Here is a 111,588-nt window from a genome sequence, read left to right on the forward strand (position 1 = left end):
TTCCAGTCGCCGCCTCGAGGAACGCCTTGCAGTCCGCCGCGTCGGACGCGACCGTGTTGACCACCGGACCGGCGATCGGCAAGCCGGCCGGAACGCTGCACTGCCGCTCCACGGCCCCTCCGAAAGACCCGGCTACCAGCCAGACGTCGCCGGGTTGACCCTGCGCACAGTGCTCGCCGGTGGAATCCATCACCGGATTGACGTCCTCCGGCGCCGCCGCCCAGGTCCACCACTTCGCCTGGAACTCAGCCGACGACACATCCACGGCATCCACCGACGGTGAGGCGGGGTTGGTCTTCGCTGAAGGGTCTTCGCCGGCCGCGCACCCCGCCACGATCGACAGAGCGAGTGCGATGACCAGCGCAGCCGTCTTCTTGAGCACAGCGGAGCCTAACCCAAAGCTCTAGGGCTTGACCTTGCGTGCCAGGGAGGCGAGGCGCTGCGTCACGTCGCGGGGGCGTTCTTGCATGAGCATGTGGCCGGCGCCGGGGTACATCCACAGGCGGGCGGAGGGGACCAGTTCGGCCAGGCGGTTGCCGTGGCGGGGTGGGATCAGGCGGTCGCGGGTGCCGTGCATGATCTCGACCGGGAGGCCGTCGAGCGCCGTCAGTGCGTGCGCCAGATCGTGCCGAGTGATCGCCTCGAAGAAGCCGCTGAACGATCGTCCCGGCGTCGCTTCCAGATCCGCCAGCAGGATGTCCACCTCAGCGGGGTCGGCCTTCTTGCCGAACACCAACTGCCGTACTGCGGGCCGCCGCACCCGCACCGATGCCTCCCGCAACCAAGCAGCCCGTACTGCGCCAGCCGCGTCCGGCGTACCGGCTGCCTGCGCCGCGTCGTGGTCGTCCTGGACCGCGCGGCCGACGGCACCGGTACGGCTCGCTCGCCGGGCGGCGCGGCGCTCGATGCGTTCGCCCGCCAGGTTCATCGCTCTCGGCGCGAGCACTGACGCGGCACCGTCGAACCGAGCCGGCAACCCGAACGCCTGGGACGCCAACTGCCCCGACGAGGTACTCACCAACGCGGCCGCCTTGATCCGCGACCCGAACAACTCCGGATGCTGCTCGGCCAGCGCCATCAACGTCATGCCGCCCATCGAATGCCCGGCATAGACGACCGGTCCGTCCCCGACCACCTCGTCGAGCACGACCGCCAGGTCGTCCGCCAACTGCTCGATCCGGGTCGTCCCGGTCGGCGCCGCATCGGACTGCCCGTGCCCGCGATGGTCGTAGGCAACCACTCGCACGGCATCAGCACCCAGCACCCGCGGCAGATCCGAGATCTGGTGATGCCAACTCCGGGTCGAGCAGGTCCAGCCGTGCCCGAGCACCACCGTCACCGGCGCGTCCGGCGAACCAGCCGTCTCCACCCGCAGCCGCACTCCGTCGGCAGTGACCACCCCAGCCCGCTCCGCCTGCATCGTCATATCTTCCCCAGTTTGTCCGTCCACTCGCCCAGCCCACCCTTGCGGCGCTGCTGGTTGGTCCGCAACCTGACCAGCCTGTCGGCCACCGACGGCAGGTGCCGCGCCACCGCGACTCCCAGCCCGGTCGATCGCGTGGAGGCGCGGTTCCGTGGCGGTCGCGCGGCAGCGGCCACGTCGACGATGGTCTTCACCACCTGCTCGGTCTTCTCGGCCGGCAAGAACAGCCCGAGGTCGACCCCACGAGCCAGCGAGGCGTCGTGGATCGGCGTCGGCACGTACCCCGGATAGATCACGCTCACGTCGATCGCGCGGCCGTTCTCGAGCCGGAGCGCGTCTGCATAGGTGTCGATCGCGCGCTTGGACACCAGGTACGACGCGGCCAGCGGCAGCGTGACATACGCGAGTCCCGAGGATACGAAGATGACCCGGCCGCGGGCGGTTCGCAGTACGGGGAGGGCGGCGGCGGTGACGTTCCAGCCGGCGAACAGGTTCACCTCGATCACCTTGCGGGCCACGGCGTCCGGCGCCTCCCCGGCCGGCGCCGGTACGCCGATGCCCGCGTTGTTGATCAGCAGATCGAGCCCCCCGAGCCGCTCGATCGCCTCCGCCACCGCCGCGGGAATCCGCTCCGGTCGGGTCAGGTCGCACTCGATGATGTCGTCGCTCTTCTGCAGATCGAGCCCGACGACCTCCGCGCCGCGAGCCCGCAGTTGCTCGACTGTCGCCGACCCGAAGGCCCCGGCAGCACCGGTGACGAGCGCCCGCTTGCCTCGCAGGTCCCAGTCGCGACCTTTCCGCAGACCAGCCCGGCCCGTCACGCCGTCTCCCGCTCACGCTTGGACGTCTCCAGGTGGGCAGCGCGCAACCGACCGCCCCGAGCGCCGCGGCCGACGAGCCACCCGATCCCGAGAAGCTCCAGCGCCCCGACGACCGCCAGCAGTGCGTAGCCGCCGTTCCACATCCATCGCGGTACGTCGGTCCGCTCCTCGCGGCGCAGTACCTCCTGCTCGCTGATGAAGTTCACCGTCTGCCCGTCGGAGACCTGGATGGCCGGCTTCTGGATCGCCGCGTCCTCGGGCGCGTAGACCCACATCGCGACCATGTCCCGCTGGCCCTGGTGCAGCCGCACCATCGACTTCCACTTGCCGTACATCGGCAGCGGATCGGCCGACCGATAGACGCCGTCGGCAACCTTCTCCATCCGGTGGGTGACGAATCCGCCGCCCTGCCAGGACATCGCCTCGAACCAGCGCGCTCCCTCGCCGGCATCCCCCGGCTGCAGCTTCACCGTCACGTACGCCGTCGGCTCGGACCCGGTCGCCACCCGCTCGAGCGCCACCGTCGCACTCACCCCGGGATCAGCCGAGCGCGGTACGCAGAAGAACAAAGCCGCCAGTACTGCGACCAAGCCGATCGCGCCGAGCTGGTGAGTACGCCGTACGGACGGGGTGGTTCGCACTTCACCCGCCACCTCGGCGTACCGGGTCGCGAGCCAGGCTCCGACCAGTCCGGCGCCGAGACCGGTCACGAGCCCGAAGCCGAGCGCGGCCGGGATCATCGAGGACGGCCAAGGAATCGGCATCCACACCGTGCTCCACCAGTACTCGGCCAGTACTCCGACCGTGCCGATCAGCGCGCCGGACACCAGCCCCAGGCGGAAGCGGTTCTTGTTGCCCAAGGCAAGGGCAACCAGCTCGACGATGACCGCCTCGACGATCAGCAGCGGGAAGTGGCCGAGGATCTCACCGAGCGGCTGGTCCACCGCCCAGGCGATCGTGCCGCGCACCGCCAGGTAGACGACGAGCGCGCCGAAGGTGCTGCCCGGTCCACGCCGCGCCCGCAGCAGGGTGAAGGCCATCGCCGCGCCGAACGCGATCAGGATCGGCTGCAGGATCAGCGGGAACTGCGGGACACCGTAGTTGAACTCGGTGCTGAACAGGTCCCAGGCGATCAGCAGGGCGCCGACACAGATGATCTCCTGGACCAACCGGCGCACATTCGGGCCCATCAACTGCTCCACCTCGGCCAGCGCCAGCAGTCGGCCGAAGATCGAGAACACCGCGCCACCGATCATCAGCAGGTGCGTCGGGCCCCACAGCGTGACGTCCTCGCCGAACAGCCGGTGCCACACGTCGTCCAACGGGAAGCCGACCAGCGCGAAGGTGCCGCAGACGGTGACGAGCGCCGCGCTCGCCGGGATCCGCCAGCCCTTGGTCAGCCGGATGGTGCGGGCCGGCAGCGGCGACCGGGCGAGTGCGATCGGCAGCACGCCGGCCACGATGATGCCGAGGATGCCGAAGAAGATCGGGTAGTGCGCCGGCGTACCGAACGGGCCGGTGTCGCGGCCCTTGTCGATGTGGACGGCGATGTCCCACCAGACCCCGAAGGCCGCCGCCAGCAGCGCGAGGATGTGCAGGTACGGCGTCAACGCGGCCCATCGGGGGACTCCGTCCAGTCTCCCGATGGTGTCCGCGAGGCGCCCTACCAGCGTCGCGCGTCCGGTGCGTTCCCGCCACAGCAGAACGGCGAGTGCGAGGTACATCAGCGAGACCAGGCCGGTGACGATCGCGATCTGGTCGAACGTCGCGGTTCCGGTCGAGGCCGCCAGTGGCACGGTCATTCGGCTCTCCCTTGGTTCGGTCCGGTGGTTCGATCCGGCTGTGCGTCGTACACAGATCATGCGCCATGGCTGATGTTACATAAGATATGTAACGTGGAGTCTGGAAGACTGTCAAGGGTGGGAGGACAGATGCCGGCCGAGCCGGCCACCGAGGAGCTCACCGTCGACCAGCTCGCCGCCAAGGTGGGCATGACGGTGCGCAACGTCCGCGCGTACGCCGGGCGCGGGCTGATCCCGCCACCCCGCCTGGTCGGCCGCACCGGGTACTACGGCGCCGACCACGTCGCGCGGCTCACGCTGGTGCGCGAACTGCTCGACAAGGGCTACACGCTGGCCGCGGTCGAGCGGATGATGAGCGAACTCCCCGACGGCGCCCTCGCGCTGGGTGTGTTCGAGACGCTGGTCAGCCCGTGGACGCCGACCGAGCCCGAGGTGATCACCGAGCAGCAACTGGCTGAGCGCGCGGGCATCCCGCACGACCCGGCCACCATCGCCAAGCTGGTCGAACTGGGGATCGCCGAACGCCAGGACGACGGCCGGCTCCGGATCCCGAACCCCGACCTGCTCCGCACCGGCCTCGAGGTGATCAAGCTCGGCGTCCCCCTCGAGGCGATCTTCGAGATGCTCCCCAAGCTCCTCGACCACGCCGACGCCGTCGCCAACATCTACGTCGAGCTCTTCCGCAACACCGTTTGGCGGCAGTTCGCCGACGCCGGCCTCCCCGCCGAGGGCTGGCCGGAGATCCAGCGCACCCTGGAGAACATCATTCCCCTGGCCGGGCAGGCCCTGGTCGCGGCCTTCCGCGAATCCATGGGCCGGGAGATCGAAGCCGTCGCCTACGAGGAGCTCGGTCTACCCCCGGAGTCGCTGCCTTCCACCGGCTGACCACCGGTGCGCTTTCGACGTCGGCTGAGCAGACAGTTATCGTGTGACGACCCAAAGTCACCAGCTCGAGGACGTCGATGAAGAAGTTAGCTCTGGCGGTTGTCACCACCGCCGCCGTGCTCGGCGCGGCGTTGATCCCGTCGGGGCCGCCGGTGGAGGCCGCCACCTCGGGCTTCGGCTCGGCCCTGTCCGCGATCAAGCAGCTGTCGTGGCAGACCAACGCGAGCGTGAACGCGCTCGCCACCGCGGGCAACACCGTGTACGCCGGTGGTCTGTTCACCCGGATCCGGCAGCCCGGCAAGCCACTCGGTCAGGGCGACGCGGCCCGGACCTACATCGCCGCCTTCGACCGCACCACCGGCGCGCCGACCAGGTTCGCGCCGAAGCTGAACGGTGCCGTCTGGAGCATCGCCACCACCGCCGACGGCAAGTACGTCGTCATCGGCGGCGACTTCACCACGGTCGACGGAGTACCCCGCAAGCACGTCGCGATGTTCAACGTCGCCACCAACAAACTCGTCGCCGGCTGGGATCCGGCGGTCAGCTACCGGGTGGCAGCGCTCGCGATCTCCGGCAACAGCGTCTACCTCGGCGGCGCGTTCGGCCGGGTGGACAACAAGACCCGCAACCGCCTGGCCGCGGTGACCGTGAACACCGGTGTCCTGCTGCCCTGGGACCCGGACGCGGACGACGAGGTACACGCGATCGACGTGTCCGACGACGGCACCCGCGTCTTCGCCGGCGGTGCCTTCTCGACCCTCAAGGACGACGACCACTACGCGCTGGCGATGCTGAACACGACCACCGGCGACGCCTTCGAGATGCCGGCCGCCGCGTACATCCCGGAGCCGGACTTCGACTGCACCAGCCGGGTCAAGGACATCGACACGCTGGGGAACAAGGTATTCGTCGCCAACGCGGGCAGCGGCTCGGGCTGCTACGACGGCGTACTGGCGGCCGACGCGACGACCGGCAAGCTGCTCTGGCAGAACAACTGCCTGGGCGCGACCGAGGCGATCAAGGCCATCGGCAACTGGCTCTACAAAGGCTCGCACGCGCACGACTGCAGCAAGGACGGCGGCTTCCGCGACGGGACGGGTACGCATCACCTCCTGGTGGAGAGCGCCCTCAACGGCAAGATCGGCCCTTGGTTCCCGAACACCAACGGCGGCGGCACCACCAAGGTCGGACCGCTGGCGTTCGCGTCCGGCGGCAACGACCTGTGGGTCGGCGGCGACTTCACTCGCGTGAACAACACGGCCCAGCAGGGCCTCACCCGCTACACCAACGCCCCAGGAGGCTCTCAGCCCGCCGCGCCGGCAGCGCCGAAGGCATCCAGCACCCGCGCCCACAAGGCGACGGTCACCTTCCCCACCGTGATCGACGCGGACAACATCACGTTGACCTACACGCTGTACCGCGGCACGACAAAGGTCGGTACGTGGAAGCGCACGTCGTACGCGTGGGTGAAGCCGACCGTGACGACCTTCGCCGACACCGGCCTGAAGAGCGGGACGACGGTCAGCTATCACGTCGAGGTGACCGACGGCCGCAACCTGAGGAAGGGCGCGGCCACGGCGGTCAAGATCCGGTGACCGGGCCGCCCAGGTTCGACCGGCAGATGCAGGCGAAGGCCTTCACTTGGTTGCGGGGTGCTCTGTCCGGCGATCCTTGTCCGCAGGGGTGAGATCGCCGAGGTCGGCGTCCCAGTCGTCGTCCTCGTCGGGCCGGGTCGCGTCGTTGCGGCGGGCGATCTTGAGGAACGCGATGATCAGCAGGATCGGGCCGAGGAACATCGCCAACTCGGGGATCCCGCCCAGGTGCAAGGCGACCAACTCGGCGATCATGAGGCCGTCACCAGTGCGATCCCGCCGGCGGTGAAGGCGACCATCGCGGCCAGCATCGGGTACTGCGCCCGCCGCATCTGCCGCCGCCGGAAGAGACTTGCCGCGCGATCGTGCGCGGACACCACCCCGAGTACGTGTCCGAGCACGATCGCGCCGATCTGGACGGCGGCGATCAGCCCGGTGCCCAGGAACGCGTAGTCGATCCGCGTGTCACCGGTGCCGAGCAGATCCCAGCCGCGGCCGAACGGGTCCGTTGCCAGCAGCAACCCTTCCTGGCCCTGGAACATCGCGAACGAGAAGTAGTGCGCGACCGCGTACCCGATCGCGATCGGCACCAGCGAGTGCACGAACGCACCCGGCAGGCCGGCGTTGCCAAGCGCACCCGGCCTGACCCTGGCCGTCCCAGTCGCTCGTGCCGCCACCACGAAGAGCACCGACACCACAGCGACCGCTAGCACCAGACCAAGAGTCTGTACTGCGATGTGCCCGGCCGGGCCGAGTTCCCCGGTCAGGTCGGTCCAGGTGGACCACCTGCTGATGCCGTCGAAGGCGGTCGACCCGAGCAGCAGGCAGAGCAGCGCCACGATGCCCGGCTCCTGCGGGATCGAGGCCAGCCCGGCGAGCGGGTTTCGCAGTACGAGTCGGCGGTGGTCGTCCCGGCCGAGCGGGCTCAGCTTGGCGAGCACCTCGGCGTACGCCTCGAAGCTGTCGCCGATCGGGAACCAGCGCGGCCCGTAGATGATGCCGGCGGCAACGTTCGCGACGGCGTACACGGCGACGAAGACCGCGACCACCAGCGGGTCGGAACCTTCGGGGTAGGCGAGTTCCAGCCAGAGGAATCCGGCCAGGCCTGCGACCGCCGGCCAGTAGCCGATCCCTGTCGGCAACTCGCGGTAGGTCTTGCGCGGAACGAAGCCGGCCAGGGTCCGCAACGGATTGGCCAGCCGCCAGATCGGCCCGAAGACCAGCGAGAGCGGAATGATGCCGACCCAGATCCAGACGTAGAGCCAGGTCGGCGCGGGGTTGAGTGCCGGCGAACCGCTCCCGAACCAGGCGGCTCCCAGCAACAACGCGAGCGCCGCCAAACCGAGGGCTTTGAGCAACCACCTGGTCAGTCGAGCGTCGACGATCCGGCCCAGCCCGGCGAGCGGCGTACCGGAGGCGGTCTCGAAGCGTGGCCTGGACCAGAAGGCGGCCAGCGCGAAGAAGGACACGGCGACGGCGGCGGCAGCGGAGTAGACCGCCAGCCACAGCGGGACCGGGAGATCACCTCGCCCACCGATGCCGTGCAGCGGAAGCAGCAGTCCCACCGCGCCCTCCGATCAGCTCACTATATGACCAATCGAATGTAACACGCTCGATGTCACATAGCGACAGGTGCTCAGCGCGTCCGGTACTGCGTCGCGTCGAAATGCCTGGTCAGCCGCCGGAAACGGAAGGTGAAGGACGGCCAGAGAGTGGTGTTGCGGCCTTCGGAGTCGAGGTACCAACTGGTGCAGCCGCCGCGGGTCCAGACGGTGTTGCGCATCGAGGAGCGGACGCCGTCGACGAACTCGCGCTGCACCTCGGGGAGCACCTCGACCTCGCGCAGGCCGGAGGCGTCCATCGTCTTGAGCGCGTCCAGGATGTAGGCGATCTGGGACTCGATCATGAACACCATCGAACTGTGGCCGAGCCCGGTGTTGGGGCCGATCAGCAGGAAGAAGTTCGGGAAGCCGGCGACCGCCGTACCGAGGTGGGCTTCCATGCCGTCGGCCCAGGCCTCGCGCAGGGTCCGGCCGTCGCGGCCGTGCAGCAGGTCCATCACCGGCAGGTCGGTGACCCGGAATCCGGTGCCGTAGATGATCGTGTCGACCTCGTGCTTCACGCCGTCCTCGGTGACGATGCCGGTCGGCGTGACCTCCAGGACCGGTTCGGTCACCACCTCGACGTTCGGCTGCGCGATCGCCGGGTAGTAGTCGTCCGAGATCAGCACCCGCTTGCAGCCGAGGGTGAAGTCCGGGGTCAGCTTGGCCCGCAGTTCAGGGTCGCGGATCTGCTGCTGGAGATGGCGTTCGGCGATCTTCTGGCCCTGCTTCATCATCGCCGGCAGCTTGGCGAAGCCGAGCACGAGCGACTCCCGGCTCCAGTAGATCCCGGCCCGAACGGCCTTCTGCACCAGGGGAAACGCACGGTAGATCCGCTTCTCGGCCGCGGTGATCCTGCGGTCCGGCCGCGGCATCACCCACGGCGGCGTCCGCTGGAACAGGTGAAGTTCCTCGACGTCCGGCTGGATCGCCGGCACGAACTGGATCGCGGACGCGCCGGTGCCGATCACCGCGACCTTGCGACCGCTCAGGTCCAGGTCGTGGTTCCACCGCGCCGAGTGGAACACCTCGCCCTCGAACGACTCGATCCCCGGCAACTTCGGGATCGACGGCTCGGCGAGCGGCCCCATCCCCGACAGCAGGATGTCGGCGGTGAAGTCGCCCTGGCTGGTGTGGATCAACCAGTGGTCGCCCCGCCAGTGCGCGGACTCGACGGCATGCCCGAAGCGGATGTGCGGGCGGACCCGGAACCCATCGGTGACCTTGCGCAGGTAGTCCTCGATCTCGGGCTGCGGGGAGAACGTGCTCGACCAGTCCGGGTTCGGCGCGAAGGAGAAGGAGTACAGATGCGACGGCACGTCACAGCGGCAGCCCGGGTAGGTGTTGTCCCGCCAGGTGCCGCCGACGTCCTCGGCCCGCTCGAGGACGACGAAGTCGTGGTAGCCGGCCTGCTTCAGCCGCACCGCCATCCCGATCCCGGCGAATCCGGTGCCGATCACGATGATCCGGTGGTTCTGCGCAGCCGTCATCGGAGCCTCCGTCGAAGGAACGCTGGAAGAACTTACCCGCAGTAAGTTACTCGGAGTCAGTTAGACTGCGCAAGTGACCTCGACCACGTCCACCCCCGGGCCCAGCTCAGCCGGCGGCGGCGCAGTACCGGTGAAGCGGCGGCGCGACCGGGCCGCCCGCGAGCGGGAGATCCTCGACGCGGCCGAGCGGATCTTCGGCGACCGCGGCTACCAGCGCACGTCGATGGACGACATCGCCGCCGAGGTCGGCGTCTCGAAACCGCTGATCTACCAGTACTACGGCTCGAAGGACGGCCTGTTCCTCGCCTGCCTGTCCCGGCTGCGCGCCCAACTCCTGGATGCCGTGTCCGAGGCCGTCCTGGCCGCGCCCGACGCCGAACAGGCCATGTACGCCGGGTTCGTCAGTTGGTTCACGTTCCTCGACGAGCACCCGCGGGCGTGGTCCGTGATGGTCGACGAGGGCATGCTCGCCGCCGGCCCCGCCGCCCAGGCCGCCGATGAGGTCCGCGGCGACTTCGTCGAACTGATCGCCACGATGGTCCGCCTCAACCTTCCCCCGGACCGCCCGACCGACGAGGAAGAGATCCAGATCGTCGCCCAGTCCATCTCCGGCGCCACCGAACGCCTGGCCATCTGGCGCACCAAGAACAACGGCTCCCCCACCCCGGAAAAGCTCGCCAGCACCCTCCAGACCCTCCTCTGGCAAGGCCTCGACGCCCTCCGCGCCTGATCCACCCGCTGTCGAGTCCGACCCGCCGTGATCTGATCGCTTTGTGCGTACATTCCGGGTGCCGCCGACGGCGATGGTGCTGGGCGGCGTCGTCTCCGTCCAGTTCGGCGGCGCCCTGGCAGCGAAGCTGATCGCGACATTGGGTGCCGCCGGCACCGTCTCACTCCGGCTGGCCCTGGCGGTCCCGATCCTGCTCCTGATCGCCCGCCCCTCCCTACGCGGCCGAACCCGCCGCGACGCACTGGCAGTAGTTGCCTTCGGCATCGTCCTCGGCGTGATGAACCTCTGCTTCTACCTATCCCTGGAACGCCTGCCCCTCGGCGTAGCCGTCACCATCGAATTCATCGGCCCGCTCGGCCTGGCCGCAGCGATGTCCCGCAAACGCCGCGACCTCCTCGCCGTCGCGGCGGCCGGCGTCGGCGTAGTACTGGTCAACGGCCACGAACTGGAAGCAGTCAACTGGCTGGGCATCCTCTTCGCCGCCTCCGCCGGAGCCCTCTGGGCCTGCTACATCCTCCTCAGCGCCGAAACCGGCCGCCGCTTCGCCCAGTTGGACGGCCTGGCCTTGGCCATGGTCATCAGCGCCTTGGTCACAGCCCCAGCAGGCATCATCACCGCCGGCACCGACCTCTTCCACTGGCGCTCAGTACTCCTAGGCCTAGCCATCGCCCTACTCTCCTCAGTCCTCCCCTACTCCCTGGAGACCCTGGCCCTACGCCGCATGAAGCCCGCAGTCTTCGGCATCCTCATGAGCCTGGAACCAGCGGTCGGCGCCACCGCCGGCTACCTGATCCTCAGCCAACGCCTAGCCCCAATCCAACTCCTAGGCATGGCCTGCGTAGTAGCCGCCTCCATCACCATCACCAGAACCCCCCGCACCGAGGCCCCGGACATCTAGCGACGAAAGTTGCTGAGCCAACTCCGGTGCGTAGTGGTTGCGGCGGGCCGTAGGTTGACGACCACGAGTTCTTTCTTCCGAGGCTGACGCGGCCGCCGGCGGGTGCTGGCACGAGGTACGACGAGTCCTCCGTCGTGCTTGTAGCCGCGCACTGGCTTAAGCTATCTCGTGGGGGAAAGGGGTCAGCGATGTCGATCGAGCAGTTCAGCGCCAAGGGGCGGTTGGCGGACACCGGGGAGGGGATCACCGGTGACGAGTTGCAGTTGGCGGCCCGGAACCACGGGATCCCGCTGGAGGCGCTGCGGTACGAGGTGACGCCGCCCGGGTTGCACTACGTGCTGGTGCACTACGACATCCCGGCGGCCAACGCGGCGACCTGGCGGTTGACGGTTGATGGTTGCGTCGAGCAACCGCTGTCGTTCGGGCTGACCGAGTTGCGGGCGATGGGACGCGAGACCGTCCGGGTCACCTTGGAGTGCGCGGGCAACGGTCGCGCCTCGCTGCAACCCCGGCCGATCAGCCAGCCCTGGGTGATGGAGGCGGTCGGCACCGCGGAGTGGACCGGCGTACCGCTGGCGGATCTGCTCCGTGCGGCCGGGATCCGCAAGGACGCCATCGACGTGGTGTTCACCGGCGCGGACCACGGTTTCGAGCGCGGTGTCGAGCAGGACTACCAGCGCGGGCTGTCGGTCTCGGAGGCGCTCGACGCGGGCGCGGTGGTCGCCTGGGAGATGAACGGCGCGCCGCTGCCGCCGCAGCACGGATATCCGCTCCGGCTCGTCATGCCGGGGTGGTACGGGATGGCCAGCGTCAAGTGGTTGCGCTCGATCGAGCTGATCGACCACGAGTTCACCGGCTTCCAGAACGCGGTCGCCTACCGGTTCCGGCAGAAGTCGGACGAGATCGGCGTCGCGGTCACCAGGATCGAGCCCCGCGCCCTGCTGATTCCGCCGGGGTATCCGGACTTCATGAGCCGGCACCGCTTCGTTCCCGCCGGCTCGGTCACGCTGCAGGGTCGCGCCTGGTCCGGCTGGGCACCGATCGACCGGGTCGAGGTCAGCGTGGACGCCGGCGTCAGGTGGCACGACGCGAAACTCGATGCCGCCGGCAACGACCTGTCCTGGCGCGGCTTCAGCTACGACTGGGACGCCCGGCCGGGTGAGCACGTGCTCACCGTCCGCGCCCACGACGAGAGCGGCCGGCTGCAGCCGATCGAGGCCCCGTGGAACCGCGGCGGCTTCGCCAACAACTCGGCCCAGCGGATCACCGTCTTCGTGACCAACCCGGCCTGACCCGACCTGGCCTCGTTTCCGCGTGTCGGGTCGCGGAATCGGTGCCAGGCAGTTCCATCATGGAGTTGGGCAACGCACGATTTCTCTACTCTCGGGGATGCGGGCGATGAACGACTTGGGTACGGAGATCCACCTGCACGCACGGGTTTTCCGCGCAGGCTGCGACTGGTACGCCGACATCGGCGACCACTTCGATCCACAACCGGACAACCCTTTCTGGTACGGCTACTACGACTCCCAGCGAGCCGCGATCGACGCCGCGTGCGAACGAATCGCCGCACTCACTCTGGCTCGTTCCCAGCCTTCCCGCCGACCTCGTAGGGCGTGCTGACGCCCTCGTAGGACAGGTGCGTCATCAACCCCTCCGACGCGTGCGGCAGGTTGTGGCAGTGGTCCATCCAGACGCCGGGATTGTCGGCCAGGAAGGCGATCTCGTAGCTCTCGTCGTTACCTACCTCGAGCGTGTCCACCCACCACGGCGAGCCGGAGGCCGCGACGCCGTTGCGGGACAGGACGACCGCGTGGTGACCGTGGAGGTGCATCGGGTGAGCCTGGCCGCTGGTGTTGCTGATCTTCATCACGACGACGTCGCCCTCGGCCACCATGTACATCGGTACGTCGGGGAACTTGTGGCCGTTGATCGTCCACCAGAGCCCGGGAACGCCGTCGAGAAAGCCCGGCCGGCGGCCGATGCGGTACTCGAAGCGCCGGTCGGCCTTCGCCGGGTCCAGACCGAGCGCCGCGGGAGTGCCATAGCTGAGCAGGTCCACCGTCTCCTCCGGCAGAGCCCCGGCAGCCTCGGATCCGGACGGCCCCAACACCAGAGATGCCGTTCCAGCGTCGAGCTTCAAGGCACCCGAGGCAGGCACCGAAGCCTCGAGATCCACCCGGGCCCCAGCCGCCAACGGAAATGCCGCGGTCACCGGCGTCGGCCCCCGCAATTCCCGTCCGTCGACAGCGAGAACCTTGTACGGCGCACCGACCAGCCCCACCCGCATGATCGTGTTGTCCGTATTGATCACCCGCACCCGCACCCGCTTCCCAGCCGCCACGTCCATCCGCGACGAACCGGTCCGCCCGTTGATCGTCCGCTTCCCGTCATACGAATGGATCGCCGCGACCACATCATCCGCGGCACCATCGATCACGATCGCGCCGAACAACCCACCCCGAACCTCTTCACTCGACACCTGATGCGAGTGATACCAATACGTCCCGACCTGATCCGCCAGGAACCGGTAGACATGCTTCCCACCCACCGGTACTGCGTCCTGCGTGACCCCCGCGACCCCGTCCTCCGCATTCGGTACGTCGATCCCGTGCCAGTGCAAGGTGGCGCCATCGGACACGGACTCGTTCACCAGCGTCACCTCGACCAGGTCACCCTCACGAGCCTGGATCAGCGGACCGGGAGACGTGCCGTTGAGCGTGAACCCGTCCATGGACTCCCCGCTCGCCAAGGTGAACTTCTCCTTCCGCGCGGTCAACGTCACTGCCACGTCAGGCTTGCCGGTCCGGGGTCCGGTCAGTTCGGCGACCGACTTGCCGCCGTGGTGCGCGTGCTCCGACGAGGACGGCCCGCCACCGTAGTCGGCGTACCCCATGTCCATGGACGAGTACGTGCCCGGGACGAGGCTGGTCGCCCAGAGGTAGCCCAGCGGTACGAGTACCGCCAGCGCCACCCCCAGGGCGATCAGCCGTCCCCTCCACTTACGCACTGGTAGCGGGCTGAGCAACCGTGGTGGACGCCCGGCGGGACGCGGCCCCGGCGACACCCGCGATCGCCAGACCGTTGATCCCGTGCAGCACGCCGAGCGCGGGAAGCCCGAACGACACCACGGCCAGCAGGAACTGCACCACCACCAGACCGAGCACGATCCCGGCCAGCATCCGGCCGCGGGGTACGTCGGTCAGGAACGACACGATCAGGAAGATCAGCGCGACCAGGGCGATCGCAGTACCGGCGATGCTGTGGTAGCTCTGCCCGAAGTTCGTGTAGTCCGCGCCGATCGTCGCGCCGTCCTCGGCGTCACTCGCGATGGTGAACCCGGCCAGCGCGATCGACGCGATCTGCAGCACCACCGCGACCGCGATGGCCGACGCCAGGACCCGGTACGTCGCTCTCATGCGCGCTGCTCCTTGTTCTTCTTGTAGATGACCACGCCGGCGACGATCAGCAGCAACGGCAGAACCGGCGGATGTCCGCCGCCCACCACGCACCCGATCGACACCAGCGCCGCGAGTGCCGCAAGCGCCACCAGCAACGGCAACGGAATCCGCCGGAACGGTCCGCGCCCGGACCACTGTCCCTGCCCGCGCGGACCCGGAGATCCGCCCCGAGCCTGGTCCCGCGGAGCGGTCCACGGCGGTCGCACGGACCCCCACGGTCCGGCCCACTGCTCGCCCTGCGCCGTCTCACCGCTTGCAGACGACTCCCCCGGCAGATCGGCGAACAGCGCCGTCAACTCCGCCCGGGTCTTCGCCTCGAGCGCCGCTCCAACACGCTCCTGATGCTCTTCCGCACTCAGCCGCCCAGCCTCGAAGTGAGCGCCGAGCCGCTTGACCGCGTCTTCCCTCTCCTGATCGCCGATCCGGATCTGCCCGCCCGGCCTCTCCTCGTCCATGACACTCCTCGGTGTTCGCAGTTGTCCGCTGCACCGATCGTGTCGTCCGCACCCCCTTCACCGCGTCGCCTCCGCGGCTACACCTGACCTACTCCCCCCGACGCACCCTGCACCCCAGGACGCAGTACGGCGTACTCCCGCTGAGGTACACGCACCCAGGGACCAGCCAGGGTCGAACCCCCAGCCCAAAAACCGGATGAGCCGCGAGCACCGACCGGGATAGAGTCGCACCAGACGCGCTGGCCGCCCCAGCCGCGCCCGCCGGCAGACTCCGGCTATCCACTGAGGCGGCTCCCCCAGTCTGCGCGGAGTCGCGGAAAATGGATGGTGACGCATGCCTGCGATCCAGACGAAGGCAATGACCAAGACCTACCGCTACACCGAGCAGCGCCCGGGTCTCGGCGGTGCCGTCAGAGGACTCTTCCGCCCGGACCGCCGCGAACGCGTGGCGGTCGACACGCTCGACCTGACCGTGCCACGCGGCCAGATCATCGGACTGCTCGGTCCGAACGGCGCCGGCAAGACGACCACGATCAAGATGCTCTGCGGACTGCTCCGGCCGACCAGCGGCGAGGTCGAGGTCTTCGGGCATCGGCCGGCCAAGCGCGGCTACGACTTCCTGTCCAGGATCTCGGTCGTCTTCGGGCAGAGGTCGATGCTCTGGTGGGACGTCTCGACGTACGACTCGCTGCTGATCCACCGCGAGATGTACGCGCTGCCGAAGCCGCGTTTCGACCAGGCGGTGGAAGACCTGTCCGAGCGGCTCCAGGTCCAGGACATCCTGAACATCCCGGTCCGCAAGCTGTCCCTCGGGCAGCGGATGCGGTGCGAACTGATCCTGGCGCTGCTGCACGGACCGGACCTGCTCTTCGCGGACGAGCCGACGGTCGGCCTCGACGTGGTGGCGAAGCTCACCGTCCGGAACTTCCTCGCCGAACTGAACCGCGACCTCGGTACGACGATCGTGCTGACCAGCCACGACATGAACGACGTGGCGGCGTTGTGCGAACGGGTGGCGGTGATCAACCACGGCCGGATCATCTTCGACGGCGACCTGACCGCGCTGCGGGGCCGCGCCGACGCGGGCATCGACGCAGACCTCGACCAGGTGATGTCGAAGCTCTTCACCGAAGCGGCGGACGCGTGAGGCTCGCCCGGGTACTGCGGGTGCTGGTCACCCGCGAGGTCACCATCATGCTGCACTACCGCTGGTGGCTGGCCATCATGCAACTCAGCAACATCATCGCCCCGGCGATCTCCCTGCTCGTCTGGCGCGGCGCGATCCAGCAGGGAGCGAACCCACCGGTCACCGAGTCCTTCCTCACCACCTACCTGGTGCTGGTGAGCATCGTCTCCATGCTGACCTCGAGCTGGACGTCGGGCTTCCTGGCCGACAGCATCCGCCTCGGCGGGTTGAGCTCCTGGCTGGTCCGCCCCTGCTCCACCCATCTCAACGGCATCGCCAACAACATCGGCGAGAAGGTGGTGAAGCTGTTCCTGCTCATCCCGCTGGTGACCGTTCTCGGCGTCATCTTCCGCAGCGAGGTCGCGCTGCCGTCGGCGCCGGGCCGCTGGCTCGCGTTCGCGGTGTCGCTGGCGATGGCCGGCGCGATGACGTACGCCATGGACGTGGTGATCGGGTCGCTGGCGTTCTGGTTCGAGGATGTTTCCGCCGTGAACCGGCTGCGCTACCTGCTCTACCGGATCCTGTCGGGTGCGCTCATTCCGCTGGCGCTCTTCCCGGCCGTGTTCGCCGGATTCCTCAACGCCCAGCCGTTCCGCTTCATGGTGTCGTTCCCGCTCGAGGTCCTGCTGGGCAACCCGTCCGGCGGCAGTTTCGCCCTGCAGGCCGGCTGGTTCACGGTCTTCGTCGGCGCCGCGGTCGTCACTTGGCGCATCGGTCTGCGCAACTACCAGGGGGCGGGCGCATGAGGCGCTACGCCAGGCTCTGGTGGAGTTGCCTACGGCAAGCCATCCGCCGCGATCTGCAGTTCCGCAGCCAGACGCTCATCAACGCGGTCGCCTCCACCACCGAGCTGGTGCTGGGGCTGATCCCAGTGCTCATCCTGACCGGTGCTTCGGCGACCACGGTCGGCTGGAACGGCCCGCTGACGTTGGTCGTCGTCGGCATCTACGGCAGCTGCACGGGCCTGATGGACTGCTTCGTAGCGCCGAACCTCCGCCGGATCGACGGTTACGTACGCAAGGGCGAACTGGACCTCATCCTCATCCGCCCGGTGAACGCCCAGCTGTTCGCAGCTCTGCGATGGATGGCACCGGCCGAGCTCGGCCGAGTCGTCACAGGCCTGGGGCTGGCCATCGGCGGAGCGCACGCGGCTCACCTGTCGCTGGATCCCGGACTGGTACTGAAGGCCGCGGCCTGGGTGGCGATCGGGTTCATCGGCTTCAGCCTGCTCTGGGCGAACCTCGTCTACCTCGCGTTCTGGATCGAGAGCGCCGAACCGATCAACGAGGTCGCGAACCAGCTGCGCGAGGCCGGCAAGTACCCGCTCACGTACTTCCCGAGGTCGATCCAACTCGTTCTCGCGACGGTTGTCCCGGCCGGGCTGATCGCGGCGGTTCCGACCAGTGTGCTGACCGGAACCGCCGCTGCCCTGTCCTTCGGTTTTCTGCTGCTGACAGTGGGCTTCGTGCTCACCGTCCTGCACTGGCAACTGGCCAGCCGCCGCTACAGCAGTGCCGGCTAGGAGTTCGCCGAGAGGATCTGGTTGACGTCGTCGTTGGCCTTGATCAGAGAGCTGAGCTCGGACTCGAAGCCGACGACGGACTCCATCGCCGGTGTCATGACGGCGGAGACGTCGGCGGCGTTCGGGTTGGCGGGGTAGGCGAAGACGTTGCCCGCTTCGACCGGTTCCAGGAACGGGGTGACGTCCCAGCCGGCCTTCGCGAACGAGGCCTTGGCCGCGGGCATGCTCGCGCTGACCGCCGGGAAGACCACGCCGGCCTTGGCGACGATGTCCTGCGCCTCCTGGGAGCCGAGGAACTTGACCCAGGCCCAGGCCGCGTCCTTGCGGGTGGTGCCCGCCCAGATGCTGTCGGCGAGGCCGTTCATCATCGACATCCGCTTGCCGATCGGACCCTCGGGCAACCTGGCCAGTTTGGTCTTCACCTGCTTCAGCTGACCGTACGTGCCGAGCATCCACGAACCATTGGGGGTGATCGCGTACTTGCCCGCGCCGAAGGTGGCGGTGACGTCGACGCCGGACTTGGCCTGCGCGAGCGTGGGCATGTACCCCTTGGTGATCAGCCCGCGCCACCACCAGATCGTCTCGGTGAACTTGGGGTCGCCGTAGAAGAACTTGGTGCCCCACGGTTCGCCCTCGGAGTACTTCCAGCCGTTGCCGGCGGCGTACCAGCTCCAGCTGGTCTGGCCGTCCGCCCCACCTGCGTCACCGAAGCCGAGTCCGTACACCGTGACGTTGTTCTTGTCGAAGCCGGGCTGGTCGCCGCGGCGACCTTTGGCGTCGACGGTCAGCCGGGCCACGATCTGCTCGAAGGAGCCGCCGTCCTTGGGGTTCCAGGTCATCGAGTTCAGCTGGTCGGCAGTGATCCCGGCGGCCTCGGTCAGGGCGCTGTTGTAGAAGTAGACCTCGGTGTCCCAGTCCTTCGGCAGCCCGTACCGCCTGCCGTCGGCACCGACCCAGCGATCGGCCAGACCCTCCTGGTAGATGCCGAGGTCGACGTTGTCCTGGGCAACGAAGTCGTCGATCGCCAGCACCTGCCCCTTGTCGGCGAACAGCGGGTACTTCGACGAGTGCGAGGTGAAGACGTCGGGCGCCGTACCGGAGATGAAGCCGGTGACGAGCTTGTTCCAGTAGTCGCTCCAGCCGTTCTGCTCGATCTTCACCGAGTACTGCGGGAACTTCCGCTGGAAGGCTTTCGCGCACTCGGTGTACATCGGCAACTGGGCGGAGTCCCACAGCCAGTAGGAGACCTCGCCGGCCGGCCGGTTGGCGGCGCCGTTGTTGCAGCCGGCCACCGCCGAGGCGGCGAGCCCGGCCAGTCCGGCCTTCAGGATGGTTCGTCGCGACATGTTCATCGAGGCCACCTCACTTGATCCCGGAGAAGCCGATGGAGTTGGTGATCCGCTTGGCGAAGGCCAGGAAGAGCAGGATCATCGGCAGCGCGGCGACCAGCGTCGCGGCCATCAGGCCGGCCCAGTCCGGACTGCCCTGCGGCGTCTGGGAGCGGAAGATGCCGAGCGCGACGGTGAGCACCCGGACGTTCTCCTGCTGCCCGACCAGCAGCGGCCAGAAGTAGTCGTTCCAGGAGTTGATGTAGGTCAGGATCGCCAGCGTGGTGATCGGCGCGGCGCTCATCGGGATGATCAGGCCGAAGAAGATCCGCCGGTGGCCGGCCCCGTCGATCATCGCCGCCTCCTCCAGTTCCCGGCTGATGCCGAGGAAGAACTGGCGCAGGAAGAAGATCGCGAACGGTGTCATGAACGCGCCCGGCAGGATGATGCCGGCGAAGCTGTTCAGCAGGCCGAGGTTCTTGATCAGGACGAAGTTCGGCAGCGTGGTGAAGATCGGCGGCACCATCAGCGCCGCCAGGAACAGCGCGAACACCTTGTCCCGGCCGGGCCAGCGCAGCCGGGCGAACGCGTACGCCGCCATCGCACTGAAGAAGACCTGGCAGACGGTGGTGATGGTTGCCACCACCAACGAGTTGCGCAGGTACAGCCAGAAGTTGACCGAGGCACCGGAACCGCCCTGCGCCTGGGCCTCCGCGACCGTGGACAGGCCGAGCACCCGCTTGAAGGCGCCGAGTGTGGTCTCCACCGGGAGCAACGCGTTCGGATGCCCCGCGAGCTGGGTGTTGTTCGACAGCGCAGTACGGAGCATCCAGTAGAACGGGAACAGCGTCAGCAGCATCAGGACGATCAGGCAGGCCCAGGCGACGACGCGGCCCGGTGTGATTTGCTTCCTCATGCCAGGTCACTCTCCTTGGCCCGCAGCAACCGCAACTGCAGCAGCGAGACGACCGCGAGGATGGCGAAGAGCACCATCGCCATCGCGGAGGCGTAGCCGAAGTCGAACCGGGTGAACGCCCGCTCGTAGATGTAGTAGTAGATCACCCGGGTGGCGTTGATGGGGCCGCCCATCGTGGTCACCGCGACGGTGTCGAAGATTTGGAACGAGCCGATCATGGTGACCACCAGGACCATCACCAGAACGGGACGCAGCAGCGGCAGGGTGATCCGCCAGAACGTCTTCATCTCGGTCGACCCGTCCACCTCGGCCGCCTCGTAGACGTACTTCGGGATCGTCTGCAGGCCGGCGAAGACCAGCAGCGCCGTGTAGCCCATGTGCCGCCAGACGTTGATCCCGGCCACGGTCGGGATGGCCCAGTGCGAGTCGCCGAAGAAGGCGACCGGGTCGATCCCGACCAAGGTGAGGAACTGGTTCACGATGCCGATCTGGAAGTCGAGCATCCAGTACCAGACCAGCGCGACCACGACGTTCGCCACCAGGTACGGCGCCAGCACGATCGCGCGGATGGTGATGGACTGGGTCAGCCGGTACATCAGCATCGCGATGCCGACGGCCAGTACGGTCTGCAGGCCGATGTTGATCACCACGTACTCGACGGTGACCAGCAGCGCGTTCCAGAAGAAGCTGTCCTGCACCATCCGCTCGTAGTTCGCCAGCCCGTTGAACTCCGGCGGCGAGAGCAGGCTGTACTCGGTGAAGCTGAGGTAGGCACCCCGCAACGTGGGCCAGATGTAGAACACCACGAAGCCCAGCGTCGCGGGGGCCAGGAAGATCATCGCGACCTTCAGGTCCCCGAGACTTCGTCGTTTACTGCGTGCAGCGGGTGCACTCGTCGTCGTGGTCACGGGGACGGTTCCTCCTCGGTGGATGGCTCAGATCGCTTGGACGTCCAGCAAGATCGCGGTCTCAGGCCACTGGGCCGGCACCTGGACGCCGACGGCTGCCAGCGCCGCACCGGTCAAGTCGACGGCGCCGCCGTCGGCCCACCAAGACGCCTTGTGCCGCGGCTCGGGTCCGGGTGTCGCCGTCTTGCGGACCCGGTAGACGCGGTCCTTGGTGAGACCCGGCAGCCGGACCCGGCCCAGGTCGGAGGTGATCGACTGAGCCATCTGTACTGCGGAATACACGGCGCGCGAGCCGTCCTGCGCGACCACGCCGTGCAGCAGGAAGTCGTCCGAGCCGCGATCGGCGCGGACCACCTTGCCGGTGTGCAGCAGCGGCCGCAGTTCCTTGTGCAGCGCGACCCACCCTGCCAACTCCGCGCGCTCCTCCGGCGAGGCCGCGCTGATGTCCCACTCGATGCCGAAGTGGCCGAACAGCGCGGTGGTCGCGCGGAAGGCGAGGCTCTGGGTCCGGCCGGTGGTGTGCGCCTTCGGCGGGCCGACGTGGCAGCCGATCAGTTCCGGCGGCAGCAGCATCTGGGTCCAGCGCTGGATCTTCTGCCGCTCCAGCGCGTCGTTGCTGTCGCTGCCCCAGACCCGGTCGGTCCGCTCCAGGATGCCGAGGTCGACCCGGGCACCGCCGGACGAGCAGGACTCGATCTCCAGGCCGGGGTGGCGGCGCTTGAGCTCGTCCAGCAGCCGGTACACCGCCAGCGTCTGCTCGTGGATGCCGGCCGCCCCGGTCTGCTGGTTGCCCCCGTCAACGAAGTCGCGGTTGTGGTCCCACTTGAGGTAGCTGATGTCGTACTCGTTCAGCAGCGAGTCGAGCCGCTCGAGCAGGTAGTCGTAGGCCGCCGGGATGCCCAGGTTGAGCCCCTGCTGGTGCCGCGCGGTCGGCGGCATCCGGTTGCCAGTGGCAAGGATCCAGTCCGGGTGCTCGCGGGCGAGGTCGGAGTCGGGGTTGACCATCTCCGGCTCGACCCAGAGGCCGAACTGCAGGCCGAGGCCGGTGACGTGGTCCACCAGCGGGTGCAGGCCCTTCGGCCAGATCCCCTCGTCGACGTACCAGTCGCCGAGGCCGGCGTGGTCGTCGCGGCGGCCGCGGAACCAGCCGTCGTCGAGTACGAAGCGTTCGGCGCCCACCTCGGCGGCCGCGTCCGCGAGGGCCTTCAGCTTGTCTAGGTCGAGGTCGAAGTACACGGCCTCCCAGGTGTTCAGTACCACCGGGCGATCCGTCTTCGGGTGCGTCTCGCGGGCGCGCAGGTACTCGTGGAACCGGGTCGACACCTGGTCGAGGCCGATGCCGTACGAGCCGTAGATCCACGGGGTGCTGTAGGACCCTTCCGGCTGGAGACGGCCTTCGCCGGGAAGGAGGAGCTCGCCGCCACCGATCACGGCGTACCCGCTCATGCCGCGTTCGGCGTACGAGCGGTGGTTGCCGCTCCAGGCGGTGTGCACGGCCCAGATCTCACCGGTGCCGAAGTCGAAGCCGCGGGTGCCCGCGATCAGCAGCAGGGTGGCATCGGCGCCGGTGCGGCCACGGCGGTTGTCGCGGATGTGCGCGCCCTGGGTGAACGCGTGCCGCTGCGGGACGCGCTCACCGATGTGCCGGCCGGTCATGTCGAGCAGTTCGGTGGCCTCGGTCGGCACCGGCAGCGCGAGCACCAGCCCGTCGACCGTGTACGCCGAAGTGCCGGTGTTCGTGAGTTCTGCCTTCGCCCGGACCAGGCCGGAGTCGGTCAGCTCGATGGTGAGGTCGAGCTTCAGTCCCGCCTGGGTGTCAGTGGCGGCGACCTGGACCGTGTTCCCGGTCTGCGCCACGCTCTGAAGCTGGAAGGACGCCGAGAAGTCGTGCCCATCGCGGTGACCGTTCAGCCCGGGCAGACCGAACCAGCCCGCGGAGTACTCCGGGATGATCGCCACCGGCTTGTTGTCGTCGAGCCCGTTGCCGGTCTGGACGGCACCGGCTCCCTGCCTGAGTCCAACCAGAGCGGCTTCGTCCAGCGAGCCCAGATCCGCGCCCCAGTGCAGCACGGACGGGAGCGCCGGACCGGAGCAGTCCAACACGAGACTGACCCCCGCCGAGCGGAGCTGCAGCACCTTGATGTTCGACACTGTTGATTCACTCTGCTTTCTGATTGTTTTCAGGACGGAACTATTTACCCAAACACACCGGGTGTCAATAGCTTCACTCAGTTAAGTAAATACCTTAGAGGGCTCACCCCTCACTGGACAGGGGTCGGCCAGGCGGCGGGAACCTTCCCGCAACCCGCGGCAGATTGACCGCTATCCGGTCAGCTCACAGAGAGCAGCAGGGTTATGGAGTCAGCTCGCGCGAAGGCGCGTCGGCACGAGCAGCGCAGCGTCGGCCGTCGGCCGATCCGCCAGTTTCGACTCGGCTTCAGCCTGGTCGAGCACCGCCTGAAGCCCGGTCACATCCCGCTCGAGCTCGTCCTTCGACGGCCCGACCCGGGGCCCGTGCTCAGCCTCGGCCTTCGCCGCCATCAATTCGCCCAGATACGCCGGCGTCTCGGCAACCAGGTCACGAAGCTGCCGCAGATCAGCCTGGACCTCACCGGCGCGCATCAGATAGATCCCGGTGAGCAGCACCCGGAAGGTGTACAGCAACGGCTTCAGCTCATCCGTCTTCCCGAACAACTCCCACTGCGTCTTCGCGAAACCCCGATAGTGATGCGCATGCCACTTCGTCAGGCAGCCAGGCGCCAGGGCGACCAGTACCTCATGCTCCGGACTGCTCGCCACCACCAACGGCGACAGCACCTGCTCGAGCACATATCCGTTCCGGCGGAGCATCAGCCGGACGAACTTGGCGAGGTCATGCGTCACCAGATCGACCTCGGCCTCGTTCTCGACCCAGGTCCGGTCGAGGGTCTCCGGTCCCGTCGTCAGGCCGACCACTTCCTCGGCCGGCAGGACGTGGACGCCGCGGAGGTCTACGTCGGAGTCGCGACTCGGGAACCCGTACAGATGGGCGCCGGAGACTGTTGCGAAGAGCAAGCGGTACGGCTGGGCGCCCATGATCGTGCGGAGCTCGGCATAGTCGAGCTGCCGCATGTCACGCGTCACCCAAACTCCTCTTCCGGACCGACCTGAGCCAGGCGTCGACGGTACCGACGTCCGGCGTCGCGGGCAAAACCGTTTTCCGCAAGGCGTTGTCGAGCTCTTCATGGAGAGTGAGGCGCCAGCGCTCCACCTCGTCCCAAGGCAGCTCACCGCGCTTCACCGCGAGCAGCCGATCGCGGTACGGGCCGACGTCAACAGTGAGCTTGCCCTCGGCCAGCAAAGTGCGAGCCGACAGCAACAGCCGGATCAGGTGCATGACGTGCTTCCACTTCGGCGCCCCGTCCCGCCGATAGTCCGCCTCGATCTTCTTGAACTGGCTCAGCACGTAGCCGGAGTACGTCTGGTAGGCGAGTTGCGAGAGAAACGTCTTCCGCAGGCTCACGAGCTCCTCGCCGAGGGAAGTCTGCCGGACCACCAAAGGCGAGTGGAGTACTTCGAGCAGGTTCGGATTGGCCTTCAGGGCCAGCTCGCAGAAGCGTTCGATCTCCCAGGAGAACCATTCGGGCTCCGGCCCGTCGACGTGCATAGGCGGCTTGCCGAGCGACCAGAACGCCTCGGTCGGCGCGACGTAGACCCCGCGGGTATCGGTGTCGGAGGTGTCCGTGTCGAGCCCGAACGCCCGCGACCCGACCACCGCCGCGTAGATGGTGTGCTCGCGAACCAGCCGATCTCCGTCCGGCTGATCCACCGCGACCGCCTCACTCTGGTACGCCGTACGCAGGCTGAGCTGGTCCCGCTTCGCGGTCGCGTCCCGCCCGTCGACCAGGCGGACGACGTACTGCCCGTCGGCCGTGACGCCGCTGACCCGGCCGGTCGCCCCGCGTTGGGCCGTACCGCCGGCCGCGTCGGGGCGCTCCACCCGAAACACCACCTGAGTCCCCACCGGCAACTGCGGCCCCACGACAGACATGCCGCCCATGCTCCCTCATCGTCAGGTCTCGTCGTATTGACAAATGAAACTGTCAATACGACAGTGGTCCGCATGAAGCTGCTGGAGGAGCCCGAGAAAGTGCGGGCCGCGCTGTCGCCGTTGCGGCGGAAGCTGCTCGATCTGCTGCAGGAGCCCGCTTCGGCGACCCAGTTGGCCGTGACTCTCGAGCTGCCCCGGCAGCGGGTGAACTACCACCTGCGCGAACTGGAGAAGGCCGGACTGGTGGAACTGGTCGAGGAGCGTCAGCGGCGGGGCTGCGTCGAGCGGATCCTGCGGGCGACCTCCGGTTCGTTCGTCGTGGACCCGTCCGTGATGGGCCGCGCGTTCAGCCAACTCGGCGATCAGTACGCGGCCGAGCACCTGGTGGAAGTTGCCGCCGGCACCGTTCGCGACGTGGCCCGGATGCAGAACGAGGCCGATGCCGCCGGCAAGCGACTGCTGACCTTCACGCTCGAGGCCGAGGTCCGGTTCGCCGAGCCCGGCGACGTGCACCGCTTCACCGACGCACTGACCGAGGCCGTCCGGCGGACCGTCGAGGCCTTCGACGCCGACGGCGGCCGCCCCTACCGGGTGATCGCCGGCGGCCACCCGGCACCCCGAAGTACAGAAGGAGAAAGTGATGAGTGACGAGACTCCGGTCATCGTGGTGACCGTCGCCGCGCCGGTCGAGGCGGTCTGGGACGCGATGCGGGACAAGGAGAAGATCAAGCACTGGCACGGCTGGGAGTTCGACGGGCTGGACGCGGAGATCGACCTGATCTACTTCACCGCGTTCACCGAGGACAGCGGCACCCACACGCTGGAGATCCAAGGCGGCGACCGGTTCGTCGTCGAGCCGCACGAGGGTGGCTCGAGGATCACGCTGACCCGCGCGCCGCACGCCGACGACCCGGAGTGGGACGCCTACTACGACGACATCACCGAGGGCTGGATCACGTTCATCCAGCAACTTCGCTTCGCGCTCGAGCGGCACCCGGGCGAGCCGCGGCGCACGCTGTTCTACGCGGGCGCGGGCGATCGCAGTACGGGGCCTGCGGAACTGCTGGGACTCACGGCGGCGGTCGGGTCCGCCTATGAGGCGGATCTGTGCGGGGAGGCCGCGACCGGGCGAGTGTGGTTCCGATCCGACAACCAGGTGGGGGTTTCGGTCGATCAGTGGGGCGACGGGCTGCTCGTACTGAGCCACGTCGGCGCGACCGAGAAGAAGCCGAACGGCGCCGCGATGGCCGTGCTCACCCTGTACGGCGTGGACGACGCCGCCCGCGAGTCGATCGACAAGCGCTGGAGCGACTGGTGGTCCCCGCGCTACCCCTCGACCGAGGAGCCGCCGCCGGCCGAGTGACACCAGTACTGACACGGTGGTGACAGGGCGCAAACGTGTCACTACGCTCGGTCTACCCACAAGTGCTACTGGGGAGTACATTCTCGCTGCACGGTGACCACCACGGGGTCGAAGTGGTCATCGCCCTTCGGCGAGAGAGGCCTTCCGGTGCAGAATCCGCGAAGTCGTCGGTTGTCCGTGTCCCTCCTCCTCCTGATCACCGGCTCGATGCTGGTGGTCACCACCCCCGCCGCCCACGCTGACGGCCCAGGCTCCGGTACGCCGTACGTCGTGACCGTCGGCGACTCCTACATCTCCGGGGAGGCCGGCCGCTGGGCCGGCAGTTCCAACAACTCCGAGGCCCCGGCGGACGCGCTCGGCGCCCACGCGTACCACGACAACGCCGCCGGGACCGCGGAGACGATCCCGCGATGCCATCGCAGCAAGTCCGCGGAGGCCTACGTCGGCGGCGGGATCGGCGGGCTGAACCTGGCCTGCTCCGGCGCCCGTACGACGACCTCGGCGGGGGACAACTTCAAGCCCGGCCTCGACTTCTACGACGACGGCGCGGGCCACCTGGGCCAGGCGAAACTCCTGCAGCAGTTCGCCACCACCCACAACGTGAAACTCGTGGTCGCCTCGATCGGCGGCAACGACTTCAACTTCGCCTCGATCGTGCAGGCCTGCGTGACGAACTTCCTGCTGTCGCCGTCGTGGTACCCCGACTACTGCAAGGATGACTCGTCGGTGGTCGCGAACTTCACCTCCGCCAACGTCACCGCAGTACGGGCTCGCGTGGCGACGTCGTTCCAGAACCTCCGGACCGCGATGCGCAACGCCGGGTACGCCGACAACGCGTGGACCCTGCTCGTGCAGACCTACCTACCCGTCCCCCATCCCTGCCGGCAACGGGTTCCGCTACGGCCAGACGGGCTACACGCGCCAGAGCGTCGGAGGCTGCGGCTTCTGGAACGCCGACGCCGACTGGGCGAACGCCACCGCCCTCACCACCATCAACAACACCGTCCGAGCCGCCATCACCCAGTCCGGCCTGTCGAACACCCGCCTGCTCGAACTCCAGTCCACCTTCAACGGCCGCCGCCTCTGCGAGAAGACCGTCGGCCTCTACGAAGAGGTCGGCCTCACCTCCTGGAGACAATCCACCGCGGTCGACAAGACCGAATGGGTCAACCAGATCCGCACCGTCACCACCGTCGGTTCGAACTACTACCTCCAGGAATCCATCCACCCCAACTACTGGGGCCAACTGGCCGTCCGCTCCTGCGTCCGCCAGTCCTACCACCTCAACCGCGGCGGCACCTGCGCCATCGCCGGCACGGGCATCCTGAACGGCGAACCACGCATGACCCTCAGCTGAGACCAGCCGGGTCTTGTCCTGGGGTAGTTATGATATTGATGTTATAAATTCATAACTACCTTCAGGATCGAAGCTCATGACCACAACCTCAGGCCGGTCGGCGGCCGGCCGTACGACGCAGTCACCGCGCGCGATGGCGAAGGCGGGGGGCCTGCACTCCGTCGGCCTGCTCGTGCTGCTCGCGGGCGCATTCCTGCGGGGCTCGCGTCATCCAGGGCGCGGCCGCCGCCCTGCTCGTGCCGCAGGTCCTTGCCACCGCCCACGCAACGCTGGAGGGCGAACGCAAGGCTCGCGCGCTGGCTCTGTACGGCGCGACCTCGGGCATCGCGGCGGTCGTCGGTCAACTCACCGGCGGCCTGCTGGTGCACGCGAACATCGCCGGGACGTCCTGGCGGCCGATCTTCTTGATCAACATCCCGCTCGGCCTGCTCGTCTGGGTCCTGGCCCGCGAGGTGGTCCCCGCCACGCGCTCCGAGCGTCCGGTCGGTATCGACCTTCCCGGCACCGTCCTGTTCGCGGGCACGCTGACCGCACTGCTCGTGCCGCTGACCGAAGGAGGAAACACCGGCTGGCCCGTCTGGACCTGGGCCTTGCTCGCCCTTGCCGTCGTGCTGGCCCTTGCCACGTACGCGGTCGAGCGGGGTACCGAAAGCCGCGGCGCGGTACCGCTCCTGCCCCCGTCGCTGCTGCGTCTGCCGTCGATGGCCCGCGGGCTCGCCCTGGTTCTGCCGTTCAGCGTCGGATTCGGCGCGTTCATGTTCGTCTTCGCCCTCACTGTTCAGGACGGGCTGAACTACAGCCCGCTTCGCGGCGGCCTCGCCATCCTGCCGATGGCCGTGCTGTTCCTGATCGGCTCGATCGTCAGTCCGCGCCTGATCAACCGCTTCGGTCGCGGCGCACTGGCCGGCGGCGGCATCGTGCAGGTGATCGGGCTCGCCCTGCTCATCGCCGTCATCACTAACGACTGGCCGCACGTCGGCATGCTCGACCTCGCCGGTCCGCTCGCCCTCATCGGCGCCGGACAGTCCCTGCTGTTCGCCGGGCTGTTCCGCGTCGTCCTCACCGACGTACCCGCTCACCACGCGGGCATCGGCAGCGGTGTCCTGATCACCCTCCAGCAGTCAGGACTGGCCCTCGGCGTCGCCACCCTCGGCACTCTGTACGTCGCCCTCGAACCGCGCGGCATCAACCACGCCTTCGTCGCGGCCGTCGGCATCCAACTGGCGATCGTCGCCCTGCTGGTCATCGGCACCCGCGGCCTGCCCTCGTTCACCACCAGCACGACCGGCGACGTCCGATGAGCCTGCTCGACCTGTCCCGGTGGCAGTTCGCATCACCGTGTTGTTCCACATGACGTTCCCGGCGATCACCGTCGGACTGTTCATCCTCCTGTGCGTACTGATCGGCCTGCACTGGAAGACAGGCAAGCCGGTCTATCTCCCGATGTTCCGCTTCTGGCGGCGTACGGCGACGGCCGGGTCAAGCAGGCCACGATGTTTGCTGCCACGGGCTTCGCGATCCGTGACGGGCGCTTCGAGCCGACGAACTGGCGAGACGTCATCCTCAACCCGTCATTCACCTGGCGCTACCCGCACATGCTGGTCGCGGTACTGATCTCTGCCGGCTCCACTCCCCGTGGTCCACGATTTCGCTGGGCTGTGCCCTGACGACCGGTCAAGGTCGGCTGTCGGCTTGTCGCAGGCGGACGAGGCCGGCCGCGACCTTGGTCAGGAGGGGAAGGCTGGCCTCCACCGTCGGGTCATCTTCGGCCGCCGCTGCCACGGCCGAGCCCCACTCCTGCCGGACCAGGGCGTAGTTGCTGATCGCCCGCGGCGTCGGATGGATGCGAACGGATCGGCGATCGTCGACGTCGGCTACCCGATCGATGAGCCCCTTCTCCTCGAGCCCACGCAGCAGTGCACTGAGGTTGCTGCGCTGCAGACCCGTCGCGAAGGCCACCTCACTCGGCAGAGCGCCCGGATGCCGGAACAGGTAGCGCATCACACTGCCCTCAGGCGCCGACAACGACAGCGCCTCGGGGCTCACATAACCTCGGAACTGGATCTCCCGAGCGATATCGAGCACCAGATCGGCGAACTCCGCCCACTGCTCCTCGGTGGCCTGCTCGCTGGACACGCGACGCTTTGGTTGTCTCGACATAGTTATCTCAGCATAACTAGCGCTCCTGGGGTCGCGACATCTGGACCCGAACTGGCGGTGAGTGCACACTCACAGAAGGGGTAGGTGCCTTGGGGGGCGCGGTGGGGAACGAGTCGTTTCTGTCGCTCGGTGAGCAGCGCTGGGCGCTGCCCGCCGATCAAGTCAGCGCGACCATCGGACGGGATCCGACGGCCGACATCCGGCTGAGCTCGGACGAACTCGTCTCCCGCCTGCACGCCCGGCTGACCCGCTCGGGCGGCGCGTGGTCGATCGCCGACTACGGCTCGCGCAACGGCACCCTCGTCAACGGCCGTCCGCTGACGACGAGCGTGCCGCTGCACGACAGCGACCGGATCCAGATCGGCGACGCGGTGCTGACCTTCCACGGACCGGCCACCTCGAACGCTGATGCGGCACCGGCTCGCGGGCCGTCAGCGGGCCGGGTCCGGCTGGTGAAGGTCATGGTCATCGCCGGCGTTGTCGAGGCCCTCGGCCTGGCCGCGAACTCGATCGCGGCCTTCGTCGCCGACCACGCCGGCGGCGTCGTCCGCTGGCTGGTCCCACCTGGCCTCGCACTGCTCACCGCGATGGTGATCGCGGTGATCCAAGCAGTCTCCAAAGAACCCGCGTCCGCACCGGCATCCAACACCCGTACTACGACCGCGGTCGCCCGCCGCCGTGGCACCCCGGCCGCCGCCGCGATCCTCGTAGTACTGCTAGTGGTCGGCCTCGGAGGCTTCGCCGTCGCCGCGGGCGTCCAGTACGCCGCCGGCTACGTCACCGGCAAGGAATCCGGCGAAGACCGCCTCGTCCGCCCCATCACCAAGTCCGGCAGCGGCCTGATCGCCACGGTGGAACACGTCTTCCACACCGCGCACTTCACCCGCGTGGAACTCACCGTGAAGAACACCACCGAAACCTCGCTAAGCCTGCCCCTGTTCGGCTTCTGCACCTTCACCGGCTCCGACGGCACCACCCTGGAGGCCGACACCTTCCGCAGCCAATGGTCCGACACCATCCCACCCGGCACCCTCCAACGAGGCACCATCACCTTCAACGGCCACCTCCCCGCCCACCTGACTACCGCCTCCCTGAACTTCAGCCAAGTCTTCGGCCCCTCCGGCAAGCCCCTCACCATCCCCGGCATAAAACTCAACCCCGGCTAGGCATGGCATAGCCTGGAGTGATGCAGTACGCCGACTGGGGGGAGCGCGCCGCTCGCTGGTCCGGAATTCGCAGCGAGACAGTCGATGTGCACGGCACGAAGGTGCACTACCTGGTCACTGGTTGGACGCGGACGTCGGAAGTGCCGGTTCACCTGCTCGTTCCCAACCCGGCGAACAGCGCCTCGAACTGGCTCGACGTACTCGCGGAACTGCGACCACACGCGCACGCGATCGCGGTAGACCTGCCCGGCACGATCGCCGGCCACACCGCGCTGCCGAACCGGCGCGCGGCGGGCATCGAAACCAGCGCGCGGTTCCTGCGCGATTTCGCTGCCGCGCTCGAGTTGGATCGGGTCACGGTTCACGGCTGGTCGGCGGGCGGGATGATCGCGTTGCTGTTCGCCGACCAGGCACCCGAACGGGTTGACGGGCTCGTGTTGGCGGCGCCGGCTCTTCCTCCTCCGCTGAGCGCCGGCGAGGCGCGCAGGTGGCGAACCCTCGGCAGGGTCGGGTTGGCCATCGCCGCACCGGTCGCCCTTGCGCTGCTCCGCGTGTCCGGGCGGCGCATTCTCGCTGCGCAACTGCGGGTACTGGACGATCCCGCGTCGATTGCGGGCAGCAAATGGAACACGGGCGGTGACCTGACGAGAATGTCGCCGGAAATCGCCGGTCTCCTGCGGGACGAGATGTCGGCGGTCGAGCCGACGCGCTTGGGAAGCGCGGTGACGGTGTACGCCTCGCTGATGTCGCTGATGTTCGTCCGGCGGCGACCCCTGCTCGACGCGATGCGCCGCGTCGCGTCGCCGACTCTCCTTGTCTGGGGCGATGAGGATCGCATCGTTCCCCGCGCGTCGATCGATGACTGGACAGCGCAGCGGCCCGACTGGAACTTGGTGCCCCTCCACGGCGTGGGTCACGCGCCGCCACTCGAAGTCCCCGCCGATTACGCGCGCACAGTCATCGACTGGTGTGGCCCACGGGCTCACGACCGGTAGAGCCATGCGGCGCCTTTGCTCAGCAGCGCCGCGCGGAATGTTGCGGACAGCCACCGGCGTCTCGACGGGCTTCGGACGTGACGAAGCCCCGGCAGTTGCCTGCCGGGGCCTTGTCCAACTTTTCAGGGGTGGAGGTGGCGGGAATCGAACCCGCGTCCTTCAGCGTCGACCCAAGACTTCTCCGGGCGCAGTCTGTTAGTCGCTTTTCTCAGCTCCAGCACTCCCACAGACAAGGTTGCTGACGAGCTCAGTCACTGTAAATGTCCCGCGTCAACCCCGTGACCGGGTTGACGAAGCTAGCTTCCTAGCTGAGGCCAGGAACCGGGTCGGAAGCAACCCCGGGCTGACCGCTTCTTTTAGCTCAGGCCGTCAGGCGGCGAGAGCGAAGCTACTGCGCGATTCAACGTTGGCAGTTATTGGTTTCCAGAGATCGTTTACGAGATAACCCTGGATCCTCGGCCCGCTTCCCTTGGAACGTACGTCCAAAGTCGAAACCGTTCACCCCCTGTTGAGTTGTCAAGCACCCGCGGCCCGGTAGCGCTCTGACTGACCGCGGAACACCCACACTATCAAGTCCAACAAGCCTGCCGCACTCCAGATTCCCGCTACTTGATCATCCGGAGGGTGAACGGATAACGGAAGTCGGAGCCGAGGAGGGCGGCCAGGCCGCCGATGCCGGTCAGGACGAACCAGACCAGGCCGACCAGCGGGAACAGGAACGCGGTGAAGCCCTCGGTGACCCCGCTGACGACGCCGAGCAGGGCGAAGGCGGCGAGCGCGCTGAGCTGGAAGTTCAGGGCCTCCACCGCGTGCTTGCGGACGGCCGGGTTCTGCTTGCCGGCGGTGGCGACCATCAGGGCGGGGCCGACGAAGAACGTGGGATACCCGAGCCAGTGGGACACCATCCCGAGGCCGCGGCCCTGACTGGCGTACCGCTGGACCGGGGCCGGCCGGGTGAAGGCGGCCGGCGCGTACGTCGGTACCGGTCGCGCGACCAAGCCGTCGAACGTGCCGTTCAGCTCGGCCCGGGTGCGGGACTTGAGGGCCAACTCCAGGCGGGTGTCGAACTCGACCCGCTCCAAACGGCCGTCGGCGTACATCTCTTGGAGGATCTCGACAGCGCGGTCCCGTTGGGCCGGCGTCACCAGCAGGTCTGAAGTGGACATGCCTTCAGCCTGCCTCGCGAACCACCGCGACCCCATCGGGTGAGCCCCGGACTGGCCCCTGACCAAACCCCCGCCGGGCCTCAGCCACAGCGGCCCAGGGCAGTACTACTACCGGCGACGGTCGCTCAGTGCTCTTTGAGCCTCGCGGTCCGCCTGGCGCTCGGCCAGGGCGTGCCGCTTGTCGTAGTCCTTCTTGCCGCGCCCGGTGGCGAGCTCGACCTTCGCGTAGCCGTCCTTGAAGTACAGCGACAGCGGGATCAGCGAGACGCCCTGCTGCTCGACCGCCTTGATCAGCTTCTGCATCTCGTCCTTGTGCAGCAGCAGCTTGCGGATCCGCCGGGGCTCGTGGTTGGTCCAGGTGCCGTGCGTGTACTCCGGGATGTGCATGTTCTGCAGCCACAGCTCGTTGCCCCGCACGGACGCGAACGCGTCGACGAGGGAGGCTCGACCCAGCCGCAGGGACTTCACCTCGGTCCCGGTCAGCACGAGTCCGGCCTCCACCACGTCGTCGATGTGGTAGTCGTGTCGCGCCTTACGGTTCTGCGCGATCGGTTTGTGGCCGGTCTGTTTCACCATCCGACCAGTATCTCAGACCACTCACAGCCACTTCATCGGATTAACCACCTGGCCGTCCTGGTAGACCATGAAGTGCAGGTGGCAGCCGGTCGAGTAGCCGGTGGTGCCGACGTAGCCGATCACCTGGCCCTTCGAGACCCGCTGACCGACGCGCACCTTGTACTTCGACAGGTGGTTGTAGACCGTCGTGATCGACGAACCCTTGATCACGCCGTTCGACAGGAACAGCCGGTTGCCGTAGCCACCGTTGTAGTAACGGTCCGAAACCACCCCGCTCGCGGCCGCGCGGATCGGCGTACCGCAGCCGCCGCCGAAGTCGGTGCCGTCGTGCAGCTTCCAGTAGTGCAGCACCGGGTGGAACCGCATCCCGTACGGCGAGGTGATGTAGGTGTTGATCGGGTAGCTCAGCCCCGAGGAGGTGCCCGGGTCGTCCGGGACGTCCCGCGGCGGCCGGTTCTCCTTCTTCGCCTTCGCCCGCTCGGCCGCCTCCCGGGCCGCCTTGCGCTTCGCGGCCGCCAGCTTCTCGGCCCGCGCCCGGGCGATCAGGATCTGCTGCACCCGGTTACGCTCCGCCACCAGCGCGTTGTACTGCGCCAGTTCGGTGTTCTTGTCCTTCTCAGCGGCCTTGTACGCCGTCAGCTGGGCCTGGGCGAGCTTGGCGGCCTCTGCCTTGTCCTGGGCGACCTGCTTCGTCAACGCCGTGACCTGCTGGACAGTACGAGCGGCCTCCGCCCGCTGGGCGGCGACGATCTTCTCCGCTGCCGTCAGCTTGGCCCGCTTGCTGGCCAGTTGCGCCTGCGCGTTGTTCAGCTTGGCGATCGTGTTGCCCTGGATGCCGAACACGTTCTTCTGCACCTGGACTCCGGTGGCCACGTCGGCGGGCGATGCGCCCTTGAGCACGATCGACAGCCCGACCAGGCTGTTCTGCTGCTGGTACGCCGACTGCGCGGCGCGCCCGGCGACCTGCTTCTGCAGCACGATCACCTGCTCGCCCGCGGCGACCTCGTTCAGCGCGTTCTGCAACGCCGACTCGGCCTGCCTCAGCTTGCTCGCGGCAACCACGTCGGCCGCCTTCGCGGCGGCCAGCTTGCCCTGGGCAACGGCGTACCGGGCCTGGACGACCTTGTACCGCGTCTCCGCCTGGTTGTAGGCGGCAACGGACTTGGCCAGCTGGTCGTACGACTCGTGCAGGTCGGCCTTCGACTCGTTGATCTGCGAGTCGAGCTGCTTCTTCTTCGCGGCTGGATCCGGTGGGTCCGCCTGGGCAGACGGGACCACCGCCAGGGCTCCGGCGGACAGGGACAGGACAACGCAGCAAGCGGCGACAACCGACTGCCGGCCGGGCGGTCCGCCCAGGCGTCGCCTGAGTGACCGTCCGCTCGCGGTGGCGGTGGCGCCGATGCTGTCGTCTCGCTTGATGCGCGCCCGCCTGAGCGGGTTCGCACCGGGGAAGTGCGGGACCACAGTCGACCCCTTGCTATGGGTTGAGTTGTCGTGCTCTCTGCACGATAGGTCACCCGGGTCAGACTTTGAGGTATTTCCGCGTTGTCAGGAATGTCGGGATGATCGCCAGCACCAGGCCGACCACGACCATGATCAGGGTGGCCTGGAAGGTCTCGGTCGCTCCGACCCACTGCCAGACCCGGAACGTCTCCTCGGCCTGCTTCTTGACCAGGAAGTACACCCCGAGCCATAGCGTGCCGCAGGCAAGGACCGCCCCGATCAGCGCGGCCAGGATCGCTTCCAGCAGGAACGGCAGCTGGATGTAGAAGTTCGAGGCGCCCACCAGGCGCATGATGCCTATCTCCCGCCTCCGGGCGTAGGCGGCCAGCCGGATCGTGTTGGAGATCTGCATCAGCGCGGCGACCAGCAACAGACCCGCGGCCAGCAGCGCTCCCCATCTCAGCTTGTTCAGCGCGTTGAAGAGTGGATCCAGATACTGTCTGAGGTCCTGCACGGTGTCGACGCCGGGCAGACCCGACACGGCACTGACCAGGTTCTGGTAGCGCTGTGGATCCTTCAGCTTGACCCGGTAGGACTCCTGCATCTGGTCCTCGGTCACGGTGCTGACGATCGGCGAGTCCTTGTAGAGCTTCTTGAACTGCTCGAACGCTTCCTTCTTCGACTCCCCGAAGACCCCCTCGGGCGCGGTGTCGGGGTTCGACTCGATCACCTGCTTGATCCGGTTCTTCTGCTCCGCGGTCACCTCGGCGCCCGAGCAGCCGCGGCCGCCGGAGTCCTTGGTGCAGAGGAAGATCGAGATCTGGATCTTGTCGTACCAGTTCCCCTTCATCAGGTCGACCTGCTCGCGGGCGAGCAGCGCGCTGCCGAACAGCGACAGCGAGACCCAGATGGTGACGACGACAGCGATCGTCATCGAGAGGTTCCGCTTCAGGCCGATGCCCAGGTCGGAGAGGATGTAGTTCAAGCGCATCAGTCAGTCAGTCCCTGTGTCAGACAGCAGTCTCAGTGCTGGTAGCCGTAGACGCCACGCGACTCGTCGCGGACGACGTGGCCGTTCTCCAGCTCGATCACGCGCTTGCGCATCTGGTCGACGATCGACACGTCGTGGGTGGCCATCACCACGGTCGTCCCGGTCCGGTTGATCCGGTCCAGCAGTTTCATGATGCCGACCGAGGTGCCGGGGTCCAGGTTTCCGGTCGGCTCGTCCGCGATCAGGATCATCGGCCGGTTCACGAACGCCCGGGCGATCGCGACCCGCTGCTGCTCACCACCGGACAGCTCGTCCGGCAGCCGGTCCTCCTTGCCGTCCAGACCGACCAGCTCGAGCACCTCGGGCACCGTCTTGCGGATGTGCGAGCGCGGCTTGCCGATCACCTGCAGGGCGAACGCGACGTTCTCCGCGACGGTCTTGTTCGGCAGCAGCCGGAAGTCCTGGAACACGGTGCCGATCTGCCGGCGCATCTGCGGGATCCGCCAGCTGGCGAGCCTGTTCAGGTCCTTGCCGGCCACCATGATGTGACCCTTGGAGGTCCGGTGCTCGCGCAGCACGAGACGAAGGAACGTCGACTTGCCGGACCCGGAGGTGCCGACCAGGAAGACGAACTCGCTTCTCTCGATCTCGACGTTGACGTTCAGCAGGGCAGCCTTGGACTGGCCCTCGTACGTCTTGGACACATTCTCGAAGCGGATCACGTGAGATTCCGGCCGTGGTCGGGAACAGGGAGCAGCGCACAGGTAACCACCAGGGCACCGTACGCCACCGGAGCGGCCGTCGATCAGTGTAGGTGCTCCGCGCCCGCGCGCCGAGCAGGCATCCCGACGCCGCCGTCACCGTCCTATAGCCGTACTAGGTGGCGGCCGTAGTACGAAGGTCAGGCAGGAGCCGGGGCGCCGTTGCCGTTCTCTGGGCGGGCGGTGGCGATGCGCGCCACGCCGGGCTCGGGTTTGCGGCCGGCCCTGCGGGCGGCTTCGACGTGCAACCTGGCCAACTCGACCGCCTGGCGGGAGACCTTGACGGTCTTCTTCTCACCCATCGGCACTGTCTCCCTCGACCACATCGGCGCCTTCTTCCGCAATATCAGCGTACGCGGCCTGACCGACCCGGTCGATCGCCACGGCGGCCGTCAGCGCGGCGACGAGATCGTAGTCCTCCGGCTGTAACAGTTCCGATCTCATCAGTGAGCGCAGCGTCACCACACCGGCGTCCGTACCGGCCTCGTCGCCGTCCAGGATCTGCTCGACCGACCACCGGACCATCCGCATCGTCTCCTCCCGATGCCGCCAGACATCCAGCTCCCGGTCGGACTTGCGGGTCAGGTAGGCGCCCAGGGCGACCCCGCCGAGGGCGAGGAACGGGCTCAGCACGGTGACGATGACGCCGACCACCGAGATCCAGGTCGGGATCACGAACACACCTCAGAACTCACTCGGGTCCTCCCAAATCCGTGGTGATGGCCGGTCGATGATGCTACGAAGGACAGCAGATCACCAGCCACCGACAAAGGAACCAGTGATGGACGAGCCGGACAGCTACGACGTGTTCGTGCAGGGAACCGTGTTCCTCGACATCGTGCTGACCGGCCTGGAGTCCGCCCCGACCACCGGCACCGAGATCTTCGCCGAGGGAATGGGGTCCTGCCCGGGCGGCGTCGCGAACTTCGCCATCGCCGCCAGCCGGCTCGGCCTGCGCAGCGGCCTGGCCGCCGTCTTCGGCGACGACGTGTACGCCGACTTCTGCTGGCGCACCCTCGCCGACCAGGAGAAGGTCGACCTGTCGCACTCCCGGCGGATCGGCCACTGGCACTCCCCCGTCACCGTCTCCATGTCGATCGACCGCGACCGCGCCATGGTCACCCACGCCCACGAGGCGCCCGGCGATCCGAGCAAACTGGTCGGCCCGGGACTGAAGACCCGCTCCGCGATCGTGCCTGTTTCCGAGGAACTGCCGAACTGGACCGCCGAGGCACGGGCGTCCGGAGCCCTGTTGTTCGGAGACATCGGCTGGGACCCGACGGAGCACTGGTCCCCCGCGGTTCTCGACGTACTCGAGGGCTTCCACGCCTTCACCCCGAACGCGGCCGAGGCGATGGCATACACCCGCACGGACACCCCCAAAGCCGCCCTGCACAAACTGGCCGAACGGGTTCCCCTGGCCGTCGTGACGAACGGCTCCGACGGAGTACTGGCGATCGATTCCGAGACGGGCGAGGAGGAGTACATCCCCGCGCTGCCGGTTCGGTCGTACGACCCGACCGGCGCCGGCGACGTCTTCCTGGCGTCGCTGGTGCTCGGCACCCTGCGCGGCTGGCCGCTGGCGCAGCGGCTCGCCTTCGGCAACCTCTGCGCGGGCCTGTCCGTCCAGCATTTCGGCGGTTCGCTGGCGGCGCCCGGCTGGGGCGACATCATCGACTGGGTCCGCGACCACAGCCGGCACCGCCCCGGCGACGTCGACCCCGAGGTACTGCGCCACTACACCTTCATCGGCGACATCCTCCCCGAGGGCCCGGTCCCGATCGTCCGCCGGGCAGGTGCCACCATCGCCCGGCTCTCCGACGCCTGAATACCACATGTATTTATCTTGAAACGCACCATTGAATTTCACCTGAATGGAAGAAATCGCTATTCAGGTCTTTTCACCGGCATTCCTTCCCGGCTAATGTCACCGGCCACGCCTTGATCACGGGAGGAATTCAGATGAGCACACCGAGTAAGTACCGTCGCGCCGCCGTGGCCGCACTCACCCTGCCGCTGCTGACCGGCGGTTTGATCGTCGCCACCACCCAGGCCGCCCACGCGGCCTGCAGCCACCCCGCCTGGCAGAACTACAGTCCGGGCGCCGGCCGGGTCACCTCGACGTCGCCGATCCGGACCGGGCCGTCCTCGGACTGCGGCGTGGTGACGAATGTCGGCACCGCCAAGGATTTGTTCTACCACTGCTGGGTCGAGAACGAGGCCGGCAACAAATGGACCCACGTCCGGATCGCCAACACGAACACCATGGGTTGGATGTACAACGGCAATCTGAACGACGGCGGCAGCGTCCACCCGGACAACCACTGCCGGGCCTGACAGAACCGACGAAGGCGCCTCACCCCGGCCGGGGTGGGGCGCCTTCGCGCGTTCCGGTGGCTTGACATCGCTCCTGCAGGCGCTATATTCAACTCATCGGTTTAGAACCAACTAGTTGAACAGGACCCGATGAGATGCCCACCGACCAGCTCAGCCGCACTTTCGCGGCTCTCGCCGACCCGACGCGGCGCGCCATCCTCGCGCGGCTGTCGGAGGGCGAGGCGACGGTCGGGCAACTCGCGGAACCGTTCGCGATGAGCTTCGCCGCGGTCTCCAAGCATCTGCGGGTGCTCGAGACCGCGGGCCTGGTCAGCCGGGGCCGCGACGCGCAGTACCGGCCGGCCCGGCTGGACGCGCGACCCCTCGCGGCCGCGTCCGAGTGGATCGGCGACTACGCCAGGTTCTGGGCCGGCAGCTTCGACTCGCTCGGCAGCTATCTCGACAAACTTCAGCAGCACGACACCACCACCGCCAAGGAGAACGACGATGCCTGACGTCCTGACCGTTACCCGCACCTTCGACGCACCCCGCGAACTCGTCTACGAGGCGTGGACCAAGCCGGAGCACTTCTCCGTCTGGTTCGGCACGGACGCGGTCGAGGTCCCGCTGGACACGCTGTCCCTGGACGTCCGCGTCGGCGGCGCCTGGAAGGCCACCATGAAGCTGCCCGACGGCAACCAGATCGACTGGGTCGGCGAGTACACCGAGGTCGACCCGCCCGAGCGGCTGTCCTTCACGATGACCGACGAGCCGGGCACCCCGGCGGGCGACCCGATCGTGGTCACCTTCGCCGAGGTCGACGGCGGCACCGAGATGACCCTGACGCAGCCCGCCGGCGACTTCGACCAGGAGCAGATCGACGCCACGATCATGGGCTACAACGGCTTCTTCGACTCGATGGAGAAGCTGCTCGCAGCGCGCAACTGACCACCGTCAGTACTACGAGCAGCACCTCGCGCCACCGTCAGCGGAGCGGGGTGCGGTGATCTGGCTCGGCGATGGCGAGCGCTCTCCAGGCACGGGGATCGAAGGTGGCGCACAGCCTACGGTTGTCGGTCGGGGTGAGCCCCGCGGCGGTTACGTTGGTGGCGAGTTCCGGAAAGAGGCACCCATGACTTTGATCGACCAACTCCGCTCCCGTGTGGCCGGCCCCGTGCTCGGCCCGTCCGACGCCGACTTCGCCGCCGAAGTCGCCGCCTGGAACACCTCGACCCTGCACACGCCAGAGGTCGCGGTCGGACTCACCTCCGAGGCTGATGCCGTCGCGGTGGTCCAGGCAGCCGCAGAGACCGGTACGCCGGTCCGCGTGCTCGCCACCGGCCACGGGTCCGCCGTACCCGTCACCGACGGCATCCTCGCCACCACCTCACGGCTCGGCGGGGTCACCATCGACGCCGAGAACCGGATCGCCCACATCGCGGCGGGTTGTCGCTGGGCCGAGGTGATCGCGGCCGCGGCCGAGCACGGGCTCGCGCCGATCACCGGCGCCTCCGACAACGTCGGGTGTATCGGCTACACGCTCGGCGGCGGATTGGGGCCGCTGGCAAGGACGTACGGCTTCTCGTCCGACTGGGCTCGCGGTTTCCGGCTCGTCACCGCCTCCGGCGAGGTGGTCGTCGCGAACGCCGACGAGAACCCGGACCTGTTCTGGGCACTCCGCGGCGGCAAGGGCGGATTCGGCATCGTCACGTCGATGGACTTCGAACTGGTCGAGCTCAGCACCCTGTACGGCGGGTCGGTGTTCTTCGACGCCGCCGAGATCGGGCCCGCGATGTCCACCTGGGTGGAGTGGACCAAGACGCTTCCGGAGACGGCGACCACCTCGGTCATCATCCTCCGGATGCCGCCGCTGGAGTTCATCCCCGAACTGTTGCGGGGCAAGACCGTACTCAGCGTGCGGTTCGCCTTCATCGGCGACGCGGCCGCCGGGGAACGCCTGTTCCAGCCGATCCGGAAGGTCGGCGCCACCCTGATCGACGCGGTCGCCGAGATGCCGGCTTCGGCGATCGCGACGATCCACAACGACCCCAAGGATCCGGGACCCGGCTGGGATCGCGGTCAACTGCTGAACAACCTCGACGCCGGCTTCGTCGCAGCCTTCCTCGAGACGGCCGACCCGGACCAGCAGGTGCCGTTCGTCGCCATCGAGATCCGGCACCTCGGCGGAGCCACCCGGCGCGACGTACCGGAGGGCAGTGCGGTCGGCGGCCGCGGCGGGGCGTACACGCTGTTCATGGCCGGTGTGCCCGATCCCAGGCAGCCCGAGCAGAACTTCCCCGCGGCTTCCGAGGCCTTGCTCGCACCTCTTGCTCCGTGGATCTCGGCCGAGCACACCATCAACTATGCGGGTGGCCTGCTGGTCCCCGGCTCGTACGAGGCGTCCTGGCCGGCCGAGACGTTCACGCGCCTCGCGGAGATCCGGGCGACGTACGACCCGAACCGGCTGTTCCCGTACGGCCCGGCTAGCTACAGCTAGGGCGCCCAGGGAAAGCCTGCCGGCAGCAGGTCGGACGCGACGACGCTGCCGAGGCCCTGCGCGGTCGGGAGGATCACCCGCAACTGCGGGTGGTAGTCGAGGAAGACCTGCCGATCGCGCCCGCACGGCGCCTGGACGCCGCGACCTTCATTGCCGACTGCAACGATCGTCGTGAGCTCGCGCGCGCCCTCGGCCCTGGCCCGGCCGAGGGCGACCAGCTCGGCACACGGTCCGCCAGTGAAGTGGTACAGGTTGATGCCGGCGAACATCCGCCCGTCGGCCGCTCGTACTGCCGCACCCATCGTGTAGATGCCGTCGGGGCCGTCGGTGTTCTCGTCGACGGTCCGGCGGGCAAGCTCGATCAGCTCGTGGTCCTCCGCCGTCAGCGGCCGCACAGTGATGCTCATCCCGGCACGCTCCCACATCCTTCGCAGCGGTGCCAACGCGTTTCAGAAGGCCGGGATGATGTGCTTGCCGTAGGCCTCGAGGGTCTCTTCCTTGGCGTCGTGCTGCAAGTAGAGGGCGAACTGGTCGACGCCGATCGCCTTCAACTCCTCCAGCTTTGCCAGGTGGTCCTCGACCGGGCCGAGGATGCAGAAGCGGTCGACCACGTCGTCCGGGACGAAGTCGGTGTGGATGTTCCCAGCGCGGCCGTGCTCCGCGTAGTCGTAGCCCTTGCGCCCGGCGATGTAGTCGGTCAGCGCCTTCGGCACGCCACCCGATTCGCCGTACCGGGCGACGATGTCGGCGACGTGGTTGCCGACCATCCCGCCGAACCAGCGGGTCTGGTCGCGCTGGTGCTGCAGATCGTCCCCGACGTACGCGGGGGCCGCCACGCAGAAGGTGATCTTCTCGGGGTCACGACCCGCCTGCTCGGCGGACCGGCGTACGGCGGAGATCATCCAGGCGGCGATGTCGGGGTCGGCGAGCTGGAGGATGTACCCGTCGCCCACCTCGCCGGTGGCCGCGAGCGCCTTCGGCCCGTACGCCGCGACCCAGACCTCGAGCTTGCCGTCCTCGACCCAACTGAACCTGAGCTGCCGGCCGCGGTACTCGACTGTGCGGCCCGCCGCTAGTTCACGGACCACCTCGACGCACTGCTTCAGATCGTCGATCGTGCCCGGCTTGCTGCCGAGCGTGCGCAGCGCGGAGTCGCCGCGGCCGATCCCGCAGACCGTCCGGTTGCCGAACATCTCGTTCAGGGTGGCGAACTGGGACGCGATCACGGTCCAGTCGCGGGTGCCCGGGTTCGTCACCATCGGGCCGACGATCACCCGCTCGGTGGCGGCCAGGATCTGGCTGTAGATGACGAACGGCTCCTGCCAGAGCAGGTGCGAGTCGAACGTCCAGACGTAGCCGAAGCCGGCCTCCTCGGCCTTGCGCGCGAGGTCCACCACCGCGGACGCGGGCGGATCACACTGGAACACCACTCCGAAGTCCACGGCTTCTCCCCTCAGACCAGGTACGACGACAGTCCGCGCTTCAGGTACCTGCCGCGGCCCTTGCGGCCATGGTAGTTGCCGTCGGCCACGATCACCTCGCCGCGCGAGATCACCGTACCCACCCGGCCCTTGATCTCGGTCCCCTCGTAGGCCGAGTAGTCCATGTTCATGTGGTGCGTCTCGACGCCGATCCGGGTGGTCCCGTTCGGGTCGTAGACGACGAGGTCCGCGTCGGAGCCGGGGGCGATGACGCCCTTCCGCGGATAGAGCCCGAACATCCTGGCCGGCGTGGTCGCGATCGTCTCGACCCAGCGCTCCAGCGAGAGCTGCCCATCCACCACGCCTTGGTAGACCAGGTCGACCCGGTGCTCGACGCCGCCGATGCCGTTGGGGATCTTGGAGAAGTCGCCGACGCCGAGGTCCTTCTGGTCCTTGAAGCAGAACGGGCAGTGGTCCGTCGACACGACCGCGAGATCGTTGCTCCGCAGCCCTTTCCACAGGTCCTTGGCGTGCGACTCGTGCTTGCTCCGCAGCGGCGTCGAGCAGACCCACTTGGCCCCCTCGAAACCGGGCGCGCCGAGCTGGTCCTCCAAGGTCAGATAGAGGTACTGCGGGCAGGTCTCGGCGAACACGTTCCTGCCCCGGTCACGTGCCGCGGCAACGGCTTCGAGTGCTCCGCTCGCCGACAGGTGCACGATGTAGAGCGGGGTGTCCTGCGCCACCTCGGCGAGAGCGATCGCCCGGCTGGTCGCCTCGGTCTCCAGCGCCGCCGGCCGGGTGATCCCGTGGTAGATCGGATCCGTCTCACCCCGCGCCAGCGCCTGCTGCACGAGCACGTCGATCGCGATGCCGTTCTCCGCGTGCATCATGATCATCGCGCCGTTCTCCCGCGCGGTCTGCATCGCCCGCAGGATCTGGCCGTCGTCGGAGTAGAAGACGCCCGGATAGGCCATGAACAGCTTGAAGCTGGTGATGCCCTCGTCGGCGACGAGTTGATCCATCGCCTTCAGCGCGTCGTCGTCGACGCCACCCAGGATCATGTGGAACGCGTAGTCGATGTGGCAGTTGCCGTCGGCCTTGGCATGCCAGGCGGCCAGCCCGTCCTGGACGACCTCCCCGGTCTTCTGGACGGCGAAGTCGATGATGGTGGTGGTGCCACCCCAGGCGGCGGCCGCCGTACCGGTGTCGAAGGTGTCGCTGGCCGCAGTACCGCCGAAGGGCAGTTCCATGTGCGTGTGCGCGTCGATCCCACCCGGGATCACGTATTTACCGGTGGCATCGACCACGTCGGCCGCCTGGATCGACGCGCTGTACGCCGGATCGAGCAGCGCGACGATCTTCTCGCCCTCGACCAGGACGTCGGCCGGCTGCGCACCGGTCGGCCCGATGACGGTTCCACCCTTGACCAGCAACGACATCCTCGGCGCTCCTCGTGGTTTACGGCTTGGTCAGGTCCTCGTACGCGTCCGGCCGGCGATCCCGGTAGAACTGCCACCGGTCCCGCACCTGGTCGAGCAACCCGAGATCCAGGTCCCGCACGATCAGCTCGGGGTCGTAGTCATGCCCGACGTCGCCGACGAACTTCCCCTCCGGGTCGACGAAGTACGACGTACCGTAGAAGTCGTTCTCGCCGTAGTCGGACTCGATCCCGACCCGGTTGATCGCCCCGATGAAGTACTCGTTGGCCACCGCCGAGGCCGGCTGCTCCAGCTTCCACAGGTACGACGACAACCCGCGGTGGGTGGCCGACGGGTTGAACACGATCTTCGCGCCGTTGAGCCCGAGCGCCCGCCACCCTTCCGGGAAGTGCCGGTCGTAGCAGATGTAGACGCCGATCCGTCCCACGGCGGTGTCGAACACCGGATACCCGAGGTTCCCCGGCCGGAAGTAGAACTTCTCCCAGAAGCCCTTGACCTGCGGGATGTGGTTCTTCCGGTACTTCCCCAGATACTTGCCATCAGCATCGATCACCGCGGCCGTGTTGTAGAGCACCCCCGGCTGCTCCTGCTCGTACACCGGCAGCACCATCACCATGCCCAGCTCCTTGGCCAGCGCCTGGAACCTCTCCACGGTCGGCCCGGGAACACTCTCGGCGTACTCGTAGAACTTGGGATCCTGCAACTGGCAGAAGTACGGCCCGTAGAACAGCTCCTGGAAGCAGATGACCTTCGCCCCCTGCGCCGCCGCCTGCCGCGCGTACTCCTCGTGCGCCTTGATCATCGACTCCTGGTCCCCAGTCCAGTTCGTCTGCACCAACGCCGCCCTGACAACCTCCGCCATAGCAACCTCCCTAGCCGAGCCCCCATGCTCGCTCCGCTCCCACCTCCCCGTCAACGATTCCCCGGAAACCGATCCGGCGGCATACCAGTCGTCCCACTGGTATGCCGCCGTCCGTCGCGGACCGGAAGATCGACGACTACCCCGGACGGCAGTGACATCAGCATTCCCGCCACGATCGTGGCGGACCGCCAGGGAAGTTGCCAGCGGCATCAATCTTGGCTTCACCGGGCCGGCCCGAGGGGTCGACGAAGACCCGTACGACGTGGACGTCGACGGTCGCCATCTCTGCGGCTAGTGGCTCAGAGAACGAGGAGTGCGGCGATGATGGCGATCAGGAGGACGCCGCCGCCGACGACTGCGAGCATTCGGCCGTTCACCTTCGGCTCTACCGTCGGCTCGGCCTGGGCCTCGTTGACGAAGGCGCGGAACATCTGGGTGCTCGCTCCCGGGTCCTGCTCGTTGTTCGTGACGTTTTGGTCAGCCATGGCGGAGACCCTACCGGTGCCGCGGACCGCCGCCACTCACCACGGGCCCATCTTGACGGTCATCTCACGCTCCACCCGGATCAGGTGTACCATTTGGTACATGCGCTTCGATCACTCCGTCACAGTCCAGGCCGCACCCGAGAAGGTGTGGGAGATCTTCAGCGACGTCGCCAACTGGCCCGAATGGACGCCGACCATCACCGCGGTCGAGCGGCTCGACGAGGGCCGCATCCATGTCGGCGCGCGGACCCGGATCCGGCAGCCCAAGCTCCCGGTCGCGGTCTGGGAGGTGACGGAACTCATCGAAGGCGAGTACTTCGAATGGGTTTCCCGCGCGCCCGGCGTCAAGACGACCGGCGGCCACCGGGTCACCAGGACCCCCGAGGGCACGGTCGCCACCTCGACGATCATCCAGGAGGGACCGCTCGGCTGGGTGCTCGGAAAGATCCTGGCCAAGCTGACCAAGGAGTACATCGCCATCGAAGGCGAGAGCCTGAAGAGGGTGAGCGAGCAGGCGGCGACCGGCGAGGAAGCACCGGGCGACACGGGTGCCGGACCGGCGTGAGCCGCGACTCGCTTCTCACTGACGCGGTCGAGCACTTCGCCAAGAACGGCATCGGCGACGCCAGCCTCCGGTCCATCGCGACGAGCATCGGGACCAGCCACCGGATGCTGATCTACCACTTCGGCTCCCGCGAGGGCCTGCTGGCCGAGGTGGTCCGTACGGTCGAGGCCCAGCAGCGCGACCTGCTCTCCGCGCTCAGCGCGAAGGATCTCCCGCTCGAGGAGCAGGCCGAGCAGTTCTGGCGCCTCGTCACGGAGGCGGCGCTGATCTACGGCCCGCTGTTCTTCGAACTGTCCGCCCACGCGATGCAGAACCTGCCACACACCGAGGCACTCAAAGCAGACCTGATCAATGTCTGGCTGCCACCGCTGACCGAGATCTGCATCCGCGCCGGCCTGCCGCCGGACGAGGCTCCCGCCTACGCGAGACTCGGCCTGGCGGCCTCCCGCGGACTGCTCTTCGACCTCCTACTGACCGGCGACCGCCAAGGCGTCGACGAGGCCTCCGCCCTCCTCAACCGACTGTTCACTCTGGCTCGGTAGGCCGATCGATCCAGCCCGCCACGACCGGCAGCCGCGACTCCCGATGGACCGCGACGAACCCGAACGGCCGATCGAGCGAGACATCCAGCCGCAACGCCCGGTTCATCGGCATCGACGCGCGCATCAGCCCGATGGCCGTCACCGCGGCCGCCTCGAAACCGGTCGCGAAGAACCGGGCGAGAACGGTCTGCTTGGCCTGACCGACCACCAGTTGCTCCGGGCTGATCGCGCTGAAGTGCCCGCTCCCGGAGGGCTGCGAGGTCACCGCCGACAACCCGAACAGCTCCCGGTTCGCCAGCAGGTCGTGCTCGACCTTCACGTTGAACGCAGGCAGCGACAGCTTCACCTCCGGCGCGGCCGAGGTCGTCTGGCCGATCGTGACCCCCGGCGCGACCTCCTGCCCCGGCTCACCCCGCTCGATCAACGCACTGCCCGACTGCCCATCCCCCGGCTTCAGCGAAGCAGCAAGCAACCCACCCAGTACTACGGCCTGCCGCGCCCCGGCTGACCCGATCCCCAGCAACACATCCACATCCGCATCACCCGCGACGGTCACCACCGTCAACCCGTCGTACACGCGAACCCTGTCCAACTCCGCGTCGGTCCGATCGAGCCAATGCCACGAGCCACCCGCCCACGGCCCGTCGTACACCTGCTTGATCTGCTCCTTGAACGGCCGCACCCAGGTGGTCCGCAAAGACAAAGCAGAAGCCAGTACTACGGCCAGGTCCGGCGTCACCTCGAGGGGCATCTCCCGGATCAGGCCATCCGTGTGCTCCGCGGCCCAGGCGTCCAGCTTCGCCTTGTCGCCGGTCAGGTCACCCGTCAGAGTCCCCGTAAGCACGGCCGGGATCACGCTGTCGAACGACTCGCTGAGTTTGAGCTGCTCGTGCACCCAAACCCCGAGTGCGGCGTGCAGGTCAGCAGCGGAGTCGACGGTGTCCATCAACTCGACAGCCTTGGCCGCACCAGCTGAGGCCGATACCCCCGCCGCTGCCGCGAGCTCGGCCCGGCCCGGTTCGTCGGCGGCGGTCGCGAGCAGCGCGAGCAACGGCCACAACCCGAGCCCCGACACGACGGTGTTACCGGGCTGCAGTTCCTTCGCCCAGCGAGAGGTGAGGGTGTTGACGGCTTCCACGACGTCGGCATCCATACCGACCACCCTGCCACGCGACCGGTCAGAGCACCTGCCGGAAGCCGTGCCGCGACCGGTCGGGTCCAAGCCTCGGCCGAAGCATCACGACTATTCGGCGGAATGACGGTGATTTCCATTTCACCGGAGCGCTGAGTGCTCGTCCGGGCGCACTGTGCTGTGTCAGGATGCCGCCCATGAGCACGCCCGCCGACTCCGCCGAGGCCACGGAGGACCGGGATTCCGCCGCCACGACGGCAGATCCCGGACCACCGGTAGGCCCGCCTCCCGCGTCCTCCGAGCAGCCCAAGGAAGAGAAGGAACCGGCCGGATCGTCGATCGCGTTCACCGCGACGCTGATCCTCCTGGTCGGCCTCGCGCTGTTCGGCCGGCCGATCTTCGCCGGTCTCTTCACCGACGACGGGGTCCGGACCTGGGCGACGATGTTCGTCGGGGTCACGGTTCAGGCGCTGCCGTTCCTGGTGCTGGGCGTACTGCTCTCGGCCGCGCTCACCGCGTTCGTGCCCGCGTCCTTCTTCGCGAAGGCGCTCCCCAAGCACCCGGCGCTCGCAGTACCGGTGGCCAGCGCGTCCGGCGTGATCCTGCCGGGGTGTGAGTGCGCGTCCGTGCCGGTCTCGGCCGCGCTGATGAACCGCGGGGTCACGCCTGCCGCGGCGATCGCCTTCCTGCTCTCCGCGCCGGCGATCAATCCCGTCGTACTGGCCTCCACGGCGGTCGCGTTCCCCGGCCAGCCGAAGGTGGTCGTCGCTCGCGCGGTGGCCTCGATCGCGATCTCGATGACCCTCGGCTGGCTGTGGCTGCTGACCGGCAAGGGCAGTTCCTGGCTGAAGATCCCGAAGAACCGGCATGCCGAGGGAACCGCCAAGCTCGAGGTGTTCCGCTCGTCGATGCTGCACGACTTCCTGCACGCGGGCGGCTTCCTGGTCGTCGGTGCCGCGGCCGCCGCCACGCTGAACGTCGTCGTACCGCGTGAGTGGCTGGACCACGTGGCGAGCAACCTGCTGCTCTCGGTCGTGGTGCTCGGCCTGCTCGCAGTACTGCTGGCCATCTGTTCCGAGGCCGACGCGTTCGTCGCGGCGAGCCTGACCCAGTTCTCGCTGACCGCCCGGCTCGCGTTCATGGTGGTCGGCCCGGTCGTCGACGTGAAGTTGATCGCGCTGCAGGCCGGTACCTTCGGGCCGAGGTTCGCGATCAGATTCGCCCCGGCCACCTTCGTGGTGGCGATCCTGTCCAGTCTTCTCGTCGGGTGGTGGCTGCTGTGAGGCGTAACGTCGCGGGTCTGGTCGTCGTGTTCGTCGGGGCCGCGGTCGTGCAACTCGCGATCTCGAACACGTATCTGCGCTATGTGAAGCCCGGGATGCGCTGGATGCTGCTCGCGGCCGGCGTGATTCTGATCGTTCTCGCGGTGGCCGATGTTCTTGCCGACACCCGCAAGAAGCCCGCCGGCGACGAAGCCCATGACCACGGCGACGACGGCCACGGCCACCACGGCCTGCCCCGCGCGGCCTGGCTGCTGCTGATCCCGGTCTTCGCCCTCCTCGTCGTCGACCCCCCGGCGCTCGGCGCGGACGCGGCCCAGCGGCAGTCCCCGGTCGCCGCGAAGCCGGTCGCCCCGAAGGGCCAGTCGTGGCTCGCGGACAGCGCCCAGAGCGACACCCCCGTACCGCTGGCCGTGCGGGACTACGCGGTCTGGGCCGTCTGGGAGAAGGAGAGCATGAAGGGCCGCAACTTCCAGTTGACCGGGTTCGTCACGCCGGGCAAGAACGGCACCTGGTACGTCTCCCGGATCGGCCTGACCTGCTGTGTGGCCGACGGGACCGCTTTCATGGTGGAGGCGCGCGGCCAGACCGCGCCACCGAAGAACCAGTGGGTGACCGTGACCGGTGAGTGGGCCGAGCCGACCAAGCGGGCCGACGGTGACGTCGCCGCGCTGACCGTAACCGGCGTGCAAAATGTCACCCCGCCTGCTAATCAGTACGAGTGACGTCTCGTACTCCGTTGTCCACCGCCGACCTGCTCGAAGGTCTGGCGGCCGGCAAGCGCTACAAGTACGTGTTCTTCTGGGGTGACACTCCAGCGCGCGACGGCGAGGTCGACAAGAGTTGCCTGAGCCAGTGGTTCGTGGCGCCGTCCACGGTGGACGGCGTTCGTTATGCCACCGCCGAGCACTGGATGATGGCTGGCAAGGCGCGGCTGTTCGGCGATGACCAGGCCGCGGCCAAGGTGATCGCGGCCGGGCATCCCAGCGAGGCCAAGGCGATCGGCCGGACTGTCAGTGGTTTCGACACCGACAAGTGGCAGCAGCACCGCTTCGAACTGGTGGTCGAGGGTAACGTCCACAAGTTCGGTCAGAACCAGCCCTTGCTCGACTACCTGCTCGGCACGGGTGACCGCGTCCTGGTCGAGGCAAGCCCGGTAGACCGCATCTGGGGCATCGGCCTGGCGGCCGGCGACGAACGCGCCGAGCACCCGGCCGAGTGGCGCGGCCTCAACCTTCTCGGCTTCGCGCTGATGCAAGCCCGCCTCAAACTCGCTGATACGCACTCTCGGTAAGCACGCGCTCGGGTACTGCCTTGTGCGGAGTTCGCCTGCGGATCACCGTGCAGGCCATGCCGCCCATGATCAGCGCGGCCGCGATCGCCTGCTGCAGGCCGACCGTCTCACCGCGGAGTACCCAGGCCGCTCCCATCCCGACCACCGGGACCAGCAAGGAGAACGGCGCGACGGTGCTCGCGTCGTACTGGCGGAGCAGGAAACCCCAGACTCCGAAGCCGAACAGCGTGGCCACGAAGGCAAGGAAGCCGATCGCCCCTGCTCCGGTCAGGCTGATGTTGCGCAAGGCATCCACATCGTTGCCGACACCTTCGGTCAGCATCGAGAGCCCCAGCAGCGGAAGAACCGCGACCGCGCTCACCCAGACCATGAACCGCAAAGTGTCCTTGGGCTTGGCGTGCCGGGTAACGGTGTTCGAGACTCCCCAGGACATGCCCGCCACGATCACCAGCGCCAGCGCTCCGACCGGCGCCCCGAGACCGCGATCGAGCAGGATCAGCACCATCCCCGCGCAGGCGATCGCGATCCCGGCCACCTGGGTCCGGCGCGGCCGCTCCCGCAGCACCAGTACTGCGAACAGCACCGTGAAGATCACCTGGCTCTGCAGCACCAGCGAAGCCAGTCCGGCCGGAACGCCGTGGTCCATCGCGAGGAAGAGCAGGCCGAACTTCGCCACCCCGAGGGCCAGGCCGACCGCGATCACGTACCGCCAGGCGACCCGCGGCCGGCCGAGCAGGAAGATCGCCGGGACCGCCGCGAAGAAGAACCGCAGCGCGGAGAACAGCAACGGCGGAAAGCCTTCCAGACCGACCTCGATGACGACGAAGTTGACGCCCCAGATGACCACGACGACAAGGGCGAGCAGCACGTGACGAGGGTTCATGAGCTCCAGTCTGGGTTGGTCTACAGTTAAGGACTAGCGAAGATTGCTACCGCTGACACTGTAGGAGTGCTAAATGATGGATCTCGGCCGACTTCGAGCACTGCATGCCGTCGCGATCTACGGCTCCGTCGGCAGCGCGGCGGATGCCCTCGGCTACACCCCCTCCGCGATCTCCCAGCAACTGGCCAAACTGGAGCGCGAGACCCGGACCACGCTGATCGAACGACGCGGCCGCGGCATCGTCCTCACCGACGCGGCGCGGCAGTTGGCAGCCACCGCCTCGCAGGTCCTGCAACTCGTCGAGGACGCCGAACTGACCCTCGAGGAGCAACGCGGCCAGGCGATCGGGTCGCTCCACCTCGCCGCGTTCCCGACCGCCGCGCGCGGGCTGCTGCCCGCAGTACTGCCGAGGCTGATCGACGAGAATCCCGCCCTCGACGTGCGGCTGAGCGAGATCGATCCTTTCGAGGCGGTCTCCGCGGTGGCGCGCGGCGAGTTCCACATCGCGGTCGTGCACGACTGGCACAACACTCCCCTCGCCCTCCCCGACGAACTGTCCCGGGTGAAACTCGGTTCGGACCCGGCCGACGTCCTGCTCCCTGCGACCCACCGCCTGGCGGGCAAGGAGTTCGTCCGCGCCGACGACCTGGTCGGCGAACGCTGGGTCTGCCAGCCGGTCGGGACGATCTGCCACGACTGGCTGGTCCGGACGATGCGCAAGGCCGGTGTGGAACCAGACGTCGTCTACTCGGTCGCGGAGTACCAGACCCAACTCGCGCTGCTCGCCCGTGGCGTCGGGATCGGCCTGCTCCCACGGCTCGGCCGAGGAACCCTGCCGGACGGAGTGGTCGTAGTACCGCTGCAACCGGCGCCGAGCCGCCGCCTGTACGCCGTCTGGCGCACCGCCACCGCCCGCCGCCCCGCCATCGCCGTCACCCTCGCCGCCCTCAAAGCCGGCTGGAAGAACCGCGACACCGCCTGACTCGGGCCGGTCCGACCCGGCGAACCAACGGCGCGGTAGATTGTTCACTCCTCGCGACCGATTGACAGCAAGCTGCATCAGCGCTAAGTTCCGGGAAATCTATTAGGAAACTTTCCTAATGATCAGCAGTCCTCACTCCGTCCCCGCCCCGACGCAGTAGGAGGCAGTCCCGCGATGAAGCTTTCCCGATGGTGTGCGCTGGCAGCCGGCGGCGCGCTGGCCGCGACCGCTCTGGTCATGACCGCCGCCGCCCCCAGTTCCGCCGCCCCCGTCCGCTACGAATCCGAATCGGCCACCATCTCCCAGGGCGTCGCCGAGTCGAACCACGCCGGCTTCACCGGTACCGGGTTCGTCAACTTCGACAACGTCACCGGCAGTTCGGTGGAGTACACGGTGAACGCGCCCAGCGCCGGCCCGTACTCGCTCACCTTCCGCTACGCCAACGGCACCACCACCAACCGCCCGCTCGACGTGACCGTGAACGGCACGCTGGCCGCGGACGACCTGGCCTTCCCCGGCACCGGCGCCTGGACCTCGTACCAGACCGTCACCGCGAACGCGACGCTGGTCGCCGGCACCAACAAGATCAAGACCACCGCGGTCACCGCCAACGGCGGCCCGAACGCGGACTCGCTGACCCTCGACACGGTCACCGCCGCCGGTACTCCGGTCGGCATCAACGGCCAGTTGCGCGTCTGCGGCACCAAGCTCTGCAACCAGTACGGCAAGCCCATCCAGCTCCGCGGGATGAGCACGCACGGCCTGCAGTGGTACGCCAACTGCGTCAAGACCGCGTCGCTGGACGCGCTGGCGACGGACTGGAAGGCCGACATCCTGCGCATCTCGATGTACGTGCAGGAGGGCGGCTACGAGACCGACCCGCGCCGGTTCACCGACATGGTGCACGGCTACATCGAGGAAGCCACCAAGCGCGGCATGTATGCCCTGGTCGACTGGCACCAACTCACCCCGGGTGACCCGAACGCCAACCTGAGCCGGGCCAAGACGTTCTTCACCGAGATCGCCGACCGGCACAAGAACAAGAACAACATCATCTACGACATCGCGAACGAGCCGAACGGCGTCAGCTGGGCCGGCATCAAGTCGTACGCCGAGCAGATGATCCCGGTGATCCGGGCCAAGGACCCCGACGGCGTCGTCTTCGTCGGCACCCACGGCTGGGCCTCGCTGGGGATCTCGGACGGCCGGACCGAGTCCGACATCGTCAGCAACCCGATCAACGCGACGAACTTCATGTACACGTTCCACTTCTACGCCGCGTCGCACCAGAACGAGTACTTCGACGCCCTGTCCCGGGCGGCCGACAAGATCCCGCTGTTCGTCACCGAGTTCGGCACCCAGGAGTACACCGGTGACGGCCCGAACGACTTCACCTACTCGCAGAAGTACCTCGACTTCCTGGCCAGCAAGAAGATCGGCTGGACCAACTGGAACTTCTCCGACGACTCCCGCTCCGGTGCCGTCTTCAAGCCGGGCACCTGCTCCGGGAGCACCTTCACCGGCACGTCCGTGCTGAAGCCCGCCGGCGTCTGGGTCCGTGACCGGATCCGCACCGCCGACGACTTCCCGACGAGCTAACCCCCCGCGGTCCACCCGGGCCGGCGTACCGCCCCAACGCCGGCCCGGGTCTCTTCCACCTCGAAAGGTCCAGCCATGGGACTGACCAAGTTCTTGCTCCCAGCTGTCCTGATCTCCGTCCTGCTACCGACCGATGCCGTGGCCGCGACGATCGACGTCCGCACGGCCGCGCAACTCAAGACGGCACTCGGCAACGCCAAGCCCGGTGACACCATCAAGCTTGCCGACGGCACCTACACCGGCAACTTCAAGACCACCGTCTCCGGTTCCTCCTCAGCACCGATCACTCTCACCGGCAGCGCCAAGGCCGTACTGACCGCCGGCGGCGGCTACGGCCTGCACCTGAACGGCGCGAGCCACTGGCTGGTGAAGGAAATCACCGTCACCGGTGGCCAGAAGGGCATCATGATCGACAGCGCGACCCGCGTGACGATCGACGGTGTCACCGTGCACGGCCTCGACATGGAAGGTGTGCACTTCCGCAAGAGCAGCACCTACGGCACGATCAAGAACTCCACCATCTACGACACCGGCAACGACGGCCGCGGCATGGGCGAGGGAGTGTACGTCGGCAGCGCCGGCGGCACCTCGGACAAGTCGGACCACGTCCAGATCCTCGACAACACGATCGGGCCTGACGTCGGCGGCGAGGCGATCGACCTGAAAGAGGGCACCACCGGCGGCCGCGTCGCCGGCAACACCTTCGACGGTCGCGGGCTGACCGGCGCCAACTACGACGACAGCTGGATCGATGTCAAGGGCAACAATTATCTGATCGAGAACAACACCGGCAAGAACACCACCAACAACGGGTTCGAGACCCACACCCAGCAATCCGGCTGGGGCTGCGGGACCGTCTTCCGCGACAACCACTCGGACCTGACCGGGGCGACCGGCTCCGGGCGGTACGCGTTCAACATCACCAACTACAACGCGTCCAGCTGCAAGGTGACGATCGACCGCAGCAACACCGTCACCGGCGGCCGCGGCCTGGCCAACCCCGGCATTCCGATCGGCTGAGAGATCGGCTCAGGCGGCGCTGGTCCAGTGTGACGGCCGGATCAGCGCCGCAGGCAGGTTGGTGGCGTCGTCGCCGCGGGCCGCGTTCACCTGGGACTGGGTGAGGAACAGCGCGCCGGTGAGATCGGCGCCGCGCAGGTCCGTGTCGCGAAGGTCTGCGCCGATCAGATCCGCTTGCCTCAGATCGGCGTCGCGCAGGTCTGCCGCGATCAGGTAGGCACCGCGCAGGTTCGCACGGTGGAGGTCCGCACCTCGGAGCTTGGCCCCGAGCAGGTCGGCTCCGCGGCGGTCCTTCTTCTTCTTTTGCTTGCCACGGACCAGTTCGCTGGTCTGCAGGAGCAGCTCATTGACCTTCTCGCGCTCGGTCGGCAGATCAACGGTGGCGACGTCTGTCAGCGTGAGCTTCTCGACCTGGTCGCGGCTGCGCCGCAACTCGGCATGGATCGGGCGCGTCTGCTCGAGCTCCAGTGCTTCGGTCAGATACCAGAGCAGTTCGTGCAGTTGCCGCATGATCGGCAGCGCCTCGAACATCTTCTGACCCGGCTGCTCGCGCCAACTGGTGCCGGCGAGCTTCGAGATCTTCTGGCCCGCGCCGAAGCAGTCGTAGACCGTGCAGCCCCGGAAGCCCTCCTGGCGGAGCTTGCTGTGGATGCCGCAGCGGAAGTCTTCCTGAAGGTTCGGACAGGCGTCGCCCGCGTCCTTGTCGATCGCGAAGTCGGCGGACTTCGAGAAGGTCAGGGCGACGCAGCAGAGCCCGAAGCAGCTGCCGCAGTCCGCTCGGAGGTCTTCTCGGATCACGACTACCTGTACGACCGCGTACGCAGTACTAGTTCTGCTCGGCGGCGGTCTGGCCGGTTCGGCGCCAGCGGATGCCCGCCTCGATGAACTCGTCGATCTCGCCGTCGAACACGCCGCTGGTGTTACCGGACTCGAAGAGCGTCCGCAGGTCCTTGACCATCTGGTACGGGTGCAGCACGTAGGAGCGCATCTGGTCGCCCCACGAGCCCTGCACGTCACCGCGCAGCGCGTCGATCTCGGCCCGCTCCTCGGCCTTCTTCAGCGCGAGCAGCTTCGCCTTCAGGATCACCATCGCGCTGGCCTTGTTCTGCAGTTGCGACTTCTCGTTCTGGCAGGAGACCACCGTGCCGGTCGGGATGTGGGTGATCCGGACCGCCGAGTCGGTGGTGTTGACGCTCTGACCACCCGGACCGGACGACCGGTACACGTCGATCCGCAGTTCTTCCTCGGGCACGTCGATCTCGTCGGTCTGCTCCAGCACCGGGACCACCTCGACCGCGGCGAACGAGGTCTGCCGGCGGCCCTGGTTGTCGAACGGCGAGATCCGGACCAGCCGGTGGGTGCCCGTCTCCACGCTCAGCGTGCCGTAGGCGTACGGCGCCTTGATGCCGAAGGTGGTCGACTTGAGCCCGGCCTCCTCGGCGTACGACGTGTCGTAGACCTCGGTGCCGTAGCCGTGCCGCTCGGCCCAGCGCAGGTACATCCGCTGCAGCATCTCGGCGAAGTCCGCGGCGTCGACGCCACCGGCGCCGGAGCGGATCGTCACCAGCGCCTCGCGCTCGTCGTACTCGCCGGACAGCAGGGTGCGGACCTCGAGGGACTGGATCAGCTTGGCGACCGAGCCGATCTCCTTCTCCGCCTCGGCCAGGGTCTCGGCGTCGTTCTCCTCGCGGCCCATCTCGACCAGTACGCCGAGGTCGTCGATCCGGCCGCGCAGCTTGGTGACGCGCTCCAGGTCGGCCTGCAGGCTGGACAGCCGAGACGTCACCTTCTGCGCGTTCGCCTGGTCGTCCCACAGGTCGGGCGCGGCGACCTGCTCGCCGAGGTCGGCGATTTCTCGGCGCATGCCCTCCAGATCGAGAACTTTCTCGATCGAGGTCAGGGTTGCGTCGAGTTGCTTCAGGTCAGCGTCGAAATCAGGTCCAGCCACAACCAAGCAGCGTACCCGCTCAGCGTGCCGCGCCGGAATTCACCGCCTCAGGACGCCGAGATCGGCCGACCACGAACTGTAGTCAACTGAGCGGCTACGGAAGGATCGCGTCGATGTACCCGCCGTCGACGCGTACTGCGCCACCGGTGGTCGCGGACGGCGGTGCTCCTTCACGAACTGCCGCTGCGCCTCGCCCCGGGGCACCCGGCCGATCCTGCCGCACCCGCCAGGCTCAGCGGATCGGTACTACGGCTGCCGCGTCCGTGCCGATGTCGGCGCTGCCTTGCCAGCCGGGTGGTTCGAAGGGGAGGTCGACGGACGAGGTGAGCCGGACGGTGACCGTGGTGCCGGTGACGTCGGCTGACCAGTCGAGCCCGGTGAAACGGTTGCTCGCGTCAACGGAATCGAGGTACTCCGCGGTCAGCCGGCGGGCCTGGTCGGGATCGAGCTGGGCGTTCTCGCCCGCGCCCGGCTGGGCGTAGATCGCGGCCAGCCCGTTGGCCGCGGCCAGCACCGCGCCGTCTGCGGTGGCGTCGAGATCCCGGCGGACCAGGAACACCTTCGAGATGTCCGTGACCACCACGATCATCAGCAGGATCACCGCGGTGAACCCGATGATCAGCACGGTCATCTGCCCCCGCTCGTCCTTCCCCCGGCCTTTCATCCGTCCCCCTTGGCTTCCCGATAGTCGCCGTAGGGCTCGGTATGAGAAGCACTGACCTGTACTGCGGGCCGCTCGCCGCCGAGCGCTTCGGGGATGAACGGGAGCGGCACCTCGGTGCCCAGCTCGACCGTGACGGTAGAACCCGGCTCCAGGCAGGCCGGACTGCAGGTGATCTTGAGCTCGCCCGACCGCAGCTCGACGCCCTGGTCCTTCATCGCCAACCGCGCGGCCTCGAACGCCCGCTCCTGCGCCTCGTCCTCGGAGAGCCCGGCCGGCACGATGATGAATGCCCGCCCGGCCGCCCGGGCCGCCGCCGTGGCGCCGTACGAGGTCCGCTGCACGTCGAACACGGCGAGCATCACGTAGATCAACGGCACCAGCAGCAGCACCGCCAGCCACGAGAACTCGACGACCGCACTCCCCCGCTCGCTCCGCCGCCGGCGCCTGCTCATTCGCCGGTCTCCTTGATGGCGTGCCCTTCGACGGTGAAGTCGATGCCCGGTCCCCACAGGCCGAGCGGCGGCATGTGCGCCCTGACGATGACCACAACGCCCGGTTGCCCGTCGACATCCGTCGCCTGGGCCTCGATCGAGTCGACCAGCCCGTCGCTCGCCACCCCGTCGACGAGTTCGCGCGCCCGCGCCTCCCCGTCACCGGGCTCCCGGTTCAGCACAGCCGCGTAGTGCGCCCCCTCCGACGCGGCCGCGGTCACGGTGTTCCGCACGTACAGGAACAACCCGACCTGCAGCACGCCGAGGAACAGCGGCACCACCAGCACCGACACCAGCACGAAGTCGACCACCGCGGCTCCCCGCTCGCCGCGTCGCGGGCACGTCATTTGCCGGAGACGGAATCCAGGGCCTTTTTCAGCATGGATTCCAGCTGCGGGCCGGCGACGGCCATGATCCCGACGACCAGACCCGCGGTCATCACGGTGATCAGCACCCAGCCGGGAACGTCCCCACGCTCCCTGCGGGCCGGCTGCGGGATCAGCAGCGGCTTCAGTACCAGCCTGGTCAACAGCAACGACAACGACATGGCATCTCCTCAGTTCATCCGGCGATCAGCCGGATCCCGACAACGCCCGGATAGAAGGCGAAGGCGATCGTCACCGGGAGCACGAGAAACACCACCGGGACCATCATGGCAACTTCCCGGCGCGCGCCGGATTCGATCAGTTCACGCCGGCTGGCCTCACGAATGTCCCCGGCCTGAGCCCGCAGTACGTCGGCCAGCGGGGTTCCTCGCTCGATCGCTACCGCGAGCCCGTCAGCGAAGCGCGTCAACGCGACCAGCCCACTGCGATCCGCCAGGGCGTCGAGCGCGCGCACCAACGGATCACCCGCCCGGGTCTCGGCGAGCACCCGCTGCAACTCGTCGGCCAGTTCGCCGCGACAGGACCGAGCCACCCGATCGAGCGCCGCGGCAGGACCTTCGCCGGCGGCCACCGACAAGGCCAGCAGCTCGGCTACGGTCGGCAGCTCAGCCAACAACCGTCGCTCGCGGCGTCTCACCTGGCTGGTCAGGTAGGTATCCCGGGACAGCACTCCCAGCACTCCCAGGACCCCGCAGAGCACGAGCAGACCCACTGGATTGCCGGCGCCGGACGACAGCGCGACCAGGGCGATCAGCAGCCCCACCCCGAACCCGGCCACGCCCCACAGCAACTGCTCGATCCGGAATTCCTCAACGCTGCGGTCGATCCCGGCCCGGGCCAGCCGACGCCGGACCGAGGTCGCACCGCCGAGAATGCGCTCCAGCCGGATAGCTCCGGCCCGCAACGACGGCCCGAACAGCCGAACGATCGCGTAGAACGGTGAGCCGGAACTGACCACGCCGTGGAACACGTCCGTGCCGTCGATGTCTCGCAGGTACGGCCCGATCCGTTCGTGCGCGGACGGCTTGCGCAGGAACGGCAGCCGCCGCACGACCAGCAGCAGACCCGCTCCGAACGCTGCGCCGAGCAGCGCACCCAGCACCAGCGGACTCATCGCAGCACCCGCTCAGGCTCGGGAAGCCGGCCGATCCGCAGCATCACCCGGTAGGCGATGACGCAGACGACCGCCCCGACCGCGATGATCAGCGCGCCGACCGGCGAGTTGTAGCGCTGGATCACGTCGCCCTGGAACGACAGCATCGCCAGCACCAGCCAGGGAGCAGCCACCGCGACCCGCGCACCGTTGACCGACCAGGACTGTCGCGACTCCAACTCCGACCGGGTGCGCGCGTCGTCGCGCAGGAAGCTCGACAACGAGCGCAGCAACCGGCCGAGGTCACCGCCACCCACTTCGCGCGCGATGCGCAGTGCCTCGATCACCCGGTCACCGACCGGATCCGCCAGTCGCTCCTTCAGGCGGTCCAGCGAGTCGGCGAACCGTCCGGTCGAGGCGTAGTCCGCGCCGAACCTGCGGAAAGGCTCGCGCAGCGGCAGTGGCCCGCGCTCGCCCACCTGAGCGAGCGCCTCGGACAGGGACAGCCCCGCCCGCACCGCCGACGAGATGTTGTCGACCACATCGGGCCACAGCTCGCGGAACTCCGCCAGCCGCTTGCGCGCCCGGCTCTTGAGCAGAGCGACCGGAAGCCCGCCGGCCATCACCCCGAAGACCAGGCCGATCGGCAGGGTTGCCGAGACCACGAACATGCCGATGGCGGCGACCACGCCCGTGATCACGCAGACGCTCATGAACCCCGCCGGGGTCACGCCCTCGACTCCCGCCCGCGCGAGCAGATCCCGGCTGCGCGCGGTCAGCAGCCCTTCCTGCCGGGGCTTGTCGTCCGGGGGCGCGATGAACGACCAGATGACCAGCAACACTCCGATGCCGAAGAGCAACCCGAGAACGAGTCCCATCAGTTCACCCCGCGCGGCAACTCGGTCAGCAGCCCGGCCGGCGAGTAGCCCGCCTGCTGGAACCGCTCGGGATGCGGCAACTGCCCCTCGGCCCGGCGCAACTGACCGTCGAAGGTGGTGAACAGCGTCTCCGTCTCGATCGCCTGGTCCTCGATCCGGCCGCTGACGGCGACGATCTCGCGGACCCGCCGCTGCCCGTCGCCGGCGATACCGAGATGCACCACCAGATCGACGCAGCCGGCCACCGTCGGCAGCACGAACCGGGAGCCGATGTTCTCCCCGGCCAGCAACGGCAGCGTGCACATCTTGGTCAGCGCCTCGCGCGCCGAGTTGGCATGGATCGTGCACATGCCGGGAAGTCCACTGTTCAACGCCAGCAGCAGATCCAGGCACTCCTCGCCGCGGACCTCACCGACGATCACCCGGCTCGGGCGCATCCGCAGCGACTCCTTGACCAGGTCACGCAGCCGCACCTCGCCGGTGCCCTCGAGCCCGGCCTGCCGGGTCTGCATCGAGACCCAGTCCGGGATCGGCAGCTTGATCTCGAAGACCTCCTCGCAGCTGATCACCCGCTCGCTGCCCGGGATCGACCCGGCCAGCGCGTTCAGCATCGTGGTCTTGCCCGCCTGGGTGCCGCCGGAGACGAGGATGTTGAGGCCGCAGGCGACGGCCGCGTCCAGCACCGCGGCCGCGTGCGGCGTCAGTGAACCGAGCGCGACCAGGTCGGCGAGCCGGGTCGCCCGGACGGTGAACTTGCGGATGTTGACCGCCGCGTACCGCTGGGTGATGCCGCCGAGCACGATGTGCACCCGGCTGCCGTCGGGCAGCCGGGCGTCGGTGAACGGCTGGGACACGTCGATCCGCCGGCCGGTCGTCTTCAGCATCCGCTCGACCAGGTCGCTGACCTCTTCCTCGGTCAGCACGGTCGTGGTCAGCTCGTGCCGGCCGTCCCGGGCGATGAACACCCGGCTCGGCTCGTTGATCCAGATCTCCTCGACCGCCGGATCGTCGAGATAGCGCTGCAGCGGCCCGAACCCGGCGACCCGGTCGTGCACCTCGCGGCTGACCGCCTCCAGATCGCCGATCGGCGGCACGATCCCGGTCAGGCTGCGCTCGTCGTACTCCTTCACGACGGTCGCCACGATCGCGTTCACCGCGCCGGGGTTGCGGAGCGGATCGATCCCCTCACGGCGGACCAGGTCGCGCACCTGAGCGTCGATCAACTCGACGGCGCTGCTCCAGCCGGACCGGCGCGGGGCAAGTCTGTCGGCTGTCATCGTCTCCCCGTGAGTGTCTCGTCCGGCGACCTGGCGGTCACCCTGAGCGACATCCTTTCAACCCGGGGTCCACCGGCGCCAACCCACTCCCGGCTGCCTGTGGATAACCGTCGCACAGGAGAGGTTCACCGACCGTATCCGTCCGCTCACCCGCAGGGCCACTTCGTTGCACGTTGTTGCAAGCCTCTTGACACCCGTACGACCCTGCTTGCCGGACCGAGGAAGACGAGGAGCCTCTCGGTGAGGAGACTCGGGAAGTCATGGTGTAACGCCGGAGCCCGGGCAGGGCGTCGAACAGGGTGAGACCACGACGGAAAGGCAGCGATGAGACCGACGACGGACGATTTCGAGGAGTTCGCCAGAGCGCGAACACCTCATCTGTACCGGACGGCCTGGTTGCTGGCCGGGGATCGGCACCACGCCGAGGACCTGGTCCAGGAGACGCTGGCGAAGATGTACCGGGCCTGGCGCGGGCTGCAGCGGATCGACAACCCGCCGGCGTACGCGCAGACCGTGCTGGTGCGGACGTTCATCTCGCAACGCCGGCGGCGCAGCTGGACCGAGCAGCCGACGTCGAGGCTGCCGGAACGGGCCGAGCGACCCGGGGACGTCGATCTGCGGGTGGCCTTGCAGAGCGCGCTGGCCGAACTCGCCCCTCTCGATCGTGCGGTGCTGGTGCTGCGGTTCTTCGAAGATCGCAGCGTCGAACAGGTCGCGCTCGATCTCGGCAAGAACGCCGGTGCGATCAGGACCAGGACGTCGCGGGCGCTGGATCGCCTTCGCCTCGTGCTGGGCGATGACGCCGTCCACCTGATCGCTCTCTGACCGAAGGAATCCGGATGAACAACCTGAACGACACCCTGCCCGACCTGATGCGCCGGGCCACCGAGAACCTCGAGCCCGAGTCCACCGACCTGGTCGAACGCGGCATGCGCCGCGGTACCACCCTGCGCCGCCGCCGTACCGCCCTGTTCAGCGTCAGCGGCGCGACCGCGGTACTGGCGACGGCCGGCGTCATCGTCACCGGCACCCAGGTGCTCGGCAACGCCCCGGCACCGGCTTCTGGTCCGCCGTCGAGCACTGTGGCCGCCCCCAAGACAGAGGCCGCCAAGCAGCCGACGCAGAAGGAGACACTCGAGACGCTGGTCACGCTGTTGCCGGCTCACTTGAAGGTCCAGAAGACGGAGGTCTGGGGTGACGCCTGGGGCAACGGCGCAGCCGTCGTCGTCGACGACGGCAAGGGAGCGTCGAAGCTCTCCATGAGCATCAGCTCGAACGACGGAACCTGCCTCCAGCCACAACCCGTCGACTGCAAGCGCCGCGCCGACGGATCTCTCATTTCCGTCCAGACCGACGATCCCACCTTCAGCAAGGACAACAATCCTGGCGGCGTCCTGCGGAACTCGGTCCTGGTCACCAACAGCGCGGGCGGATCGATCAGCTTGATGAGCTTCAACGCCCTGGAGGAGAAGGGGGCCGAGCGCTCCCGCCCGAAGCCGGCGCTCAGCGTCGCCGAGCTCACCGCGATCGCGGACAGCAAGCTCTGGAGGTTCCCGCCGAAGCAGGCGGTGCCGACCGCAGGTCCCGACAAGCCCGCGCCCAAGGATCCTGGTGCCGGGAGGCCCGGCGTACCGGCCCGGCAGACCCTGCAGACGCTCAAGAAGGTGCTGCCGAGCGGCCTCCAGGCCTCTCAGCCGACCACCTGGGGCGGTGGAGCAGAGGGCTTCAACGGCGCCGCCTACCTGGTCAACGACGGCAAGGGATTGTCCCGGGTCGACGCCTTCGTGACCTACGAGGTGCCTGTCACCAAGTGCGAGCCGGAGCGAGCGACCACGACCTGCAAGGTCCGCTCAGACGGTTCGGTGGTCGGCACGACGAAGGAGGCGCCCATGTACGCCGATGCGCGGCAGGCCAAGGACGGGGTGCTCCAGAACCTGGTGCAGATCCACTACCCGGACGGTCGCACGATCACCCTGTCGAGCTACAACGCCCCCGCGGAGAAGGGCATCACGCACACCCGCGTGAAGCCGGCACTCAGCACGGACCAACTGCTGGAGATGGCGGGCAACAAGGGCTGGAAGTTCCCGGGCACCGGTAAGAAGTAGGACCTGCCCTCGTCCGTCGCGGATCTTCTGAGGGGTGGATCAGCGGTGGACGAGGGTGTGCTCGAAGGCGTAGCGCGACGCGCGGAACAAGTGGGATCCGTACTCCACAGCGCGACCGTGGTCGTCATAGGTGATCCGAGTGGTCGCCAGCAGCGGAACGCCCGGCTCTTCCATGAGGAGCCGGGCTTGTTCCGGTGTGGCGGGCTGGGCGGAGATGGTCTGGTGTGCAACCTTCAGGCGCACTCCCTCGGCCCTGAGCAGCTCGTAGAGGCCCCGCTCGGCAAGGGTGTTCGGGTCCGTGTCGAGCATCTCCGGGGGTAGCCAGTTGCGCATGAGGGCCAGTGGTTCGCCGTCTGCTTTGCGGAGGCGCTCCAAGCGCAGTACGCGGTCTCCTTGCTCGCACTGCAGGGCCGCGGCGACGTCCGCGCTTGCCGGCGCGATGCCGAAGCGCAGTACTTCGGTCTCTGGTTTGCGGTGAGCGGCCGAGAGGTCGTCGTACAGGCTGGTGAGCTCCAGCGAGCGCCGCACCTGGCCGGAGTTGCCCACCACCTGGGTGCCGACACCGCGCTTGCGGACGAGCAGGCCCTGATCGACCAGCCGGGCTATCGCCTGGCGGACCGTGGGACGGCTCAGTCCGTAGGCCTCCGCGAGGTCCACCTCGTTGCTGAGCCGGGAACCGACCGGGAGTTCGCCGCCCTGGATCGCCGCCTCGAGCTGTTGCGCGAGCTGTACGTGAAGCGGGGTGCGGCTGGTGCGATCAACGCTGACCTGGACGGTGCTCATGGGCACATCTTGGGGTGTCCAGGGCGCACCGTCGAGTCGGAGTGCGGATTTGATCAGATCTCTTCGTTTGTGAAGGCGTCCCGGAACCGGCGCAACGCGAGGTCGCTGTCGCTGTGAGCAAAGGCTTCCAGGCCCACCGTGCCGGTGTATCCGATCCTGCGCAGCGCCCGCGCGATCGCCGGATAATTGATCTCGCCGGTGCCCGGCTCACACCGCCCCGGGACGTCCGCGACCTGGATCTCGCCGATCTCGGGCAGGGTTTTCTCCAGCAGCGCGATCAGGTTCCCCTCGCCGATCTGGGCGTGGTACAGATCCAGCATCAGCTTCAGGTTCGGATGGCCGACGGCCTTCACCAGGGCATGGGTGTCGGCGGCCCGGGCGAACGGGACGCCCGGATGATCGACCGCGGTGTTGAGGTTCTCGAGCACGAACATCACGTCGTTGCGCTCACCGAGTTTCGCCAGCTCCGTCAGCGTATTCGCTGCTGACAGCCACATCTCCCCACTCACCTCGTACTGCGGTACGCGGGGCAGGCCGCCTTCGCCCAGTTCGGTGCCGTGCAGGTTCAGCCGGGGGCAGTTCAGCGCCTTCGCCACCTCGATCGACTGCTCGGCCGTCTTCAGCAACTCGTCCTGGTCGAACGTGAGCGACCCGCTGATGTATCCCGTCATCGACGAGAAGGTGGCACCGGTGTTCTTGAGCGCCTCGATGTCCTTGCTGGTGTGGTCCCAGATCTCCACGTCGAACCCGGCGGCGTGGATTCGCTCGACGCGTTCGACCAGCGGCAGGTCGGTGAAGACCATCTCGGCGCAGACCGCGAGCCTCATCGCGTGGCGTCCAGCTTGATCGGGCGGCCTTCTTCGTGGGACTGCATCGCGGCGAGCGCGACCGCGAGAGCGCGGCGCGCATCCTCACCGGTGACCGGCGGCGGCGCGTTGCCGCGGACCGCCTCGGCGAAGTCGGCGAGCTCCTGGGTGTACGCGTCGACGAACATCTCCTCGTCGCTCCTGAGCGTCTGCCGCTGGATGCCGTGCTCGTTGTACTGCCGCATCGGCGTGCTCGCGTGCCGGCCGGCGGTGACCATGCCCTTCGAGCCGAACACCTCACCGCGGACGTCGTAGCCGTAGAGCGCGGAGAAGTTCGCTTCCGCGACGGCGATCGCGCCGTTGTCGAAGGTGATCATCACGACCGCGGTGTCGATCAGCCCGGAATCCTTGAACTCCGGGGCGACCAGTGCGTCGGCCTTGGTGTAGACCTCGATCGGCTCGGCGCCGGGGTTGAGCCAGAGCAGCGTGTCGAAGTCGTGGATCAGGGTCTCGCGGAAGATCGTCCAGGGCTTCACGTTCGCGGCGTTGGCCAGACCTGCCGGCCAGCCCGGATCGCGGGTGAGCGAGCGCATCAGCTGCGGAGTACCGATCTCGCCGTCCACCACGGCCCGGTGCGCTGCCGCGAAGTCGGCGGCGAAGCGCCGGTTGAATCCGACCTGGAACACCACCCCTGCCTGCTGGGTGGCGGCGATCGCGCGATCGATCTCGTCGAGCGTGAGCGAGGCCGGCTTCTCGCACCAGACGGCCTTGCCCGCCTCGGCCGCCCGGATGATCAGCTCGCTGTGCGCTGCCGCGACCGAGGTGATCAGGACGGCGTCGATGTCGGGATCCTTCAGCACGTCGTCGATCTCGGCCGCAGGTCTCGCGTCGTACTTCGCGGCGAGTGCCTGCGCGACGTCCTCCCTGGGGTCGACCACCGCCGCCAGTTCGGCACCCGGAACCCGGCGGGCCAGGTTCCCCGCGTGCATGGTGCCGATCCGGCCGGCTCCGACCAACGCGGCCCGAACCACCCGCAAACCATGATCTGTGCGCATCTCCGCCCGCCTCCCGTGAAAAGAAACTAGAACTAGAGCGCTCTAGTCACGGGCTAGCGAACACTGCTTGGATAGCACTCGTCAAGACTCGATCTCGCACGGGAGACAGGGAGCCTGGGATGAGCCGCCCGACCATGGAGGACGTCGCCGCTCGCGCCGGCGTCTCCCGCGCCCTGGTCTCCATCGTGTACCGCGACGCCCCGGGAGCCAGCGACGCCACGCGCGCCCGCGTCCTGGCAGCAGGCGAAGCCCTCGGCTACCGCCCGGACCACCGCGCTCGGTTGCTCGGCCGTACTCGCACCAGGTTGCTCGGCGTCACCTTCGACGTCCAGCACCCCTTCCACGGCGACCTGATCGAGGCCCTGTACTCCGCTGCCGAGTCAACCGAGTACGACCTGGCTCTGAGCGCGGTAGCTCCCTCGCGGGCCGAGACCCGCGCCGTACAGTCGCTCCTGGACTATCGGTGCGAGGCCCTGATCCTGCTGGGCCCTCGGCTGTCTCGTGCAGCGCTGGCCGACCTGGCCACGCACCAACCAGTCATCGCCGTTGCACGCAAGGTGAAGGCGACGGGCGTGGACGTAGTACGGACTGACGACGCTGCAGGTGCTCGGCTGGCCGTGGAGCATCTCCTTGCCCTGGGCCACCGGTCGATCCTGCACGTTGACGGCGGCAAGTCCCCCGGCGCCGCCGAACGCCGTACCGGCTACAAGTCGGCTCTGCGCCGCGCAGGCCTGAGGCCGGTGGTCCTCCCAGGCGGACCCACTGAGGACGACGGCGCCCGCGCCGCCAAGTTCATCCTCGACGACCACCCAGAAGCCACCGCGGTCACCGTCTTCAACGACCGATCAGCCGTCGGCCTGCTGGACGCTATCCGTCAATCCCCGCGCGAGGTCCCCACCGACCTCTCGATCATTGGCTACGACAACACCAGCACTGCAGCCCTGTCCCACATCAACCTCACGACCATCGCCCAGAACACCCCTGCGCTGGCCACTGAAGCCCTCACCACCGCCCTGGCTCGCCTGACGGACACTCCTCATACCCCCACCACCGTCATCCCGCCGACGCTCATCCCCCGAGGCACTACCGCCCCACGGTCGGCTCAGTCATGAGGTGTTCGAGTGGGGAGGTTGTGCGGGGTGATCGGGTGGATGTTGGAAGGCAGCGAGTGCGGGGCGTTCGGGAGCAGGTGGTGTGACTGGAGGAGGGCTTGGCAGGCGCGACGGAGGTCGGTGGGCAGGTCGTGATGGAGGACCAGGGTGAGTGCGCCGGAGCGGAGTAGGGCGTGGTTGTCGGGGTCCAGGTCGTGGGCGATGAAGCAGCGGTAGGGACGGTTCAGAGCGGCGAAGGCGTCGACGATGGCGTGGTTGCCGCCGCCGATGGAATAGACGGCATTGATGGTGGGGTCGGTGCTGAGCGCGGCCAGGGCCAGGCCGTGCATGGTGGTGTCGAGGCCGTCGGTGTTGTTGAGCTCCACCAAGGAACGCTCGGGGGCCAGGCGGCGGAGCGCAGTACGGAAGCCCATTTCTCGTTCTTCCTCGCCGCGGAAGGTGTCGCGGCTCAGTGTCACCAGGACATTGCCCGGGGCATCGCCGAGCCATTGGGAGATGAAGTACGCCGCTGTGGCGCCCGCGGCACGGTTGTCGATGCCGACGTAGGCGGCTCGGCGGCTGGTGGGCAGGTCGGTCGCCAACGTCACCACCGGGATTCCTGCAGCAACCAGGCGGTCGACGGCCTCTACCACCTCCGGTTCGTCGGGGGCCTTGAGGATGACGCCCTGCGAGCCGCGACGCCGTACCAGCTCCAAGGTGTCGACCATCGCCGGAGCCGACGCGGTCTCGTCGAGGGCGAAGCGGGCGCGGATCACGGCGGGGCGCAGGCCGGGCAGCTCACCTTCCAGCGCCGCGCGGACGGCGCCGGAGAAGCGGGCCGGGGCCTGCATGACGAGGTCGATCACGAAGGTGCGGCCGCCGAGGCGGAGCTGGGACCGCTGGCGGTCGAGATCGCGGATCGCCTGCTCGACCTGCCGCTGGGCGCGAACGCTCACGCCGGCCCGGCCGTTCAGCACCCGGTCGACCGTGGTCTCGCTCAGCCCGGCCTGTACCGCGATGTCCCGCACCCGGTACGCACGCCCCACGAGACCTCCTGGCGAAGACGGGTTTTTGACGGATTTCAGGTGTACCGATTCCACCAGTCAAGCACCAGGCTGAATGACAACGAGAGGAGCTACCGATGACTTGGCTGAACCCCGAGGACGCCCACCTGGACGACCTGCTGAAGGTGCTCGACGACCGGACCGACCCGGCCGACTACCCGTTCGCGGACACGATCGAGCAGCAGGTCCCGCTGTACGACGCCGCCCGCCTCCGCAAGGAGGATCCCGCCGAGGTGCAGGCCGAGTTCGCCAAAGCACTCAGCGAGGGACCGGGCATCATCGTGCTGAAGGGTGCCTTCGGCAAGGACGTGGTCGATGCCGGCACCGCCGAGTTCAACCGGATGATCGAGGACCAGCACCGGTCCGGCACGGCCGCGGGAGACCACTTCGCCAAGCCCGGCGCCAACGACCGGGTCTGGAACGCGCTGGAGAAGCTGGCGCTCCGGGCCCCCGAGGTGTTCGCTGCCTACTACGCGAACGACCTGCTCGCGCTGGTCGCGAAGGCGTGGCTCGGACCGGCGTACCAGGTCACCTCCCAGGTGAACGTGGTGAATCCGGGAGGTGAAGGTCAGACCGTCCATCGCGACTACCACCTCGGATTCCAGTCGAACGAGGTCGCGGCTCAATACCCTGCTCATGTGCACAAGCTGTCCAGCGTGCTGACGCTGCAGGGCGCGGTCGCGCACTGTGACATGCCGGTCGAGAGCGGGCCGACGCTCTACCTGCCGCACTCGCACAAGTACGAACTCGGCTACCTGGCCTGGCGCAAGCCCGAGTTCGGCGAGCACTTCGTCGCTCATCACGTGCAGTTACCGCTGGCCAAGGGCGACGCGGTCTTCTTCAATCCGGCGCTGTTCCACGCGGCCGGCAGCAACCACTCGACCGACATCTTGCGGATGGCGAACCTGCTGCAGATCTCCTCGGCGTTCGGCCGCGCGATGGAGAGCGTCGACCGGGTCCGGATGGCGGTCACGCTCTATCCCGTACTGCGTACGCTGCGGCAGGATGACGCCTTCGATCTGGACAACGTCATCGCCGCGAGCGCCGAGGGCTACGCTTTCCCGACCAACCTGGACCGGGACCAGCCGATCGGCGGGCTCGCTCCACCCACCCAGGCCGACCTGGTCCGCCAAGCCCTCGCCGAGGACTGGCCGGACGACCGTCTGCAGCAGGCCCTCGACGAGCACGCCGTACGCCGCCGTACGGAGAACATCTGAGCAAGGGAGAACGCATGGAACCGCTTCGCATCGGCATTCTCGGAGCCGCCCGGATCGCGGGCAGGGCAATCGTCGAACCGGCCCGCCTGACCGGCGCCCGCCTGGTCGCCGTCGCCGCCCGGGATACCGACCGGGCCGCGGCGTTCGCCGCCGAGCACGGGGTGGAGCGGGTCCATGCCGGTTATGACGACGTCATCAACGATCCCGAGGTGGAGGCGATCTACAACCCGCTGGCCAACGGCCTGCACGGTCCGTGGAACCTGAAGGCGATTGCCGCGGGCAAGCATGTGCTGACCGAGAAGCCGTCGGCCAGCAACGCGGCCGAGGCCGCGCAGGTCCGGGACGCCGCGCGCGAGCAGGGTGTCGTGGTGATGGAGGGCTTCCACTACCTGTTCCACCCGGTCACGCGGCGGCTGCACGAGCTGCTGGGCAAGGGCGAGCTGGGAGAGCTGCAGCACGTCGAGACGACGATGGTGATGCCGCCGCCGGACGACGAGGACCCGCGCTGGTCCCTGGCACTTGCCGGCGGCGCAGTGATGGACGTCGGCTGCTATGCCCTGCACGCGCAGCGCATGCTGGCTCCCTGGGGTGGCGGCGCCCCCACGCTGGCCAGCGCCCGTGCCGGCGAGCGCAAGCGTCTGCCTGGCGTGGACGAGTGGCTCAACGCCGACCTGGTCTTCCCGAACGGCGCGACTGGCGCAGTACGGACCAGCATGGCGGCGGAGGAGGTCGACTTCAGCTGCCGGATCATCGGCACCCGGGGCGAGGCGTTCGCGCCCGGCTTCGTCCTGCCGCACACCGACGACCGGGTCGTGGTGACGACGAAGGAAGACAACTGGGTCGAGCAGCTCGGCCGCAGGTCGTCGTACACCTACCAGCTGGAAGCCTTCACCGCCCACCTCCGCGAAGGCACCCCGCTGCCCATCGACGCGGACGACGCCGTCGACACCATGGAGCTCATCGACGCCTGCTACCGCGAGGCCGGCCTCCAGCCCCGCCCGATCTCCACCCTCTAGCTGTACTACGCCGCTACCGCGGCGGTCGCCCGCGCGAAGGCCTGCACGATCGGGTGCGGCCTGGTCGCGTCACCGGCCAGCTCCGGCTGGAACAGCGTGGCCAGGAAGAACGGATGGGTCGGCAACTCGGCGATCCTCGGGTCGCCGTCGTTGTCGAAGGCACTGAACACGAGCCCGTTGTCCCGCAGAACATCCAACCGGGTGGAGTCCAACCCGTAGGAGCAGTGATAGCGCTCCACGGAACGCTCTGTGCCGAGTATCGACGCCGCCAGCGTGCCCGGAGTGATGTGCACCGCGCCCTCGTGCCCAACGAGCGAACAGGCGAGCGGCACGATCAACAGGTCGTCGGCATCGGGCGAAGTCTCCCCGTGCTGGGCGTGGGTCGCACCGCAGACGTTGCGGGCGAACTCGAGGACAGCGTGCTGGAAGCCGGCGCAGGTCCCCAGGAACGGAACCCCGTTCTCCCGCGCCCAGCGGACGGCGGCAATTGCGCCGGCCTCGCTCTCGTACGGGCTGCCGGGCAGCAACCAGATCCCGTCGAAGCCGGCCAGTTCGTCAGCGTGCTCAGTCGGCACCCAATACACGTCCAGGTCCAACTGTTCCCGGTCGCGCAGTCCATCCAGAAGTCCCGGCACTCGCGCATGCGAGCGGACGTGCGGCGAACGATCACCGACGAGAGCGATCCGGGCGGTGTGAGCAGAGGTCATGCGTTCATCGTGGGCCCACGATGAGATCAGCGCCAACGATGATCTCTACACACCCGATAAGCAATACTGATCGGCGTGGATCCCCATCTGCTGCGTACCTTCGTGGCGGTCGCCGAGTCCGGCTCGTTCTCGACGGCCGCGGCGAACCTCGGCTACACCCAATCCGCCGTCTCCCAGCACATCGCCGCCCTCGAGAACGACCTCGGTACTGCGCTGCTACAGCGGCGCCCGGTGGCTCCCACGGCAGCAGGCGAGCGCCTCCTCGAGCACGCGGCCCCGATCCTGCTCCGTCTGGACGCAGCCCGCGCCGACGTACTCCGTGCCACCGGGGAGGCGCCGGGCTCACTCATCCTCGGCGCGACTCCCCTGGCGGCATCACCGGCTCGCGCACTGACCGAACTGCGCAGGAGCACGCCCGGTCTGGACGTCACCCTGGTGGTCGCCGGGCGTGAAGCAGTCGCCAGGGGCGTCGCCGCCGGGGAGCTCCACCTCGGCCTGGTGGACGGCGTTGCCGCGCCCAGCGATCCGCTCAGGTTGTTCGACACCGGCGCGCAGCGGACCACGGCTATCGCTCACGAACCACTGATGGTCGCGTTCCCCCACGACCATCCACTGGCCCGGCGCAAGCGGCTCAGCTTGCATGACCTCGTCGATGCGCGGTGGATCGACGCCCCGGAGATCGCCGCCCCACTGGACGATCTCCGGGCCGCCACCGAGACGGACGGGCTCCGCGCCTCAATCACCTATTCAGGCACGGACACCCGCACCCTGCTCGCACTGGTTGCCGCCGGCCACGGTCTCGCAGTACTGCCGGCGTCTGCCGCGGCCGGCGTCGCAACGGTGGCCGCCGTGGCCGTGGAGTCGCCCCGGCTTGTCCATCGCACGGAACTCCTGCACGGCCACATCGACGGATCGGCCGCAGCGGCACTGGCCGCGGTACTGGGGTCAGTCGTGGGTGGGGAAGCCCAGGTTCAGGCCACCGTGGGACGGGTCCAGCCAGCGTGAGGTGATGACCTTGCCGCGGGTGAAGAAGTGCACGCCCTCGACGCCGTGGGCGTGGCTGTCGCCGAACAGGGAGTTCTTCCAGCCGCCGAAGGAGTAGTAGGCCATCGGGACCGGGATCGGCACGTTGACGCCGACCATGCCGACCTCCACCTCGGTCTGGTAGCGCCGGGCGGCGCCGCCGTCGTTGGTGAAGATCGCGGTGCCGTTGCCATACGGGTTGGAGTTCACCAGGTCCAGCGCCGCGTCGTACGACGGGACCCGGACGACCGAGAGCACCGGGCCGAAGATCTCGTCGGTGTAGATCGACATGTCCGGGGTGACCTTGTCGAACAGCGTCGGGCCGAGCCAGAAACCGTCGTCACCGCCGTCGAACGGACCCTCGCGACCGTCGACGGTCAGCTCCGCGCCGGCCTCGACGCCGGCTTCGACGTACCCCACGACCTTGTCGCGGTGCGGGCCGGTGACGAGCGGGCCCATGTCGCAGCCGCGGGTGCCGTCGCCGGTCTTCAGCGTCGCCATCCGCTCGCGGATCTTGGCGATCAGGTCATCGGCGACGGGCTCGACCGCGACCAGCGCGGAGATCGCCATGCAGCGCTCACCGGCCGAGCCGAAGCCGGCGTTGACCGCCGCGTCCGCGGCCAGGTCGAGGTCCGCGTCAGGCAGCACGACCATGTGGTTCTTCGCGCCGCCGAGGGCCTGCACGCGCTTGCCGTTCCTGGTGCCGGTCTCGTAGACATAGCGCGCGATCGGGGTCGAGCCGACGAAGGAGACGGCCTTGATGTCGGGGTGCTCGAGCAGCCGGTCGACGGCCTCCTTGTCACCGTGCACGACGTTCATCACGCCGTCCGGCAGCCCGGCCTCCTTCCACAGCGAGGCCACCGCGTTCACCGCGGACGGGTCCTTCTCCGACGGCTTGATCACCACGCTGTTGCCGCAGGCGACCGCGATCGGGACGAACCACATCGGCACCATCGCGGGGAAGTTGAACGGCGAGATCACCGCGACCGCGCCGAGCGGCTGGCGGATCGAGTAGACATCCACGTTGGTGGAGACGTTCTCGCTGAAGCCGCCCTTCATCAGGTGCGGGATGCCGCAGGCGAACTCGACCACTTCCAGGCCGCGGGTCACCTCGCCGAGCGCGTCCGACAGCACCTTGCCGTGCTCGGCGGTGATCAGCGCGGCGATGTCCTCCTTGCGCTCGTTCAGCAACTCGCGGAAGGCGAACAGCACCTGCGCGCGCTTGGTGAGCGACGTGCGGCCCCAGGCCTTCGAGGCGTCGTGGGCGACCTTCACCACCTCGTCGACAGTCGCGGCCGAGGCCAGATCCAGCTCGCCGGTCACCTCACCGGTGGCCGGGTTGTAGACCTTGCTGGTGCGTTCGGAGACTCCCGTCCACGGGGTTCCGCCGATCAGGTGGGTGATTCGCTCAGTGCTCACAGCTGCATCCCTTGCTTCATCAGTCTTGCGTCATCAAAAAGGCAGGTGATCTTCTCCCGCATGAACGTGCTCGACTCCCGGGCGCGTTCCTCCCAGGCGAAGACGCAGGCGGTGATGGTGCCGTCGAAACCGGCCGAGGCCAGGCTCGCGAACAGCTCGTCGAAGTCGACCTCACCCTGGCCGATGTCCAGGTGCTGGTGCACCCGGACGGTCGAGCCGGGCGGGTTGACGATGTAGCGCAGCCCGGACGACCCGGTGTGGTCGAACGAGTCGGCGATGTGGAGGTTGGTGAGCAGGTCACCGGCGTACCCGATGATGCCCGGGGCGTCGTTGCCCATGTGGAAGGTGTGCGGCGCGCAGTACAGGAAGCTGACCAGCGGGCTGTTGATGCCGCGGATCAGGTCGATCGCGGCCTTGCCGTCCTCCTCGAAGTCGTCGGGGTGCGGCTCGAGCACGAGTCGCACTCCTTCGGCCTCGAAGACGGGCAGCAACTCCTCCATCGAGCGCCAGAACTGCGACTCGCTCCGGGCCGCCTGCTCGGGCCGGCCGTTGAACTCGGAGTTCATCACGTCCACGCCGAGGTCGGCGGTGATCCGGATCGCGCGTTTCCAGTACCGGACCGCCGCCTGCCGCTCGTCCTCGTCGGGGCCGGACCACTTGTACAGCGGCAGCACCGACGAGACCCCGACCCCGGCCTTGCCGAGTTCCCGCTTGAAGGCGGCGACTCCCGCGTCGTCCACCCTGGCGTGGTTGAAGAACGGCAGGAAGTCGTCCCGCGGGGACAGCTCCAGCCACTCGTAACCGAGCGACGCCACCAGGGCCGGCAGCTCCAGCAGCGGAGTACTGCGGAACATGTAGGGGTCGAGGCTGAGTTTCACCCGAACACCTCGCTACGGCTCACCATCTCGACCTCCACCGGACGGCCTTCCTGCAGAGACTGCACACCGGCGGTGCAGACCGCGGCGGCCGCATAGCCGTCCCAGGCCGTCGGACCGTCGATCTCGCCCTTCGCCGCGGCGTTCACCCAGCGCTGGACCTCGATGTCGTAGGCCAGCCCGAAGCGGACCCGGAAGTCGTCCGGCACCGCACCACCCCAGTGTCCGGCCTGCTTGGTCAGCACGTCGACCCCCAGGCCGATGGTCGCGCTGCCCTTCTCCGCGACGGCCTCGCAGCGGACCTCGTAGCCGACCTGGAAGTTCACGAAGACCTCCACGTCGGCCATCGCGCCACCGGCCATCTCGAACACCGCCAGCTGCGGGTCGAGCACCCCTTCGCCGACCAGGCTGGTCGGCTTCGGGGCGTGCACGGTGATCCGGGCGATCTCATCGTCGAACAGCCAGCGGGCGACGTCGACCTCGTGCACCAGGGAATCGCGCACGATCATCTCGCTGCGGAACGTCTCCGGGACCGTCCTGTTCCGGTGCACGTTGTGCAGCAGCAGCGTCCGCCCGAGCTCCCCGGAGTCCAGCAACCGCTTCAGCCCCGCGTACTCCGGGTCGAAGCGGCGCATGAACCCGACCTGGATCAACGGCCGACCGACCTTGTGCTCGGCCTCGACCACCCGCAACGACGACTCGGTGTCCATCGTCAGGGGCTTCTCGCAGAGCACCGGCTTGCCGTGCTCCAGGCACGCCATCAACTGCTCGGCGTGCGCGAAACCGGGGGAGGCGATGATGACCGCGTCCACCTCGGCGTCGCCGATCAGGGCCTGGGCGTCACCGATCACCCGGACCCCGTCGAGCGCCGCGGCCAGCGCGGTCGCTCGCTCGGTGTCCGGGTCGGAGACAGCGACCAGCCGGGCGCCCGAGATCCGCCGGGCGACCCGCTCGGCATGGTCGGCGCCCATCATCCCGACGCCGATGATGCCGATCCTGAGGTCGTGCTGTGTCATGTGCTCTCCAGTGGGGATTCGATCCGGACCGGGCCCTCGCTGCTGGCCGGGCGCACCACCGTCCCCGCTTCGATACCGCGGAGCTCGTGGCTGAGCGCCTCCAGCTCGGAACCACCGGCCATCTCGTTGGTGAGCTGCTCCAGGGTGATGTCGGCGCGATGCGTGTCGAGCGCGACCCGGCCCAGCTTGAGTACGACGAAGTGGTTCCCGACCAGGTAGGCGTGGTGCGGGTTGTGGGTGATGAAGACGACGCCGAGGCCGGCGTCGCGGGCCTTGACGATGTACTTCAGCACCACGCCGGACTGCTTCACGCCGAGTGCGGCGGTCGGCTCGTCCAGGATCAGCACCTTCGCGCCGAAGTAGATCGCCCGGGCGATCGCGATGCACTGGCGCTGACCGCCCGACAGCATCCCGACCGGCTGCTCCAGGTTGGGGATCGAGATCCCCATCTTGGTCAGCTCCTCGTGCGCGATCTTCTTCATCTTCGCCGCGTCCAGCATGCCGAACGCCTTCGTCAGCTCGTTGCCGAGGAAGAAGTTCCGCCACACCGACATCAGCGGGGCGAGCGCCAGGTCCTGGTAGACGGTGGCGATCCCGCTGTCCAGGGACTCCCGCGGCGAGCTGAAGGTGCGCCGCTCGCCGTTGACCGACAAGACGCCGTCGGTGTGCTCGTGCAACCCGGCGATGATCTTGATCAGCGTCGACTTGCCCGCGCCGTTGTCCCCGAGCACGCAGGTGATCTCGCCCTGCCTGACCGCCAGCGAGACACCCCGCAGCGCGTGCACGTTGCCGTAGCTCTTGCCGACTTCTTCCAGGTGGACGACGGGCGTGGTCGGACTGCTGCTGGCCTCTTCCGCGAACTTCTCGGTGGTGCTCATCTCAGATCCGCCCTCTTCTTGACGACGAGGTTGACGATGGTGGCCAGCAGCAACATCACGCCAAGGAACGCCTTGAACCAGTCGGCGTTCCAGCCGGCGTAGACGACGCCGAGCTGGGTCATCCCGAAGATCAGCGCACCGATCGCCGCGCCCACCACCGAGCCGTATCCACCGGTCAGCAGACACCCGCCGACGACGGCCGCGATGATGTAGATGAACTCCTTGCCGACACCTTCGCCGGACTGCACGCTGTTCTGGGTGAAGAGCAGGTGCATGCCGGAGAACCAGGCGAAGAAGCCGACCATCATGAACAGGCCGATCTTCACCCGCTTCACCGGCACACCGACCGCCCGCGCGGCCGCCGCGTCGCCGCCGACGGCGAAGATCCAGTTGCCGATCCTCGTCTTCAGCAGCACCCAGCTACCCACCACCACGAAGAGAATCCACCAGACCACCAGGATCTTGACGTTGACGGAGCCGATGGTGAAGTCGGAGGCGAAGACCTTCCGGCCCGACTCGAAGCCGTCCATGTCGCTGATCGACGTCGAGGAGACCGTGCCGGACAGCACCCGGGTGACACCCAGGTTGAGTCCCTGCAGGATGAAGAAGGTGCCGAGCGTCACCAGGAAGCTCGGCAACCCGGTCCGCATCAGCAGCCAGCCGTTGAACGCGCCGACGGCCAGCATGACCAGCAGGGAGACCAGGACGCCGACCCAGACGTTGGTGCTGAACTGGTAGGCGAACAGCCCGCCGGTCAGGCCCGCGGTGGTCACCGCGACACCGGCCGACAGGTCGAACTCGCCACCGATCATCAGCAACGCGACCGGTACCGCCATCACGCCGATCAGCGCCGCGTTGTAGACGATCGTGCCGCTGGCAGCCACGTCGCGGAACGTCGGCGCCGTGATCAGGAAGAACACCAGGACGACGATCGCACCGACCAGCGATCCGATCTCCGGCCGGCTCAGCAACCGGGCGCCGAGTGAACGTGTCGAGACGCGGTCGTCGACCGACGACGGCGCCGTCAGGGTGGACGCCATGGCGATCAGCGGGTCCCGTTGGCGGCGAACTTCTCGACCGCGGCGACGTTGTCCTTGTCGATGAACGCCGGGCCGGTCAGAGTGGCCTGGCCACCGCCGATGGTGTTGCCGTTGGTCTTGTACAGCCACAGGCTGTCGACCGCGAGGTAGCCCTGCAGGTACGGCTGCTGGTCGACGGCCCACTGCACGTCACCGGACTTGATCGCGCCGACCAGTTCCTTGTTCGTGTCGAAGGTGCCGACCTTCGCGCTGGACCCGGCTTCCTTGACCGACTTGACCGCCGCCAGCGCGAACGGCGCGCCGAGGGTGACGATGTAGTCGACGCTCTTGTCCTGCTGGAGCTTCGACGTCATCGTGGTCTGGCTACCGGGCATGTCGGTGCCGGTGATGTAGATGTTCTCCACGGCCGGGAACTTGTCCTTGACGCCCTGGCAGCGAGCTTCCAGACCGACGTGGCCCTGCTCCTGGATGACGCAGACGGCCTTCTTCGCGCCGAGCTCGGCGAGCTTGGAACCAGCCGCCTGACCGGCGATCCGCTCGTCCTGACCGAAGTACCCGAGCGCACCCGCCTGCTTCCAGGCCTCGATGCCACCGTTGAGCGCGACGACCGGGATGCCGCCGTCGGCCGCCTTCTTCACGTTCGCCTGCATCGCGTCCGGCTTCGCCAGCGTCACGGCGATACCGTCGACCTTCTGGTCGATCGCCGTCTGCACCAGGTTGGCCTGGTCCGCGCCCTCGGGAGCACCGGAGTACTGCAGCTCGACGTTGTCCTTCGCGGCCGCCGCCTCGGCGCCCTTGCGGACCAGATCCCAGAACGTGTCGCCCTGCTTGGCGTGCGTGATGAACGCGATCTTCATCCGCGGTGTGTCCGCCACGTTGCCGGCCGCGCCGCCGGAGTTCTCCTCCTCCTGCTTGCCGCCGGAGGAACTACAAGCACCCAGCGCCGCGACCAGCACGAGCGCCGCCCCCGTGGCCACCGCCTTCTTCTGCCACCGAACCATGACTACAACCAGCCTTTCAGACGTTCCGCGGTAACGCCGCGGCGTGTGGGTGTGACCATGCAGAATTACTCTGCTGGTCGTCAAACGGATACACCACCCCCGTGGCTCTTGAGGTACGACAGAGTCCGCTCCGCGATCGGGAGTGGGACGTCGGGTGGGCAGGGATACATGTCCTGCTCCACGATGGCGAACAGGTCGGCATCGAGGCCGGCCAGCGCGTCGAGCACCGGCGGCAGGTCGGGCACGCCCAGCGGCGGCTCGCACATCACCCCGCGCCTGACCGCCTCGTCGAAGCCCACTCCCTCGGCTTCGACCGCCGCCAGGACCTTCGGGTCGACCTGCTTCAGGTGCACGTAGCCGATCCGGTCCGGATACTTCTGGATCAGCTCCAGGTTGTCGCCGCCGCAGTAGCTGATGTGCCCCGTGTCGAGGCAGAGGTTGACATAGTCCCCGTCGGTCTCGGCCAGGAACCGCTCGACCGTCTCCTGGCTGTCCACGTGCCCGTCCGCGTGCGGATGGAACTGCGTCTTCAACCCGTACTCCGCCGCGATCCGCCGGCCGAGCTCGGTCACCTGCTTCCCGTGCCGCGCTTGCCCCTCGTGGTCCAGCCGCGGCTCGACGATCTCCCCGTTCGAACCACGCCACATCGACGGGATCACGACCAGGTGCCTGGCCCCCATCGCCGCGGCCAGTTCAGCGGCGGCCGAGACGTCCTGCCAGGTCGAGTCCCACGAGTCCGGGCGGTGCAGGTGCTCGAAGATCGTGCCGGCCGTCACCTCGAGGCCGCGCTTGTCCAGCTCTTCCTTCAGCCGCGCGGGATCCGTCGGGAGGTAGCCGTACGGACCGAGCTCGATCCGGGTGTAACCAGCCCCCGCGACCTCGTCGAGGAATCTCTCCCAAGGAGTCTGCTGCTCGTCGTCCGCGAACCAGACTCCCCACGAGTCCGGCGCGCTGCCAACCTTGACGCTACCCATGGGAGCCTCCTTCGACCGGTGCGAGATACGGCTTCTGTGCCTTCTTGGACTCCGCGTACGACGCCGAGGCGGTCTGCGTCGACTCCAGGTCGGACACCTGGCTGACGGGCACGTCCCACCAGGAATCGGAGTCCGGAGCGCCGATCAGCGGATCCGTTGTCACGTGGATCGCGATCGGGCCGTCCGCCGCCTTCGCCGTACCGATCGCCTTCTCCAGCTCGGCCCGGCTGTTCACGTCGATCACCTCGACGCCGAAGCTGCGCACGTTCGCCGCGAGGTCCACCGGCAGGTAGTCACCGTCGAGCCGCCCGTCGCCGCCACGCCGCCGGTACGCAGTACCGAAGCGTTGTGAGCCGAGGGACTCGGAGAGGGCGCCGATCGAGGCGAACCCGTGGTTCTGCACCAGGACGACGATGATCTTGACGTTCTCCTGGACCGCGGTGACCAGCTCGCTCGACATCATCAGGTACGACCCGTCGCCGACCATGACGAAGACGTCCCGGTCGGGCGCGCCGAGGCGGACGCCCAGGCCGCCGGCGATCTCGTAACCCATGCAGGAGTAGCCATATTCGACGTGGTATCCCTTCGGGTCGCGGGTCCGCCAGAGTTTGTGCAGGTCGCCCGGCATCGAACCGGCCGCGCACACCACCACATCACGCGGCTCCGACAGTTCGTTGACGGCACCGAGCACCTCGCCCTGGGTCAGCAGGCCCTCGGCGAGGTTGTCCACAACCTCCGCAGGCGGGTTGTACGCCTGCTCGACGATGCCGTCCCAAACTCGTGCCAGTTCCGCGGTCTTTTCCTTGTACGTTTCCTGTACAGACCAATCACCGATCGCAGACCGCAAGGAAACAAGGGCTTCCCGGGCATCTGCGATCAGAGGGAGACCAGCATGCTTACCACCGTCGAACCGCGCCACGTTGATGTTCACGAACTTGACGTCCGGGTTCTGGAAGGCCGTCCGCGACGCCGTCGTGAAGTCGGCGAAGCGTGTCCCGATCCCGATCACCAGGTCGGCCTCGCGGGCCAGCGCGTTCGCCGCGGTCGTCCCCGTGGACCCGATCGCGCCGACCGACTGCGGGTGGTCGTAGCGCAGCGATCCCTTGCCTGCCTGGCTTTCCGCGACCGGGACGCCCGTCGCCTCGGCGAACTCGCGCAGCGCGTGCTGCGCCTGCGAGTAGGCCACACCGCCGCCGGCCACGATCAGCGGGCGCTCCGACGATCTGAGGAGCTCTACCGCTTTGTCGACAATGGATGCTTCAGGCAACGGCCGCGCGACGTACCAGGTGCGCTCGGCGAAGAGCTCCTCCGGCCAGTCGAAGGCTTCGGCCTGGACGTCCTGCGGCAGCGCGATCGTGACCGCGCCCGTCTCGACTGGGTCGGTCAGCACCCGCATGGCGTTCAGCAACGCCGACGGCAATTGCTCGGGGCGCCACACGCGGTCGAAGTACTTCGAGACCGGGCGGAACGCGTCGTTCACCGAGACGTCGCCGCCGGTCGTGCTCTCCAACTCCTGCAGCACGGGTGTCGCGACCCGGGTGGCGAAGACGTCGGAAGGGAGGAGAAGAACCGGTAGCCGGTTGACCGTGGCCAGGGCGGCGCCGGTGATCATGTTGGTCGAGCCCGGACCGATGCTCGCCGTGCAGGCGTAGGTCTGCAGGCGGTCGCGGGTCCGGGCGAACGCCGAGGCGCTGTGCACCATCGCCTGCTCGTTGCGGGCGAGGATGTATGGCAACGCCTCCGGGTCCTCGAGCTCGGCCTGCAACAGAGCCTGGCCGAGGCCGGCCACGTTGCCGTGCCCGAAGATGCCGAAGCAGCCGGCGAACAGCTTCTGCCGCTCCGCGTCGCGCTCGGAGTACTGGACGCTCAGGAACCGCACCAGCGCCTGGGCGACCGTGAGGCGCACCGTCATCGCTCTCCTCCAGAATCAGTCGTCTCCCCGAAGGGCAGCCGTGGGTCGATCTGCTGGGTGTTCCACAGTTCCCGGACCCAGCCGTGCTGCGGGTCGTCACTGATCAGCCACTGCCGCTCGGTGCCGGGACCAGCCATCACGTTCAGGTAGTACATGTCATAGCCAGGAGGCGCCATCGCCGGACCATGCCACCCATGAGGTACCAGCACCAGATCCCCACTGCGTACTTCAGCCAGTACTTCGATGGGGCGGTCCTCGGTGCCGTAGACCCGCTGGTAACCGATCGGGTCGTTGCCTTTGACACCTTCAGGGGCATCGTCGGAGAGCTGTAGCTCGAAGTAGTAGATCTCCTCGAGCTCGGACTCCTTGCCAGGCTTGTGCTCGTCGTGCTTGTGCGGCGGGTACGACGACCAGTTCCCGGCCGGGGTGAGGACCTCGCACGCGATGATCGAGTCCGCCTCCAGCACGGCGGGCGTGCCGAAGTTCCGCACCTGCCGGGAGGCGACACCGGCACCGCGCAACTCGGTCTCCACCTGCTCGATGCCGATCCGCCGGAACGGGTAGTCCGACGCCGCCCGCGCGTGGGGGAAGGCGATCCGGGCACCCCCCGCGCTGACCACGGCCATCGTGCTGCCGCGCGGTACGTAGGCGAGGTCGGTCGGGCCGGCGAAGACGTCCGCGCGTCCGCCCAGCGCCACGGTCTCGCCGTCGACGATCACCTCGGCCGATCCGGACAGCGGCAGCACGAGCCACTCCGAGTCACCCGTCTCGATCTCGACGGACTGCCCGGGCCGCAACGTCGCGACGTACAGGCCGGTGTGGTTCCAGTCCTTCTCGCCCGGGCTCACGGCGAGCTCGAAGCCGTCCCTGGCCGTGGAGCCGGCCGGCCTGAACCACTGCGTCATGCGGCACCTCCGTGAACCAGTGCGGCGGCTTGGTCTACCGCGGAGGAGACGTCGCCGTCGGGTGGGAAGAGCAGGGCCCGGCCCACGACCAGGCCGCGGACCGAGGGCAGGCTCAAGGCCTTCCCCCAGGATGCATAGGTTTCCTCCGGGGCGACAGTCGGATCGCCGCCGAGCAGCAAGGTCGGCAGCGTCGTTGCCTCCATCACCCGATCCAGGTCGTCCACCACCGGCAGCTTCAGCCAGGTGTACGCGCTCGTCGCGCCGAGGCCGGAGGCGATGTGGACGGACTTGATCACCGAGTCGGGATCGAGCAGGTTCGTCACCCGGCCGTCGCGGCGGACCGACCAGAACGGCTCGACCATCGCCATCAGTTTGCGCTCGGCGAGTTCCGTCACCGCCTCCGCGCTGCTCTCCAGCGTCGCCACCGTGCCGGGATCGTCGAGGCAGATCCGGGTCAGCATCTTGCCGCCGTCCAGCCGGCGGGCGGCGATGTCCTCCGCCGATCCGTAGGCGGTGAACCGGTCGTCGAGCTCGAACGCCGAACCTTGCAGCCCGCCACGGTTCATCGAGCCGATGACGACCTTGCCTTCGAGCGCGCCGAGCAGCAGCAGGTCTTCGAGCACGTCCGGAGTCGCGAGCACGCCGTCGACGCCCGGCCGCGACAGCGCGGTACAGAGTCGATCGATCAGGCCCGGGCGGCTCGCCATCGCCATCCGGTCGTCGCGGACGCCCAGGGCCCCGCGGGCAGGGTGGTCGGCGGCGACGATCAGCAGCCGGCCGTCGTCACCGACGACCCCCCGCCGACGCCGCTGCTGCCACGCCTCCCCGATCCGCTCGGGATGCCGCACCCGGATCTCGGTCAGATTGACGCCCCGCTCCGCAGCGGACAGCTGAGGAGTGGACAGTTGGGACTCGGCCGCGGTCATGCGGACTCCCCCAGCAGCGCGAGGACCTCGGCCTCGGTCGGCATCGCGGTCGAGCACTCCAGCCGGGAGGCGACGATCGCGCCGGCGGTGTTCGCGAACCGGATCACCTTCTCCAGCGGCCAGCCGGCCAGCAGCCCGTGACACAGGGCGCCGCCGAAGCCGTCGCCAGCGCCCAGACCGTTGACCACCTCGACCGGGAACGGCGGCACCTCCACCCGCTCGTCGCGGGTGCGGGCCAGCGTCCCCTTCGGCCCCTGCTTGACCACGGCCAGATCGAGACCGCGGTCCAGCAACGCCTGCGCGGCCTTGTCCGGATCGGTCTCGCCGACCGCGACCTCACACTCCTCACGGTTGCCGACAGCAACCGTGCAGTGTTCGAGCGCCCGGCTGACCTGCTCGTGCGCCTCGCTCGGATCCGCCCAGAACATCGGCCGGTAGTCGAGGTCGAGCACGGTGATCGGCCTGCGTTCCCGCGCCTGCCAGGCGGTGAAGTGCGCCGTCCGGCTCGGCTCGGCCGACAGACCGGTGACGGTCGACCAGTAGATCTTCGCGTCCTTGATCGCGTCCAGGTCGAGCTCGGACGGGTTGATGACCAGATCCGGCGCCTTCGGGAACCGGTAGAAGTACAGCGGGAAGTTGTCCGGCGGGAAGATCTCGCAGAAGGTGATCGGCGTCGGCAGCCCCTCGACCGGGGTGACGAACCGGTCGTCGACGCCGAGTTCGAGCAGGCTCCGGTGGATGAACGTGCCGAACGGGTCGTTGCCGGTCCGGCTGATCACCGCCGACTTCCGGCCGTGCCTGGCCGCCGCGACGGCGACGTTGGTGGCGCTGCCGCCGAGGAACTTGCCGAAGCTCTCGACGTCCTCCAGCGCGGTACCGGTCTGCAGCGGGTAGAGGTCGACCCCGATCCGCCCGATGGTGAGTACGTCGTCTGCCATCAGACGGCCTCAGCGATCCGGCGCAGGTGCGCGATGCTCGCCCGTACGTCGGACAGTGGTCCCTCGTCCGACGGGCGGCTTTGCAACATCGTGTCCTGCTCGAGGACGTACCAGCCGTCGTATCCGGACTTCTCCAGCGTGGACACGATCGTGGTGAGGTCGATGTCACCGCCGCCGAGCGGGCGGTACATGCCCTCGCGGACCGCGTCGGTGTAGCTGACCTCGCCGGACTGGACCTTGGCCGCCCAGCTCGCGTCGACGTCCTTCAGGTGCGTGTGCTTGATCCGGTCGGTGTGCTTGAGCGCGAGCGCCACCGGATCCACCCCACCGATCAGGAGGTGTCCGGTGTCGAGCGTCAGGCCGATCGTGGAGCCTTCCAGTACCCGGTCGACGTCCTCGGCGTTCTCGATCATCGTGCCGACGTGCGGGTGCAGCGTCGCGACGACCCCCTGCTTGGCAGCGAGGCCGGCCAAGCTGTCGAGGTTGGCGAGCAACGTGGCCCAGCCTGCGGAGTCGAGCACCGGACGGCCGTCGTACCCGTCCTGGCCGGTCGCCGCGGCCAGTACCAGCGTGCTCGCACCGGCGGCGACGAACCCCTCCAGTGCTCGCGCGACCTCAGGGGCAGGATCGTGCGAAGGATCATGCAGTACTACGGGAACGAATCCCCCGACCGCACGCAGTCCCAGATCGGCGAGCGCCTTCGCCTTCTCGGCCGGGTCCTCCGGCAGGAACCCGTCCGGCCCGAACTCGGTCGCGGCGATGCCCACATCACGCATCTGCGCCAGCACCGTCTCCGGGTCGTACTGCCAGCCCCAGCCGGGCACCTCGCAGACACCCCAGGAGATCGGGGCTCCGGCGATCCGGCTAGCAAGGTCACTCATCGGCCGATCTCCTCCAAGGACACAACGCGGTTCTCGTGACGGGACAACTCACAGGCATCGGCGATCCGGAAGGCCTGCAGCGCGTCCCGGACCGTGCAGGGCACCTCGCGGGTGCCGGCGACCACCTCGGTGAAGGCGGTCAGTTCAGCGACGTAGGCCGGCTGGAACCGGTCCATGAAGGTGGCGTGGGGGTCACCGCCGGGGAAGGTGACGCCGGGCTCGACCGAGGTCAGCGCGGTGTGCTCGTCCAGCCCGATCGCCACCGACCCGAGCGAACCGAGCACCTCCATCCGGACGTCGTGGCCGGCAGCGTTGTACCGGGTGCCGCTGACCGAGACGAAGGTGTTGTCGTCGAGGGTGAGCAGCGCGGCGGCCGCGTCGACGTCGCCGTACTCGCCGAAGAAGGACTCGCCCCGGTTCGCGCCGGTGGCGTAGACGCTGACCACCTCGCGGCCGGTGACGAACCGGATGATGTCGAAGTCGTGCACGGTGCAGTCCCGGAAGAAGCCGCCGCTGGTCGGGATGTAACCGGCCGGTGGCGGGAACGCGTCGTTCGTGTTCGCGCGGATGTGGTGGATGAAGCCGAGCGCGCCGCTGCGCACCTGCTCGCGGGCGGCCCGGTACCCGACGTCGAAACGCCGCTGGAAGCCGATGTGCACGGGCACGTCCGAGGCCTCGACCAGCGAGACGACCCGCTGGGTGTCGGCCAGGTCGGGGGCGACCGGCTTCTCGCAGAAGGTGGGGACACCGGCTGCCACCCCGGCGGCGATCAGGTCCGCGTGAGCCGAGGTCGCGGCGGTGATGACGAAGCCGTCCAGGTCGCTGCGCAGCAACTGGTCGACGTCCGCGGCGAACTCGAGGCCGAGGTCCTTGGCGACCAACTCCGCCCGGCTCGCGTCGACGTCGGTGACCACCACTTGCTTGACCGCCGGCAGATTCTTCAGGGTCGCGGCGTGGAACGCCCCGATCCGCCCGACTCCGACCAACCCGATGCGCATCCTGTGCCCTCTCGTCAAGGCGTGTTTGTGCGGGACCCCGCTAGCTTTGCCCGCCCGCGCAAGGGTGTCAATACTTTGTTAGCACATTTTCACGTAGGGACATACAAACGTCCTTCATGTAACCTGTCGCCCATGGCCGCCCTGCCGATCCAGATCGATCGGACGAGCCCGGTGCCGCTCTACCACCAGCTCGCCGAGCAACTGACCGCTGCCATCAGTGACGGCACGCTGCGCCCCGGTGACCCGTTCGAGAACGAACTGGCGATGTCGGACCGGCTCAGCCTGTCCCGCCCGACCGTGCGGCGCGCGATCTCGGAGTTGGTGAACAAGGGTCTGCTGGTCCGCCGCCGCGGCATCGGCACCACCGTCGCCAACCAGATGGTGCACCGCCGCGCCGAACTGACCAGCCTGTACGACGACCTGATCCGCGAAGGCCGGACCCCGCGCACCGACGTGCTCTCGCTGGTCTGCTCCGCCCAGGACGACCGCGCCGCCGAGGCCCTCGGACTCCCCCTCGGCACCCCGCTGGTCTCGATCGTCCGGCTCCGCTACGCCGGCGACGCCCCGCTCGCGATCCTGCGCAACTGGTTGCCCCCGGCAATGGACGACCTGACCGCCGAACAACTCGAGACCGACGGCCTGTACGCCGTACTCCGGGCTCGCGGTGTCCGTCCGACGGTCGCCCGCCAGCGCATCGGCGCCCGCAACGCCACCGCGGAGGAGCGCCGCACCCTGCACATGTCCAAGGCCGAGCCGCTCGTCACCATGACGCGGTCCGCCTACGACGCCGACGGCTCACCCGTCGAGTTCGGCGACCACTGCTACCGCGCCGACCAGTACTCGGTAGATGTCATCGTCAGCGAACGATGACCGCCGTCCGGTGACCGAGGACGAGGAACCGGACGAGCCGAGACGAGCGAAGGTGAAGGTCCGGCTCCGTGGTCTGGAGTGGTTCCCGTTGCCGGAGAAGGCCGAGGCCAGGCATGCGGCCCCGTACGAGTTCAAGGAGGGCGAAGAGGCGTTCTTCGCCGCGGCCTATCTGCTGTCGATCGTCGGCCTGCCGTTGACGATCGCCTTCGCCGGCTGGAACCCGATCGACATGCCCGAACCCGCGTACGGCGTTCCGGTGGCACTGACCGGGGCCTTGCCGTGGTTCATGACCGAGGCCCTGTGCGAGCTGGCCGGCCGGAGGTCCTTCTCGTTCTTCGCGTTGCGGACCCAGCTCTGGGTCCAGTTCGGTGGAGCGACTCCCGCCGCGATCCGGCGGCTCAGGAGCTGGAAGCGAGGACGACCCGACGACGGGCCGCCCTCGCTCTAGCAAACGTCAGGCCTGGTTGCCCATCAGGGTGCGGACCAACCGCAGGCCCACTGACAGATGAGCCAGTTCGGGACCTTCGGTCTCGACGATCTCCTCCATCATGCTGGCGGCCCGCGCCAGGGCTGCCTCGTTCATGTCCTGCCAGGCGATGACCCGGTCCTCGGGTTCCAGGGACGCGTCGGTGGTGGCGAGGACCTGCGCGGTGAGCCGCGCGTGAACGGCGTGCAGATCGTCCCGCAGCGCCGCGCGGGCCATCGTCTGCCAGCGGTCCATCCGGGGCAGGCCGATGATCCGCTCCAGGAACCGGCCGAGCTGCAGCCGCTCGCCGAGCGCGAAGTGGACCTTGGCGACCTCCAGCGCGTCGAGATCGTCGCGATCGGCCGTCTCGATGATGCCGAGCGCCGCGTACGCCGGCGGCAGCACCGCGATCCGGGTGGCGAAGTCGGCCGGGACTCCCTTGGAGACCAGCGCCTCGCGCCGATGCTCGAACAACGCCAGCTCGCGGCCCCGCAGTACGTCGGGAAGCGCGGCGGTGAGCTTGGCGATGCCGGGGGCGAAGAACTCGATCAGGTCGGCGATGTCCACCGGCGGGCGCCGGTTCGACACCAGCCAGCGGGTGGCCCGCTCGACCAGGGTCCGCGTCTCCAGCCGCATGCTCGTCTGCGTCGCTGCGTCGACGACGTTGTCGAGCTCGGCGTTGCTCGCCAGCAGCTCCGGCTGCGCGAAGATCCGCGACGCCGCTAGGTTCGCCCGGACGACGTCCTCCACCGTGCCGCCGGTCTCCAGTGACAGCCGGTGGAACGCCGTGATCCCGGAGGAGTTGATGAACTCGTTCACCACCTGGGTGGTGATGATTTCCCGGCGCAGCTGGTGCGACTTCATCGGCTCGGCGAACCGGTCCTGGATCGCCTTCGGGAAGTACGACACCAGCTTCGCGGCCAGGTACTCGTCATCGGGCAGCGACGTCTTCAGCAGTTCCGCCTCGAGCACGATCTTGGTGTAGGCGATCAGCACCGACAGCTCCGGCGACGTGAGCCCGCGCCCCTCCGCCTTGCGCCGCTTGAACTCGGCGATGCTCGGCAGGAACTCCAGGTCCCGGTCCAGCAAACCCTGCTTCTCCAGCCGCCGGACCCAGTCCTGGTGGACGTGCATCAGCGCCGCCGCCTGCGCGGTCGCGTTCGCCAGGCCGATGTTCTGCCGGTAGTTGCTCTTCAGCACCAACTCGGCCACTTCGCCGGTCATCGACGCGATCACGTCGTTGCGCTGCTTCTCGGTCAGGTCACCGTCGGCGACCACCTTGTCCAGCAGGATCTTGATGTTCACCTCGTGGTCGGAGGTGTCCACGCCGGCCACGTTGTCGATGAAGTCGGTGTTGATCCGGCCGCCGTTCATCGCGTACTCGATCCGGCCCAGCTGGGTGAAGCCGAGGTTGCCGCCCTCGCCGACGGCCCGGGCGCGCAGGTCGTGGCCGTTGATCCGGATCGCGTCGTTGGCCTTGTCGCCGACGTCCGCGTGCGTCTCGGCCGACGACTTCACGTAGGTGCCGATGCCGCCGTTCCAGAACAGGTCGACCTTCGCCTTCACGATCGCCTGCATCAGCTCGGCCGGCGTCAGCGTCGCCGGGTGGCCTTCCAGGCTCAGCGCCTCCCGGACCTCCGCGGAGATCGGGATCGCCTTGTCCGTGCGCGGATACACCCCGCCACCCGCCGAGATCAGGCCGGTGTCGTAGTCCGCCCAGGACGACCGCGGCAGCTCGAACAACCGCCGCCGCTCGGCGTACGACGTCGCGGCGTCCGGCGTGGGATCGAGGAAGATGTGCCGGTGGTCGAACGCCGCCACCAGCCGGATGTGCTCCGACAGCAGCATCCCGTTGCCGAACACGTCACCCGACATGTCGCCGACGCCGACCACGGTGAAGTCCTGGCTCTGGCAGTCGTGGTTCATCTCGCGGAAGTGCCGCTTGACCGACTCCCAGGCGCCGCGCGCGGTGATGCCCATCGCCTTGTGGTCGTAGCCGACCGAACCACCCGAGGCGAACGCGTCACCCAGCCAGAACCCGTACTCCTTCGCCACGCCGTTCGCGATGTCCGAGAACGTCGCCGTGCCCTTGTCGGCGGCAACCACCAGGTACGCGTCGTCGCCGTCGTACCGGACCACCTGGCGCGGCGGAACGATGTCGCCGGCAACGATGTTGTCGGTGATGTCCAGCAGCCCGGAAATGAACGTCTTGTACGACGCGACCCCCTCCGCCAGCCAGGCGTCCCGGTCGGCCACCGGGTCGGGCAGTTGCTTGGCGTAGAAGCCGCCCTTCGCCCCCACCGGCACGATCACCGAGTTCTTCACCATCTGCGCCTTCACCAGGCCCAGTACCTCGGTCCGGAAGTCCTCCCGCCGGTCCGACCAGCGCAGGCCACCGCGCGCGACCGCGCCGAAGCGCAGGTGCACACCCTCGACCCGCGGCGAGTACACGAAGATCTCGTACGCCGGACGCGGCTGCGGCAGCTCCGGAATGGCCTTCGGCTCCAGCTTGAACGAGATGTACGGCCGGGCCTCGCCGTCGGCACCCGGCTGGAAGTAGTTCGTCCGCAGCGTCGCCTTCATCACGGTCAGGTACGACCGCAGGATCCGGTCCTCGTCCAGGCTCTTCACCGTGTCCAGCGCGGCGACGATCTCCTTCTCCAACTGGGCGACCGCGATCTGCCGGTCCGGGTCGTCGGCGGCACCACCGGCCGGGTCGAAGCTCGTCTCGAACAGCTGCACCAGCAGCCGGGCCACGTCGACGTGGTTGAGGAACGTGTTCTCGATGTAGTCCTGGCTGAACGGGGTGCCGCCCTGCCGGATGTAGCGCTGGTAGGCGCGCAGGATGGACACCTGCCGCCAGCTGAGGCTTCCGCGCAGTACCAGCGCGTTGAGCTTGTCGGACTCGGCCTTGCCTTGCCACACGGCGTGGAAGGTCTCGGAGAAGAGCCCGCGCAGTTCCTCGCGCTCCTCGTAGTCGCTGGGCACCCGCAGCCCGAAGTCGTAGACGTACGCCGTACCGGTGGGCCGGCGGATCTCGTACGGCCGCTCGTCGATCACCTCGACGCCCATGTGCGTCAGCAGGGGCAGCACCTGAGACAGCGACAGCGCAGTACCGGTTCGGTAGACCTTGAAGCGGCGCTCGCCCTCCCACTCCTCGTCGATGGGGCTGTAGAGCGACATGGCCAGGCCGTCCTCGACGGGGAGGCTGTCCAGGATCGTCACGTCCTTCACGGCGATCCGGGCGTCGAAGTCCTCCTTGTACGCCTCCGGGAAGGCCCCCGCGTACTGGCTGCTCAGCCGGGTGACGGCACCGTCGCCGCCCTGGGCGTGCAGCGCCGCGATGAAGTCGTCCTGCCAGGCGCGGGTGGCTTCGACCACCTTCTGCTCGACGATCTCCCCGTCGAACTCGCCGACGGTCTGGCCCTGCTTCATCCGGACCACGAAGTGCACCCGGGCCAGTACGGACTCGGTCACGTAGGCGGCGTAGTCCACCGACTCGGCGCCGATCGCGTCCTTGAGGATCTGCTGCATCTTCAGCCGGACCGCGGTCGTGTAGCGGTCCCGGGGCAGGTAGACGAGGCAGGACAGGTAGCGGTTGTACACGTCGCGGCGGATGAACAGCTTGACCGCGCGGCGCTCCTGCAGGTGCAGAACCGACTGGACGATCGGCAGCAGGTCTTCCACCGGCGCCTGCAGCAACTCGTCGCGCGGGTAGGTCTCCAGCACGTCGAGCAAGCCCTTGCCGCTGTGGCTGTTCGGGTCGAACCCGGTCAGCCGGAACAGCTCGAGCGCCTTGCGGCGCAGTACCGGGACCTGCATGACGCTCTCGGTGTAGGCCGTGGAGGACAGCAGGCCGATGAACCTGCGCTCCGAGACCGGCTCACCGTTCTCGTCGAACTGCTTGATGCCGACGTAGTCCAGGTACGACGAGCGGTGCACCGTGGAGCGGGAGTTCGCCTTGGTCAGGATCAGCAGCTTCTTCTCCCGGGCCTTGGCACTCACCTCGGGCGGCAGCAGTCCGGCGTTCTTGTCCAGCTTCGGGTCCGGGCGCAGGATGCCCAGGCCGGTGCCGGGGATGCCACGCAGGATGCCCTGGTCGCCGTCCATGGTGAAGCTGTACTCGCGGTAGCCGAGGAAGGTGAAGTGCTCGTCGGCGAGCCACTCCAGCAGCTCCCGGGCCTCCTCGACCTCCCCCTCGCTCACCGGCAGTTCGGCAGAGTCCAGCTCGGCTGCGATCGTCACAGCCTTCTCGTGCATCTTCGGCCAGTCCTCGACCGCTCCGCGTACGTCACCGAGCACCCGCTGCAGCGACTGCTCCAACTGCCGGTGCTCGGCCGGGTCGGCGATGCGCTCGACCTCGAGATGCATCCAGCTCTCCCGGACCAGGTCGTGCTCGTCCGTAGACACCGCGTCGTCGAGCACCTCCTGCAGGGTGCCGCTCATGTCCCGCCGGACGACGAACTGCGGGTGCACGAGCAACTGCAACTCGAGGTTGTGGTCGGTGATCACCATCGCGGCGCTGTCGACCAGGAACGGCATGTCGTCCACGACGATCTCCACCACCGTCCGGCCGTTCGCCGACCAGCCGTGCTCCTCGACCGTCGGGGTGAAAACCTGCACCTTCGCGGTGCCCTGCGGACGGCTCAGCGCGGACTTGTAGTGGTGCTTGGCCGCCCCCAGACAGTCCGTCGGCTGCCGCTCGGCAACGTCCTCGGCGGCCACGTAGCGGTAGTACCGCTCCAGGAAGGTTTTGAGCTTCCCGGGATCGACCGACTTGTCGTGGCCGTGTGCTCCGGCGGCCACCGCCTTCGCGAGAACATCCGCCTTCAGGACGTCCAGCTTGCTCTGCATTCCCCACCGTCTCCACGCGTGACAATGACGCCTGCGACTGACGCTGCGCCGGGTCGCACGCCGTTGTGCGCCCTCCTCAGACATTAGTCCACTTCGGTCACTGGTGTGATGTCGGGACGCTCCTTTCCGGTGCCTTACGAATCACCTTCAACACCACTGGCGAGGCGTAGTGCGAGAGCCGCACACGCCAGTACCGCGCGCCGCGCGTTCGTCACCTCACCGCGGGTGATCTCGCGCCCCCGCAGCACCGCCGGGCGTCGCCCAGGGCTCAGCCGCAGCCGCTGATCTCCGGTGGGCAGTCCGTGCGCTGGTGCTTCTCGATCGTGGCGATCACCTCGTTGGCCGACTCGCCGAGTGCCAGCAGCCGCTCCTTGCCGAGAACGTCGACGAAGAACGAGCGGACCCGGCCGGCGTGCACCGGTGCACAGGCCTTGATCGCCGCCAGCCCCTGCTCGGTCAGCACGATCTCCGGGTAGCGGGCGTCACAGGCCTCCTTGCGGATCAGGCCGCGTTTCTCCATCCGGGTCAGGTGGTGCGACATCCGGCTCTTCTCCCACTGGGTCGCCCGGCCCAGCTGGTAGGCGCGCATCCGGCCGGTCTCGGACTCGGACAGATTAACCAGGATCTCGAAGTCGGACTCCGAGAGGCCGAACTCCCGCTGCAGGTGCCGGGCCAGGTGCGTCTCCAGCGTCCTGCGCATCAGCAGATAGCTGCGCCACGCCTTCTGCTCGTCGTCGTCGAGCCACGGTTCGTTCGCCACAGAACGCATCCTACCCTGCCGGGTTGACACATCAACCCAGCGAGCTATGCTCGGTCCAGGTTGACAGATCAACCCAAAAATTCCGAAGGAGATTTCGATGACAGACAAGAAGCTCATCGCCGTGGTCGGAGCCACCGGTTCGCAGGGCGGCGGGCTTGTCCAGGCGATCCTGGCCGACCCCGCGCAGCGGTTCGCCGTCCGGGCACTGACCCGCGGCGCGCAGTCGGAGAAGGCAAAGGCTCTCGCGGCCGCCGGCGCCGAGGTGGTCGAGGCCGACCTCGACGACGAGGCGAGCGTACGGAAGGCGTTCGAGGGTGCCTACGGCGCCTTCGTGGTGACGAACTACTGGGCCGAGCGAACGCCGGAGGAAGAGGCGGCGCGGACGCGGGCGCAGATGGAGTACGAGCAGGCGGAGAACGCGGCCAGGGCGGCCAAGGACGCCGGTGTCCAGCACCTGATCTGGTCGACGCTGGAGGACACCCGCCACCACTTCGGCGACGACGACCGGGTGCCGAGCCTGGACGACGGCAAGTACAAGGTGCCGCACTTCGACGCCAAGGGCGAGGCCAACGACCTGTTCGAGAAGTACGGCGTACCGACCACGTTCCTGCAGACCACCTTCTACTACGACTCGATGGCGCAGGGCGTCGGGCCGGTCCGCGACGCCAGCGGCAAGCTCGTACTGACCATGCCGATGGCCGACCAGCCGTTGTCCGGCATCGCGTCCGAGGACATCGGCAAGACCGCGCTCGGCGTCTTCAAGCGCGGCGACGACTTCGTCGGCAAGACGGTCAGCATTGCTGGCGACCACCTGACCGGCGACCAGTACGCGGCCGCCCTGAGCGAGGCACTCGGCGAGGAGGTCACCTACCAGCCCCTGACCTGGGACCAGTTCCGTGGCCTCGGCTTCCCGGGCGCGGTGGAGATGGCCAACATGTTCCAGTACTACGCCGAGGACTCCGCCCGCTTCACTGGCGACCGCGATCTCAACCTGGTCCGCGCACTGAACCCGGAACTCAAGTCCTTCGACGACTGGGTGGCCGAGCACGAGAACGAGCTCAAGGCAACAGTCAACTGACGCTCATAGGTCTGGAAGTGGCGGCTCGGCCCGGCGGGCCGGTCCGGTAGGCGGCCTGCCTCACCGGAGCTGGAAACCCCGGAGCCGGAGCGCCTCCCGCAGGTGCTCGCGGCCGTTGAGACCGGCGACAGTACCGAAGCGAGCCGCCACTCGGTGGGCCCAGCTCGGAGGCAGGCCGGCGGCGGCGTAGTACCGGTTGAGCAATTTCTCGTAGGCGTCGACGTGGGCCGCCTGCGGTTCCAGCGCGTACTGCTCGTGGTGCACAACTGCCTGCTGCGGCAGCCTCGGCTTGACCGTGGTCTCGTCGTACCGGTCGGGATGGCCGACGGTCAGCCCGAAGACCGGGAACACGTTCGGCGGCAGGTCGAGCTCCGCCGCGACCTCGAGCGGCCGGTTGCGGATCGCGCCGATGAATACCGTGCCGAGCCCGAGCGACTCGGCCGCCAGCGCCGCGTTCTGCGCCGCGAGCGCGACGTCCACGAAGCCGAGCAACGCGGCCTCGACGAAGTCCGCGCCCTCCGAGGTCGCCTGGCCGATCCGCTCGGTCACCTGCCGCGCCCGCGCCAGATCGGCCAGCCAGACGAGCAGCAGTGGGGCCTGACCGACGAAGTCCTGTGCGCCCGCGAGCTCGGCCAGCCGCGTACGGCGTGCCTGATCTCGTACGGCGACGACGCTCCACAGCTGAAGATTTCCCGACGTCGGCGCCGACTGCGCCGCGGCGATCAACGCCGTCAGCGTCTCGTCGGAGACTGGGTCCGACCGGTAGCTCCTCACCGACCGGTGAGCCAACTGGTGCGCCAGCACCTCGTTCCACACCGCCAGCGGCTGGTCGGCCGCCTCGCTCCCGTACCGAAGCTGATAGGAGGTGCCGGGCGAAAGCGTCATCTGGGTTCGCTCCTTCGTTGAGGGCTGGGTGCAGTGAGGAGTAAGCGGTTCCTCGGGATCTCAGAGGCATACGTCGCTGCTCACCCAGTCGTTGAGACCTCGCGATGTGGCGCTCGTCGCACGGACGAACCGGTCATTGCGGTGAACGTTTGGACCCGGCCGTGCGTAGACCCTGCGAGAGCGACGAACACGTCGAGTCAGGATGGGTGCCAGGTGAGCAGCGCGAGCGGGGAACGGCCACCAGCAGTCTGCGCGGCGAACAATGGCCCAGAGCCGCCGGTCGCGTTGAACACCGAGCCGGGTGTGGAGGCTGCCTACCGCCGGTATCGCCCCGAACTGCTCGGCTTCGCGATCCGGGCTCTGTCCGATCGGCACCTGGCCGAGGACCTGGTCCAGGACACGTTCACCCGGGCCTGGAGGTCGGCCGGCACCTTCGATCCTGCCCGGTCGTCGGTGCGGACCTGGCTCTTCTCGATCGCGCGCAACGGGATCGTGGACGCCTTGCGCCGCCGGCATCGCCGGAATCTGGGAGAGACGTCCAGCGGCGAGGCGCTCGCCGAGCGGTCCCGATCAGATCCGATCGAGCGTCTCTTGCTCACAATCCAGGTCAGGGAGGCTCTGGACCGGCTCAGCCCCGAACACCGCCACGTCATCGTGGAGGTCCACTACCTGGGTCGCACCTGCGCCGACCTCGCCGCGGAGCTCGGCGTCCCGGCCGGCACCATGCGAAGTCGCCTCTTCTACGCCGTCCGAGCCCTGCGATCGATTCTCGAGGAGAACGGATGGCTGGCCTGATGAACCCGCGATGTCAGACGGTACTGCCGATCCTGACCGAGCTCTTGATGAGGTCGCAGCCCCTGCCTCGCAGGATCGGCGCTCACCTCGACCGATGCTTGTTCTGTCAGGACGAGGCGATCCAGATCCGGCGGACGGTGGAGACTCTGCGAATGGCCGGCTCCCCCGAACCGGCTCTGGCTGCACGGCAGCGATCAGACCGGCCGGCGGTTCACCGCCGTACGCGATCGGTCAGACGGGCCCTGGTAGGCGTCACGATGGTCCTCGCCCTGTTGACGGTTCCCGGCGCGCTGCTCTCGGTCGAGAACCAGAAGGAGGCTGTTGCGATCAAGAAGCTGGGACCGATGGTCGAGCAGCCCTGGGGAACCGAGATCGAGGTGTCGGTGTCGGGATTGGTGCCCGGACGCCCGTACCGACTGATGACTGCCGACGCCGATGGCCACCGGGTGGCCGCAGGCAGCATCGAGGTGGCCGAACGGCGGCCGGTGCGAGCTCGTCTCGTCAGCGCTCAGCGCCGCCACGTCATCACCTCGTTGCTGGTGGAGAGCCGGCCCGGCGAGGTCATCGCCGTACTCGCGGTGCCGTACCACGGCTGACACTTCGCGTGCGGCGGTCCCCGGACACGACGCAGCCTTGGAAGAACTGGTTGTCCGCGTTCCACCCGGCGTGGGTCTCTGCGCAGAAGCCGTCAGCACCGAGGGAACGGGCTGGCCTCAGCAGCACCCACAGCCGCAGTCGCAATAGGCCAGGTTGACCGGCGTCGCATTGGCCGGCGCGGTGCCACGCGATGCGAGGGCGATGGATCGGCCGGTGAAACTACTGAAAGCCAGCACCATCGGTGCGTTGCCGTTGGCATCGGTGTTGAAGGTGACCAATGCACTTCGTTGGCCGTTTCGGCCGACGGAGTAGGCCTGATAGGTGGTGTTCGGTGTGAGACCTCGGGCTTGCAGCTGAATCATGTCAACCCCGGCGACCGGGCGAACGGTGCCTTCCAGCGCTCGTCCCTTGACCGGGTCCAGGCGCTGCCCGGCCCTCCCGTCGGGCAAAGTCGTGGCAACAGATCGTGCCTGCTGCCCGAGGCCTTGGCGAGTCAGGTTGGGAGCCTGACCGGACGGGGCAGCGCTTGGTGCGTAAACGACAGCTTGTGGTTCCTGGCCGCTCGGAATGGTCTTGATGATCTTCATGGTGGCCGTATCGATCACGTCGATTCGGTCGGACTTCTCGAGACCGACGTAGATCCGGCTGCCGTCCCCACTCGCCGCGACGCCGTGAGGTGCGTGGCCGGTGTTCTGCACGCGTTTCACCAGCCTGCTGGTGCCGTTGTCGCGCCGGTAGACCAACGTGTGGTCAAGTCCTCCGACGGACAGGTAGACGTACTTGCCTGCCGGAGTGTCGGCGAACTGAGGGTGGTTGGTGTCAGGGCCGGTGGTCAGGACCTGGGCGACTCTGCGGTGGACGAGATCGACGACGCTGATCTTGCCCGCCCTCTTGTGCGACGCCCACAGTTCGGTGCCGTCCGGCGAGATCGCCTCGTCGGAAGAGAAGGCGTCTGCGAGTCCGGTGATCCGGTCGACGATTCGGCGGCTCGCGACATCGATCACGGTGATCTGCGGCATGGTGATGTGGTTTACGTAGGCCAGCTTTCCGTCTGGGCTCATCACGACCTTCGATGGACCTTGGCCGACGGGAAGATTGGCGATCACTCCACCGCGCACCGCATCGACGATCGTGAGGGTGTCGCGGGCGCGGGCCGCGACCCAGAACTGCTTTCCGTCCTTGGTGAAACTGCCCTCGTGCGATGCGCGCCCGACGTCGGTCCTGGTCGCCACCTTGTTGGTTGTCGTGTCGACGATGTCGACTGTGTTACTGGTCACGCTCACCACCGCGAGGCGGTGGGTCTCGCCGGAGAAGGCCAGGCCGTGGACGCCGACGGATTCGAGGTACTGAGGGCTGAATACCGCCCCCACCCGCTGAGTGCCGAGCGGGATCGAGCCCAGGGTCCGGTTCGTGGACGGGTCGATCACCGTGACCGTGTTCGATGTCTGGTCCGCAACGTAGAGGCGGTCCTGACGGGTGATCGGAATCGGTTTGTTGCCGGCGGCGACAACAGTTGGCGATGCCGCGTCGGCCACCGGGATCTCACCGATGACCGCGGGGACGAGCGCGCCGGCTCCGAGTGCAAGCCCGGCAGCCAGTACCCCGAAAGTGCGATGAACAGACACAAGACTCCTTCGAAGTGTTTCTGCGGATACGCAAGGAGATACGCGGCCCCCAGTCAGAACGTTGAAGGGCGCCCGGCGGGGATTGGCGAAACGACGAACGACCTCGGGTTGAACGTTTCGGCCGGGTGGCGCGTAGACCTCCTCGGCAGCACCCCGAACGGAAGGCTGGTGTGAGGACTTGGTGATCGGTGATGGCGCACAGCAAGATCCCGAGTCCGACGGGACCGGTTTCGACCCGGTGGAGACGCTGCGGACAGAGCGCGGCGTAGAGGCGGCGTACGGGCGATACGGTGGGGAGTTGCTGGGTTTCGCGGTCAACGCGCTGGATGATCGCGAACTGGCCGAGGAAGTACTGCAAGAGACGTTCATCGGAGCCTGGCAGTCGGCGGATAGGTTCGATCCGTCGCGCGCCTCGTTGCGAACCTGGCTGTTCGCCATCGCACGCAACAGAGTGGTGGATGCGGTCCGCCGACGCAAGGTTCGCGCCGGCGGCATCGATGCCGAGAGGGTTGCCTCGAGCGATCAGCCGTCGGATCCGATCGACCATCTGCTGATCAACATCCAGGTGGGCGAAGCGCTTCGCCGGCTGACGCCGGAACATCGCGAAGCAGTGGTGGAGGTCTACTACCTCGGCCGTACCTGCGCGGACCTCGCCGACGAGAAGGGAATCCCCGCCGCGACGATGCGAAGCCGGCTGTACTACGGCGTGCGGGCGTTGAGGATCATCCTCGAACAGAACGGATGGATGGCCCAATGACCCCTGAATGCGAGCTGGCCCGGACCGTTTCCACAGAGCATCTGCTGCTTGCTCGACCGCTGCCGGACGCCGTCGCGCAGCACCTCGCTGGTTGCCTAGCCTGCAGCGCGGAAGCCGACGGCGTCCGGCGGACGATCGCCACCCTGGACTTGGCGCAACGACCAGGAGGCGGAGCAGTCGCGCTTGGGTTGCCGCCGGCGGGACGCGTCGTACCAGTCTTGTCGAGGCCCAGGAATCCACGGCCGGTGCGCCTACGGGGAAAGATCCTCGCAGCGGTCGCCGCTTCGTTGCTGGCGGCAGGATCTTTGCTGCCCAGTACGTTCACCGGGAACCAAGCCCCGCAAGCAGCAGTCTCGATCGCGAGGGTCGGCAAGATGGCCCCGTATCCGTGGGGTACCGAGATTTCGCTGTCGTTGTCAGGTCTCCAGCCCGGGCGGACCTACCGGCTGATGGCTGCAGATGCCCAAGGCATCCGAATGGCCGGCGGAAGCGTGATGGTCTCGACACCCCGGCCTGTCCAGACCAGGATGTCCACAGCGATGCGACGAGACGCGATCACGACCGTGCTGGTCGAGGACCAGGACGGCCGGCTGGTTGCCAGCCTGCTGGTCTGATCAGCGGCGTGTTGTCTGCGGAACGCAGCCCACGACAGCGTGGGCCGTGCCGCACCGGTCAGGTGCGGCACGGCCCACTAGGTAGAACGGTCAGCGCAGCCAGGGGAAGCGGCGCACGATCGCGGTCTGGCTCCAGTACCGGCCGAGGCCCCAGACGTTGCCAGCGGCAACGAGAGCGAGGACGACCAGCGTGATGGCGCCCAGGATGTGGTCGTCGATCACCGGGTTGTTCTCGGGGGGCAGCACAGCGGACCACATCAGCAGATAGAGCAGCGCGCCGGAGGCGGCGGCGATGCGGGTGCCGATCCCCAGGGTGAGCGCGAGGCCGATCCCAGCCAGGCCGACCATGAACAGCGGGCTGACCCAGAAGTCGCCGACCAGTGAGTGGTAGAAGTCCGCGAACGGGCCGGTCGCGCCCTTGCCGAGGAATCCGGCGGTCGGGTCGCCGCCGTCGATCCAGCCCTTGCCGGCCGGGGTGGCGTAGCCGAGGCCGAAGACCTTGTCGACGAAGGCCCACAGGAAGGTGAGGCCGAACGCTATCCGCAGGACGGCGAGTGCGCGGGCGGCGGCGGTACCGATCCGAGCCGAGCGGTCGCCGGCCGGGGTGGTGCTGGTGTCGACGACGGGGGTGTCGATGGTGTGGTGGGGCCGGTGGCCGAGGATCGTCATGGTCAGTTCCTTTTCCGGGATGCTGGTTGATACCTTCATCCTCGGCGCCCCGACCACCGTGCCGGCAGGGGCGACAGTCCCCATCTGAACTACCCAAGGACCTCTGACGCCGGGACCTGAGGTCAAGGTGCCCGGGACTCGCAGCACGTAGTGCACGTGGTGATCGAGCCCGATCAGCTCAGCGGCCGCCGGATCCGGACCGGGTTTTGCTCGGGCGAGAGTTGGACTGCCGGTTCACGACTTACGAAGCCTGGCCCGCTCCACGGCGTAAACCGCGGCCTCGGTCCGGCGTTCCATGTTCAGCTTCCGCAGCAGCCCCGAGACGTAGTTCTTCACCGTCTTCTCGGCCAGGAACATCGTCTGGGCGATCTGCCGGTTGGTCTTGCCGGCCGCGATCTCCTCCAGGATCTTCCGCTCCTGCTCGGTCAGCGACTTGTACCGCGGATCGTCGTCCTCCTCGGCCGGGTGCCGCAATCGCTCCAGCACTGCCTTGGTCATCGCGGGATCGAGCAACGACTCCCCCGCCGCCAGCCGCCGGACCGCGCCGATCAGGTCTGTCCCGCTGACCTGCTTCAGCAGGTACCCGGACGCGCCGGCCATGATCGCGGTGAAGAGCGCCTCGTCGTCGGAGAAGGACGTCAGCATGAGGCAGGCCGGCGGCTCGTCCATCGCCGACCGGATCTCCCGGCACACCGTGATCCCGTCACCGTCCGGGAGCCGCACGTCGAGCACCGCGACATCCGGCCGCAGGGCCGGCACCTGGGCGATCGCGTGGGCTGCCGTGCCTGCGTCGCCGACCACCTCGATATCCGGCTCGCTCTCCAGCAGCTGACGCAGGCCGAGCCGCACCACCTCATGGTCGTCGAGCAGGAACACCTTGATCGTCATCAGCCCTCGCCTAGGGTCAGCGTCACTTCCGGTTCAGCGTAATCCTTCTCGACGGCCGACGCTGAGGGCGGACCGCCAGGTCGCCGGCACGTCGGCGGGATCAGAGACAGGACCAGCCCCATGGTGGCACCGGAATCGTGCGTCATGCGGACCGCCGCCACGGGTGACGCCGGATCGGGCTGATGAACTGCCGCAACTCACGGCCGACCAACTCGCCCCACTCTCGCGCGCGCTCCAGCTCGGCATCGGAAACCGGGCCGATGGAGTCGTCCACGTAGAAGCTGCTGGGGTCGGCGATCGTCGTGAACCCGTGCCGCCGCAGCGCCCTGACCGCCGCCTTCGCCGCAGATCCGGGCAGTCGACGGACCTTGGTGACCCGGGTGTCGAATGTCGCCACCACCGCACGCCTGCTGCCGCCGGCGAGACCGTCGATCCATTCCCGGATACCGGTCTTCGCCGGCATCACCACGTCACCCTGCGATGACGCGTCGGCCCGCGTCGACGCGCGACTCATGCTGAACGCATGGGTCGGACCGCCGACAACCAGCAGCCGTACGTCGTGCGGCAGGCTCGCCGGGCACCGATCGACCCGGACCACGTCGGTGTCGACGGCCCGCTCCAGCCCGTCTCGGATCGCCAGGGCGACCTTCTCGGTATTGCCGAACATCGACTCGTAGACAATGAGTGCGCGGACGTCGTTGTCGGACATGGTCAGCTCCATCTCAGTATGTCGGTACGGCGACCTCAGCGCGCCGGGAGTGCCGCTCCTCGCCCAGGCAGGTCTGTTCGGCCTCGGTCAAGTGGTGGGCGACGATCGCGACCGGGCAGGTCATCGCGGCCGGCCAGGTGCAGGTTCGCCTGGGCGGCGATCAGCCGGTGCGGGCCGCAGGCCCGGGTCCGGCCCACGATCGCAGCGCTTCCGTGCAGGCGTAGTCGACGATCCCGCAGCCCCCCGGCGCTGCAGTCGACCTCGATGACGACGGATCCGGTGCGTGCCCAGATACTCATGTCCAGCCTCCACTTCCTTGGTCGCTTCCAGCGTCCCGCGAGCGGTGCCACCGGCGGCAGAGCCGCGCTACCTGAACTGCGGGGCCGGACGGCAGCACGCCGTGGGACCTTCGTCCCGTCGGAGCTTCGGTTCACAACGGCGCGGCGGTTACGTACGGTGTAGTGGTGACAGGGAAATCCGGAGATCGGCGGGCTGGTTGGGACGAGGGCGCGCTGGAGTTCGCCGCTCTGTCCCGGGTCAGGTTGGACGCCCTGCTGCAGGAGTTGCTCGGCCGCGTCGACGAGATCATGGACTCCCAAGAGCGGCTGCGCGCCCTGCTTGACGCCGTGGTCGGGATCGGCGCCGACCTCGACCTGAACAGCACCCTCGACCGCATCGTCACCGCCGCCTGCGAGCTGGTCGGCGCGCAGTACGGCGCACTCGGCGTGGTCGGCCACGACGGCAAGCGCCTGTCGCGCTTCATCACCCACGGTGTCACTGCCGACCAGATCGCCGCGATCGGGCCGTATCCCGAGGGGCACGGCATCCTCGGCCTGCTGATCGATCACCCGGAGCCACTGCGGCTGACGGACCTGGCCGAGCATCCCCGGTCGTACGGGTTCCCGGCCGATCACCCGCCGATGAAAAGCTTCCTCGGTGTCCCGATCCGCACCAATGAGTACATCTTCGGCAACCTCTATCTGACCGAGAAGGCCGACGGCGCCGACTTCACCGAGGACGACGAACGCACCGTCACCGCGCTCGCTGCGGCCGCCGGGGTCGTGATCGACAACGCCCGCCTGTACGCCGACACCGAGCGCCGCCGCCGCTGGCACGAGGTCACAGCCGAGATCACTCAGCTCATGCTCGGCGAGTTCGACTCCCAGGAGGCGCTCCAACTGATCGTCACCCGGGCCCGGGAGGTGTCCGGTTCACTGGTCGGTGCCGCGCTGCTCAGGCAGGGCGACAGTCTTGTCGTGGAGGTGGTCGACGGTCCACCCGAGTTCCGGAACTACGTCGGCCGCGTGATCGCCCTGGACCAGCCGGGGCTGGCCGACGTACTGAACAGCGACGGCCAGGTCGTGATCGAAAACGTGGCCGCCCTGGTCAAGGAGAGCGGGCAACTGAGCGACGCGCCCGAGCTCGAACGTCTCGGCCGGACGATCCTGGCACCGCTGCCGACGGGCAGCAGCGACACCGGCGGCCTGCTCGTCGTCGCCGCGGCGGCCGGCGTCCCGATGACCGTGACACCGGGCACCGACCTGGTCCGGATGTTCGCGAACCAGGCGACGCTGGCACTCGACCGCGCCCAGGCGCAGCGCGATCAGTCTGTCCTGGCAGTCCTGGAAGATCGCGACCGCATCGCGCGCGACCTGCACGACCTGGTCATCCAGCGCCTCTTCGCTACCGGCCTTCAGCTGCAGGGGATGCAGCGGATGGTCCGGCCGGAGGTACAGGAGCGGATCAGCCGGGCCGTCGAGGACATCGACACCACCATCCGCGAGCTCCGCGCGGCGATCTTCGAGCTGCACCACCGACCTGGCGAGATCTCCCTGCGCGCCGACGTCCAGGACCTGGTCGCGGAGTACGCCGAACCACTCGGCTTCCGGCCCCGCCTGGTGTGCACAGGGCCGCTGGACACCGCCGTTCCGGCCACCGCGCGGCCGCAGATCCTGGCCGCGATCCGGGAGTCCCTCTCGAACGTCGTCCGGCACGCGCGGGCGAGCGACGTCCTGGTCGAGGTGACCGCCGGCGGCGACGAGGTCGTTGCCCGGGTCACCGACAACGGCATCGGCATCGCCGACAACACCCGGCAGAGCGGCCTGCGCAACCTGCGGGAACGAGCCGAGGCGCTGGGTGGCGCAGTGCGGCTGACCGCCCACGAGCCGCACGGCACGGTACTGGAGCTCCGCGCGCCCCTCACCGCGCGCACCGGCTGATCATCGCCGATCAGGAGTCGTCGCGCGGTTCGTGGACCACCGCCACCGGGCAGTCCGCGTGGTGCAGCAGGCTTTGGCTGACTGAACCGAGCAGCAGCCCGGCCACACCGCCGCGCCCACGGGATCCGACCACGGCCAGCGAGGACTCGGCGGTCAGCTCGGTCAGCTTGCTCGCCGCTCGCCCCTCGACCACTGACGCGCGAACCTGGACCGACGGGTACTTGCCGTCGTACGGTGCGAGGCTCTCGGCGAGCCAGTCGCGCAGAAGGTGCCGGGTGCTCTCGATCGGGGCCTCGTGGCGGTCCTGCGGCTGCCAGCAGTACACGACGTTCAACGCCGTACCGGACCGTTCGGCCTCGTCGAAGGCGAAGGCCAGCGCCTCGTCGGAATCCGCCGATCCATCGGTACCCACCAGGATGGGCCCGGTCCGCCGGTCACCGCGGACCACGACGACCGGGCGGTCGCACTTCGCCGTGACGGCGGTCGCCACTGAGCCGAGGATCGCGGCCGACAGCTTGTTCCGGCTCCTTGTGCCGACCACAACCAGCTCGGCGTCGGCCCCTTCGAGCAGGATGGCATCGGCAGCCGCCTGCTGGGTCAGCCAGCCGGACCCGTTCTGGTAGCCCAGCCGGTCCCGGACGAAGTCGACCGCCGCGTCCAGCTCGGCCTGATACAGCTCGACCGGCGGCGGGTCGGGGATGTATCCCTCGGCGCCGATCGCCGGCCACTGGCTGACCTGGCTCAGGTAGGCGCGGACCACCCGTACCGCCAGCCCCCGCCGCCCGGCGGCGTCGACCGCCCAGCGCAGCGCCAGCTGGCCCTCCGGCGTTCCGTCGATACCGACCAGGACGTACTTCGTCGCGTTCTCCATGCTCCGACCTCGTTCGCTCGCGGTGATCTCCTTCTCAAGTCCACTCTCATGCCCCGAGAGCTCGCCGGCCAGAGGCCTGCGGCCCACATCGCCAGGTGCCATCGGTCCCGCAGGTTCAGGGCCTCGGACTCTGAGGTGTGGTTCGGCCCCAGGCTTCTATGGGGTGGAGAGGGATCGGAGGCGACTGAGGATGACTGTGAAGGACCAGATCACCAGTAGGCGGGAATCAACGGCGAGTGCTGCGCGTCGTTTTGATCAGGTGGGTCTTGAGGTGCTCGCCGACTCGGAGTGCCTGCGGCTGATCGCCTCCGTGCCGGTGGGACGACTTGTCTTCACTCGAGGCGGACTGCCGGCGGTCCGATTGGTGAACTTCTTCGTCGACGAGAACACGTTGGTGTTCGCAACGGCTGACGGCGAGAAGTACCGCGCCGCGGAGCGCGGAGATGTCGTCGCCTTCGAGGTGGACGACTTCGATCCCGAACGGCATCTGGGCTGGACCGTTACGGCACTGGGACACCTGTCCGTGGTCGATCCTGATGAGGCGCGGGCGGCACGGCGCACGCTGCCGTTGCGCCCTTGGGCGCCGGCGGCCGATCGGTACCTGATCCGGCTGGGTATCGAGTCGCTCGAGGGTCGCCGACTGTTGCCGTGGGGTCAGCGACCGCACAGCGTGACTGTCGCGGATGACGACGACTGAGACCGAGCACTGCGTCCGCCCGCGAGGATGTCCGCGCCCCCACGCAGCCTTCGAATCTGTGTCGCGATCAGTGGCCGGAGCCTGGCCGCACTGACGAACTCAAAGGTCCCTCACACGCTCCCGTTCGTCATGTCAGACTGACGATGCCTTAGCGGTCCCAGCCACGGCGCGGGGTGTGGGCGCCGACTTGGGGGTCGCGGCTGCGGTAGACGATGTAGGGCCTGGTCAGGTAGCCGAGTGGGGCACTGAAGACGTGGACCAGGCGGGTGAAGGGCCACAGGGCGAACAGTGCCATGGCAGCGAGGCCGTGGAGCTGGAAGCTCAGTGGCGCCGCGGCCATCAGATCCGGATGCAGCGAGAAGCGGAAGATCCCGCGGAACCAGACCGAGACGCCCTCGCGATAGTCGTAGTGGCCGAAGATGTTCGCGACGACCGTATTGGCCAGGCCCAGCAGGATCACGGTGGCGAGGACCAGGTACATCACCTTGTCCATCCGGGTGGTCGCGGAGAAGACCGGCCCGACCGTTCGGCGCCGGTAGATGAGGATGGCCATCCCGACGATGGTGCCGAAGCCTGCGACGGCGCCGATGGAGACGGCGAGGAAGTGGTAGAGGCCCTCGGGTATGCCGACTGCCTCGGTCCAGGATTTCGGTACGCCTAGGCCCATCACATGGCCGAGGAAGACGGCGAGGATGCCGAAGTGGAACAACGGGCTGCCCCAGCGCAGCAGCCGGTCCTCGTACAGCTGCGACGAGCGGGTCGTCCAGCCGAACTTGTCGTAGCGGTAGCGCCAGAAGTGACCGACCACGAAGATCGTCAGACAGATGTAGGGGATGACGACCCAGAGGATCTCGTTCATCGGCGGGCTCCCGGGAAGGTCGGCATCGGCAACGTCACGGGGTCGAAGGCAGGGGTCGCGTACGGTGTCAGCCCGACTTCTTCCTGCGGCGGGCCTTCGGCCGCGAGCCGCTGGATGGCGGCCCATTCGTCGCCCCGCAGCGGCGGCAGAGTCGCTGTCACCGCTTCCAGCGCGCCAAGCCACTTCGAGCCGGCGTCCGCCAGGGAAAGCCTGAGCAGCTCGAGCCCGGCACGGTGGTCGAGCAGCAAACCCCAGCCAAGCCGCTGGTCGACCGTCGCCGCATATTCCAGTACTACGCACAAGTGGTCGGGCAGCTCGGACTCGTCGAGAATGAAGCCGGACCGCAGGTACGTCTGCTTGAAGCGGAGCAGTGCTACCCCGCGGCGTCGAGTGTCGCCGTGAGCGAAGTAGGTCAGGAAGAGGTTGTGCCGGCGCCTCGTGTCGAAGGTCTCGACGTACTCCTGCTGGAGGGCCGGCAGGCTCGACGACTCCAACTCGCGGATGGTGGCGCGCAGCGGATCGCCGACGGCACCGGGAAGCCGCTCGGCCAAAGAACTGATCAGATCGAGCCGCGACAGCAAGATCTCGTCGGGATAGTCAAGCAGCAGTGACGCCGCCTGCCAGGCGACCGCCCGCTCGTCGGTGGGCAACCCCGGTGCCGGATGCTTGCCGCTCATTTCAGGTCAGCTCCCCCGGTCAGTCCGCCCGTACCACCGGGACCGGTCGAGCCATGGTCGTCCGGGTCGGTCGGCATCTCGCCGGCGGCCGGTCGCGGGCCGTCGGGCCTGGGCGGGAACATCCCGCTCGGGGAACCTTTCCCATCCCAGTTCAGCAGGTTGACGCGGCCACTTCGACCGGCTGGTGCAGCCATCGTGTCGGTGGTCTGGCGATCCTGCAGCATCTGGAAGTTCTCGACCGCGATCGGGGTCGGTGTTCCCGATCCTTCGCCGAACGGTCCGGAGCCGCCCATCCCCGGGCCGCCTTCGTAGTCGAGCGAGCACTCGGTCGCGAGCTCTTCCAGCGAGTGTGCCTGTTCGGTGTGCGCGGACGGGATCACGTAGCGTTCGTCGTACTTCGCCAAGGCCAGCAGGCGGAACATGTCGTACATCTCTTCCTCGGTCATGCCGACCGACTCCGGAATGGAGCTGTCCGGGTCGCGGCCGAGGTTGATGTCGCGCATGTACGAACGCATCGCGGCCAGCTTGCGCAGTACCAGGTCGACCGGAGCGACGTCGCCGGCGGTGAACAGTTCCGCCAGGTACTCGATCGGGATCCGCAGGGCGTCGATCGCCGCGAACAGGTTCCCCCGGTCCTCGGGATCCTCGCCGGTCTCCTTGATCACGTCCACGACCGGCGACAGCGGCGGGATGTACCAGACCATCGGCATCGTGCGGTACTCCGGATGGAGCGGCAAGGCCACCTTGAATCTGTTGATCAGGGCGTAGATCGGCGACCGCTGAGCCGCCTCCACCCAGTCGTGAGGAATGCCGGCCCGCTCGGCCTCTCGCCGCACCGCCGGGTCGGACGGGTCCAGGAAGACACCACGCTGCGCCTCGTACAGTCCGTGTTCGTCGGTCGTCGAGGCAGCCTCCAGTACCTTGTCGGCGTCGTACAGCATCAGACCGATGTAGCGCAGGCGGCCGACGCAAGTCTCCGAACAGACGGTCGGCAGCCCCACCTCGACGCGCGGGAAGCAGAAGGTGCACTTCTCGGCCTTGCCGGTGCGGTGGTTGAAGTAGACCTTCTTGTACGGGCAGCCGGAGATGCACATCCGCCAACCCCTACAGCGATCCTGGTCGACCAGAACGATGCCGTCCTCGGACCTCTTGTAGATCGCGCCACTCGGGCACGACGCGGCACACGACGGATTCAGGCAGTGCTCGCAGATCCGCGGCAGGTAGAACATGAAGGTCTGCTCGAACTCGAACTTGACCTTGTCCCCGACCTTCTTCAGCACCGGGTCACGTTTCGCCGTCGTCGCGGAGCCGCCCAGGTCGTCATCCCAGTTCGCCGACCAGCTCACCTTCATGTCCTGGCCGGACAGCAGCGACTTGGGCCGGGCGACCGGCGTGTGCTCCTGGGCCGGCGCGTCCGTGAGGGTCGCATAGTCGTAGGTCCAGGGCTCGTAGTAGTCGTGGATCGAGGGCATCTTGGGGTTCGAGAAAATCGTCAGCAGCTTCTTCAGCCGCCCGCCGGCCTTCAGCGTCAACCGGCCGCGCCGGTTCAGCTGCCAGCCGCCCTTCCAGGTCTCCTGGTCCTCGTAGGTCCGCGGGTACCCCTGTCCAGGCCGAGTCTCGACGTTGTTGAACCACACGTACTCCGTACCGGTCCGGTTGGTCCAGGCCTGCTTGCAAGTCACCGAGCAGGTGTGACACCCGATGCACTTGTCGAGGTTCATCACCATCGCCATCTGCGCCATCACTCGCATCAGTACTGCACCTCCTGCGACCGCTTGCGGATGACGGTGACCTCGTCGCGCTGGTTCCCGGTCGGGCCGAGATAATTGAAGGCGAACGACAGCTGGGCGTATCCACCGATCAGGTGGGTCGGCTTGATCAGCAACCGGGTGAGCGAGTTGTGGATCCCGCCGCGCTTCTTCGACGTCTCCGCGATCGGTACGTCGATCAGCCGGTCCTGCGCGTGATGCATGTAGACCGTCCCCTCGGGCATCCGGTGCGAGACGATCGCCCGGGCCACGACGACCCCGTTGCGGTTGACCGCCTCGATCCAGTCGTTGTCCACGACACCGACCTTGGCCGCATCCTGGTCGCTCATCCAGATCGTCTGACCGCCGCGGGACAGCGACAGCATGAACAGATTGTCCTGGTACTCGGAGTGGATCGACCACTTGCTGTGCGGCGTCAGGTAGCGAACCGTCACACCGAGCTCGGTGACCGATCCGATCGCCGGCTCCGCGAACAGCACACCCATGTCCAGCGGCGGCCGGTAGACCGGCAGGTTCTCGCCGAGCTCGGCCATCCAGTCGTGATCGAGGAAGAAGTGTTGCCGTCCGGTCAGCGTGTGCCAGGGCTTGAGCCGCTCGACGTTGATCGTGAACGGCGAGTACCGCCTGCCACCGGTCTCGGAGCCGGACCACTCCGGCGACGTGATCACCGGCGTCGGTGCGGCCTGGGTGTCGGCGAAGGTGATCCGCTTGCCCTCGTGCTCGGCCGCCAGGTCGTGCAGCAGCTTCCCGACTCGCTTCTCCAGTGTCTTGAACCCCTCGGTGGCGAGCTGACCGTTCGTCGTACCGGAGAGGGCGAGGATCGCTTCGCAGGCGTGCACATCGCGCTTCAGCGACGGCCTGCCGTCACCGGGGCCGCCCCGGACGGCGCCGTTCTTCGCCCGCAGGTAGTCGACCGAATCCCTGACGTCGTACGTGACGCCCTTGGTCGTCGCGCCGAGCTTCTCCATCAACGGCCCGAGGGCTGCCATCTTGGCCCCGACAGCGCCGTAGTCCCGCTCGACCTCGACCAGCTTCGGCATCGTGACCCCCGGCACCGGCTCACACTCGCCGGCCTTCCAATCCCGGACGACGCCGTGCGGATTCGCCATCTCGTCGGCGGTGTCGTGCAGCAGTGGCACCGCGACGACGTCGTGGCGGACGCCCAGATGCTCGGCGGCCAACTCACTGAACTTCTCCGCGATCGTCTGCCAGGCGTCCCAGTCCGTCCGGGTCTGCCACGGTGGCGCGATCGCAGGGTTGAACGAGTGGATGAAGGGATGCATGTCGGTGGTGTTGAGGTCGTGCTTCTCGTACCAGGTCGCGGCGGGCAGGACGACGTCGGAGAACAGCGTCGTACTGGTCTGCCGGAAGTCCAGCGTCAGCAGCAGGTCCAGCTTTCCTTCCGGCGCGTCCTCGTGCCACTCCACCTCGCGAGGGCGGCGACCCTCGGGCGCCTCGCCGGCGCGCAGCGACGAGCCGGCCCCGAGCAGATGCTTCAGGAAGTATTCGTTGCCCTTGGCGGACGAGCCGAGCAGGTTCGCCCGCCAGACCGACAGGATCCGCGGGAAGTTCTCCGGTGAGTCCGGGTCCTCGCAGGCGAAGCGAAGGTGACCGGACTTCAGTTGGTCCACCACGTGGTCGGCCACCGGCCGGCCGGCCGTTTGCGCCTCGTCCGCGAGTTCGTGCGGATTCCGGTTGAAGGTCGGGTACGACGGCATCCAGCCCAGCCGGGCGCTCAGAGCGATCAGGTCCGCGGTCGACTTCCCCGCAAGCTGGCCCTCCCCCGTCTTCGCGGCCAACGTGTCCGCGCCGAAGTGGTCGTAGCGGAACTGGTCGGTGTGCAGGTACCAGTACGCCGTCTGAATCATCTGCCGCGGCGGACGCGCCCAGTCGAGCCCGAAGGCGAGTTGGGCCCAGCCGGTCACCGGACGGCACTTCTCCTGCCCGACATAATGCGCCCAGCCGCCACCATTCACCCCTTGGCAGCCGGTCAAGGTGGTCAGCGCCAGGAACGCCCGGTAGATCGTGTCGGAATGGAACCAGTGGTTCGTGCCGGCACCCATGATGATCATCGACCGGCCCTTGGAGTCCTCCGCGTTCTGTGCGAACTCCCGGGCGATCCGCGCCGCCGCCGACGCCGGTACGCCGGTGATGCGTTCCTGCCACGCCGGCGTGTACGGGGCGTCCGCATCGTCGTACGACGAGGGCCACTCACCGGG

The 111,588-nt window shown here is 68.1% G+C and carries 113 protein-coding genes, 1 other RNA gene and 2 pseudogenes (2 of these 116 running past the window's edge); 44 read left to right on the top strand and 72 right to left on the bottom strand.

From position 1 onward, the window contains the following. The 4 genes in view from ABD255_RS40085 to ABD255_RS40100 are tightly spaced (at most 21 nt apart) and all read right to left on the bottom strand, a layout consistent with a single transcriptional unit that may run on beyond the window. Positions 1–382, bottom strand: partial view of a hypothetical protein gene (locus ABD255_RS40085; RefSeq protein ID WP_344222063.1) — the 5' portion only. 257 nt of this gene lie to the left of the window's left edge; 382 of the gene's 639 nt are visible here — the first part of the coding sequence; it begins with the start codon at positions 380–382; the stop codon falls past the left edge of the window. Between the two features lie 21 nt (positions 383–403). Then, complete coding sequence (locus ABD255_RS40090; protein WP_344222064.1) at positions 404–1,426, bottom strand: alpha/beta fold hydrolase; 1,023 nt, start codon at positions 1,424–1,426, stop codon at positions 404–406. Further along, a complete protein-coding gene (locus ABD255_RS40095; RefSeq protein ID WP_344222065.1) occupies positions 1,423–2,244 on the bottom strand; it encodes an SDR family NAD(P)-dependent oxidoreductase in 822 nt (273 codons plus the stop codon). Before ABD255_RS40095 ends, ABD255_RS40090 begins: the two co-directional genes overlap by 4 nt. Then, the gene (locus tag ABD255_RS40100) at positions 2,241–4,046 is read right to left on the bottom strand and encodes a hypothetical protein (protein ID WP_344222066.1); all 1,806 of its coding nucleotides are present in this window, start codon (positions 4,044–4,046) and stop codon (positions 2,241–2,243) included. Before ABD255_RS40100 ends, ABD255_RS40095 begins: the two co-directional genes overlap by 4 nt. 129 nt (positions 4,047–4,175) lie before the next feature. On the opposite strand from ABD255_RS40100, the gene ABD255_RS40105 reads away from it, so the two are divergent. Together ABD255_RS40105 and ABD255_RS40110 are read left to right on the top strand one after the other, a co-directional pair. After that, on the top strand, positions 4,176–4,931 hold the full coding sequence (locus tag ABD255_RS40105; protein WP_344222067.1) for a MerR family transcriptional regulator: 756 nt from the start codon (positions 4,176–4,178) through the stop codon (positions 4,929–4,931). 77 nt (positions 4,932–5,008) lie between these two features. Further along, positions 5,009–6,526 carry a WD40 repeat domain-containing protein gene (locus ABD255_RS40110; protein WP_344222068.1) on the top strand — a complete coding sequence of 506 codons (1,518 nt, stop codon included), beginning with the start codon at positions 5,009–5,011 and terminating at the stop codon, positions 6,524–6,526. Positions 6,527–6,568: 42 nt separating this feature from the next. Here ABD255_RS40110 and ABD255_RS40115 read toward each other — a convergent pair whose 3' ends face one another. The 3 genes from ABD255_RS40115 to ABD255_RS40125 all read right to left on the bottom strand — a co-directional run bounded on the left by ABD255_RS40115 (position 6,569) and on the right by ABD255_RS40125 (position 9,614). Beyond that, on the bottom strand, positions 6,569–6,778 hold the full coding sequence (locus tag ABD255_RS40115) for a hypothetical protein (protein WP_344222069.1): 210 nt from the start codon (positions 6,776–6,778) through the stop codon (positions 6,569–6,571). Then, positions 6,775–8,088, bottom strand: coding sequence for a hypothetical protein (locus ABD255_RS40120; protein WP_344222070.1), 1,314 nt, complete (start codon positions 8,086–8,088; stop codon positions 6,775–6,777). The genes ABD255_RS40115 and ABD255_RS40120 overlap by 4 nt, the downstream gene beginning before the upstream one ends. Before the next feature lie 71 nt (positions 8,089–8,159). After that, positions 8,160–9,614, bottom strand: a complete 1,455-nt coding sequence (locus tag ABD255_RS40125) for a flavin-containing monooxygenase (protein WP_344222071.1) — start codon at positions 9,612–9,614, stop codon at positions 8,160–8,162. 73 nt (positions 9,615–9,687) lie between these two features. Here ABD255_RS40125 and ABD255_RS40130 point away from each other — a divergent pair, with 73 nt between their 5' ends. The 3 genes from ABD255_RS40130 to ABD255_RS40140 all read left to right on the top strand — a co-directional run bounded on the left by ABD255_RS40130 (position 9,688) and on the right by ABD255_RS40140 (position 12,534). Next, on the top strand, positions 9,688–10,344 hold the full coding sequence (locus ABD255_RS40130; RefSeq protein WP_344222072.1) for a TetR/AcrR family transcriptional regulator: 657 nt from the start codon (positions 9,688–9,690) through the stop codon (positions 10,342–10,344). Positions 10,345–10,387: 43 nt separating this feature from the next. After that, positions 10,388–11,242 carry an EamA family transporter gene (locus tag ABD255_RS40135; protein WP_344222073.1) on the top strand — a complete coding sequence of 285 codons (855 nt, stop codon included), beginning with the start codon at positions 10,388–10,390 and terminating at the stop codon, positions 11,240–11,242. Positions 11,243–11,430: 188 nt separating this feature from the next. Further along, positions 11,431–12,534, top strand: coding sequence for a sulfite oxidase (locus ABD255_RS40140; RefSeq protein ID WP_344222074.1), 1,104 nt, complete (start codon positions 11,431–11,433; stop codon positions 12,532–12,534). Between the two features lie 281 nt (positions 12,535–12,815). On the opposite strand, the gene ABD255_RS40145 is transcribed toward ABD255_RS40140, so the two are convergent. Genes ABD255_RS40145 through ABD255_RS40155 form a run of 3 tightly spaced genes read right to left on the bottom strand, consistent with a single transcriptional unit; the run spans position 12,816 to position 15,158 of the window. Beyond that, a complete protein-coding gene (locus ABD255_RS40145) occupies positions 12,816–14,252 on the bottom strand; it encodes a multicopper oxidase family protein (RefSeq protein WP_344222075.1) in 1,437 nt (478 codons plus the stop codon). Continuing rightward, complete coding sequence (locus tag ABD255_RS40150; RefSeq protein ID WP_344222076.1) at positions 14,245–14,661, bottom strand: hypothetical protein; 417 nt, start codon at positions 14,659–14,661, stop codon at positions 14,245–14,247. Before ABD255_RS40150 ends, ABD255_RS40145 begins: the two co-directional genes overlap by 8 nt. Beyond that, positions 14,658–15,158: a DUF1707 SHOCT-like domain-containing protein gene (locus ABD255_RS40155; protein ID WP_344222077.1), complete on the bottom strand. Its 501-nt coding sequence runs from the start codon at positions 15,156–15,158 to the stop codon at positions 14,658–14,660. Before ABD255_RS40155 ends, ABD255_RS40150 begins: the two co-directional genes overlap by 4 nt. Positions 15,159–15,492: 334 nt before the next feature. Here ABD255_RS40155 and ABD255_RS40160 point away from each other — a divergent pair, with 334 nt between their 5' ends. The 3 genes from ABD255_RS40160 to ABD255_RS40170 are packed head-to-tail and all read left to right on the top strand — an operon-like array spanning position 15,493 to position 17,866. Next, complete coding sequence (locus ABD255_RS40160; RefSeq protein ID WP_344222078.1) at positions 15,493–16,305, top strand: ABC transporter ATP-binding protein; 813 nt, start codon at positions 15,493–15,495, stop codon at positions 16,303–16,305. Continuing rightward, the gene (locus tag ABD255_RS40165) at positions 16,302–17,090 is read left to right on the top strand and encodes an ABC transporter permease (RefSeq protein WP_344222079.1); all 789 of its coding nucleotides are present in this window, start codon (positions 16,302–16,304) and stop codon (positions 17,088–17,090) included. The genes ABD255_RS40160 and ABD255_RS40165 overlap by 4 nt, the downstream gene beginning before the upstream one ends. Continuing rightward, entirely contained in the window at positions 17,087–17,866 is a 780-nt protein-coding gene (locus ABD255_RS40170; RefSeq protein ID WP_344222080.1) for an ABC transporter permease, read from the top strand. The genes ABD255_RS40165 and ABD255_RS40170 overlap by 4 nt, the downstream gene beginning before the upstream one ends. Here ABD255_RS40170 and ABD255_RS40175 read toward each other — a convergent pair. The 6 genes from ABD255_RS40175 to ABD255_RS40200 form a co-directional block, all read right to left on the bottom strand. Further along, positions 17,863–19,218, bottom strand: a complete 1,356-nt coding sequence (locus ABD255_RS40175; RefSeq protein ID WP_344222081.1) for an ABC transporter substrate-binding protein — start codon at positions 19,216–19,218, stop codon at positions 17,863–17,865. The genes ABD255_RS40170 and ABD255_RS40175 overlap by 4 nt on opposite strands. A gap of 10 nt (positions 19,219–19,228) precedes the next feature. Next, the gene (locus ABD255_RS40180) at positions 19,229–20,110 is read right to left on the bottom strand and encodes a carbohydrate ABC transporter permease (protein WP_344222082.1); all 882 of its coding nucleotides are present in this window, start codon (positions 20,108–20,110) and stop codon (positions 19,229–19,231) included. Further along, positions 20,107–21,018 carry a carbohydrate ABC transporter permease gene (locus ABD255_RS40185; protein WP_344222083.1) on the bottom strand — a complete coding sequence of 304 codons (912 nt, stop codon included), beginning with the start codon at positions 21,016–21,018 and terminating at the stop codon, positions 20,107–20,109. The genes ABD255_RS40180 and ABD255_RS40185 overlap by 4 nt, the downstream gene beginning before the upstream one ends. Positions 21,019–21,045: 27 nt before the next feature. Beyond that, positions 21,046–23,169: an alpha-galactosidase gene (locus tag ABD255_RS40190; RefSeq protein WP_344222084.1), complete on the bottom strand. Its 2,124-nt coding sequence runs from the start codon at positions 23,167–23,169 to the stop codon at positions 21,046–21,048. A 210-nt stretch (positions 23,170–23,379) separates the two neighbouring features. Continuing rightward, entirely contained in the window at positions 23,380–24,141 is a 762-nt protein-coding gene (locus ABD255_RS40195) for a nucleotidyltransferase domain-containing protein (RefSeq protein ID WP_344222086.1), read from the bottom strand. After that, a complete protein-coding gene (locus tag ABD255_RS40200) occupies positions 24,131–25,048 on the bottom strand; it encodes a nucleotidyltransferase domain-containing protein (RefSeq protein WP_344222088.1) in 918 nt (305 codons plus the stop codon). Before ABD255_RS40200 ends, ABD255_RS40195 begins: the two co-directional genes overlap by 11 nt. Before the next feature lie 72 nt (positions 25,049–25,120). Between ABD255_RS40200 and ABD255_RS40205 the strand changes: the two genes are divergently transcribed. The 6 genes and pseudogenes from ABD255_RS40205 (at position 25,121) to ABD255_RS40225 (ending at position 29,435) form a co-directional block, all read left to right on the top strand. Next, on the top strand, positions 25,121–25,696 hold the full coding sequence (locus ABD255_RS40205; RefSeq protein WP_344222089.1) for a helix-turn-helix domain-containing protein: 576 nt from the start codon (positions 25,121–25,123) through the stop codon (positions 25,694–25,696). Next, complete coding sequence (locus tag ABD255_RS40210) at positions 25,689–26,411, top strand: SRPBCC family protein (RefSeq protein WP_344222090.1); 723 nt, start codon at positions 25,689–25,691, stop codon at positions 26,409–26,411. Before ABD255_RS40205 ends, ABD255_RS40210 begins: the two co-directional genes overlap by 8 nt. 715 nt (positions 26,412–27,126) lie before the next feature. Further along, the gene (locus tag ABD255_RS40215; protein WP_344222091.1) at positions 27,127–27,768 is read left to right on the top strand and encodes a hypothetical protein; all 642 of its coding nucleotides are present in this window, start codon (positions 27,127–27,129) and stop codon (positions 27,766–27,768) included. 206 nt (positions 27,769–27,974) lie between these two features. Then, positions 27,975–29,069: pseudogene (locus tag ABD255_RS40220) on the top strand (MFS transporter); the annotation flags it as partial. A 37-nt stretch (positions 29,070–29,106) separates the two neighbouring features. Then, positions 29,107–29,223 (top strand): annotated as a pseudogene (locus ABD255_RS43975) (hypothetical protein); the annotation flags it as partial. Between the two features lie 38 nt (positions 29,224–29,261). Beyond that, on the top strand, positions 29,262–29,435 hold the full coding sequence (locus tag ABD255_RS40225; protein WP_344222093.1) for a cytochrome ubiquinol oxidase subunit I: 174 nt from the start codon (positions 29,262–29,264) through the stop codon (positions 29,433–29,435). 7 nt (positions 29,436–29,442) lie between these two features. Here the strand turns inward: ABD255_RS40225 and ABD255_RS40230 are convergent, their stop codons facing one another. After that, the gene (locus ABD255_RS40230; protein WP_344222095.1) at positions 29,443–29,928 is read right to left on the bottom strand and encodes a MarR family winged helix-turn-helix transcriptional regulator; all 486 of its coding nucleotides are present in this window, start codon (positions 29,926–29,928) and stop codon (positions 29,443–29,445) included. Between the two features lie 101 nt (positions 29,929–30,029). Between ABD255_RS40230 and ABD255_RS40235 the strand changes: the two genes are divergently transcribed. Both ABD255_RS40235 and ABD255_RS40240 read left to right on the top strand, forming a co-directional pair. Next, a complete protein-coding gene (locus ABD255_RS40235) occupies positions 30,030–31,094 on the top strand; it encodes an FHA domain-containing protein (protein ID WP_344222096.1) in 1,065 nt (354 codons plus the stop codon). Positions 31,095–31,114: 20 nt separating this feature from the next. Continuing rightward, on the top strand, positions 31,115–32,089 hold the full coding sequence (locus ABD255_RS40240) for an alpha/beta fold hydrolase (RefSeq protein WP_344222097.1): 975 nt from the start codon (positions 31,115–31,117) through the stop codon (positions 32,087–32,089). 126 nt (positions 32,090–32,215) lie between these two features. Here the strand turns inward: ABD255_RS40240 and ssrA are convergent. The 8 genes from ssrA to ABD255_RS40280 form a co-directional block, all read right to left on the bottom strand. Next, positions 32,216–32,595: a transfer-messenger RNA gene (gene ssrA / locus ABD255_RS40245) on the bottom strand. 99 nt (positions 32,596–32,694) lie between these two features. Beyond that, complete coding sequence (locus ABD255_RS40250; RefSeq protein WP_344222098.1) at positions 32,695–33,255, bottom strand: DUF1707 and DUF4870 domain-containing protein; 561 nt, start codon at positions 33,253–33,255, stop codon at positions 32,695–32,697. Between the two features lie 108 nt (positions 33,256–33,363). Further along, positions 33,364–33,831, bottom strand: coding sequence for an SsrA-binding protein SmpB (smpB, locus tag ABD255_RS40255; RefSeq protein WP_344222099.1), 468 nt, complete (start codon positions 33,829–33,831; stop codon positions 33,364–33,366). A 21-nt stretch (positions 33,832–33,852) separates the two neighbouring features. Further along, complete coding sequence (locus ABD255_RS40260; protein ID WP_344222100.1) at positions 33,853–35,109, bottom strand: peptidoglycan DD-metalloendopeptidase family protein; 1,257 nt, start codon at positions 35,107–35,109, stop codon at positions 33,853–33,855. Between the two features lie 244 nt (positions 35,110–35,353). Next, a complete protein-coding gene (ftsX, locus tag ABD255_RS40265; protein ID WP_344222101.1) occupies positions 35,354–36,265 on the bottom strand; it encodes a permease-like cell division protein FtsX in 912 nt (303 codons plus the stop codon). 32 nt (positions 36,266–36,297) lie between these two features. Beyond that, positions 36,298–36,987 (bottom strand): cell division ATP-binding protein FtsE, encoded by a 690-nt coding sequence (gene ftsE, locus ABD255_RS40270; RefSeq protein ID WP_344222102.1) that lies wholly within the window; start codon positions 36,985–36,987, stop codon positions 36,298–36,300. 179 nt (positions 36,988–37,166) lie between these two features. Next, complete coding sequence (locus ABD255_RS40275; protein WP_344222103.1) at positions 37,167–37,328, bottom strand: hypothetical protein; 162 nt, start codon at positions 37,326–37,328, stop codon at positions 37,167–37,169. After that, positions 37,321–37,701, bottom strand: coding sequence for a hypothetical protein (locus ABD255_RS40280; RefSeq protein ID WP_344222104.1), 381 nt, complete (start codon positions 37,699–37,701; stop codon positions 37,321–37,323). Before ABD255_RS40280 ends, ABD255_RS40275 begins: the two co-directional genes overlap by 8 nt. 106 nt (positions 37,702–37,807) lie before the next feature. Between ABD255_RS40280 and ABD255_RS40285 the strand changes: the two genes are divergently transcribed. The 5 genes from ABD255_RS40285 (at position 37,808) to ABD255_RS40305 (ending at position 41,839) form a co-directional block, all read left to right on the top strand. Further along, positions 37,808–38,854 (top strand): carbohydrate kinase family protein, encoded by a 1,047-nt coding sequence (locus tag ABD255_RS40285; protein ID WP_344222105.1) that lies wholly within the window; start codon positions 37,808–37,810, stop codon positions 38,852–38,854. A gap of 134 nt (positions 38,855–38,988) precedes the next feature. Further along, on the top strand, positions 38,989–39,363 hold the full coding sequence (locus ABD255_RS40290) for a hypothetical protein (protein ID WP_344222106.1): 375 nt from the start codon (positions 38,989–38,991) through the stop codon (positions 39,361–39,363). Positions 39,364–39,497: 134 nt separating this feature from the next. Continuing rightward, entirely contained in the window at positions 39,498–39,857 is a 360-nt protein-coding gene (locus ABD255_RS40295) for an ArsR/SmtB family transcription factor (protein ID WP_344222107.1), read from the top strand. After that, positions 39,850–40,290, top strand: a complete 441-nt coding sequence (locus tag ABD255_RS40300; RefSeq protein WP_344222109.1) for an SRPBCC family protein — start codon at positions 39,850–39,852, stop codon at positions 40,288–40,290. The genes ABD255_RS40295 and ABD255_RS40300 overlap by 8 nt, the downstream gene beginning before the upstream one ends. A 184-nt stretch (positions 40,291–40,474) precedes the next feature. Continuing rightward, positions 40,475–41,839, top strand: a complete 1,365-nt coding sequence (locus tag ABD255_RS40305) for an FAD-binding oxidoreductase (protein ID WP_344222110.1) — start codon at positions 40,475–40,477, stop codon at positions 41,837–41,839. On the opposite strand, the gene ABD255_RS40310 is transcribed toward ABD255_RS40305, so the two are convergent. The 5 genes from ABD255_RS40310 to ABD255_RS40330 form a co-directional block, all read right to left on the bottom strand. Continuing rightward, on the bottom strand, positions 41,836–42,246 hold the full coding sequence (locus ABD255_RS40310; protein ID WP_344222111.1) for a cytidine deaminase family protein: 411 nt from the start codon (positions 42,244–42,246) through the stop codon (positions 41,836–41,838). The genes ABD255_RS40305 and ABD255_RS40310 overlap by 4 nt on opposite strands. A gap of 42 nt (positions 42,247–42,288) precedes the next feature. Then, positions 42,289–43,281, bottom strand: coding sequence for a TIGR03842 family LLM class F420-dependent oxidoreductase (locus ABD255_RS40315; protein ID WP_344222112.1), 993 nt, complete (start codon positions 43,279–43,281; stop codon positions 42,289–42,291). A gap of 11 nt (positions 43,282–43,292) precedes the next feature. Continuing rightward, the gene (hydA, locus tag ABD255_RS40320; RefSeq protein WP_344222113.1) at positions 43,293–44,699 is read right to left on the bottom strand and encodes a dihydropyrimidinase; all 1,407 of its coding nucleotides are present in this window, start codon (positions 44,697–44,699) and stop codon (positions 43,293–43,295) included. A gap of 19 nt (positions 44,700–44,718) precedes the next feature. After that, complete coding sequence (locus tag ABD255_RS40325) at positions 44,719–45,561, bottom strand: nitrilase-related carbon-nitrogen hydrolase (RefSeq protein WP_344222114.1); 843 nt, start codon at positions 45,559–45,561, stop codon at positions 44,719–44,721. Positions 45,562–45,860: 299 nt separating this feature from the next. After that, complete coding sequence (locus ABD255_RS40330) at positions 45,861–46,046, bottom strand: hypothetical protein (protein ID WP_344222116.1); 186 nt, start codon at positions 46,044–46,046, stop codon at positions 45,861–45,863. A 100-nt stretch (positions 46,047–46,146) separates the two neighbouring features. Here ABD255_RS40330 and ABD255_RS40335 point away from each other — a divergent pair, with 100 nt between their 5' ends. Both ABD255_RS40335 and ABD255_RS40340 read left to right on the top strand, forming a co-directional pair. After that, on the top strand, positions 46,147–46,611 hold the full coding sequence (locus tag ABD255_RS40335) for an SRPBCC family protein (RefSeq protein WP_344222117.1): 465 nt from the start codon (positions 46,147–46,149) through the stop codon (positions 46,609–46,611). Next, positions 46,608–47,153 (top strand): TetR/AcrR family transcriptional regulator, encoded by a 546-nt coding sequence (locus tag ABD255_RS40340; protein ID WP_344222118.1) that lies wholly within the window; start codon positions 46,608–46,610, stop codon positions 47,151–47,153. The genes ABD255_RS40335 and ABD255_RS40340 overlap by 4 nt, the downstream gene beginning before the upstream one ends. Here ABD255_RS40340 and ABD255_RS40345 read toward each other — a convergent pair. Then, positions 47,137–48,306 carry a serpin family protein gene (locus tag ABD255_RS40345; protein WP_344222119.1) on the bottom strand — a complete coding sequence of 390 codons (1,170 nt, stop codon included), beginning with the start codon at positions 48,304–48,306 and terminating at the stop codon, positions 47,137–47,139. The genes ABD255_RS40340 and ABD255_RS40345 overlap by 17 nt on opposite strands. 176 nt (positions 48,307–48,482) lie before the next feature. Between ABD255_RS40345 and ABD255_RS40350 the strand changes: the two genes are divergently transcribed. Genes ABD255_RS40350 through ybiA form a run of 3 tightly spaced genes read left to right on the top strand, consistent with a single transcriptional unit; the run spans position 48,483 to position 50,859 of the window. Continuing rightward, positions 48,483–49,568, top strand: a complete 1,086-nt coding sequence (locus ABD255_RS40350; RefSeq protein WP_344222120.1) for a permease — start codon at positions 48,483–48,485, stop codon at positions 49,566–49,568. Further along, positions 49,565–50,290, top strand: coding sequence for a TIGR03943 family putative permease subunit (locus ABD255_RS40355; protein ID WP_344222121.1), 726 nt, complete (start codon positions 49,565–49,567; stop codon positions 50,288–50,290). Before ABD255_RS40350 ends, ABD255_RS40355 begins: the two co-directional genes overlap by 4 nt. Further along, positions 50,287–50,859, top strand: a complete 573-nt coding sequence (gene ybiA, locus ABD255_RS40360) for a riboflavin biosynthesis intermediates N-glycosidase (protein WP_344222122.1) — start codon at positions 50,287–50,289, stop codon at positions 50,857–50,859. The genes ABD255_RS40355 and ybiA overlap by 4 nt, the downstream gene beginning before the upstream one ends. On the opposite strand, the gene ABD255_RS40365 is transcribed toward ybiA, so the two are convergent. After that, complete coding sequence (locus ABD255_RS40365) at positions 50,831–51,742, bottom strand: EamA family transporter (RefSeq protein WP_344222123.1); 912 nt, start codon at positions 51,740–51,742, stop codon at positions 50,831–50,833. The genes ybiA and ABD255_RS40365 overlap by 29 nt on opposite strands. A 73-nt stretch (positions 51,743–51,815) precedes the next feature. Here ABD255_RS40365 and ABD255_RS40370 point away from each other — a divergent pair, with 73 nt between their 5' ends. From ABD255_RS40370 to ABD255_RS40380, 3 genes are all read left to right on the top strand, one after another. Continuing rightward, a complete protein-coding gene (locus ABD255_RS40370) occupies positions 51,816–52,724 on the top strand; it encodes a LysR family transcriptional regulator (protein ID WP_344222124.1) in 909 nt (302 codons plus the stop codon). Positions 52,725–52,898: 174 nt separating this feature from the next. Continuing rightward, positions 52,899–54,323: a cellulase family glycosylhydrolase gene (locus ABD255_RS40375; RefSeq protein WP_344222125.1), complete on the top strand. Its 1,425-nt coding sequence runs from the start codon at positions 52,899–52,901 to the stop codon at positions 54,321–54,323. Between the two features lie 75 nt (positions 54,324–54,398). After that, entirely contained in the window at positions 54,399–55,343 is a 945-nt protein-coding gene (locus ABD255_RS40380; protein ID WP_344222126.1) for a right-handed parallel beta-helix repeat-containing protein, read from the top strand. A gap of 9 nt (positions 55,344–55,352) precedes the next feature. On the opposite strand, the gene ABD255_RS40385 is transcribed toward ABD255_RS40380, so the two are convergent. The 9 genes from ABD255_RS40385 to ABD255_RS40425 all read right to left on the bottom strand — a co-directional run bounded on the left by ABD255_RS40385 (position 55,353) and on the right by ABD255_RS40425 (position 62,080). Then, positions 55,353–56,141, bottom strand: a complete 789-nt coding sequence (locus ABD255_RS40385) for a pentapeptide repeat-containing protein (protein WP_344222127.1) — start codon at positions 56,139–56,141, stop codon at positions 55,353–55,355. A gap of 28 nt (positions 56,142–56,169) precedes the next feature. After that, on the bottom strand, positions 56,170–57,291 hold the full coding sequence (gene prfB / locus ABD255_RS40390) for a peptide chain release factor 2 (protein ID WP_344222128.1): 1,122 nt from the start codon (positions 57,289–57,291) through the stop codon (positions 56,170–56,172). A 232-nt stretch (positions 57,292–57,523) separates the two neighbouring features. Then, complete coding sequence (locus tag ABD255_RS40395) at positions 57,524–57,955, bottom strand: pilus assembly protein TadG-related protein (protein WP_344222129.1); 432 nt, start codon at positions 57,953–57,955, stop codon at positions 57,524–57,526. Beyond that, positions 57,952–58,407 carry a hypothetical protein gene (locus tag ABD255_RS40400; protein WP_344222130.1) on the bottom strand — a complete coding sequence of 152 codons (456 nt, stop codon included), beginning with the start codon at positions 58,405–58,407 and terminating at the stop codon, positions 57,952–57,954. The genes ABD255_RS40395 and ABD255_RS40400 overlap by 4 nt, the downstream gene beginning before the upstream one ends. Then, positions 58,404–58,757 (bottom strand): TadE/TadG family type IV pilus assembly protein, encoded by a 354-nt coding sequence (locus tag ABD255_RS40405; RefSeq protein WP_344222131.1) that lies wholly within the window; start codon positions 58,755–58,757, stop codon positions 58,404–58,406. The genes ABD255_RS40400 and ABD255_RS40405 overlap by 4 nt, the downstream gene beginning before the upstream one ends. 32 nt (positions 58,758–58,789) lie before the next feature. After that, on the bottom strand, positions 58,790–58,993 hold the full coding sequence (locus ABD255_RS40410) for a hypothetical protein (RefSeq protein ID WP_344222132.1): 204 nt from the start codon (positions 58,991–58,993) through the stop codon (positions 58,790–58,792). Positions 58,994–59,007: 14 nt separating this feature from the next. Beyond that, the gene (locus ABD255_RS40415) at positions 59,008–59,946 is read right to left on the bottom strand and encodes a type II secretion system F family protein (RefSeq protein WP_344222133.1); all 939 of its coding nucleotides are present in this window, start codon (positions 59,944–59,946) and stop codon (positions 59,008–59,010) included. Further along, a complete protein-coding gene (locus tag ABD255_RS40420; RefSeq protein WP_344222134.1) occupies positions 59,943–60,803 on the bottom strand; it encodes a type II secretion system F family protein in 861 nt (286 codons plus the stop codon). The genes ABD255_RS40415 and ABD255_RS40420 overlap by 4 nt, the downstream gene beginning before the upstream one ends. Beyond that, on the bottom strand, positions 60,803–62,080 hold the full coding sequence (locus tag ABD255_RS40425) for a TadA family conjugal transfer-associated ATPase (protein ID WP_344222135.1): 1,278 nt from the start codon (positions 62,078–62,080) through the stop codon (positions 60,803–60,805). Before ABD255_RS40425 ends, ABD255_RS40420 begins: the two co-directional genes overlap by 1 nt. Before the next feature lie 324 nt (positions 62,081–62,404). On the opposite strand from ABD255_RS40425, the gene ABD255_RS40430 reads away from it, so the two are divergent. Together ABD255_RS40430 and ABD255_RS40435 are read left to right on the top strand one after the other, a co-directional pair. Next, positions 62,405–62,905 carry a SigE family RNA polymerase sigma factor gene (locus tag ABD255_RS40430; RefSeq protein WP_344222136.1) on the top strand — a complete coding sequence of 167 codons (501 nt, stop codon included), beginning with the start codon at positions 62,405–62,407 and terminating at the stop codon, positions 62,903–62,905. A gap of 14 nt (positions 62,906–62,919) precedes the next feature. Further along, entirely contained in the window at positions 62,920–64,185 is a 1,266-nt protein-coding gene (locus ABD255_RS40435; RefSeq protein WP_344222137.1) for a hypothetical protein, read from the top strand. 39 nt (positions 64,186–64,224) lie between these two features. Here the strand turns inward: ABD255_RS40435 and ABD255_RS40440 are convergent, their stop codons facing one another. Genes ABD255_RS40440 through ABD255_RS40450 form a run of 3 tightly spaced genes read right to left on the bottom strand, consistent with a single transcriptional unit; the run spans position 64,225 to position 66,829 of the window. Beyond that, positions 64,225–64,968, bottom strand: a complete 744-nt coding sequence (locus ABD255_RS40440) for a GntR family transcriptional regulator (RefSeq protein ID WP_344222138.1) — start codon at positions 64,966–64,968, stop codon at positions 64,225–64,227. 53 nt (positions 64,969–65,021) lie between these two features. Next, positions 65,022–65,795, bottom strand: a complete 774-nt coding sequence (locus ABD255_RS40445) for a TIM barrel protein (RefSeq protein ID WP_344222139.1) — start codon at positions 65,793–65,795, stop codon at positions 65,022–65,024. Beyond that, the gene (locus ABD255_RS40450) at positions 65,792–66,829 is read right to left on the bottom strand and encodes a Gfo/Idh/MocA family oxidoreductase (protein ID WP_344222140.1); all 1,038 of its coding nucleotides are present in this window, start codon (positions 66,827–66,829) and stop codon (positions 65,792–65,794) included. The genes ABD255_RS40445 and ABD255_RS40450 overlap by 4 nt, the downstream gene beginning before the upstream one ends. Positions 66,830–66,948: 119 nt before the next feature. Here ABD255_RS40450 and ABD255_RS40455 point away from each other — a divergent pair, with 119 nt between their 5' ends. Then, positions 66,949–67,941, top strand: coding sequence for a LacI family DNA-binding transcriptional regulator (locus tag ABD255_RS40455; RefSeq protein ID WP_344222141.1), 993 nt, complete (start codon positions 66,949–66,951; stop codon positions 67,939–67,941). Here ABD255_RS40455 and ABD255_RS40460 read toward each other — a convergent pair. Then, positions 67,932–68,966, bottom strand: coding sequence for a LacI family DNA-binding transcriptional regulator (locus ABD255_RS40460; RefSeq protein WP_344222142.1), 1,035 nt, complete (start codon positions 68,964–68,966; stop codon positions 67,932–67,934). The two genes, ABD255_RS40455 and ABD255_RS40460, sit on opposite strands and share 10 nt — an antisense overlap. 95 nt (positions 68,967–69,061) lie before the next feature. Here ABD255_RS40460 and ABD255_RS40465 point away from each other — a divergent pair, with 95 nt between their 5' ends. Both ABD255_RS40465 and ABD255_RS40470 read left to right on the top strand, forming a co-directional pair. Next, entirely contained in the window at positions 69,062–70,201 is a 1,140-nt protein-coding gene (locus tag ABD255_RS40465; RefSeq protein ID WP_344222143.1) for a phytanoyl-CoA dioxygenase family protein, read from the top strand. A 14-nt stretch (positions 70,202–70,215) separates the two neighbouring features. Continuing rightward, entirely contained in the window at positions 70,216–71,217 is a 1,002-nt protein-coding gene (locus ABD255_RS40470; RefSeq protein WP_344222144.1) for a Gfo/Idh/MocA family protein, read from the top strand. Between the two features lie 5 nt (positions 71,218–71,222). On the opposite strand, the gene ABD255_RS40475 is transcribed toward ABD255_RS40470, so the two are convergent. Further along, positions 71,223–71,924 (bottom strand): CTP synthase C-terminal region-related (seleno)protein, encoded by a 702-nt coding sequence (locus ABD255_RS40475; RefSeq protein WP_344222145.1) that lies wholly within the window; start codon positions 71,922–71,924, stop codon positions 71,223–71,225. A 75-nt stretch (positions 71,925–71,999) separates the two neighbouring features. Here ABD255_RS40475 and ABD255_RS40480 point away from each other — a divergent pair, with 75 nt between their 5' ends. Continuing rightward, the gene (locus ABD255_RS40480; protein ID WP_344222146.1) at positions 72,000–72,929 is read left to right on the top strand and encodes a LysR family transcriptional regulator; all 930 of its coding nucleotides are present in this window, start codon (positions 72,000–72,002) and stop codon (positions 72,927–72,929) included. Here the strand turns inward: ABD255_RS40480 and ABD255_RS40485 are convergent. From ABD255_RS40485 to ABD255_RS40545, 13 genes are all read right to left on the bottom strand, one after another. After that, a complete protein-coding gene (locus tag ABD255_RS40485; protein WP_344222147.1) occupies positions 72,870–74,366 on the bottom strand; it encodes a CoA-acylating methylmalonate-semialdehyde dehydrogenase in 1,497 nt (498 codons plus the stop codon). The genes ABD255_RS40480 and ABD255_RS40485 overlap by 60 nt on opposite strands. Then, positions 74,363–75,244 (bottom strand): sugar phosphate isomerase/epimerase family protein, encoded by an 882-nt coding sequence (locus ABD255_RS40490; RefSeq protein ID WP_344222148.1) that lies wholly within the window; start codon positions 75,242–75,244, stop codon positions 74,363–74,365. The genes ABD255_RS40485 and ABD255_RS40490 overlap by 4 nt, the downstream gene beginning before the upstream one ends. Beyond that, on the bottom strand, positions 75,241–76,257 hold the full coding sequence (locus ABD255_RS40495; RefSeq protein WP_344222149.1) for a Gfo/Idh/MocA family protein: 1,017 nt from the start codon (positions 76,255–76,257) through the stop codon (positions 75,241–75,243). The genes ABD255_RS40490 and ABD255_RS40495 overlap by 4 nt, the downstream gene beginning before the upstream one ends. After that, complete coding sequence (locus ABD255_RS40500; protein WP_344222150.1) at positions 76,254–77,135, bottom strand: ATP-binding cassette domain-containing protein; 882 nt, start codon at positions 77,133–77,135, stop codon at positions 76,254–76,256. Before ABD255_RS40500 ends, ABD255_RS40495 begins: the two co-directional genes overlap by 4 nt. Then, a complete protein-coding gene (locus tag ABD255_RS40505) occupies positions 77,132–78,175 on the bottom strand; it encodes an ABC transporter permease (protein WP_344222151.1) in 1,044 nt (347 codons plus the stop codon). Before ABD255_RS40505 ends, ABD255_RS40500 begins: the two co-directional genes overlap by 4 nt. A gap of 5 nt (positions 78,176–78,180) precedes the next feature. After that, a complete protein-coding gene (locus tag ABD255_RS40510) occupies positions 78,181–79,176 on the bottom strand; it encodes a sugar ABC transporter substrate-binding protein (protein WP_344222152.1) in 996 nt (331 codons plus the stop codon). An 80-nt stretch (positions 79,177–79,256) separates the two neighbouring features. Next, entirely contained in the window at positions 79,257–80,150 is an 894-nt protein-coding gene (locus ABD255_RS40515) for a TIM barrel protein (protein ID WP_344222153.1), read from the bottom strand. Continuing rightward, a complete protein-coding gene (iolD, locus tag ABD255_RS40520) occupies positions 80,143–82,062 on the bottom strand; it encodes a 3D-(3,5/4)-trihydroxycyclohexane-1,2-dione acylhydrolase (decyclizing) (protein ID WP_344222154.1) in 1,920 nt (639 codons plus the stop codon). Before iolD ends, ABD255_RS40515 begins: the two co-directional genes overlap by 8 nt. After that, positions 82,059–82,967, bottom strand: coding sequence for a 5-deoxy-glucuronate isomerase (iolB, locus tag ABD255_RS40525; RefSeq protein ID WP_344222155.1), 909 nt, complete (start codon positions 82,965–82,967; stop codon positions 82,059–82,061). The genes iolD and iolB overlap by 4 nt, the downstream gene beginning before the upstream one ends. Then, entirely contained in the window at positions 82,964–83,893 is a 930-nt protein-coding gene (locus ABD255_RS40530; protein WP_344222156.1) for a Cgl0159 family (beta/alpha)8-fold protein, read from the bottom strand. The genes iolB and ABD255_RS40530 overlap by 4 nt, the downstream gene beginning before the upstream one ends. Then, on the bottom strand, positions 83,890–84,831 hold the full coding sequence (iolC, locus tag ABD255_RS40535) for a 5-dehydro-2-deoxygluconokinase (RefSeq protein ID WP_344222157.1): 942 nt from the start codon (positions 84,829–84,831) through the stop codon (positions 83,890–83,892). Before iolC ends, ABD255_RS40530 begins: the two co-directional genes overlap by 4 nt. Further along, positions 84,831–85,712, bottom strand: coding sequence for a sugar phosphate isomerase/epimerase family protein (locus ABD255_RS40540; protein WP_344222158.1), 882 nt, complete (start codon positions 85,710–85,712; stop codon positions 84,831–84,833). The genes iolC and ABD255_RS40540 overlap by 1 nt, the downstream gene beginning before the upstream one ends. Beyond that, entirely contained in the window at positions 85,709–86,710 is a 1,002-nt protein-coding gene (locus ABD255_RS40545; RefSeq protein WP_344222160.1) for a Gfo/Idh/MocA family protein, read from the bottom strand. The genes ABD255_RS40540 and ABD255_RS40545 overlap by 4 nt, the downstream gene beginning before the upstream one ends. Before the next feature lie 132 nt (positions 86,711–86,842). Here ABD255_RS40545 and ABD255_RS40550 point away from each other — a divergent pair, with 132 nt between their 5' ends. Both ABD255_RS40550 and ABD255_RS40555 read left to right on the top strand, forming a co-directional pair. After that, positions 86,843–87,580, top strand: coding sequence for a GntR family transcriptional regulator (locus ABD255_RS40550; protein WP_344222161.1), 738 nt, complete (start codon positions 86,843–86,845; stop codon positions 87,578–87,580). A gap of 10 nt (positions 87,581–87,590) precedes the next feature. Next, entirely contained in the window at positions 87,591–88,028 is a 438-nt protein-coding gene (locus ABD255_RS40555) for a hypothetical protein (protein ID WP_344222162.1), read from the top strand. A gap of 6 nt (positions 88,029–88,034) precedes the next feature. Here ABD255_RS40555 and ABD255_RS40560 read toward each other — a convergent pair whose 3' ends face one another. Next, positions 88,035–92,900: an NAD-glutamate dehydrogenase gene (locus ABD255_RS40560; RefSeq protein WP_344222163.1), complete on the bottom strand. Its 4,866-nt coding sequence runs from the start codon at positions 92,898–92,900 to the stop codon at positions 88,035–88,037. 268 nt (positions 92,901–93,168) lie between these two features. Beyond that, positions 93,169–93,669 (bottom strand): MarR family winged helix-turn-helix transcriptional regulator, encoded by a 501-nt coding sequence (locus ABD255_RS40565; RefSeq protein WP_344222164.1) that lies wholly within the window; start codon positions 93,667–93,669, stop codon positions 93,169–93,171. A gap of 88 nt (positions 93,670–93,757) precedes the next feature. On the opposite strand from ABD255_RS40565, the gene ABD255_RS40570 reads away from it, so the two are divergent. Beyond that, entirely contained in the window at positions 93,758–94,738 is a 981-nt protein-coding gene (locus ABD255_RS40570; RefSeq protein WP_344222165.1) for an NmrA/HSCARG family protein, read from the top strand. Positions 94,739–94,798: 60 nt separating this feature from the next. Here the strand turns inward: ABD255_RS40570 and ABD255_RS40575 are convergent, their stop codons facing one another. After that, on the bottom strand, positions 94,799–95,623 hold the full coding sequence (locus tag ABD255_RS40575; protein WP_344222166.1) for an NADPH-dependent oxidoreductase: 825 nt from the start codon (positions 95,621–95,623) through the stop codon (positions 94,799–94,801). A gap of 213 nt (positions 95,624–95,836) precedes the next feature. Here ABD255_RS40575 and ABD255_RS40580 point away from each other — a divergent pair, with 213 nt between their 5' ends. Beyond that, a complete protein-coding gene (locus ABD255_RS40580; protein WP_344222167.1) occupies positions 95,837–96,418 on the top strand; it encodes a sigma-70 family RNA polymerase sigma factor in 582 nt (193 codons plus the stop codon). 257 nt (positions 96,419–96,675) lie between these two features. Next, complete coding sequence (locus ABD255_RS40585; RefSeq protein WP_344222168.1) at positions 96,676–97,014, top strand: hypothetical protein; 339 nt, start codon at positions 96,676–96,678, stop codon at positions 97,012–97,014. Positions 97,015–97,131: 117 nt separating this feature from the next. On the opposite strand, the gene ABD255_RS40590 is transcribed toward ABD255_RS40585, so the two are convergent. Then, the gene (locus ABD255_RS40590) at positions 97,132–98,640 is read right to left on the bottom strand and encodes a beta-propeller fold lactonase family protein (RefSeq protein ID WP_344222169.1); all 1,509 of its coding nucleotides are present in this window, start codon (positions 98,638–98,640) and stop codon (positions 97,132–97,134) included. 181 nt (positions 98,641–98,821) lie between these two features. On the opposite strand from ABD255_RS40590, the gene ABD255_RS40595 reads away from it, so the two are divergent. Together ABD255_RS40595 and ABD255_RS40600 are read left to right on the top strand one after the other, a co-directional pair. Next, complete coding sequence (locus tag ABD255_RS40595; protein ID WP_344222253.1) at positions 98,822–99,397, top strand: sigma-70 family RNA polymerase sigma factor; 576 nt, start codon at positions 98,822–98,824, stop codon at positions 99,395–99,397. 245 nt (positions 99,398–99,642) lie between these two features. Beyond that, positions 99,643–100,011 carry a hypothetical protein gene (locus ABD255_RS40600; protein ID WP_344222170.1) on the top strand — a complete coding sequence of 123 codons (369 nt, stop codon included), beginning with the start codon at positions 99,643–99,645 and terminating at the stop codon, positions 100,009–100,011. 90 nt (positions 100,012–100,101) lie between these two features. On the opposite strand, the gene ABD255_RS40605 is transcribed toward ABD255_RS40600, so the two are convergent. The 4 genes from ABD255_RS40605 to ABD255_RS40620 form a co-directional block, all read right to left on the bottom strand. Continuing rightward, on the bottom strand, positions 100,102–100,719 hold the full coding sequence (locus tag ABD255_RS40605) for a hypothetical protein (protein ID WP_344222171.1): 618 nt from the start codon (positions 100,717–100,719) through the stop codon (positions 100,102–100,104). Between the two features lie 195 nt (positions 100,720–100,914). Beyond that, entirely contained in the window at positions 100,915–101,568 is a 654-nt protein-coding gene (locus ABD255_RS40610; protein ID WP_344222172.1) for a response regulator, read from the bottom strand. A 142-nt stretch (positions 101,569–101,710) separates the two neighbouring features. Continuing rightward, the gene (locus tag ABD255_RS40615) at positions 101,711–102,277 is read right to left on the bottom strand and encodes a flavodoxin family protein (protein WP_344222173.1); all 567 of its coding nucleotides are present in this window, start codon (positions 102,275–102,277) and stop codon (positions 101,711–101,713) included. Positions 102,278–102,312: 35 nt separating this feature from the next. Then, positions 102,313–102,576 (bottom strand): hypothetical protein, encoded by a 264-nt coding sequence (locus ABD255_RS40620; RefSeq protein WP_344222174.1) that lies wholly within the window; start codon positions 102,574–102,576, stop codon positions 102,313–102,315. 165 nt (positions 102,577–102,741) lie between these two features. Between ABD255_RS40620 and ABD255_RS40625 the strand changes: the two genes are divergently transcribed. Further along, on the top strand, positions 102,742–104,496 hold the full coding sequence (locus ABD255_RS40625; protein WP_344222175.1) for a GAF domain-containing sensor histidine kinase: 1,755 nt from the start codon (positions 102,742–102,744) through the stop codon (positions 104,494–104,496). Positions 104,497–104,506: 10 nt separating this feature from the next. Here ABD255_RS40625 and ABD255_RS40630 read toward each other — a convergent pair whose 3' ends face one another. Then, the gene (locus tag ABD255_RS40630; protein WP_344222176.1) at positions 104,507–105,367 is read right to left on the bottom strand and encodes a universal stress protein; all 861 of its coding nucleotides are present in this window, start codon (positions 105,365–105,367) and stop codon (positions 104,507–104,509) included. Positions 105,368–105,557: 190 nt separating this feature from the next. On the opposite strand from ABD255_RS40630, the gene ABD255_RS40635 reads away from it, so the two are divergent. Beyond that, positions 105,558–106,064, top strand: coding sequence for a pyridoxamine 5'-phosphate oxidase family protein (locus ABD255_RS40635; protein ID WP_344222177.1), 507 nt, complete (start codon positions 105,558–105,560; stop codon positions 106,062–106,064). A 148-nt stretch (positions 106,065–106,212) separates the two neighbouring features. On the opposite strand, the gene narI is transcribed toward ABD255_RS40635, so the two are convergent. The 4 genes in view from narI to ABD255_RS40655 are tightly spaced (each overlapping or abutting the next) and all read right to left on the bottom strand, a layout consistent with a single transcriptional unit that may run on beyond the window. Further along, on the bottom strand, positions 106,213–106,923 hold the full coding sequence (narI, locus tag ABD255_RS40640) for a respiratory nitrate reductase subunit gamma (RefSeq protein ID WP_344222178.1): 711 nt from the start codon (positions 106,921–106,923) through the stop codon (positions 106,213–106,215). Beyond that, positions 106,920–107,600 (bottom strand): nitrate reductase molybdenum cofactor assembly chaperone, encoded by a 681-nt coding sequence (narJ, locus tag ABD255_RS40645; protein WP_344222179.1) that lies wholly within the window; start codon positions 107,598–107,600, stop codon positions 106,920–106,922. The genes narI and narJ overlap by 4 nt, the downstream gene beginning before the upstream one ends. Then, positions 107,597–109,351: a nitrate reductase subunit beta gene (gene narH / locus ABD255_RS40650; protein WP_344222180.1), complete on the bottom strand. Its 1,755-nt coding sequence runs from the start codon at positions 109,349–109,351 to the stop codon at positions 107,597–107,599. Before narH ends, narJ begins: the two co-directional genes overlap by 4 nt. Then, positions 109,351–111,588 carry the 3' portion of a nitrate reductase subunit alpha gene (locus ABD255_RS40655; RefSeq protein ID WP_425554645.1) on the bottom strand. The gene runs 1,440 nt beyond the window's last position, so the window shows 2,238 of its 3,678 coding nt (coding positions 1,441–3,678); the start codon falls outside the window, past its right edge; the stop codon is at positions 109,351–109,353. Before ABD255_RS40655 ends, narH begins: the two co-directional genes overlap by 1 nt.

It is taken from the genome of Kribbella sancticallisti (assembly GCF_039530625.1).
In the GTDB taxonomy this organism is placed as follows: Bacteria; Actinomycetota; Actinomycetes; order Propionibacteriales; family Kribbellaceae; genus Kribbella; species Kribbella sancticallisti.

Excerpts from the sequence above, each read along its gene's own strand:
- ABD255_RS40300 (WP_344222109.1), top strand. The coding sequence starts at position 39,850 with ATGCCTGACGTCCTGACCGTTACCCGCACCTTCGACGCACCCCGCGAA.
- ABD255_RS40465 (WP_344222143.1), top strand. The coding sequence starts at position 69,062 with ATGACTTGGCTGAACCCCGAGGACGCCCACCTGGACGACCTGCTGAAG.
- ABD255_RS40155 (WP_344222077.1), bottom strand. The coding sequence starts at position 15,158 with ATGGACGAGGAGAGGCCGGGCGGGCAGATCCGGATCGGCGATCAGGAG.
- ABD255_RS40445 (WP_344222139.1), bottom strand. The coding sequence starts at position 65,795 with ATGAGGCTCGCGGTCTGCGCCGAGATGGTCTTCACCGACCTGCCGCTG.
- ftsX (WP_344222101.1), bottom strand. The coding sequence starts at position 36,265 with ATGCGCTTGAACTACATCCTCTCCGACCTGGGCATCGGCCTGAAGCGG.
- iolB (WP_344222155.1), bottom strand. The coding sequence starts at position 82,967 with ATGACGCAGTGGTTCAGGCCGGCCGGCTCCACGGCCAGGGACGGCTTC.
- ABD255_RS40635 (WP_344222177.1), top strand. The coding sequence starts at position 105,558 with ATGACTGTGAAGGACCAGATCACCAGTAGGCGGGAATCAACGGCGAGT.
- ABD255_RS40575 (WP_344222166.1), bottom strand. The coding sequence starts at position 95,623 with ATGACGCTTTCGCCCGGCACCTCCTATCAGCTTCGGTACGGGAGCGAG.
- ABD255_RS40365 (WP_344222123.1), bottom strand. The coding sequence starts at position 51,742 with ATGAACCCTCGTCACGTGCTGCTCGCCCTTGTCGTCGTGGTCATCTGG.
- iolC (WP_344222157.1), bottom strand. The coding sequence starts at position 84,831 with ATGGCAGACGACGTACTCACCATCGGGCGGATCGGGGTCGACCTCTAC.
- ABD255_RS40500 (WP_344222150.1), bottom strand. The coding sequence starts at position 77,135 with ATGAGCACCACCGAGAAGTTCGCGGAAGAGGCCAGCAGCAGTCCGACC.
- ABD255_RS40125 (WP_344222071.1), bottom strand. The coding sequence starts at position 9,614 with ATGACGGCTGCGCAGAACCACCGGATCATCGTGATCGGCACCGGATTC.
- ABD255_RS40295 (WP_344222107.1), top strand. The coding sequence starts at position 39,498 with ATGCCCACCGACCAGCTCAGCCGCACTTTCGCGGCTCTCGCCGACCCG.
- ABD255_RS40215 (WP_344222091.1), top strand. The coding sequence starts at position 27,127 with ATGACTCGTCGGTGGTCGCGAACTTCACCTCCGCCAACGTCACCGCAG.
- ABD255_RS40275 (WP_344222103.1), bottom strand. The coding sequence starts at position 37,328 with ATGGGTGAGAAGAAGACCGTCAAGGTCTCCCGCCAGGCGGTCGAGTTG.
- ABD255_RS40395 (WP_344222129.1), bottom strand. The coding sequence starts at position 57,955 with ATGAAAGGCCGGGGGAAGGACGAGCGGGGGCAGATGACCGTGCTGATC.
- ABD255_RS40380 (WP_344222126.1), top strand. The coding sequence starts at position 54,399 with ATGGGACTGACCAAGTTCTTGCTCCCAGCTGTCCTGATCTCCGTCCTG.
- ABD255_RS40420 (WP_344222134.1), bottom strand. The coding sequence starts at position 60,803 with ATGGGACTCGTTCTCGGGTTGCTCTTCGGCATCGGAGTGTTGCTGGTC.
- ABD255_RS40510 (WP_344222152.1), bottom strand. The coding sequence starts at position 79,176 with ATGGTTCGGTGGCAGAAGAAGGCGGTGGCCACGGGGGCGGCGCTCGTG.
- narJ (WP_344222179.1), bottom strand. The coding sequence starts at position 107,600 with ATGAGCGGCAAGCATCCGGCACCGGGGTTGCCCACCGACGAGCGGGCG.
- ABD255_RS40250 (WP_344222098.1), bottom strand. The coding sequence starts at position 33,255 with ATGTCCACTTCAGACCTGCTGGTGACGCCGGCCCAACGGGACCGCGCT.
- ABD255_RS40105 (WP_344222067.1), top strand. The coding sequence starts at position 4,176 with ATGCCGGCCGAGCCGGCCACCGAGGAGCTCACCGTCGACCAGCTCGCC.
- ABD255_RS40440 (WP_344222138.1), bottom strand. The coding sequence starts at position 64,968 with ATGAGCACCGTCCAGGTCAGCGTTGATCGCACCAGCCGCACCCCGCTT.
- ABD255_RS40170 (WP_344222080.1), top strand. The coding sequence starts at position 17,087 with ATGAGGCGCTACGCCAGGCTCTGGTGGAGTTGCCTACGGCAAGCCATC.
- ABD255_RS40140 (WP_344222074.1), top strand. The coding sequence starts at position 11,431 with ATGTCGATCGAGCAGTTCAGCGCCAAGGGGCGGTTGGCGGACACCGGG.
- ABD255_RS40550 (WP_344222161.1), top strand. The coding sequence starts at position 86,843 with ATGGCCGCCCTGCCGATCCAGATCGATCGGACGAGCCCGGTGCCGCTC.
- ABD255_RS40285 (WP_344222105.1), top strand. The coding sequence starts at position 37,808 with ATGGACGAGCCGGACAGCTACGACGTGTTCGTGCAGGGAACCGTGTTC.
- ABD255_RS40585 (WP_344222168.1), top strand. The coding sequence starts at position 96,676 with ATGGTCCTCGCCCTGTTGACGGTTCCCGGCGCGCTGCTCTCGGTCGAG.
- ABD255_RS40350 (WP_344222120.1), top strand. The coding sequence starts at position 48,483 with ATGAGCACGCCCGCCGACTCCGCCGAGGCCACGGAGGACCGGGATTCC.
- ABD255_RS40610 (WP_344222172.1), bottom strand. The coding sequence starts at position 101,568 with ATGACGATCAAGGTGTTCCTGCTCGACGACCATGAGGTGGTGCGGCTC.
- ABD255_RS40455 (WP_344222141.1), top strand. The coding sequence starts at position 66,949 with ATGAGCCGCCCGACCATGGAGGACGTCGCCGCTCGCGCCGGCGTCTCC.
- ABD255_RS40505 (WP_344222151.1), bottom strand. The coding sequence starts at position 78,175 with ATGGCGTCCACCCTGACGGCGCCGTCGTCGGTCGACGACCGCGTCTCG.
- ABD255_RS40375 (WP_344222125.1), top strand. The coding sequence starts at position 52,899 with ATGAAGCTTTCCCGATGGTGTGCGCTGGCAGCCGGCGGCGCGCTGGCC.
- ABD255_RS40200 (WP_344222088.1), bottom strand. The coding sequence starts at position 25,048 with ATGTCTGTCGTGGGGCCGCAGTTGCCGGTGGGGACTCAGGTGGTGTTT.
- ABD255_RS40090 (WP_344222064.1), bottom strand. The coding sequence starts at position 1,426 with ATGACGATGCAGGCGGAGCGGGCTGGGGTGGTCACTGCCGACGGAGTG.
- ABD255_RS40225 (WP_344222093.1), top strand. The coding sequence starts at position 29,262 with ATGTTTGCTGCCACGGGCTTCGCGATCCGTGACGGGCGCTTCGAGCCG.
- ABD255_RS40545 (WP_344222160.1), bottom strand. The coding sequence starts at position 86,710 with ATGCGCATCGGGTTGGTCGGAGTCGGGCGGATCGGGGCGTTCCACGCC.
- ABD255_RS40425 (WP_344222135.1), bottom strand. The coding sequence starts at position 62,080 with ATGACAGCCGACAGACTTGCCCCGCGCCGGTCCGGCTGGAGCAGCGCC.
- smpB (WP_344222099.1), bottom strand. The coding sequence starts at position 33,831 with ATGGTGAAACAGACCGGCCACAAACCGATCGCGCAGAACCGTAAGGCG.
- ABD255_RS40370 (WP_344222124.1), top strand. The coding sequence starts at position 51,816 with ATGATGGATCTCGGCCGACTTCGAGCACTGCATGCCGTCGCGATCTAC.
- ABD255_RS40570 (WP_344222165.1), top strand. The coding sequence starts at position 93,758 with ATGACAGACAAGAAGCTCATCGCCGTGGTCGGAGCCACCGGTTCGCAG.
- ABD255_RS40160 (WP_344222078.1), top strand. The coding sequence starts at position 15,493 with ATGCCTGCGATCCAGACGAAGGCAATGACCAAGACCTACCGCTACACC.
- ABD255_RS40100 (WP_344222066.1), bottom strand. The coding sequence starts at position 4,046 with ATGACCGTGCCACTGGCGGCCTCGACCGGAACCGCGACGTTCGACCAG.
- ABD255_RS40430 (WP_344222136.1), top strand. The coding sequence starts at position 62,405 with ATGAGACCGACGACGGACGATTTCGAGGAGTTCGCCAGAGCGCGAACA.
- ABD255_RS40410 (WP_344222132.1), bottom strand. The coding sequence starts at position 58,993 with ATGTCGTTGTCGTTGCTGTTGACCAGGCTGGTACTGAAGCCGCTGCTG.
- narI (WP_344222178.1), bottom strand. The coding sequence starts at position 106,923 with ATGAACGAGATCCTCTGGGTCGTCATCCCCTACATCTGTCTGACGATC.
- ABD255_RS40115 (WP_344222069.1), bottom strand. The coding sequence starts at position 6,778 with ATGATCGCCGAGTTGGTCGCCTTGCACCTGGGCGGGATCCCCGAGTTG.
- ABD255_RS40495 (WP_344222149.1), bottom strand. The coding sequence starts at position 76,257 with ATGACACAGCACGACCTCAGGATCGGCATCATCGGCGTCGGGATGATG.
- ABD255_RS40205 (WP_344222089.1), top strand. The coding sequence starts at position 25,121 with ATGAAGCTGCTGGAGGAGCCCGAGAAAGTGCGGGCCGCGCTGTCGCCG.
- ABD255_RS40415 (WP_344222133.1), bottom strand. The coding sequence starts at position 59,946 with ATGAGTCCGCTGGTGCTGGGTGCGCTGCTCGGCGCAGCGTTCGGAGCG.
- ABD255_RS40345 (WP_344222119.1), bottom strand. The coding sequence starts at position 48,306 with ATGGATGCCGACGTCGTGGAAGCCGTCAACACCCTCACCTCTCGCTGG.
- ABD255_RS40475 (WP_344222145.1), bottom strand. The coding sequence starts at position 71,924 with ATGACCTCTGCTCACACCGCCCGGATCGCTCTCGTCGGTGATCGTTCG.
- ABD255_RS40110 (WP_344222068.1), top strand. The coding sequence starts at position 5,009 with ATGAAGAAGTTAGCTCTGGCGGTTGTCACCACCGCCGCCGTGCTCGGC.
- ABD255_RS40620 (WP_344222174.1), bottom strand. The coding sequence starts at position 102,576 with ATGAGTATCTGGGCACGCACCGGATCCGTCGTCATCGAGGTCGACTGC.
- ABD255_RS40310 (WP_344222111.1), bottom strand. The coding sequence starts at position 42,246 with ATGAGCATCACTGTGCGGCCGCTGACGGCGGAGGACCACGAGCTGATC.
- ABD255_RS40605 (WP_344222171.1), bottom strand. The coding sequence starts at position 100,719 with ATGAAGGTATCAACCAGCATCCCGGAAAAGGAACTGACCATGACGATC.
- ABD255_RS40180 (WP_344222082.1), bottom strand. The coding sequence starts at position 20,110 with ATGAGGAAGCAAATCACACCGGGCCGCGTCGTCGCCTGGGCCTGCCTG.
- ABD255_RS40230 (WP_344222095.1), bottom strand. The coding sequence starts at position 29,928 with ATGTCGAGACAACCAAAGCGTCGCGTGTCCAGCGAGCAGGCCACCGAG.
- ABD255_RS40240 (WP_344222097.1), top strand. The coding sequence starts at position 31,115 with ATGCAGTACGCCGACTGGGGGGAGCGCGCCGCTCGCTGGTCCGGAATT.
- ABD255_RS40435 (WP_344222137.1), top strand. The coding sequence starts at position 62,920 with ATGAACAACCTGAACGACACCCTGCCCGACCTGATGCGCCGGGCCACC.
- narH (WP_344222180.1), bottom strand. The coding sequence starts at position 109,351 with ATGCGAGTGATGGCGCAGATGGCGATGGTGATGAACCTCGACAAGTGC.
- ABD255_RS40210 (WP_344222090.1), top strand. The coding sequence starts at position 25,689 with ATGAGTGACGAGACTCCGGTCATCGTGGTGACCGTCGCCGCGCCGGTC.
- iolD (WP_344222154.1), bottom strand. The coding sequence starts at position 82,062 with ATGACGGTGCGCCTCACGGTCGCCCAGGCGCTGGTGCGGTTCCTGAGC.
- ABD255_RS40540 (WP_344222158.1), bottom strand. The coding sequence starts at position 85,712 with ATGAGTGACCTTGCTAGCCGGATCGCCGGAGCCCCGATCTCCTGGGGT.
- ABD255_RS40630 (WP_344222176.1), bottom strand. The coding sequence starts at position 105,367 with ATGGAGAACGCGACGAAGTACGTCCTGGTCGGTATCGACGGAACGCCG.
- ABD255_RS40305 (WP_344222110.1), top strand. The coding sequence starts at position 40,475 with ATGACTTTGATCGACCAACTCCGCTCCCGTGTGGCCGGCCCCGTGCTC.
- ABD255_RS40450 (WP_344222140.1), bottom strand. The coding sequence starts at position 66,829 with ATGCGCACAGATCATGGTTTGCGGGTGGTTCGGGCCGCGTTGGTCGGA.
- ABD255_RS40290 (WP_344222106.1), top strand. The coding sequence starts at position 38,989 with ATGAGCACACCGAGTAAGTACCGTCGCGCCGCCGTGGCCGCACTCACC.
- ABD255_RS40335 (WP_344222117.1), top strand. The coding sequence starts at position 46,147 with ATGCGCTTCGATCACTCCGTCACAGTCCAGGCCGCACCCGAGAAGGTG.
- ABD255_RS40470 (WP_344222144.1), top strand. The coding sequence starts at position 70,216 with ATGGAACCGCTTCGCATCGGCATTCTCGGAGCCGCCCGGATCGCGGGC.
- ABD255_RS40325 (WP_344222114.1), bottom strand. The coding sequence starts at position 45,561 with ATGGCGGAGGTTGTCAGGGCGGCGTTGGTGCAGACGAACTGGACTGGG.
- ABD255_RS40530 (WP_344222156.1), bottom strand. The coding sequence starts at position 83,893 with ATGACCGCGGCCGAGTCCCAACTGTCCACTCCTCAGCTGTCCGCTGCG.
- hydA (WP_344222113.1), bottom strand. The coding sequence starts at position 44,699 with ATGTCGTTGCTGGTCAAGGGTGGAACCGTCATCGGGCCGACCGGTGCG.
- ABD255_RS40330 (WP_344222116.1), bottom strand. The coding sequence starts at position 46,046 with ATGGCTGACCAAAACGTCACGAACAACGAGCAGGACCCGGGAGCGAGC.
- ABD255_RS40150 (WP_344222076.1), bottom strand. The coding sequence starts at position 14,661 with ATGAGAGCGACGTACCGGGTCCTGGCGTCGGCCATCGCGGTCGCGGTG.
- ABD255_RS40565 (WP_344222164.1), bottom strand. The coding sequence starts at position 93,669 with ATGCGTTCTGTGGCGAACGAACCGTGGCTCGACGACGACGAGCAGAAG.
- ABD255_RS40400 (WP_344222130.1), bottom strand. The coding sequence starts at position 58,407 with ATGAGCAGGCGCCGGCGGCGGAGCGAGCGGGGGAGTGCGGTCGTCGAG.
- ABD255_RS40615 (WP_344222173.1), bottom strand. The coding sequence starts at position 102,277 with ATGTCCGACAACGACGTCCGCGCACTCATTGTCTACGAGTCGATGTTC.
- ABD255_RS40515 (WP_344222153.1), bottom strand. The coding sequence starts at position 80,150 with ATGGGTAGCGTCAAGGTTGGCAGCGCGCCGGACTCGTGGGGAGTCTGG.
- ABD255_RS40560 (WP_344222163.1), bottom strand. The coding sequence starts at position 92,900 with ATGCAGAGCAAGCTGGACGTCCTGAAGGCGGATGTTCTCGCGAAGGCG.
- ABD255_RS40175 (WP_344222081.1), bottom strand. The coding sequence starts at position 19,218 with ATGAACATGTCGCGACGAACCATCCTGAAGGCCGGACTGGCCGGGCTC.